This window comes from Mariniflexile gromovii (assembly GCF_017814435.1).
Lineage (GTDB): Bacteria > Bacteroidota > Bacteroidia > Flavobacteriales > Flavobacteriaceae > Mariniflexile > Mariniflexile gromovii.
The window spans coordinates 1-115343 of sequence record NZ_JAGJCB010000003.1; the positions used below are offsets into that span (position 1 = coordinate 1).

A 115343-nucleotide genomic window follows, 5' to 3' on the forward strand; every position below is an offset into this window, starting at 1 on the left:
TTTGAAAAGAGCAAAAATAAATCCCAAATTGTGGATATTTATCCTGGCAAAAACACAAGGCTATCGGATAAACCATATGATAAAAATACACCTATCAAGGTAAGGTTGGTAAGGATCGAGCTGCGCAAAGGACAAGTTGAAATTTTAATGACCTCTTTGCTGGACAGTAAAACGTACCCTAATTCAATCTTTAAAGAGCTCTATGCCAAAAGATGGGGGATCGAAACATATTATGACGAACTAAAAAACAAACTAAAGATTGAACACTTCTCGGGATACTCAAACCAAAGCATACTACAGGATTTTTATGCAGCGCTTTTCATCAGCAATATCCAAACCTTAATTGTAAGCGAGTTGCATGAGGAAATGGAAAAAGAAAGCAAACAGCTCAAATACCAATACAAAGTAAATTCAAACCTCTCTTATGGCTTTTTAAAGAATAGGGTTTTAGAATTGTTCTTCTCAGAAAACGATATGGAAAAAGTTGTTTTTGAACTAAAAAAATTATTTAAAGAAAACAAAATACCCATAAGGCCAAATCGCTCTTTTGAACGAGATTCAGGAAAATACAGAACTAGAATCAAACCTAAAATAACTAAAAACCAAAAAGATAGCATATGACATTCTCTTAACTTAATGACATTGCGCTCGCACTAGCAGGGGCACAGTATTTTTAATATTCTATTTTCAATGTTTTTCCTTCCAAGAACTTTCCTTTTGATTCGGAAATTTTTAGTTTTTGTTCAGCTGAAATTCCAATCGTTTCTCCATCTTTTAACGTGACATTATAAGCTATAACATAATGAGCTAAATTGAACATCATTTCATTCAATTCTTCAATTGAGTTTCCGGATTCAACAATTTCCATTTCCATTTTACCAAAGTCAGCAAGTCCGTATGTGTATACAGATTGTTTTCCGTTTTCTTTTCTTAAACCGAAGTAAATCCAATTGTATAAAGGAAGGTCTTCTTCGCTCATCATTTCCACATTCGCTTGATAGAAGTCCTTTTTTAGAACTAAAATTCTACCTCCAATATAAATTCCAATTGCTTTGCTATTATTCATTACTGCAGAAGCAATTTTACTATATAACAAGTTTTCTTGAACTGGATTTTTTCCAGCATTCATAATTGATAATACAATATGTCCTCTGTGTTTAGATGTTTCTTCAATTCCGTTTTCCCAGAAATAATTGTATTCAGCTGTTCTTTCAACTTCTCCTTCTGGAATTGTAGCAGGTATATTTGCTATAGCAACATTGTATTCTCCAATTACTAATACAGCAGCTTTGTCATCAGCGTCATTGTCATTTACTTTTAGTTTCCATTTCGCTTTTAATTCATTCACAGTCCCTTTTAAGTCGAATGAATTTGGGTCTTCTAAAAGAACCATTCCTAAAATTGCTGAATTTGTGTTTGATTCAGTCTTTTTTTCTTTTTTTAAAAAGCTAAATAATCCCATTGATAGAATTCCGATTAATATTATGGTTAGTGTTTTTTTCATATTGTGCCTAACAATTGGATATAATCAATTAACTATATCCGTTTTATATCTTCACGAATATAATAAATAATCACTTACAAAATCACTGTTTTTTAAAACCAAAAATTACCGTTTGTCGATTTTTTATAAAACTTTTTAAAGGGTTTTGTTCGAGTCTTGTTCGACATTCCTTCGAGGATTCTTCGTAAAAACCCTTATTTTACGAAGGAATCTCGAAGAATCCTCGAAGGAATGTGGGAGAAAGCCACATTTAAGTCCATTTATATCCATACAAATTGACTTAGAGTAAAGTTGATTTTGGGTTATAAGGTTTCGTAGAAAAGAATCTTCAAAAACGCTTTATGCAGCGTTGTTGTAATACCCAGCTCGTGCAAACAATTTATTCACACCTATTAAGTACAAGCGAGACGCACGCAATAGCAACCTTTGTTATTGATAGTAAATTCTTAAGAAATATTTTTTAAAGCATCAATAATTTCATCAGGTTCGGAGCGGGTTCTGTAATCAACATTCACGTAGTTCCATGTAACCACTCCGTTTGTGTTTATTACAAATGTTGCAGGAATAGGTAGTATGTTTGCATTGCCATTATTGATTTTTTCTAAATCAAGACTTCTATCGGTTCGCATATGTTCCATCAAAAATTCTGGCACTTCCCAAGCAACGCCATATTGTGATGCAACTTTGGCATCTTGATCGGACAATACCATAAATTCCATGTCGCTAATTTCATTTTTTGTCAGTGATCCGTCGGGTACTTGAGGGCTGATAGCCACCAATGTTGCGCCTAGTGCATGGATATCGTTTAATTTTGCTTGTAATGCTCTAAGTTGTAAGTTGCAATATGGGCACCAATCGCCCCGATAAAATGTAACAACAACAGGGCCTTGATCCAATAAGGTTTTTAATTGTATAGGTGTTCCTTCAGGGTTAGGGAGCTCAAAATTTGGAGCTTTTTGTCCAATTTTAATGGCATCGCTTCCTTGTTGGAAGGCTTTTGCTTTACTAATTATATCGTCAACGCCTTTCATGAATTCAGGTTTAGCTTGTCTTCCTGCTTCAATTTTAGCATCGGTTTGTTCTTTTAATGTTTTCATTTTTCTTTTTTTGAAAATCCGTAATCAATTAAAATTATAAGACTTTTTATTGCTGATAAAAGAGCAACAAAAAGTCTTAATATTATATTTTGTACAGCGTTGTAACAATGCGCCCTTTATTGTTTTCTAAAACATGCTCATTTAAAAGGGTTGCTTCTTTAATTTTTAAATGAAAAGGAGCTTCCAGCAAATTAACGCCACTGTTTTGTTTCAGTCGGATGCCTTGTCCGGAAATAACATCTTTGTTTGGTGTAAAGTTTCCCAAAGGCACATGCTCGGTGAGAATGATGTATTTATAAGCTTTTAGTTTTTTAACAACTTGCTGTATTTCTGAATTTGAAATGTGCTGTAACACTTGGCGTAATATGGCGCAGTCGGCATCTGGAAGTTCATCTATTGCTATATCCAAACACTGAAATTCTAGGTTGGCTTCCTTAAAAAGTTTTTTGTTTCTGGCAATTAGGCTTTCAACAATATCAACCGCCATATATTTTTTGGTGTATTTGGTAAGGTGTTTTCCAATGTTAAAATCGCCGCATCCTAAATCGCAAACAATTAAAGATTTGTTATGAGCTTCAAAAAAAGCAATTAAAGCATCTATATAGGGTTTGGTTATTTCCAGATCATGAGAGCCGCTTCCCGAATAAAAATCGAAGTCTTTGCCTCCCCAAAGTTTCAGTTCGTAAATCTGATTCATGGCATCTTTAGTAGGCCAAGGTGTTTTAGCTTTTTTAATCACTTTTATTAAAATTTACCAATAAATGTTTCAATTATTAAGTGTTTTCAAAAGTCAATTATGATTTATAGTGTCAGTCTGAGCTTGTCGAAGACTTTTTTTTGATTACTTTTCAACAAGAACAGTGTGACATATTAACTTTAAATTAAAATTTATAAAGAATTGCACGCAACGGGATTTTTAGTAAAAAAAACACCTTTTACTCGTCTTTTGTGTTGTGGGTTTTTAACCATTCTTCCCCGTCTTTATCTACAAAGAAATCCATCCATACATAGTACATTTCATTACCGGCATTTACACTTACCGAATGGCTAGAGCCGCGTGGAATATGTAGTAAGGAATATGGCGGGAAATCAACCTGGGCTTCATCGGCATAAACGATGGTGTTGTTGTTGGTAAGGCCTAAAAACAATTGTTCTAGCATGCCGTGTACATGGGCGCCAACTTTATCTGGGCCAATGGTTTTAACGGTGCCCATAGCAACCCGTGGGATGTATTTGTTGGGCAAAATAGTTCTGCTGGTGGTTTGCGGACTTTTTATAGGCTCGGTGTACGAGGTGCATTCTATAAATTGTTTAAAATAGATATTATCAACATGCTCTTTGGGGAATGTTTTTATGTCTTCAAGATCAAGTTCTGTTTGAAAAACCGATATTTTAAGGTAATGTAGTGTGTCATTTTCAATAGGTTTAAACGCAATGTCGGTTACATTGTTTGGTAGCATGATGGTTTCAGGAACTATCTCATAGGTTTTGCCACCAGATGTTAATTGGCCATACCCTTTAATGAATAAGTAAATGGTTTTGTGGGCTTTATCATTAGCAACCTTTTTGGTAACAGCGCTTGTAAGGGTAATATGTTCTGTAGTTACTCCGGGTATTTCATTGTTTAAAATAGTTTTGTTTTGTTCTTGTTGGTTTGCTTGCAAATCCATTTTAAGAAATTCAATGGGTATTTCTTGTGTGTTTCCCCAATTGAATGAAAACAATATGGCAATAAAAAGCGAAAAAGTTAATTTAAGTCTCATGTGTTTAGAACCGTTTTTAATATTGTAATTTACTGAATAAATCCCAAACCACAACGCCGCAGCTTACCGAAATATTCAACGAATGTTTGGTGCCGTATTGCGGAATTTCAACCACCATATCACTAGCCGAAACAACCTTTTGTGCAACACCTTTTACTTCGTTTCCAAAAACCAGGGCGTAGGTGGTTTGTGTGTTAGGTATAAAATCGTTTAGCATGGTAGCATTTTCAGCTTGCTCAACAGAAACCACTTTTACACCTTCAGCTTTCAACTTTTCAACTAAAGTAAGCGTGTCTTCCACATATTCCCAAGCAACGGTATCGGTACTTCCCAAAGCGGTTTTGTGTATGTCTTTATGTGGTGGTGTTGCTGTGATGCCGCAGAGGTAAATTTTTTCAACTAAAAAAGCATCACTGGTTCTAAAAACCGAACCAATATTATTCAAACTTCTAATATTATCAAGAACGATGATTAAGGGTGTTTTTTTTACCTCTTTAAAGTCTTCAACACTTAAACGATCTAGTTCGCTATTTTTTAGTTTACGCATATTTTTATTGTGTCATGGCGAGGAACGAAGCAATCTCTCTGTTTTTAGTTCAAATTTAAAGATTATTTCAGTTATGCTTCCTTCGTAATGACGATTATAGATTGTGAATAATTATCAATAACTTCTAAAGTAACCACTTCAAAGAAAATGGAAAAATAGTTACATTAGCAAACTTACTAAAAAACAAAATCCTTTGGCAGCTAAAAGTAAAAAAGAAACACCGTTAATGAAGCAGTATAACGCGATTAAAGCAAAATACCCCGATGCTTTGTTGCTGTTTCGTGTGGGCGATTTTTACGAAACCTTTGGTGAAGATGCTGTAAAGGCTGCTGGTATTTTAGGCATTATTTTAACCAAGCGTGGTGCTGGTAGCGAGAGTGAAATTGAGTTGGCAGGGTTTCCGCACCATTCCATAAATACCTATTTGCCCAAGTTGGTTAAAGCGGGAGAGCGCGTTGCTATTTGCGACCAACTGGAAGATCCAAAATTAACGAAGAATATTGTAAAACGTGGTGTTACCGAATTGGTAACGCCCGGGGTTGCGCTTAATGATGAGGTATTGGTATCAAAATCCAATAACTTTTTGTGTTCGGTGTATTTTGATAAAAAATATATTGGTATTTCGTTTTTGGATATTTCTACGGGTGAGTTTTTAACCTCACAAGGAAATGCGGAATACATTGATAAATTACTTCAAAATTTCAATCCGAGTGAGGTGTTGGTTTCTAAACAAAAGCGTACCCTTTTTAATGAAACCTTCGGAAAAGATTTCCATACCTTTTATATGGAAGATTGGGTATATCAAACCGATTATGCCTATGAAACCCTTGTCAAACATTTCAACACCAAAACACTTAAAGGCTTTGGTATTGAAGATTTGTATGAAGGCATTATTGCATCGGGTTCCATTCTTCATTATTTAGGTGAAACGCAGCATAATAAACTGCAACATATCACTTCCATTTCTAGAATTGCTGAAGATGCGTATGTGTGGATGGATAAATTCACCATCCGGAATTTAGAACTTTACAATTCTACCAACAACAATGCGGTAACGCTTTTAAATATTATAGACAGAACCATTTCGCCTATGGGTGGGCGTTTATTAAAACGTTGGTTGGCATTGCCTTTAAAGAACCTTGATAAAATTAAACAACGCCATGAGGTGGTGCATTATTTATCAAATGAAAACGGCACGCTTCAAAAAATACAAAATCACATTAAGCATATTGGCGATTTAGAGCGCTTAATTTCGAAGGTGGCAACGGCAAAGGTGAATCCGCGCGAGGTTATTCAGCTTAAAAATTCATTGGAAGCTATTGTGCCCATAAAAGCATTGGCAACAAATTGTGATAATGAATCGTTGAAAATTATTGGCGATACGCTTCAAGGTTGCGATGTGTTAAGGGCGAAAATAAAAGAAATGCTTTATGAAGATGCGCCCGTTAATGTGTTAAAAGGGCATACCATTGCACCAGGGTTTTCTACTGAATTGGATGAATTGCGAGGTTTGTCTAAATCAGGCAAAGATTACCTCGACAAGATGCTACAACGCGAAACCGAGCGAACGGGCATCACATCCTTAAAAATAGATTCCAATAATGTGTTTGGGTATTATATAGAAGTACGCAACACGCATAAAGATAAAGTGCCAGAAAGCTGGATACGAAAACAAACTTTGGTAAGTGCCGAACGTTACATTACCGAAGAACTTAAAGAATACGAAGCCAAAATTTTAGGTGCTGAAGATAAAATAATGGCCATTGAACAGCAATTGTTTGCAGAGTTGGTAGGTTGGATGAACCAATACATAAAACCTGTACAACAAAACGCCTTTTTAATTGGGCAATTGGATTGTTTGTGTGGGTTTGCGCAGTTGGCAAAAGACAATAACTATATATATCCTGTTATTGATGAATCGCACGATTTAGAAATAAAAGATGGCCGTCACCCCGTTATAGAAAAACAATTGCCTATTGGTGAAGCCTATATAGCCAACGATGTGTTTTTGGATAGAACCAACCAGCAAATCATCATGATTACGGGGCCTAATATGTCTGGTAAGTCGGCTATTTTGCGTCAAACGGCTTTAATTGTGTTGTTGGCCCAAATAGGAAGTTTTGTGCCAGCAAAAGAAGCTAGAATTGGTTTGGTTGATAAGATTTTCACTAGGGTAGGTGCGAGCGATAATATTTCAATGGGCGAATCAACCTTTATGGTAGAAATGAATGAAACCGCTTCTATTTTGAACAATATTTCCGACAGAAGTTTGGTGCTTTTAGATGAAATTGGGCGTGGTACCAGTACCTATGATGGTATTTCGATAGCTTGGGCCATTAGTGAGTATTTGCACGAGCATCCAGCAAAACCAAAAACATTATTTGCGACCCATTACCACGAACTTAATGAAATGACCGAAACTTTTGGACGTATTAAAAACTACAATGTTTCGGTAAAGGAGTTAAAAGACAATGTGCTTTTTATAAGAAAACTGGTTGAAGGAGGTAGTGCGCATAGTTTTGGTATTCATGTGGCGAAAATGGCGGGCATGCCACAACAAGTTTTGCATCGCGCTAACGCTATTTTGAAGAAATTGGAGAAGTCTCATTCCAGTGAAGAACTTACAGATAAGGTGAAAACATTGGCAGACGATATGCAATTAAGTTTTTTTAATTTAGACGACCCACTATTGGAAAACATAAAAGATGAAATATTACATATTGATATTGATACACTTACGCCAGTAGAAGCGCTTATGAAACTGAATGAAATTAAGCGAATGTTGGTAAAGAAAAAGCGTGCGTAAAAATAATTTCATTTATTTTGTAAAAAGGCTTTGCATTTCTTAGAAAAGTTTTAAATTTGCATCCGCAATAGCAATGTTGCACGTTCATTTAAAAACTGCGAAAGTAGCTCAGGGGTAGAGCATCACCTTGCCAAGGTGAGGGTCGCGGGTTCAAATCCCGTCTTTCGCTCTGAAACTTTCTTAAAAATATACCAAGACGCTGAGGTGGTGGAATTGGTAGACACGTTGGACTTAAAATCCAATGGCCATTAGGCTGTACGGGTTCAAGTCCCGTCCTCAGTACTGAAGCCCTTTCATTTATTTGAAAGGGCTTTTTTTGTTTTTTAACAATGCTATTAGCAGTATTATTAATGGGCCTAAAGTATTTTTCTGATATTTATAATCTGCTTATTACTTCTTTATTTATTGAAAATTATTACTGCTAAATCCTCATTAGAAGCCTTTTTCTTCAATTTAAAGATTAAAAGATCTTTGTTTTATTCTAAATAATTCAGAAATATATTTTCAAAATCTGATTGTTACCGTATATAAATATCATATATAAAGTTTGGTTCTTCAAATTTTTAGATTCCTTCTTAATGGAAAATTCAATTTGAGGGTTGGTTTCTATAGTTGCATTTAATGCTTTTTAAAAACAATCATCTATGAATAATCTAAATGTAAATCGACCAAATATTAATTCTTAAGAGCTAAAAAAATATTTTAAAAAAGCTTAATTTTAGGTGTTAAACATCTTATTTAAAAACCTATAAATAAAACTAAATGGCTTATATAGATTATTATAAAATATTAGGTGTTTCAAAAAATGCTTCAGAAGCCGATATAAAAAAAGCATATCGAAAACTGGCACGTAAATACCATCCAGACTTAAATCCGAACGATAAAATTTCAGAAAAAAAATTCAAGGAAATTAATGAGGCGAATGAGGTTTTAAGTAACAAGGAGAACAGAAAAAAATACGACCAATATGGCGAACATTGGCAACATGCCGAAGCCTATGAACAATCGAAGCAGCAAAATCAGCACAAACAAACCTATCAAGATGCTTCTGGTGGGTATTCTGAAGAAGATTTTTCAGATTTTTTCGAAAGCATGTTTGGGGGTAGGGCATCTAGAAGTAGTAGACAAGTAAAATTTAGAGGTCAGGATTATAACGCAGAATTACAACTAGAGCTGAAAGATGTTTATGAAACACACAAACGTACCTTAACCGTTAATAACAAAAATATCAGGATCACCATACCTGCTGGTGTGGAAAATGGGCAAATTATCAAAATAAAAGGGCATGGTGGCCCAGGCGTAAATGGTGGCCCTCGTGGGGATTTATACATTCAGTTTTCAATTTTAAATCACACCCAATTCAAAAGAGATAAGGACAATCTTTACATTACTGTAGATTTAGATCTTTATAAAGCTTTATTAGGAGGCGAGTTGATGGTTGATACGTTTAACGGTAAAGTAAAACTGAATATAAAACCAGAAACACAAAACGGAACGCAAGTAAAACTTAAAGGGAAAGGGTTTCCTAAATACAAAAAAGAAGGCCAATTTGGAGATTTATATATTACCTATCAAATAAAAACACCAACCAACCTATCAGAAAAAGAGAAAGCCTTAATTAAAGAGTTACAAAAACTACGTTAATAATGGAAACACAAAATTTAATATCAGTACAATTAATTTGTAATCAGTACAATGTTCCAATTTCTTTTATAAATACATTGCAAGAATTTCAACTGGTGGAACTTATAGATGAAGACAACAACCTTTATATCCATACAAAACATATGAATAAAGTTGAAAAAATGATACGGTTACACTATGATCTGGATATTAACATAGAAGGAGTTGATGTTATTTATAATCTACTTAAAAAAGTAGAATCGTTGAAGCAAGAAATTAATGTGCTTAATAACAGGTTAAGGCTTTACGAAGATTTGTAAATGAGTAATAATGAAAGCAACTATTCCATAAGCTTTATTTTTTAAATTCATAAACTGATTAATATCATGGTTTTATGTTTGTAAAATAAATATCTTCCTATTTCAAAAGTGCAAAATAGGCAGTTATGCATACAATCCTTTAAAAAAGTTAAGCCATGATAGCAAATTTAAATAAAACAGAATGCTTAAAAATACTAAGTAGAAATTACATTGGGCATTTGGCATACATATACAAAAATTTACCCTTTGTAATTCCAATTACTTATTATTATGATCAAAAAAACGTAACCGTTATTGGGTATTCAGGTGAAGGGCATAAAACCAAAGCCTTACGGCTGAATAATGCTGTAGCACTCGAGGTTTCAGAGATAACAACCATTAACAATTGGCAATCCGTATTAATACATGGAACGTTTGAAGAATTAGATGGCACTAATGCAAAATCTCAATTGCATGAGTTTTCACAGGGTGTAAAAAAACTTGTTTCAGCAAAAGAAAAAAGGGATGTGAATTTTATTAACGAATTTTCAGGTAAGGTTAATTTTGAAGCAGTTCCTATAGTTTACAATATAAAAATTGAAGAAATAACAGGAAAACAAAGAGAGCCCAAATTAAGAATAGAACGCTAAAATTGGTTCGTTTTTTATAGGTGTCACTAGCTGTGAAATGATTTTTAAAAAAAAGACAAATAAAGGCTTAACTTTCTGTTTTTATGATAATTATCATTTTAAAAAAATAAATATTAACCGAATTTTATAACATTAAAAAAAGTGTTATGAAAACAATTATATATGCAACAGACTGCAGCAAAAATGGATCTTCCTTATTGCGCTACGCCTATCGTTTTAGTTCTATAATGAAAGCAGATTTACATATTTTGCACGTGTATGATTTGCCTCCAATAAACCTTTCAACCATCCATTCTAAGGAAATAATAAGAAAACGTATACATGGCGAGCGGATAGATATGGTAACAAAATACTGTAAAATCCACTTGCAACATGAGTTTAGCCAAAAACTCATAACTATTCATGCCGTAGAAAATGATTCCATTAGTAATAGTATTATAAATCTGTCTAAAAAACTTTCGTCTGATTTGGTTATTCTGGGTATGAAAAACCCCAATAGCAAAAGAGGATATTTTTCTGGTAACATTGCTGATGCTTTATTAGGCAGAATTGAAATTCCTATATTAATAGTGCCAAATGATTTGGTTTACAATAATCTTTCAACAGTGGTTTATGCAAGCGATTTTGAATTGGATGACATATTAGCCATAAAAAAACTTGTAGAAATTGCAAAACCATTTTCTGCACTTGTAGAAGTCATCCATGTATTTGAAACGGAAGATGATGCTTTAAATGATAATATGGAAAGGTTTAAAAATCTTTTGTTAAAAGAAGTTACATACCCGGAAATAGCTTTTAGAGCCATTGCTTCTGGTAAAATTAAATCGGGGCTATTAAGTTTTGTAAAAAAGGAAAATGCTAATATGCTAGGGATGTTGGAACGTACTAACAGTAATAGTTTTAACAACCTATTCCACAAAGATTTAGTAAAAGAATTAGAGGCTGTAGTTTCAATTCCTGTACTCGCATTTAATAAGCAGCATAATAAACCTAAAACCTCAAAAGCAACTATAAACAAAAAGGCACTTGTGTAGTGGTTGTATGAAGCTATAATTAATAAATAGAGGTTTACTGAGTTTAAGTTTCATTTTCACTGCAAATAAAAAAAATAGCTTGGAAAATGTCCAAGCTATTTTTTAATAATAAAAACAACACAATTTTTAGTAATGCCACCTCACAAACGCCTCCATGGCTGCATAGTGCGATAGGCCCAATTCGTGATATAGATCGGCGGTTTCCTTGTTCCTGTCTTCGGCACGTTGCCAAAACTCCCTACTGTCGCTACCTTGAAATACCACGCCATCTTTTTGCGATTGGTGCTTGAAGATGCCTTTTCGTTTTTCCAGTACCTGGTCCGGCCCCATGGGAACGGCCATTTCAATTTCATCAATGCCCCATTCCTGCCATGCACCCCTGTACAGCCAAACCCAGCAATCGTTCATGAACTTTTTGGGCTTTAATTGTTTTACGGCCTCGAAAATAGCGTCCAGACATACTTTATGGGTACCATGCGGATCTGCCAAATCGCCAGCCGCATATATTTGGTGCGGTTTGATTTTTTCTATTAGATCCATGGTAATCTGGATATCCTCTTTCCCCAAGGGTTTCTTTTCAATGGTGCCCGTTTCGTAGAATGGCAGTTCCATGAAATGGATCTGGCTATCGGGAAGGCCCACAAAATAGCATGTAGATTGGGCTTCCCCTTTTCTGATAAGCCCTTTGATGTACCTTACCTCGGGAATATCTATTTCGCTCGCTTTTTTGTTCTTAAGAAACGTTTCGGCCTTTTTGTAAATGTTCTCAGCCTCTTTGTTCTCTATTCCAAATTTATCGTTGTAATCGCACACAAAGCTGGCAAAGCGCAGCGCTTCATCATCGGCAACGGCAATGTTTCCAGAGGTTTGGTAACCTACATGTACTTCGTGCCCTTGTTCCTGCAAACGTTTAAAGGTGCCGCCCATGCTTATAATATCATCATCGGGATGCGGACTGAAGATCAGTACACGCTTTTTGGCAGGTTCGGCACGCTCCGGCCTTTTGCTATCATCCGCATTTGGCTTGCCTCCTGGCCACCCGGTAATGGTGTTCTGTAGTTTGTTGAATATTTTTATGTTGATGTCGTAAGCTGGACCTGAATCGGCCAACAAATCGCTCATTCCGTTTTCAATATAATCGGCATCGGTAAGCATCAGAATAGGCTTTTTCAAATTCAGGGCCAATGATAATACCGCTTTTCTTATAAGTTTGTCCGTCCAAACAATTTTCTCTACCAACCATGGCGTGTTGATACGGGTGAGTTTTGAAGCTGCAGCCTGATCCAGTACAAAAGTGGCATTATTGTGCACTTGCAGATAGGATGCAGGTACCAAGTTGGTTACCGTGTCTTCCACCGAAGCTTTTATGATATTCGATTTGCCTTCGCCCCAAGCCATAAGGATGACCCTTTTGGCTTCCATTATTTTCTTGACACCTAGGGTGATAGCCGTTCTGGGGGTGTTGTTCAATCCTGAGAAATCGCCGCTGGCGGCAACCCTTGTAATATGGTCCAGTGCCACCAATCTGGTTTTTGAGTTTTGTAACGACCCCGATTCGTTAAAACCGATATGCCCATTGCCTCCAATACCGAGTATCTGCAAATCGATGCCTCCCAAAGCCTCAATTTTGGCTTCGTACTGGTTACAGTAATCTGAAATTTCCTCTTTGGGTAATTTTCCATCTGGGATATGGTAGTTTTCAGGCAATATATCTACATGGTTGAACAATTGTTCTTTCATAAAACGCACGTAGCTATTGATGGAATCTGGCTCCATAGGGTAGTATTCATCCAAGTTGAACGAAACGACGTTTTTGAAGCTCAGGCCTTCTTCTTTATGCAATCGGACCAATTCGGCATATAGTCCTTTTGGTGTAGACCCTGTGGCCAAACCCAATATGCAAGGTTGTTTTTGGGCCTGTTTAACCCGTATTAAATCGGCAATTTCTTTGGCAACAGCTTTTGAAGCCATAGAGGAATTTTCAAAAACTATGGTTCCTACGTTCTCAAATCTTTTTTCAAAGCCCGTTGCTTTGTCTATAGTGCTCTTTAACATTTTAGTTTTTTTTAATTTTTTATTGTCTTGACCAACTTTTGTATTTATGTCCCCATACGGCAAAAAACAGGATCAATATATAGCAAGGGATCAATATCCAGTAACTGCTTGTTGATGCCGTGGCCAATGCGTCAACTTCGTTGAGTCCATTTGTGATAAGCTCGTGTTTGTTGGCATCTACCATTCTACCGTAAAGTGGAGGTATAATGGCACCACCCGAAATGGCCATAATCAATAGCGCGGAACCCGTTTTTGTGAATTTACCCAAACCTTCTAGAGTCAATGGCCATACGGCAGGCCAAACCAGGGCGTTGGAAATGCCCAATGCCGCTACAAATAAAACAGAGGTAAACCCGGTTGTAACCAGTATGCATATGCTGAAAACAATGCCCAATACCGCACTGATTTTAAGTGCTGTGCCCTGCTTTAAATATTTGGGTATCAAAACAACGCCCAGGGCATAGGTGCATACCATGGCCAATAAGGTCAACGTGGTGAAAAACTTCGCATCGGCAGCAGGGAAGCCCAATGAAATGCCATAGGCAATGATGGTGTCGCCCGCTATAACTTCAGCACCCACATAAACGAATAGAGTAAGTACACCCAACCATAAATGCGGAAATTGAAAAATACTGGTTTTTGCTGTGCTACCTTCTTTAGGTTCATCAGCTTCCGCTGCTTCCACATGTGGTAATGGGGCTTTTCTAATTAATAAACCTAATATAACTAATACAATGGCCATGATTAAATAAGGCATAAAAACGCTATCTGCCATGGTGTCCAACAGAACGCCTTTTTCTTCAACCGAGGCGGTTTCCAGTTGTTCCTTTACCTTGTCGATACCCGAAAGGAGCAGTGCGCCAAAGATCAACGAACCCAGTGCACCGGCCACTTTATTGGCTATACCCATAATGGCAATACGTTTGGCGCCACTTTCTATGGGGCCTAAAATGGTAATGTATGGATTGGCCGCGGTCTGCAACAGGGTCATACCGATACCTTGGATGAAAATACCTGTTAGGAACACCCAATAGGTCCTTGCTTCGGCCGCGGGGATAAAAACCAAGGCGCCTATGGCCATAATGATGAGCCCTAGGGACATGCCTTTTTTGTAGCCTATTTTATTTAAGATATAGGAAGCGGGCAACGCCATGACCACAAATGAAATATACGACGCTGAGGCCACCAAATACGATTGTGCATCGGTAAGCTCATTGATGGTTTTCATAAAGGGGATCAATGCACCGTTTATCCAGGTAACAAAACCGAATATGAAGAATAAACTCGCTATGATGATTATGGGAACTAAATTGTTCTTTGTGGGTGGTGCGGTTTGTGGTGCTGTCATATAGTTTATTTAAAAATGATTTTAGTACAGTATTGTTTTATTAGTAGTCAATTTATGTTTATTAAAATTAATTATTTTTCATATTATATTCTAAACTGTCACACTTACTTCTCATGTTTTGAAGAACCTTTGAGTAATTGGGGTTGCTTTTTAAATTTTCTAATTGATCAGGATCTTTTTGTAAATCGTGTAAATATTCATATGGTGGATTTTGTTCATAATAATTGACATAAACATATCTTTGCTCATGTATTCCAACATATTTAGGGAGTTTGTCATACTCCATCCTATGTTCAATAAGAAAATTGTCTCGCCATGCCTTAATTTTATCATTATTTAAAATGGGTAAAAGACTTTTTCCTTGATATCGTTGAGGTGTTGATATTCCAGCTATGTCAAGAATTGTTGCTGGAATATCAATATTAAGGGCAACTTTATCGGATGTTTTTACTGAATTCTTATTTGGTATTCGCGGGTCATAAATTATTAAAGGAACTCTTAGAGATTCATCATAGTGCGTCCATTTACCAGCAAACCCCCTATTACCCATGTAATAGCCATTATCCGCAGAATAAATGATTACGGTATTTTTATCTAAGCCTTTTTCTTTTAATGTGCTAATTACTCTATTCATTATATTATCGTATCCACTAATCATACGGAAATAAGCCCTCATATTCGTTTGATATTTTTCTTCCGTATCCCATCTCCAGAAATAACGTTCCCTGTTTAGTGAATTCTTTAAAAAATCAGGATGATTATCATATATTTTAGGGTCAGATAATTTAGGTTTAGGCATTTCTATATTTTCATACATTTTAGCAACTGATTCTGGATACGGGTAATGCCCTATACCAGGACTTAAATTTTTATCAACAGCATGTACAGAATTAAAACTTATAGATAGACAAAAGGGTTTTTTGGAAGTTTGATTTTTTATAAATTCTACTGCTTCATCGCCACGAATTTCATCAGAGTGCTTCAAGGTGCCATCTGACATTGTTTCGAAGTAAGCAGCGTTTTTAAGAGAGGGTTTGAAATAATCAAACATTTCCGTAAGCATGCTATCTTGTATTTCAATGTTTACTCCAAATTTTCCAGTAAAACCAGTAACATATCCGGATTTTTTTAATAAGTATGGATATGAATTTGTGATAAATTCTTTTTTTAGAGGTTTTTTTCCAAAAGTATAATTGTGTTTGGACTCATATAATCCTGTAAGAATGGAAGCTCTACTCGCAGCACAAATTGGCGTAGTAACAAATGCATTTGTAAATACAGTTCCGTTTTTAGCAAGTTGATCAATTGTTGGTGTTTTTACTATGGGATGACCTGCAGAAGAAATAACATCATTTCGTTGATCATCAACTAGGATAAATAAAATATTTGGTTTCTCTTCTTTATAAATAGTGCTATTTTTACATCGACAGAATAGCATTATGATTAGTGAACAAATTAGTGTTTTTAATATATTTTTCATTTTTTATTATTTTATGTCTTTACAAAAATCCTCTAATAAATAGGATGTTTTATAAAATGTAATTAGTCTCTAATTTATTGTTACTTATCATATTATTGCTTGTTTCTAACCCCTCTTGCAAAAAAAAAATGAGCAATCTATTTAGTCTTTGTTTATCTAAAATAATTTACAACTTTTTCTAAAATTACCATTTAAAAGGAACAGTTCCTGTTGAATCTACAGCATGCCCCCACTTCTTTATGTATGTTTGTCCTGGTAAGAAATCATCATCAAGACGATTGAGTTCTTCCTTAAGTAATTTTTCTAAGTTTTTAGAAATGGTAATATAAGCGGAATTTCCTATTAGATTATTTAACTGGTAGGGGTCTGCAACATTATCGAAAAGCAACCATTCGCCATTTAAATCTTTAGCATACGTATGTGTCTTTGTAATAAGGCCTCTAAATTCTTTTCCTCCTATTTTTCTTTTCCATTGTCCAAAGGGCTGAACACATGCAACGAGGGAGGCTTTTCTATAGTCTTCTCTTTTTTCAAGAATTACGTCAGTAATATTTTCACCGTCTAAATTGTTTGGTATATTTATACCAGACATTCCCAATAAAGTAGGCAATATATCTAAAGTGTTTAGGAGAAAATCACTCTTCTTCCCTTTTTTTCTTAATAATGCAGGGTATTTAATTATGAAAGGTACTTTAGCAGATTCTTCATAAATTTTTTGTTTTTTTTCTTCGCCATGACTATTAATCATATCTCCATGGTCTGAAGTAAAAACGAAAATGGTATTATCCTCAATATTACTTCGCTTTAAAGCATCCTGTAATTGTTTTATGTAACTATCTAGAGCAGAGCAATGTGCGTAATATCCTTTCAATATGTTTTTTGTTTTTTCAGATAATTCTCTGGGAACATTTGGTCTTAATTGTATATCAGTATTTTTATATAAATCCTGAAATTCTTTAGGTGCGGTTTGATATGGTGCATGAGGTGGTCCCCAAGCTAGCATTAAAGAAAAGGGAGTTTTATTTTTTGCTTGTTCTTCTATAAAAGCAATAGCATCTTTTGTTTGAGCTTCGGCATCGTAACCATCCCATTGTTGTAATTTGTCATCATTTCCCCAATAATTTGAATTGTTATAGCTATGGGAGCAGTTTAATACTTTCCAATAGTCAAATCCTTGTCGCCTTTCTTTTGGTATATATGCAGAACGCTCATTGCCATCAAGATGCCATTTACCAATATAAGCAGTGTTGTATCCTTCTGCTTTGAATAGTTTTGCAAAACTATTGGAGTCTGGGTTAAGCCTAATATCATTCATAAACATGCCGTTTTTTAATGCGTACTGCCCTGTTAATAACATGGCTCTATAGGGAGTGCACACGGGACTAGTGGAAACGGCATTGGTAAAATACACGCCTTCTGATGCAAGTTTATCTAAATTTGGAGTTTTAACATCTGGATTGCCAGTGTATCCCATTGATTCTGCCCGCCATTGATCAGCAAAAACATATACTATGTTAGGTTTCCTTGTGCTATCGTTGGTAGGTTTTTCTTCTCCCTTGTCACTACAAATATTGAATAAAGAGAAGCATAATAAATAAACAATATTTTTCATTTTGTTTAATTTAGTTAGTCACTTAATGTAAGTCGTTTTTAGACTTGTATAGAAATTGTTCGTGTATGGTTAGTTAAACTTTTAACATATGTACAGATTGGCAATTGATTAATGATTTGTTGGGTTGTCATTTGCCATTTTTAATTATTCATCAGGGTATTCAGTTGAATATTATATAAATTTTAACGAACTACTGCTAATTTTAATTTAAAAAGTCACCCAAAATAAGACTTTTAAATCTTTTTTGGGTAACTGAGAAATTAAACTAAATCAAATTAATATTTTAGTGTTAAAAAAACTATTATAAACCATCGTAACCTGGATTTTGTGGTAATAGGTTCGGGTTTAAAGTTAATTCTAATTGAGGTATTGCAAGCAAATAATCTCTCTCAAGGTTAAAAAGATACCCATTCGGTAGTGACTCTTGGTAAGGGTCTAAATAACCATTGGCATCTAATTTTTGACCAGTTGCCCATCCTTTTCCTGTTTCGTAATAAGCCCCTCTAGGTCTATTTTTTTCGACACTAGTATCGGCCGCAAAAAGTTTATGAGCTCTCCAACGCATTAAATCATCTAACCTAAAACCTTCTCCCATTAATTCAACCATGCGCTCTCTTCTTATTTCTTGAAGCAATGGCGTAATGGAGTAGCCGTAATCTGGCCAGTTTGGATCTGTGAAACCAACAGCTAGTGTAAGCGCTGGCATAGCAACGCCTGTTCTAGAACGCAGTTTGTTTATAGAAAGATCTAAATCGGCTTGCGTAATAGTGCCCAATTCTGCTTTGGCTTCGGCATAAATAAGCAATGCTTCGGCATAACGCATCAAAATTTTTGCGGTATCTCTAGTTTGTGAGTTTGATGAAGCCACTATCTGAGGTACTCTATATTTTTGAGATTCATAGCCTCCAACACTTCCTACGTTAGTATTAAGTAAAGGACGTACAAATAGCGTGTTTGTACCGTTAACCGCCGTTGAAACGATATCACCCGGTACCATAACCGTAGCTGCAAGCCTTGGATCGCGGTTAGTTTCAATAGTGTTAAGCGATTGATCTCCTTGGTATAAAGAAGTGCTTACACCAATAGGTTTTCCATCGTTACAAAGATAACTGCGTATTGCAAACCGTGTATAAGAACTCGCATTTGGCCATGATAGCTGTAGCGCATTGCCAAAAGTGCTGCCTAAGCCAAGAAAATCATATTGTCTCCAAAGTATAACTTCAGTATTTGTAGTTAAATTAGTTTGGTTAAATAAATTCCCGTAACTGGAATGAAGTGATCTTGTATTCCCATCAATCAATGCTTTTGAAGCATCGGCAGCCTGCTGTAAGTAAGTAGTGCCTGTGGAGCCTGCTACCCCAAAAACGGTACCATTATGGTATTTTTCCCAAGTACCCTCATAAAGTGCTACGGTGGCTTTAAGTAATTGAGCAGCTTCTTTACTAACACGGGCACCAACCGCAGATTTAGGTTTTAGTACCGCTATAGCCTTATCTAAATCGGCAAGTATAAAATCGGCTACCTTGTTTCTTGGTTCTCTTGCTCTAAACAAAGCTTCTCTATCAGTATTTGTAAAATAAGCATCATAAATTGGTAAAGCACCATAATCTTTCAATAAATCGAAATAGTAGTAGGCTCTAAAAAAATAGCCTTCGCCTATGTATTGGTTAAGATCTATCTCCAAGCCTTCTGCCTTTGCAGCATTGGATACAAAATAATTCGCTTTTCTTACTTTGCTCCAATTCCAAATAGATGTACTAGCATTTGTAGGAACACCTGTTTGTCCATTTAATCTGCTATTAAAGCCCGTAGCCATGGATACATCGGTGCCATTGTCTGGATTTGGCGAATTACCAACGCTTACTCCCTGCCAACCAGGTAAATCTTGATAGAAGGAATTGGAATACAATTCTAAATCACTCACTGTTTTCCAGAATTCGGGTTCAGAAATTTCATCTAGAGGGGTTCTTTCTAGAATATCATCATTACACGAAACAAACAAGTGCATCGAGCATATTACTATTAAATAAATTATTTTTTTCATGATTCTTATTAATTAAATTTAGAATGAAATATTTAGTCCAGTTGAAATAACTTTAGATAGTGGATAGGAATATGCACTACCAAACTCACCTGGTACTGTTTCTGGGTCATAGAACATAAGCTTCGAAATTGTTAAAAGGTTTTCGCCAGTAACAAAGATCCTAATTCTATCTATCTTATATTTTTCGGTTACAACTTTAGGAATTGTAAATCCAATTTGCATAGTTTTTAACCTAGTGTAAGCCCCATTTTGTAAAAAATGATCGGTATTAAAGCGGTAGTTTCTGTTGTTATTACCTGGGTTTTGCGCATAAGGGGTTGGGAAATAAGCATCTAAGTTAGGGCCTAATGGGCTTGTGGTATCTAGTGGTCTAAAATAATCTAAATGTTCTACCAATACATTGGCATGTAATGGGCCTTGTGCAGGGCCTCTAAAACGTTGATGGGTTGAAAGGGAAACATCACGTTTTCCAACACCTTGTATAAACATATTAAAGTCAATACCTTTCCAGCTTGCTCCCAAGGTGATACCATATTGGTACCGTGGGGTGCTATTTCCTATAACTCTAAAATCACCTGTATCGTTTAGCGTACCGTCGCCATTATTAATAAATCCATCGCCATTTAAATCTGCATATTTAGCATCACCCACACCAAATGTACTATTATGAACATACCTCTGGTTAATTACTAAATTTCTTTCAGTAGCTTCTTCGGCGGTTTGAAACCAACCTTCCCACGTTAAACCCCAAATTGCACCAAGATCACCTCCAGCATAAAAATTATTATTGATTCCATTTGTTGGGTTTGGATATTCCAGTACGGTTTGTTTATAATCAGACAATACAGCTCTAATGTTATAATTAAAATCGCCTAACGACTGTTTCCAAGTTAATTCAGCTTCCCAACCTTGAACACGTATGGTGCCAGCATTTACAAGTGGCTGATTTGTTCCTAAAACAGCAGGTAGTGTTTCTCCTTCTGATGCCAAATTATTGGTGTCCGAACGGTACCAATCAAATGTAAAGCCCAATCTATTTTTTAATGCTAAAATATCGATTCCTAAGTCTTTCGTTTTTACGGTTTCCCAAGTTAGGTTTTGACTGGTAAGGTTAGGTGGGTTGGTGAAAAATTGACGAGCACCATTAAATAAAAAAGTACCATTACTAATTGGAAGGGTTGATATATATAAATAATTGCCCACATTTTGGTTTCCAAGAGAACCTTGAGTAGCGCGAAGTTTAAACATACTTATATCTTTGATTGGCCAAAAGTTTTCTTTGGCAATGTTATAACCCAATTCAAATGAAGGTAATCCTGTTAATCGGTTACCTGGTTCAAATCTTGAAGAGCCATCTCTACGATAAGTAACTCTACCTATATATTTTTCTTTATAATTATAACCAAATCTCCCAAAAACACTTTCAGTTGACCAATGTGAAATATTATCAGATGCTGTTATAACACCCACTGCGGAAGATAGAGATTGCACATTGTCTGTTAACAAGTTATAGGCATTTGCATTCATGTTAAAAACATTATATTGCTCATTTTGATACCCTGCTGTGACATCAAAATTATGGCCTTTTACAGATTTTGTATAGGTAGCAAACAAGTTAGGTGATAAATACTCGTTGGTATCTAAACTTGGGCGTACTAGCGTTTGTGAACGTGCAGTAATGTAGCCGAGGGTGCCATCGGGTCGTGTCCATTGTTGTTCGGCACTCGTAAAAACCTGTTTGTTGTTAACTCTTCGATAGTTATACTGTAAGTTAATAAGTAAATCCTTAATAGGCTCAATGGTGATTCTAGGCAAAATGGATATTTGATTATTAACATTACTTTCACGATTGTAATCCCAACTAGGATATGAGGCATTAGCCAACGGTTCTCCGTTATTTGGGTCTACGGTAGGCAAAGTAGGCTTAAGTTTTGATAACACATCAAAAACACGTCCTCTTCCAAATTGCTGATCCCATGGGTAATCCAACTTTGCCAATGTAGCTTTGGTTAAAAGTTCAAAAGACAACCATTTGTTAGGCTTTGATGCAATTTTAGCGTCTAAATTGTGCCTGCTATACGTATCTGTTGTAGTAGCCAACAAACCATCTTCGTTATATGTGCCTGCAGATATGTAATAATTCAACTTTTCGTCGCCCCCTCTAAAGTTTATATCGTGCTTAGACCTAAGTGACCAGCTACTAAATAAAAAATCTTTCCAATTGGTAGATCCCGTTGCTCCAAGTCCAAAATTAGATTGATCCCATGAGTTGCCAGCACTATTAGGTATCAAGGTTGGCGCACTCCCTGGATTTGCCATATTTTGCTGTATCCAACCTAGCTCCTCTTCGGTATAATACGGAGATAAACCTGTGTTTGAAGCGGTATCATTCATAGTATACGCAAAATCAATAGCACTGGCTTGCTCAGGCCATATAGTTGGTTGTGATATTGAGAAGTTGTTAGTGTAAGACACCTTCATACCACCTTTCATGTCTTTACCACTTTTAGTAGTGATAATGATAGCGCCACCTGCTGCACGTGCCCCATAAATAGAAGCCGATGCTGCATCTTTTAGTACGGTAACAGTTTCAATATCTTCTGGGTTAATTTGGCTTATGTCCATTTCGGCACCATCTATAAGTATAAGAGGTGATGAATTGCCAACAGAACCAAGATCCCCAGAACTGGTCACTAAACCACGAATATTAATATTAGGTTGTGCACCAGGTTCGCCACCATTTGCCGTTGTAGTAATTACAAGGTTACCAACAGCACCTTGCAATGCCAAAGTAGCATTGGCAACAGGTCTATTTTCAAAAACCTCCGAGCCTACTTGTGAAACTGCAGATGTTACGGTGGTTCTTTTTCGCGTACCATACCCAACTACTACCACTTCATTAAGTGCCGATACGTCCTCGGTTAATGTAATTGCTATTGAACTTTGGTTATTTACAGTAACTTCTTTGGAAACAAAGCCAATGTAAGAAACTGTTAATGTTGCCTTTTGGCTTGAAACTCTCATGGTGAATTTACCATCAAAATCTGCCTGAACTCCATTAAACGTACCCTTTTCAAGAATATTAGCGCCAGCAAGTGGTTGTCCGTTACTATCGGTAACCATACCTGTTATTTGAAGTTGTTGTGCACTTTTGTCTGTTTTATTTTCAGCTTCAATAGGGTTTGTATTTACAGCAAAAACACTGGCAAAGCACAAAAAAATCAAAGAATTTAAAATGGTTATGAGTAGTTTTTTCTTTAAGCCTGAAAAAGTACTGTTTATTTTTTTTTTCATAAAATGAGAATTAATTGGTTAGTATTAGTAATTAATAAAAACTGTAAACCTTTTTTTAATTTGATTTACGAGTAGTTTATTAGTGTTTAAAAGATTTTTTTTGCCATATATCTTTTTTAAGAATTATTTTACAATTATAAATTTGAATTAAAGTTTATAATAAAAGTTAATTGAATAAGGCAACAAGTTTTTACCATAAATTTGGAATAGATTAATATTTCAATTCTATTTTAACCTCGATTTAACTAAAAATTTAACTTTTATTTTACAGTTTTTAAATAATTAGTTAAACTTAGATATTTTCTCTTCTAAAGAATTAATTATTTCGACGAATAACCTCTGCCCTTCGATAAAAAAATAGAATATAATTGATTTTGAGTTAATTTAAGTCAAATAAAAAAACTTATCTCGTAATACTTTTACATTTTACATTATAAGATTTTATAAAAAAAGGAATCAATACGTAGTAATGTTTTTCATGTAAATAAACTGTACCATAATTAAATTATTATATCGGACAGATTTGTTATCAAATTTATGAATTCCAAAAATATATTTCCTTCACCTATTGTTAGAGGTTATTAGTCGAAATTTTAATTTGTTTTAAAACAATGTATTTATATTGACCTAGAGATTAATTTGTCTTATAAATAACACTAATATGTGACAATCGATTATATATTTTGTTCTATTATTTCGGCTTAATAAAACAATCTCAATATTCTTAATTTTATCAAATGATTAATAAGTGTAAGATTATAAAAAATAGTTTTTCCGCATATTTACTGTGTTTAATGATACTAGTGGTTTCGTGTGTTAAAAGAGATTTCAACACAGGTAAAGGAACTATTATTGCTAAAGGTAACGTGGCTATTATTCCCTTGCCTGTTGAATTGATAAAAGGACAAGGCTATTTTATAATTGACAAACACACGATAGTTTCTGTGGAGAATGATGAACAATTGCATATTGCTACTAATTTTTTTAAAAAGTTTGATAATATATGGAGCCAGATTCCTGAAATAGCTATAGGTAAAACCAATGCAAACATTGTATTTCGTACAGATAGTTTACTAGAAAATGAAGCTTATGAACTTATAGTAGAGGCGGATAATATACTTCTGAAATCGGCTTCTGGAGCTGGTTTTTTTTATGCTATGGAAAGTCTTGGCCAATTAATGTCTGTTTCATTTGATTCAGAAAAAAAACAATCGAACACAAATTGGGCTATTCCTGTAGTTACAATTAAAGATAAACCTACCTTTGGATGGCGTGGATATATGTTAGATGTTTCCCGGCATTTTTTTGACAAAGAAGAAGTGAAGAATGTTATAGATTTTATGGCAGAAGTAAAATTAAATCGTTTTCACTGGCACCTGTCTGATGACAATGGATGGCGAATTGAAATAAAAAAGTACCCAAAACTAACAGATGTTGGTGCATGGCGAGTGAACCAAAATGCGAAAGACGAAAATACATCTAATTGGTGGGGAAGACCCGCCCAAAATGAAGGTGACTTAGCAACCTATGGTGGATTTTACACACAAGAAGATATTAAAGAAATAATAGCTTATGCTAAAGAGCGTTATATAGAAATTATAGCAGAAATAGACATACCAGGTCATTCACTAGCGGCACTGGCGGCATATCCAGAAATATCGTGTGCTAAAGGACCTTTTTATGTAGGTACAGGTGGTGTTAATAAAAACAATACGTATTGTCCAGGTAAAGAAGTAACCTTTGAGTTTGTAGAAGGGGTATTGGGGGAAGTAATGGACTTGTTTCCTTTTGAATATGTACATATTGGAGGTGATGAATGCAATAAAGAGGCATGGAAAGTAGATGAATATTGCCAACAGCGTATGAAGGAAGAGAACCTTGCCGATGAGCATGAACTACAAAGCTATTTTATAAAAAGAGTAGAGAAAATTATAAATGCACATGATAAAAAAATGATTGGTTGGGATGAGATTTTAGAAGGCGGTTTAGCACCAAACGCCACGGTAATGTCCTGGCGTGGGGAAAAAGGAGGTATTGCAGCAGCTAGACAAGGTCATGATGTGATTATGACACCTTCAAAATATTGTTATCTGGATTTAAAACAAGGGGATGATGATATTGAACCAAATTTAGGATATGCTTACACCTTTCTAAAAGACACCTATAATTATAAGATAATATCGGATAGTTTAACAACTGAACAAGGTAAGCACGTGTTGGGTATCCAAGGCAATTTATGGACAGAATCCATAACCAATTGGAATCAATTAACTTATATGACCTTTCCAAGATTGTATGCGGTTGCAGAAAATGGGTGGACAAATCAAAAATTGAAAGATTGGAATAGTTTTACAATGCGATTGCTTAACCAATTTAAACGTTTGGATGCCAAAGGCGAGCGCTATGCCACAAGCGCATATAATGTAAGAATTGATCATAAAGGACAACCAGAAGGTACCATAGAAATATCTCTTAAAACAGAAGTTGATGGCTTAGATATTTATTATACGCTAGATGGCAGTACCCCCAATTTGCAATCCCTAAAATATGAAAAACCATTTAAAATAGATAAAACATTCAACTTAAAAGCTACGTCGTTTCTAAAAGAAGAACAGACAGGAAACGTGTCTGAGAGATATTTTCCAGTGCACAAAGGAGTAGGTGCCCAAGTGGTATATCATGCTCCAAGTTCACAAAAAAACAACAATAACTTGGGATTAATAGATTTAAATTACGGAAAACTTAGTTCCTGGGATAAAAACTGGAATGTATTTGATGGAGACTTAAATGTTGATATAATATTTCCTGAACCTAAAGAAATTGAATCTATAGAAATAACAAGTCTTAGGTTTACAATATCAGGAAATTATGTTCCAGAAAGCTTTGAAATTTATGGTTCTGAAGATGGACAGACTTTTTCTAAATTGGCAGAAGTTCAACTATTGGAAGAAAGTCATACCCAAGGCAGAAATAAAGTAAAATCAACCATACCTTTTAACAAAACTAGTGTTAAGGCTGTAAAAGTAAAAGCAAAAAGTGTTAACCCTATTCCAGTAGATCATCATCAAGCTACAAATGCATCTAAGATTTTGATAGACGAAATTGTGATTTTTTAATTAATAAAACTAAAATATAATGAAACAGCTCTTTTTATTATTAACACTTTATATGGTGTTTAGCTCATGTTCAACTAAATACGCAACCTTTGTTAATTCAAAAAATGACTATCCAATTATTCCAAAACCAATAAGTTTGAAAATTAATAAAGGAAAGTTTTTAATGGATGCCAATACAAAAATTATAGCAAATTCAGAACTGAAAAATGAAGGTGAATACTTATCGGATTTACTAAGTACTATTACTAAAAACAACATGGTTTTTGAAAATGAAGGTTCCGAAAAAGGAAATATTTCATTGCGATTTGATGCCAGTATTTCCAATGACGAAGGGTATAAATTAGTTGTTAATTATGATAGGATAATTATTTCAGGCAGAACAGCCAAAGGAGTCTTTTATGGTATACAAACGTTTAGCCAATTAATCCCCAGAGAGAAAGAATTGACAGAATTAACAATACCTGCAACTGTGATAGAAGATAGTCCCAAATATGTTTATAGAGGTATGCATTTAGATGTGGCACGTCATTTTTTTTCAACCGAATTCGTTAAAAAATATATAGACATATTGGCTATGCACAAAATGAATACATTTCATTGGCATTTAACAGAAGACCAAGGTTGGAGAATTGAAATTAAGAAGTATCCAAAACTTACATCTATTGGGGCTTTTAGAAAAGAAACGATTGTAGGCCACGGCAACACATGGAATAAAAATGAAGCCAAATATGATGGACAACCTTATGGAGGTTTTTATACACAAGAAGAAATTAAAGATGTTGTAGCCTATGCGACAAAAAGACATATTACTATCATCCCAGAAATTGAATTACCAGGGCATTCCTTAGCAGCTATTGCGGCATACCCTGAATTAGGAAATACAGGCGAACAATATGAAGTGGGTACCAGATGGGGGGTTTTTCCAGAAATTTATGCACCTAGCGAAATAACTTTTAAATTCTTGGAAGATGTTTTAACAGAAGTTATATCATTATTTCCCAGTAAATTGATTCATATTGGAGGTGATGAAGCTCCAAAAACACAATGGGAGCATAGCACGTTTGCTCAAGAAGTCATAAAAAGAGAAGGATTGAAAGACGAACATGAATTACAGAGCTATTTTATAAAACGCATTGAAAAATTCTTGAATTCTAAAGGAAGAAATATTATAGGTTGGGATGAAATTTTGGAAGGCGGTTTAGCGCCCAATGCTACTGTTATGTCTTGGCGAGGGGAAAAAGGAGGTATTCAAGCGGCAAAGTTAAAGCACAATGTGGTAATGACACCAACTCAGTTTTGTTATTTTGATTTTTATCAAACTAAAGATAAAGAAAATGAGCCTCTTGCTATTGGAGGAAAAACAACTGTAGAGGATGTTTATAGTTATGATCCTACTCCGGAAGAGTTAACAGAAGAAGAAGGCAAGTACATTTTAGGAGCGCAAGCTAATGTTTGGACCGAATATATAAAAACACCAGAACTTGTAGAATATATGATTCTACCAAGATTAACAGCACTTTCCGAAGTCGTTTGGTCTAAAAAAGAAGATAGAGATTGGAATGACTTTCAAAATCGATTAAAACATATTATAAAAATGTATGATGCTAATAATTTGAATTATGCACAGCACAGTTTAGATTAAAAAAAGAATAAATAAAATTGTTATTTTATAATTATATATGGCTAAAGGGAAGAATTCAATATTTTCTGCTTCACTTCATCAATATAAGATCTTCCAATAACATATCTAAGGCCTTCAATTTCCAAACTGTTTCCTTCAACAGCATCAATCTTGCCTATGGCAATGGTGTATGATCGGTGTATGCGTATAAAATCTCTTGATGGTAATAAATTGGTAAAATCAGATAGGGTGCTATGTATAATGTATTTTCCAGTAGTAGTACTTATTTTTAAATAATCTTTTAGGGATTCAATTGCCAATATTTCGTCTAAAAAGATTTTTTTCATTTTCTTTTTGTCAATTTTAACAAAAAGGTATGGGCGTTCTTTTGTTGTTTCAGAAAGTACTTTATTGTTCTCAAGCCTTCTATTGATTTTGTTCAAGGCTTTCATAAAACGAGGTAACTCAATAGGCTTTACTAAGTAATCAAGTACGTCCAATTCGTAGGTTTCTAAGGCAAAATCTTCGTAAGCGCTTGTAATGATTATTAATGGAGGGTTTTCTAGACTTTTTATAAAATTGATACCATCTAAAACAGGCATATTAATATCTAAAAAAATAACGTCTACGTTATTGGTTTTTAAAAAATTTAAGCTGTCTATGGCATTTGTAAATGTGCTTATTACTTCAAAGTCTTCAATTTGTTCTAAGTAGTTTTTAATAACATTTATAGCCAAAGGTTCGTCATCTACAATCAAACATTTTATTTTCATCACTTTATTTTTTGTTATTTTTTTTCTGCTTAAATGGACTTGTTTTACGCCACCTTTATTTTAAGCTTTACAACAAACATATTGTTGTCGTTTTTAATAATAAGTTTATAGTCACTTTTTTTGTACCCCAATGCGAGTCTTTTTTTTACATTTTCTAAACCTATGCCACTGGAATGGTTAAAACGCTCTTCATGCTCTGTTTTTAAGGGCATTGGATTAGAGATTCTAAAGTAAAGAAAATCTTTTCTAATTATTAAACTTATGTCAATTTTAACTTTTCCAATGTTTTTATGGGCGCCATGTTTAAAGGCATTTTCTATGAACGATAACAGCAATATTGGTGCAATTTCCTTATCTTGAATATCGCCGGAAATAGACATGTTTATTTCAAGTTCATCATTATGCCGAATGCGTTCTAAATCAATATAGTTTTGAATACAAAGTATTTCGTTTTCCAAGGATTGTTTTTTGTTTGCGGTTTCATATAATAGGTAGCGCATCAATTCAGAAAGCATTAAAATAATTTTAGGTGTTTTTTTAGAATTTTCAACCGCTAAAGAATATATGTTGTTTAAGGTGTTAAAAAAGAAGTGGGGAGAAATTTGGGTTTTTAAAAAAAGAAGTTCAGTTTCTAATTGTGCTTTTTCTAAATCGGCCACCCGTCTGTGTTCATTTAAAAAGTCTAATGTTATTTTAATGGCGGTAACAAAGGTTATTACGTAAAGTTCGCCAATCATCATATCTATGGTGTAATTAAGTGTTAACCTGTCGGTAGGGACGGGGCCTTCGGGCCATACGTTATTACTAACTAAATAATAGGTAAGGTTGAATTTCACTATAACCATTAAAAATATGGAGGTGAGAATTAATATAATGTAGGTTATATACCGTTTTTTAAATACAAAATTTGGCATAAGAAAGTATATATTAAAATAACTTAATGCCATATGAATGGGAAATCCGAACAAATTTGTTTTGAACGAGTATAGGTAATCATCAAAGTAACTGCCCCATTTAAAAACATTAAAAAGAAAGTATATAGACCAAAATATGATATGATGGTAAATAGATATCTTATATATGTTGTGTGAATTGAATTTCATTTTAAAGAGAATTGTTTATTTATTGTTTTTTTTGGTGTTTAACTGTGTTCTTATGTCATCCGTCTAAATTACTTTCATTAATAATTAAATTTATGAAATTTTATAAAATCAATATGCTAAATAATCAAATGAAACACGTATCACTACTTTTTTTACTGGTAGTTTTTGCAGTAAGTTGCAACAAAAGTATTAGTAAAAAGGAAACCGAAGTACAATTTTTAACAAAATATGTAAATCCGTTTATAGGTACAGGTGGTCATGGGCACACCTACCCTGGTGCTACAGTGCCTTTTGGTATGCTACAAGTAAGCCCTGTAAATGGCGTAAGTAACTGGGATTGGTGTTCTGGATACCATTACTCCGATTCTGTTGCGATAGGTTTTAGTCATTTAAGTTTAAGTGGTACGGGAATTGGCGATTTAGCCGATATATTATTTATGCCCGTTAACAAGGAGGTAGATTTAACCATCATGCCATCCCATCGAGATTCACTGCCATACAAATCGGCTTACAATCATAAAAACGAGAAGGCTACCCCAGGATATTATCAGGTTTTGCTTGAAGATAATAAGGTGAATGCGGAGTTAACAACATCACTTAGAACAGCATTTCATAAATATACGTTTAACGAATCTGAAAAACAATCTGTTGTCATAGACTTGGGTTTTGCTATCAATTGGGATAAAGCTACCAATACACTTATACAGGTTGAAGATGCTTATACTGTATCGGGTTACCGTTTTAGTACAGGTTGGGCAAAAAACCAAAAAGTATTTTTTGTTGCAAAGTTTTCTAAACCAATAGCAGCATACAGTTTGGTGTCCGACAAACAAAAGGTTGAAAAAATGGATAGCACTACCGTAAAATCTGCAGCACAATTCTTTTTCAATGAAAATGAAGGGAAAGAATTGTTGGTAAAAGTGGCACTTTCATCTGTAAGTATAGATAATGCAAAAGATAATTTAGATGAAGGTTTTGATTTTGAATCGGTAAAAACCCAAGCAGAAAACACATGGAACGAAGCCTTATCTACCATACAGGTTGAATCACCGGTCGATTCCTTAAAAACCATTTTTTACACCGCCATGTACCATGCACAATTGGCGCCCGTTACCTTTAGCGATAAAAATGGACAATTTAGAAAAGAAAATGATAGCATTATAACAGCCAAGAGCTATACAGCATATTCTACATTATCATTGTGGGATACATTTAGAGCAGAACACCCCTTACTTTCATTAATAGCAGCAGATAGAGTGTCCGATATGGTAAACACGATGCTTGAGTATTACAGTACAAAAAGCATCTTACCGGTTTGGACACTTTATGGTAATGAAACAAATACCATGACGGGGTACCATTCCATTCCGGTGATTGTAGAAGCTTATTTAAAAGGTATTAGAGGTTTTGATGCCGAAAAAGCTTATGAAGCCATGAAAACTACCATGATGCAGGATGAGCGTGGTTTGAAGCATTATAAAAAGTATGGTTACATACCTTATAATTTGTTAGACGAATCGGTTACCATTACCCTTGAATATGCTTATAACGATTGGTGCGTTGCTCAAATGGCAAAAGCATTGGGTAAAGAAGCCGATTATAAATTCTTTTTAAACCGATCAAAAGCATATCAATATTTATTTGATGATAAAACTGGATTCATGCGTGGTAAAGCCGAAGATGGCGTTTCATGGCACGAACCTTTTGATGCAAAATATTCAAACCATAGAGAACATACCGATTATACCGAAGGCAATGCTTGGCAACATAGTTGGTTTTTGCCGCATGATGTTGAAGATTTTATAAAGTTACATGGTAGCAACGACCTTTTTACCGACAGATTAGAGCAGCTTTTTACCGAAAGTTCTGAAATTACAGGAAGCAACGTTTCTGCTGATATTTCTGGCTTAATAGGGCAATACGCTCATGGAAACGAACCTAGTCATCATATAGCATATCTATTTAACCGTGCAGGTAAGCCATGGCGCACACAATATTGGGTAAACCATATTTTAAAAACGCAATACAATACCACACCTAACGGATTGAGCGGTAATGAAGATTGCGGACAAATGAGTGCTTGGTATGTATTAAGCTCTATAGGCTTGTATCCCATGAACCCTGCTTCAACCGAATACGAAATAGGAAGTCCTGTTTTCAAAAAATCCACCATAACGCTTCCCAACGGAAAAACCTTTACCATTAAAGCAGAAAATGTTTCTGATAAAAATATTTATATACAGTCGGCAACGCTTAATGGCACTTTATTTAACCAAACCAACATTTCCCATAAAACAATATTAAACGGAGGCACGCTTCACTTTGTTATGGGTAATACTCCAAATAAAAACTGGGGGACCAAAAACCAATAACCAAAAACAAAAAACCAATAATGAATTTAATCGATGTTTCAATAATAGCCCTTTACATAGTCTTAACACTGGGTATCGGTATTTGGGTGTCTAAAAGAGCATCGCAAGGGTTAGATTCATATTTCTTAGGAGGAAAATCAATCAAATGGTATTATTTGGGCTTAAGTAACGGCTCAGGTATGTTCGATGTTTCTGGTACTGCGTGGATGGTTGGTATCCTATTTTTGTATGGTGCTAAAAGTTTTATGTTTATGTGGATGTGGCCTATTTGGAACCAGATTTTCATCATGATTTTTTTAGCGGCATGGATAAGGAAATCAGATATCATGACAGGCTCCGAATGGATTTTAACCCGTTTTGGAGATGATAGGGCAGGTAGGGCATCACATTTAATTGTGGCTATTTTTGCCGTTATAGCATCCATAGGTTTTATAGCCTATTTTTTTGAAGGTGTGGGTAAGTTTTTAACCATTATCCTGCCTTGGGATTTAACATTTGTTTTCAATAACAGTGTTGTTTTTACCTCCGATCAAAGTTATGCGTTGGGCATTATTTTTTTAACAACCATTTACACCATTAAGGGTGGTATGTTTTCGGTAGTTGCTACCGAGGTGTTGCAATATATTATCATGGTTGTAGCAGGCATTTTAATTGCAGTATATGCTTTTGTTACCGTTTCGGATGTTGAGATAAGCAATATCATTTCTGCGGAATGGAAAAATATTTTCTTCGATTCTGAATTAAATGGATCTTGGTCTGCAAAGTATGCGGCTTTTAATAATTTAATTGATGCTCAAGGCTATAAAATGTTTGGGGCATTTATAGGCATGTCGCTTTTTAAAGGTTTTTTTGCAAGTATTGCGGGTCCAACACCTAGTTATGATATGCAACGTATTTTATCAACCAGATCGGTAAAAGAAGCTGCTTACATGAGTGGTTTTACCAATTTAATTCTTTTTATCCCTCGATATTTGCTTATTGGTGGTGTTGTAATTTTGGCATTGGTTTATTTGGCGCCAACCATGGCTACATCAACCGATTTAAGTTTGGCCGATTTAGAAGTTATATTGCCCAAAGTCATCAATAACCATGTGCCAGTGGGTATAAAAGGCTTGTTGTTGGCAGGACTTTTAGCGGCATTTATGTCTACGTTTTCAGCTTTTGTAAACTCAAGTCCCGCATATATTGTAAACGATATTTATAAAAAATACTTTAAACCTTCGGCAACATCTCAACATTATATAAGAGTTAGCCACGTGGCATCTTTTGTGGTCGTTATATTGGGTGTGGTTATGGGCTTTTTTGCAGATTCCATTAATTCCATAACTTTATGGATTACCAGTGCTTTATATGGAGGTTATGTGGCGGCAAACTTTTTAAAATGGATTTGGTGGCGCTTCAATGGTTGGGGGTATTTCTGGGGAATGACCTCTGGGTTAATCATAGCAACCTTACAGTTTTTATTGGATAAAAATAGTGGTAATTTTGAAACAGGTTCTACGTTATATAACATTGCCCAAATTCCAGCTATTTATGTTTTTCCAGTTATATTTATAGTATCGCTTTTAGGCTCTTTTTTAGGTACCTATTTAACACCGGCAACCAATATGGAAACCTTAAAAAGTTTTTATAAAAACGTAAGACCTTGGGGTTTTTGGAAACCCGTTTATAAAGCATTGCACGCTGAAGATAAAGATATTACTAAGAATACAGATTTTAGTATGGATATGCTAAACTGTATCATTGGTATCATTTGGCAATCCAGCATGATTTTATTGCCTATATATTTTATGATACGCGATTATCCTAAAACTTGGGTGGCTTTTGCGGTTTTCATTTTAACTTCAGCTATTTTAAAATTCACCTGGTTGGATAAAGTAAAAAAGTACAAAGATTAAGATTTAAAACGAACGCGATGATCTATCAAGATAAGTTAGAAAGGTTAAGTTTGATGCTAGGTATTTTATGGCAATCGAGTATGTTGATGTTGCCTATATTTTTTGCAACACAAGATTACCCAAAAACATATATAACTTTAGCTGTTTTTATCATAACTTCAGTTATTTTAAAATTTCACTTGGTTAGATAAAGTAAAAAAATACAAAGATTAAGCAAATAGAATATGAGTAATATGCCCTGGCAAGATAAGCCTGAAAATTGTAAAGATGTGATGTGGCGCTATAGTGAAAATCCTATTATCGATAGGTATGCTATACCAACATCAAACAGTGTTTTTAATAGTGCCGTAGTGCCATTTAAAGATGGATTTGCAGGTGTTTTTAGATGTGATAATAAAGCGGTGCAAATGAATATTTTTGCTGGTTTCAGTAAAGATGGCATCCATTGGGATATTGAACACGAACCCATACAAATGAAAGCAGGTAACACCGATATGATTGCATCCGATTATAAATACGACCCCCGAGTTGTTTTTATTGAAGACCGCTATTGGATTACTTGGTGCAATGGGTATCACGGTCCAACTATTGGTATCGGTTATACCTTCGATTTTAAGGAATTTTTTCAGTGTGAAAATGCGTTTTTGCCTTTTAACAGAAATGGCGTATTGTTTCCAAAGAAAATAAATGGAAAATATGCCATGTTAAGCAGGCCAAGTGATAACGGTCACACACCTTTTGGCGATATTTACATAAGTTATAGTCCTGATATGAAATATTGGGGCGAACATCGTTGCGTTATGAAAGCTTCAAATTTTGCAGATAGCGCATGGCAATGTACAAAAATTGGCGCAGGTCCCATTCCTATTTTAACCAATGAAGGTTGGCTTATGATTTATCATGGCGTTATCAATACATGTAACGGGTTTAGGTATGCCATGGGTTCTGCACTTTTAGATGAAAACGAACCAGATAAAGTTAAATACAGAACGCAACCCTATTTGTTGGGGCCTGCCGAGTTGTACGAACAAGTGGGCGATGTGCCTAACGTGGTATTTCCTTGTGCGGCATTGTACAATACCGAAGAGGATAAATTAGCGGTTTATTATGGTGCAGCAGATACCGTAGTGGCTTTGGCTTTCGGAAAACTAAGTGAAGTGGTTGCATTTACAAAAAACAACAGTTTATAAAGCTTAAAATGAATTTAAAACTTAAATTCTTAATAGTGTTATTTGGTGGCATTTCAGCATTGGGTTGTTCGCAATCCCACATGGAAATAACCCCCAAAAGCTATATTGCTTATAAAACAACTGAAAGTATTAACATTGATGGCAAAGATTCCGATAGTTCGTGGCGTAAAACCGAATGGACAAGCGCTTTTATAGATATTGAAGGTGTAAAACAGCCTAAATATAAAACCCAAGTAAAAATGCTTTGGGATGATACTTTTTTCTATATTTTGGCTAACATGGAAGAACCGCATGTTTGGGCGAATTTAACAAAACGCGATACCATTATTTTTTATAATAATGATTTTGAAGTGTTTATAGATCCAGATGGCGATACCCATAACTATTACGAATTGGAATTGAATGCCTTAAATACCGCATGGGATTTGTTTATAAATAAACCATACAGAGCCGACAATGTGGTGTTGAACGATTGGAATATTACAGGTTTAAAATCGGCGGTAAAAGTACATGGCACGCTTAATAATCCTAACGATGTAGATGAAGGATGGACTTTAGAAATGGCCATTCCTTGGGCTGCTTATAAAACGGGGTATTTCCAAAAAAACGTCCCTTCAGATAAGTTCTGGAGAGTCAATTTTTCCCGTGTGAATTGGGATTTTCAAATTACCAAAGGCCAATATGAAAGAAAAAGGGATAGTAAAGGCAAGTTACTGCACGAATACAATTGGGTGTGGTCGCCCATGGGGGTTGTGAACATGCATGAACCCGAAAAATGGGGCTATGTGTATTTTTCATCAAAGCAAGTAGGAGCATCAGATAGTTTCAACATCTCTCAAGATGAAAAAATCAAATGGGCGTTGTACAAACTGTATCGAGCTCAAAATGCTTATTTTAAAAAACAAGGTAGTTATTTAGCTTCAATCGATAGCTTAACAAAAACAAGCATCATTGTTGACGGAAAAACATTAAAACCTAAATTAGAAAACCATAGTACGGGTTTTAATTTATCAATTCAAAGCCCATTTACTAATAAACTATTGACTGTTAAAGAAGATGGTAAATTCATATCAAAATAAAAAACTTATGCAATTATTAAAAATAGCCTTTTTTTCACTGGCGCTCATGTTTGTATCATGCAACACGAACGAAAAATCTAAGGAACAAACTGAAAATGAAAAAACAGCGGTAAAAGAGCCACGTTTTAAATACTGGAATTGGATTACCGTGGGGCATAAAAAATCCGATTCGGCTTATGCAGCGCATTTCAACAAATTAAAAAGTTACGGTATTGATGCGGTTTTGATAAATTCTGGTGCCGACCCTAAGCTATTAAAAAGAGTAGCGCCCATAGCAAAAAAAGCTGGTTTGGAAGTACATGCGTGGATGTTTACCACCAACAGACCTGGAGATTCCATTGCGTTACAACACCCAGAATGGTACATGGTAAGCCGCAGCGGAAAATCTTGTTTTAATAAAGATGAAAGACCCTATGTTGGCTACTACCAATGGTTATCACCAAGTCACTCTGAAGCTCGGAAACATATTTTAAGTCTGGTTGAAGGTTTGGCAGAAGTAGAAGGCGTCACCAGTGTACATTTAGATTATATTCGTTATCCCGATGTGTATTTGCCCATTGGTTTATTGCCGAAATACAATTTAGAACAAGAAGAAGAGTTACCGGATTACGATTTTGATTATTCCGATGCGAGTGTTGAAAAGTTTATGGCACTACATCATAAAGATCCAAGAAAAATGGAAAATCCTGCTATTGATATTGAATGGAAAAATTTTCGTTTAAACGAAATAAAATCATTGGTTGATGAAGCTTACGATATTGTTCATAAACACAACAAAAAATTAAGTGCCGCCGTATTTCCTTATCCGGAAATGGCAGACCACATGGTGCGTCAACGTTGGGATAAATGGAAAATTGATATGGTATTGCCCATGATTTATTATAATTTTTATAATGAAGAATTAGATTGGATAGGGTATGCAACCAAACAAGGCATAGAAGATTTAGAAGGTAGACCAACCGAACTGCATACGGGTTTATATACCCCTAAATTAAGTAATGCCGATTTAAAAGAAGCCATTCAAATGGCAAAAGATAATGGTGCAAAAGGCGTTGCGTTTTTTGACGATTACACACTTTCAGATGAACAATTTGAAATTATAAAAGCTTCAAAAGAATAACAGTTTATGTAAAAGTACTATGTCAGGCAGAAGAAAATTTATAAAAAAGGCGGCATTAGGAACCGTTGGTATAAGTACAGCTTTTAACACCATAACAGCAACCGAAAACCAGAAGGCACTAATTACTGATGCAAAAAAAGTAAAAAAGCCTGTTATAATTTCTACTTGGCGACATGGGTTGGCTGCTAACGAAGAAGCTTGGAAACAATTAAAAAATGGAGCAACTGCTCTTGATGCCATTGTAGCCGGCGTAGGTGTTTCTGAAGGCGATCCAGAAGTAAGAAGTGTAGGTTATGGCGGTTTACCCGACCGAGAAGGAAAAGTAACTCTCGATGCCTGCATTATGGATAAAAACAGCAATTGTGGTGCTGTGTCATTTGTACAAGGTATCAAGCATCCTATTGCTGTGGCCCAAAAAGTTTTAGAAAACACGCCACACGTAATGCTTTCTGGTGAAGGTGCTTTGCAGTTTGCCTTATCGGAAGGTTTTAAAAAAGAAAATTTACTGACTGATAAATCTAAGTTAGCTTGGGAAAAGTGGTTGGAAAGTTCAAAATATAAGCCTGTTATCAATATCGAAAATCACGACACTATTAGTATGTTGGTTTTAGATGAAGATGGTAACTTAGCAGGTGGTTGTACCACAAGCGGTGCCGCTTGGAAAATGCATGGTCGCGTGGGCGATTCGCCCATTATTGGTGCAGGTCTGTTTTTAGATAATGAGGTAGGTGCAGCTGCCGCTACAGGATTAGGTGAAGCAGTTGTTAGAACCGCCGGAAGCGCCATGGTAGTGGAGTTGATGCGCCAAGGGAAATCGCCTTATCAAGCCTGTAAAGAAATTGTAGAACGCATTTACAACAAGCATAAAAACCACAAGGACATGGAATATCTTCAAGTGGGTTTTATAGCAATCAATAAAAAAGGTGAACATGCCGGTTACAGCGTAAGACCTGGTTTTAATTATGCTATTCACGATGAAGAAAAGGGTAATAGAATGGAGCCAGCTGATGCTAAAATGGCTAAAAATTAAGATTAATAATTGAGTTAGACCTCACAGGTTTTCAAAACCTTTGAGGTCTTTAATCAGATAAAAATACATGTATAAAGTAGTTTCTTTTTTAATCATCTTTTTTTGCGGTGTTACCCATGTATCATCACAAGAACCTGTTGAATATGTAAATCCTTTTATTGGCACTTCAAACTTTGGGGCTACCAATCCTGGAGCCATTGCGCCCAGAGGTATGGTAAGCGTGTCACCATTTAACGTAGCCGGGAAACAAAATGTTTTAGAAAAAGACAGTCGCTGGTTGTCAAACCCGTATGTTAATGAAAATACATTCTTAACAGGATTTTCCCATGTGAATTTAAGTGGCGTTGGTTGTCCAGATTTAGGCGTGATTCTATTAATGCCAACCACGGGCGCTATCGAAACAAATCATTTAAAATATGGTAGTGCATATTCAAATGAAAAAGCAAAACCAGGATATTACAGTACATTTTTAACAAAGTATGATGTACAGGTAGAAACCACTGCAACAACCCGAACAGGGGTTTCAAGATATTCATTTCCTAAAGGAGCCTCCAATATATTATTAAATCTTGGTTTAGGGTTGACAAATGAAGCGGGTGCTTCTATAAAAATTGTGTCGCCTACCGAAATTGAAGGTATGCGTACCGTTGGGTCTTTTTGTTATTACAAACCAGAAGAAGCATATCCAGTTTATTTTGTGGCAAAGTTTAGTAAACCTGCAGATGCATACGGCGTATGGAAAAAACCTGCAAAGTATAACGGAGAAGAAGCGCAGTGGATGCCTTATAACGGTAAGGCAAGATTGATGGAAGGCTATCGAAAAGAGGTTATAGGCGATAGTATTGGAAGTTATTTTACTTATAATTTTGATAAACCAACACAAATAGAAGTGAAAGTAGGCGTGTCGTATGTAAGTATTGAAAATGCGCGCGAAAATCTGGAAAAAGAAACCCAAAATGCATCTTTTGATGACATATTCAGTAAAACAGCTTCATCTTGGAACGAAAATTTATCTAAAATAAAGGTTGAAGGAGGTTCAAATGATGATAAAACTATTTTTTACACGGCGTTATATCATACCTTAATTCATCCAAATATACTTAATGATTATAACGGTGAATATCCAAAAATGGCAACGCGCGAAACCCTAAAAACAGCAGGGACACGGTTTACAGTTTTTTCATTTTGGGATACTTACAGAAATTTGCATGCGCTTATGTCGTTAGTATACCCTAAGCAACAATCGGATATGGTAAAAAGCATGTTGGATATTTATGATGAAAGCGGTTGGTTACCAAAATGGGAATTAAACGCTACGGAAACCACTACCATGGTGGGCGATCCAGCAGGTATTATTTTAACCGACACCTATTTAAAAGGGATTCAAGATTTTGATGTTGAAAAGGCATACCAAGCCATGGCAAAAAGCGCCGATGCCCTGGAAAATAACCCGTTAAGACCCGGTATAAAAAACTATATAGAAAAAGGCTATTTAACAACCGAGCAGGAAGGTTCGGTTTCAACCACGCAAGAATACAATGCTACCGATTTTTCAATAGCATTACTTGCCAAAGCATTGAATAAGAAAGAAGATTATAAACGCTTTTCAAAGCGTTCCATATCGTATCGGGCATTATTCGATAAAAATTTAAAACTCTTACGTCCTCGTAATGAAGACGGAACGTTTTACGAACCATTTAATCCGTTGGCGGGTGCAAATTTTGAAAAAAACATTGGTTTTATAGAAGGCAACGCATGGCAATATGCCTTTATGGTGTCGCATGATATTAAAGGTTTAATGAAGTTAATGGGAGGTTCAAAGGCGTTTAGCAATCAATTACAAAAAGTGTTTGATGCCAATCAATTTGATATGGCCAACGAACCCGATATTGCTTACCCATACCTGTTTAATTATGTAAAAGGCGAGGAGTGGCGTACACAAAAATTGGTTGCTGAATTAGTTAAGCAATACTTTCAAAACAAACCAGCAGGACTTCCGGGTAATGACGATACGGGAACTATGTCTGCTTGGTTAATATATAGTATGATGGGTATTTATCCCATATCTCCTGGCGAACCTGTTTACACGATTACAACACCTGTTTTTGATAAGGTAACGATTGCTTTAGATCCTAATTATTATAAAGGAAAAGAACTAATCATAGAAAAAACGGGAGCTAAAGATGGCGTTATTAAAGATGTTTATTTAGGTGATGCGCTTCATAAAAGTTACTTTATTCAGCATTCGGATTTGGTAAAAGGCTCAACATTAAAAATCAATTTAAATTGAAAATGAAAATCAAAATAATCATAGTATTTATAGTTCTATTTTCTAATCAAATATTAATTTCTCAAAATGCTACCGAAAAAATTATTTTCAAAAATCAGATAATCAATTTCGGAAAAGAAGACCCAAATCAAGATACAGATGTTATAAGGCTTCAAGGAGGACGAGTGGTTTTGAAAAAAATAACTGTTCCAAAATTTCCAAAAGGCACTGATGTTTCTATCAAATTATCATTACAATCCAATGGCGATAGATGGGATAAATCGGGTTCCTGTTTTGTGGTTTCAGACCCAGATCAAATTTCAATTATAGATGTATCGAAAGGCGAAAAAGAATTTCCAAAAATGTCCTGTATCAGTGAAAAGCATGGCGGTGTTTTAGCTACTGAAGATTATAAACCTGTTGTAGAATTATTGCGATTTATGACGCCTTTTGGGGTTGGGTTTTACAGTAATGAGGAAGGTAAGCACAGAAAACCCGTATATATACCTAAATGGGAAAATCAAGTTGTTTGGAAAGAAGATGTATCGCATCTTGAAAGTGTTGTTACAGGTACGTTTTATATTGGTGTTTGGATTGATACTTGGGTAAAAGAGGGGTACATTATAGATTTGAGCTTATCGTATTCTAACAGACCAAGAAAATCGACTCAGGTTATTCCATTAATAAACACCATTAGCTATGTAAAAGGACAAGGGTTGCCATATTTTTTTGCTGAAAAGCCTTTAGATTATACATTTGAATTGAAAAAGAACCTTAAAAAAGCAAAATTACATTATATAACGACAGGTCACGGTGGTCATAGTGGAGGTGATGAATTTACTAAAATAAAGAATAGCGTATATGTTAATAACAAATTAGTGTTAGATACTATTCCTTGGCGCGATGATTGTGCGTCATTTAGAAGGTTCAACCCTACCTCGGGGGTTTGGTTAAGAAAAGATTCAACCGCCTACATGGATCGTAATACCAAAACATATCAAGTAAAAGAAATCGAGGAACGTTTAGCGTCTTCTGATTTATCACGATCTAATTGGTGTCCAGGCTCCAAAGTAGAACCATTTGTTGTTGACTTAGGAGATTTAAAACCGGGAAAACAAACATTAAAAATTACTATTCCAGCTACAAAAGCAGAAAAAGACAAATCAAACCATTGGCTGGTTTCTGCTTATATTACTTATGAAGATTGAATGATGAGTTTTCTACCAACACCTTTTTAGATTTGTTATTGGTCGAACTAATTTTAGCCTGTGTTATTTTGTTCTTTACTTTATAACTGTTAGTTTAAAATTGGTTTAGTTTATAGTTTTAAAGGGAGAGGTTTAAATTAATGTCTCCCTTTAATTTAAAAGTTTCACTAAATTTAATGATCTTTTAAACAAATTAAGCTGTTCTTTCTAAAAAGCAATATGGCTAAAAACGACTGTTTAGGTTCTAATGAAGTTTCAAAGGGGTTAGATAGTTTTGAGGAGTGTACATTTTATTTGATGCGTGTACATTTAAAATATAATGACTTAAAAAATGAATAAAACACAATATTTAAATAAAGTTATGGTTAAAAAAAAGTTAATTTCATTGGGTTTTTTAATGATTGTAGTCTTTTTAAATGGCTGTAAAAGTAAAGAGGAAGCAAAAAAATCTAGCAAACCAAACATCGTATTTATCATGACCGATGACCATGCCTTTCAAGCTATAAGCGCTTATGGGCACGGATTGAATAACACCCCAAACATTGATAGAATTGCCCATGAAGGCGCCATTTTCAACAAAGGTTATGTTACCAATTCCATTTGTGCTCCTAGTAGAGCTGTGATGCTTACCGGAAAGCACAGCTTTGTAAATGGAAAGATTGATAACATTAGCGCGTTCAATTGGGATCAGGATAATTTTGCTAAATCACTTCAAAAATCAGGCTATCAAACTGCTTTAGTTGGAAAAATCCATATGGACGGATTGCCTCAAGGGTTCGATTATTCTTGTGTACTTCCTGGTCAAGGCGAGTATTATTCGCCAGATTTTATTGAAAATGGTGAAAAAAAGAACATCCCAGGTTATGTAACCAGTATTACCACCGATATCGCATTAAACTGGCTTAAAAACAAAAGAGAAAAAGATAAACCTTTTTTATTGCTTTATCACCAAAAAGCTCCACACAGAACTTGGATGCCAGAGGAAAAGTATTTTACACTTTTTGAAGATAAAACGTTTGCACCACCAGCAAATTTCTTTGACGATTATGAGGGAAGACCTGCTGCTGCAACACAAGAAATGAGCATTTTTAAGGATATGGATTTGGTATACGATCTTAAAATGCTGGACAAAGAAGGCGATATAAAAACCAAGTATCGCGAGATGTTCCAAAGAAAATACGATAGAATGACCAACGAGCAAAAGGCCGCTTGGGATGCCTATTACGACCCTATTATTGCCGATTTTAAAGCTAAAAATCCACAAGGTAAAGATTTGGCTTTATGGAAATACAATCGGTACATGCACGACTATTTTAGAACCGTACAATCTGTTGATGATGGTGTTGGGCAAGTGTTGGATTATTTAAAGGAAAATGGCTTAGAAGAAAATACCATAGTTGTTTATACTTCCGATCAAGGTTTTTATTTAGGGGAACATGGTTGGTTTGATAAGCGTTTTATGTATGAAGAATCGTTTAGAACCCCTATTTTAGTTAAATATCCTAAAGAAATTAAGCCAAGAACGGTTATTGATGAATTGGTACAAAATTTGGATTTTGCTCCCACGCTTTTAGACTATGCTGGAATAGAAATACCAAAAGATGTTCAAGGGGAATCTTTTAGAAAATTAGTAAACGGTACATCCAGTGAATGGAGAGATGCCATTTACTACACCTTCTATGAGTTTCCGGGAGAGCATAAAGTGAAACGTCACTATGGCGTACGAACAGATCGATATAAATTAATCCATTTTTATTACGATATCGATCAGTGGGAATTATACGACTTAGAAAAAGACCCATCAGAAATGAAAAATGTGTATAACGATCCATCTTATGCCGATGTTAAAACCAACATGCATCAGCAATTGGAAAACATGAGAACCAAATATGGCGATAGTGATGCATTAAACCAAACTCATTTAAGCAGAGTCTTAAAAGGGAAAGCCAATAACCATTAATACCATATATATCAAATTAAATCAAGCAAAATGCAAAGTATATCAAAAGCATTATTACTGTTAATATCAATAACGGCGTTTATAGGTTGTAAAACGAAAGCCCAAGAGGAACCAAAAAAACCTAATATCTTATTTCTTTTTACAGACGATCAACGCGGTGGAACCATAGGCGCCATGGATAAGTATCATGTGCAAACGCCAAACATTGATCAATTAGTTCATGATGGTACATCGTTTACAAACTCATACATTTTAGGAGCAACTACGGCAGCTGTTTGTTCACCTAGTAGAGCCATGTTAATGACCGGGCGACATTATTTTAATATTGAGCCTAATGTTTATGCCCAATTTGCCTACCCTAAAGAAGAACAAGGGAAAAGCGACAAGCTAACATTTCCAGAATATTTTAAATCGCATGGTTATACCACATTTGCAACTGGTAAACAGCATAATGGCGAAATATGGTTAGAACGCGGTTTTAGTGAAATTAAATCGGCCTTTTTAGGTGGTATGACAACACATTTTGGCACCAAAGTGAGTGATTATACGCCAGAATCCGGATGGTCTAAACCATATAAAAACGAAACTAAATTTAGTAGCGAAGTATTTGCTGATGCTGCTGTTGGTTTTCTAAATGATTATAAAGAAGAAAACCCATTTTTAATGTATGTGGCATTTACAGCGCCACACGATCCGCGTACACCTCCTCAGGAATTTGAGGATATGTATCCAACTGAAGCTATAGAATTGCCTAAAAATTTTATGCCGCAGCACCCTTTTGAAATTGCTGATGAAAAAATTAGAGATGAAGTGTTAGTACCATTCCCAAGAACGGAAGCCATCATTCAAAAGGAAATAGCAGATTATTACGCGATGATTACAGCTACCGATGCTCAAATTGGTCGAATTTTAAAAGCCTTAAAAGATTCTGGAAAGGCAGATAATACCATCATTGTTTTTGCTGGGGATAACGGATTGGCACTTGGGCAACATGGCCTTTTAGGGAAACAAAGTGTATATGAACATAGTGTTAGTGTGCCTTTAATTTTTGTGGGTCCTAATATTCCTAAAAACCAAAAGAACGGTGCTTTAGCCTATTTGCATGATGTGTTTCCAACGTTGTGCGGTTTAACGGGGTTAGAAATTCCAAAATCGGTAGAAACTAAAGACTTATCGCCTGTGATTAAAGGCGATGAAAAAGAAGTACGAAGCAGTATGCTATATGCTTATAATTCATGGCCCGGTGAAGCTTTTAATCCAAAGGTAAATAATGGCGGCGGACATCGCGCGGTGCGAAAAGGCGATTTTAAATTAATTGTAAGTTCCAAACATGATGTGTTTACATATCAATTATTCAATGTGAAAAACGACCCTTGGGAACTTAATAATCTAGCAGAAGACAACGCCTATCAAGATACCCGAAACGATTTAATGTTAGAGTTGAAAAAACTAATAACAGATGTTGGAGATCCTGCAGATTTATCTAAAAATGAATTCGGACTTTTCGATCATCCTGAAGATTACAATTTTAAAAACAAAAAATAAAATGACTTTTCTAATTCCATATAAATCAACCAAACTTTTAAAAAAACATCTTTTTGTATATCTGATTTTTACGGGGTTACTTTTTTTGAGTCCTACGTATTATTCGTATGCACAAGAAAAAGATTTATCATGGGAAGAATTAGCAAAAGAATACGAATGTCCCGAATGGTTCAGAGATGCTAAATTTGGTATTTGGTTCCATTGGGGGCCACAAAGTGTACCAGAACAAGGTGGTGGTTGGTACGCGCGCCACATGTACATGCAAGATGTGGGCAAGCAAACCTTTGGGAAAATGGCCTATTTATACCATAATCTTACCTACGGTCACCCTTCAGAATTTGGTTTTAAAGATGTTATAAATTCCTGGAAAGCCGAAAAATTTGATGCCGATGCTCTTATTAAATATTCAAAAGAAAATGGTGCTAAGTACATTGTAGCCTTAGCGAATCATCATGACCATTTTGATTTATTCGATTCTTCGTACCACCCATGGAATTCAGTTAATGTAGGTCCGAAAAAAGATATTATCGGGGAATTTGAAAAAGCAACCCGTAAGGAAGGTTTAAAGTTCGGTGTTACCAGTCACGACGATCGTTTTTTAAACTGGTGGCAACCCGCTTTTGGTTCCGATGAAAGTGGCGAATACAAAGGCGTTCCCTATGATGGACGCTTAACCAAAGCCGATGGAAAAGGCAAATGGTGGGAAGGTTTAGATCCTGCAGATTTATATGGTCCTGCACCAGAAAATCGCACGCCAGAAGTGATTGAAGAAATTAAGGAAAACTGGCAAAAACGCCATATTGAGTTGGTAACCAAATACAAACCTGATTTGTTATATAACGACGGATTTAGTTTTACCTATGGTGAATATGGTAAAGAAGTAGCCCGCACACTTTACAACAATAATTACAACGAAAATGGTTCTGTGCAAGCAGTGATGCTTTTAAAAAGGAATGAGTTAGGTACTGTAAACGAAGTAGAATCTGGTGGAAGTAACGCCCTTCGCGATGAACCTTGGCAATCTGAAATCACCTTTACTGATTGGTTTTATAAAACCGATAGACATTTAACCCACGATACACGTACCATTTTAGAAATGCTGATTGAAGCCGTTAGTAAAAATGGAAACCTGTTGCTTAACATCGAATTAAAACCAGACGGTACCATTCCAGGCGAATTGAAGGTAATAATAGATAATGTGGGCGATTGGTTAAAAATAAATGGTGAAGCTATTTATGGTACCAGACCTTGGAAAGTGTATGGCGACGGTAAAAGTGTTCGAGGTGAAAGTGAGCATGTTGAAGGCGGTGAGATACGAAATGCCGGTGATGATATTGAAGAAAAAACCAAAAAAGGAGAACATTATAACCAAAGAACCACAGCATCACCAGAGTTTGCTTCAGACGAAGTTCGATTCACCACAAAAGGAGACGATTTTTATATTACCGTCATGAACCCTAAAACAGGCGAATTTGTAATTCCTTCCTTCGGAAAAGCAAGTGAAGTGAATCCTGGAAATCTAAAAACATTAACCCAGTTATATGACGGCAGAAGCATCACGTTTAAACAAACCAACAAAGGTTTAAGTATAAACATGCCTGCAATAAATGGTAAAAGCTACCCTGTAGTTTTAAAAGCGAAATTTAAAAAGTAAAAGCATCATGAAGAAGTTTGTTCATACAACTATAATGGCTTTTATAATAACACTGTCATTAAATGCTCAAATTAATGCAAAAGTGCATTACGTAAAGCTTGTTGAAGGTGAGGAAATTGTTTCAAACCCAATAAAAACCCAAGATGTCAAGTCTGAAGGTAAAGGTATTTCCGTTCGGATTTATCCAGATATATCGTTTCAAACCATTACGGGTATAGGTGGAGCCTTTAATGAAATAGGAGGAGAAGCTTTAATGTCGTTAAGCGAAGATCAGCAAAACGATATTATGAAAAATTTGTTCGATAAAAATAGAGCAAATTTCACAGTTTGTAGAACAGCTATTGGTGCAAGCGATTTCGGAATTGATGCCTATAGTTACAGTGAAGTTCCAAACGATTACGAAATGAAAAAGTTTTCTATTGAAAGAGAACGAACAAGCGTTATTCCTTTCATTAAGATGGCTTATAAATACAATCCAAATATGCAGTTGTTCGCATCGCCATGGAGTCCGCCAGGTTGGATGAAAGCATCTGGTTTAATGGATAGAGGTGAGGAATTTCCAGAGAAAAATGTATTAAAAGACGATCCTAAAATTTATAAAGCTTATGCTAAATATTTCTCAAAATATGTAGATGCGTACGCAAAAGAAGGCATTGCGGTTAATAAAATAGTGATTCAAAACGAGCAAGATATTTCTACTAAATATCCTTCGTGTAACATGCCACCGAAACAAATGGGCGAGTTTGTAATTAACTATTTACGTCCGCAGTTCGAGAAAGATAAAACACCAGCCGAAATTTGGGCAGGTTCTTTTAGAACGGCAAAACGATTAGACGGTCTAGAGTTTGTGGCAAATAAAGAATGGCGAAGTGCTGTTGATGGTATTGGGGTGCAGTACATGAATGCCAGACAAGTAGAAAACATGGAAGCTGTTTTTCCTGATATTAAATTTTTACATACCGAAGGCAATTGCCATGGTGGCGAGAATAGTATAAATCAAGCTTTTTCCCGATTTGATGAAGTTGCTGCTTTTATAAATCATGGTGTTCCAAATTTTTGTTATTGGAATATGATTTTAAATGAAGATTCTTCAAGCGGATGGGGATGGAAACAAAACAGCTTAATAAAAATTAATCGTAAAGAAAAAACGGTTACTTACAATCCAGATTATGCAGCAATGGCCCTTTTTGGTCGTTTTATGCGTTCGGGTATGAAAGTTGTAGCATCAGCTTCATGGTATGGCGACACCATAACACTGGCAGATGATACTAATGTATATCTGTTCATAAAAAATGATTCAGATAAAGTAAAAGCCTTCGACATTTGGCTGAAAGATAATCAAGCCCAAGTTGTAGATATTCCAGCAAATACGATTTCGGTAGTAGAATTGAATTATAAAAAATAACCAAGAACATTATAAAAATGAAAATTCAGAAAATCACTGTTTTAGTTCTTTTAGCTTTCGTTTCATTAACAGCTAAGGCACAAGAAAAACTTCCATATTTAGACACATCATTATCCTTTGAACAGCGTGTTAGCGACTTGGTTTCTAGAATGACATTAGAAGAAAAAGTAGGGCAGATGATGAACGATGCTCCAGCTATTCCTCGCTTAAATGTGCCAGCACACGAATATTGGAACGAATGTTTACACGGGGTAGCGCGTGCAGGTAAAGCAACCGTATTTCCACAGGCCATTGGTCTTGCTGCTACCTTCGATACCAATTTAATTTTCGAATCGGCCACCGTAATTTCAGATGAAGCACGTGCAAAACACCACGAAGCTTTAAGAAACAATTCTTTTAAACGCTATGAAGGCTTAACATATTGGACGCCAAACGTAAATATTTTTAGAGACCCACGTTGGGGACGCGGTCAGGAAACTTATGGCGAAGACCCGTATTTAACAGCACAAATGGGTGTTAATTTTATAAAAGGGTTACAAGGAGATGATTCAAAATACTTAAAACTAGTAGCAACGCCAAAGCATTTTGCGGTACATAGTGGTCCGGAACCAGAAAGACATTATTTTGATGCCATTACCAATAAACGCGATTTATACGACACCTATTTACCAGCATTTAAAGCAACAATTATGGAAGGGAAAGCCTATTCCATCATGGGGGCTTATAACAGATATATGGGGAAACCATGTTGTGCCAGTCATGAATTATTAGATGATATTTTAAGAAAAAAATGGGGATTTGAAGGTTTTGTAGTGTCCGATTGTAATGCCATTAGAGACATACACGATTATCATAACTATGTAGATTCTAAAGAAGAAGCTGCAGCTGTTGCTGTGAAAGCGGGTTGCGATTTAAACTGCGGAAACAGATACAGTTATTTAGTATCTGCCGTTCAAAAAGGGGTAATTAAAGAATCAGAAATTGATGTGTCCTTAAAACGCATATTTTTAGCACGATTTAAATTAGGTATGTTCGACCCGGTTGAAATAGTGCCTTATGCAAGTACGCCAATGAGTGTTGTAAGTTCAGAAAAACACCGAGCATTAGCACTTGAAACGGCTGAAAAATCTATTGTTTTATTAAAGAATTCAAATCAAACCTTACCATTAAGCAAGAATTTAAATTCGATAGCGGTTATTGGTCCTAATGCAAACGATTTAGATGTTTTATTAGGAAACTACAACGGTTTTCCAGCTAATTATGTAACGCCGCTCGATGGTATCAAAGCTAAAGTGTCATCAAATACGAAGGTGTATTATGAAACTGGTTGCCAGTTAATCGATACCACCAGTGCCTTGTCATTCATACCAAGTCAGTTTTTAAAAAATGGTAAGGTTGAAGGGTTGCAAGTTGCTTACTATAATAACCAAAATTTTGAAGGGAGTCCGTTACAAATCCGTAATGAAAGGATAATCAATTCTAATTGGAACCTAAATCCTATTGAAGGTTTAAATGAAGCCGCTTTTTCGGTTAAAATTACAGGTGAATTGCAGGTTGATGTTACGGGCGAATATGTTTTTGCTTTAGAAGCCGACTCGAAATACAAGCTTTCAATAGGCGATTTAAAAGTAGAGAATTGGGAAAAACCTATAAGAAGGTTAATTAAAAATAAGGTAACACTTAAAAAAGGTAAAAAATACCCAATCAATATAGAATATGTACATGCAGGTTATCCTGCCAAATTAAAATTATTGTGGAAAGAACCAACAAAATCATCATTTGATAATGCTATAGAAATAGCTAAAAAATCGGATGTTGTTGTTTTTGTAGGAGGTATTTCTCCTAATGTTGAAGGTGAAGAAATGCCAGTGAAATGGGACGGATTTAAAGGCGGTGATAGAACAAATATAGAATTGCCAGAGGTTCAAAAAAACCTTTTAAAAGCATTACACGCCACAGGAAAACCAGTGGTCTTAGTACTGTTAAATGGTAGTGCGTTAGCTGTATTATGGGAAAATGAAAACTTGCCTGCAATTGTTGAAGCTTGGTATCCTGGTGAATTAGGAGGAACAGCTTTGGCGAATGTATTGTTTGGAGATGTGAATCCTTCAGGCCGACTTCCGGTTACGTTTTACAAAACATTTAAAGATTTACCACAGTTTGTAAATTACAGCATGAAAGGAAGAACCTATCGTTATTTTGAAGGTGAAACCTTATATCCTTTTGGTTTTGGATTGAGCTATACGCAATTTGAATACAAAAATGTAGCGCTGTCTAAATCAAAAATTAACAGCAATGAAAATACAACCTTAACAGTCGATTTAAAAAATATAGGAAACTTTAAAGGCGATGAGGTGGTTCAACTTTACGTTAAAGATATTGAAAGTAAAGAAGTTAGACCTTTAAAAAGTTTGCGAGGAATTAAAAGAGTTTCTTTAAACCCACAAGAATCAACGCAAGTTTCTTTTACAATCAAACCAGAAGATTTGTCATTTTATGATTTCGTAAAAGATAAGGAGGTTGTAGAACCTGGAATGTTTGAAATTGGAGTGGGTAAATCCTCTAACGATTTTGTAAAAATTAATTTAGAAGTTATAAAGTAAAGAAATGCATCATACTAGAAAATATTATTTAGTAGTATCAAGCCTAATTGCTCTAATTTTTACGGTGAGTTGTAAAAATAAAATAGAGCAAAAGCTAGAACCCGAGGCACAAAGACCCAATATATTGTTCATTATGGCAGACGACCATACATCCCAAGCCTGGGGTGTATATGGTGGTATATTAAAAGATTATGTGCATACGCCTAACATTACGCGTTTATCAGAAGAAGGGACGCTTTTAGAAAATTGTTTAGTTTCAAATTCTATTTGTACACCAAGTAGAGCTACCATTCTTACAGGGCAATACAGCCATATTAATGGCATAACAACCTTAGGTAATGGCTTGTCTCCCGATTATAACAACATTGCAAAATTAATGCAAAAAGGCGGGTATCAAACCTCGGTTATTGGGAAATGGCATTTAAAGCAAGAACCTGCGGGCTTCGATTATTACTGTGTGTTGCCGGGTCAAGGTGAATACTGGAACCCCATCATGAAAACCAAAGATAATTGGGAAGATTATTACGGTGGCGGAAAACCATACCAAGGTTTTAGCACCGATATTATCACCCAAATGACTACCGATTGGATAGAAAACAGAGATAAAAGCAAGCCATTTATGGCCATGTGTCATTTTAAAGCTACGCACGAACCTTACGATTATCCAGAGCGTTTTAGTCATTTATACAGAGATGTAGATATACCAGTGCCAGCATCATTTTATGATAATGGTGCCGAAACTACAGGAAGGTCGTTTAAAGGGCAATCCATCGATAATTTAAAGCAACGATACTTAGATGCTACGGCAGATCCATCATTGCGAAAAGATTTTATGAATTATCCAGAGTTACCTTTTTCGGTAGATGGTTTAACACATGAAGAAGCGCGCATGAAAACCTATCAAAAGTTTGTGAAAGATTTTCTGCGATGTGGCGCGGCTATTGATGATAATATTGGTAAATTGTTGGATTACCTTGAAAAATCAGGACTTGCAGAAAACACGATAGTTATTTATACTGCAGATCAAGGTTACTTTTTAGGAGAACACGGTTGGTTCGATAAGCGTTTAATTTTTGAAGAATCCATCCACATGCCTTTTGTAATTCGATATCCAAAAGAAGTGAAGGCAGGTGCCAGAAACAAAGATATTATCGAGAATGTAGATTTCTCAGCCTTATTTGCCGATTACGCAGGAATTGAATATCCAAATACCATGCAGGGACATAGCTTCCGCGAAAACTTAAAAGGTAATACACCGAAAAACTGGCGTAAATATGGGTATTACCGTTATTGGGAACATTCAAAAGATAGACCCGGCCATTTCGGAATTCGTGGTGAACGTTACAAATTAGCGTTTTTCTATGGTAACGCACTTAAAGAAAACAACTATTCAGCGAAAGAACAGCCAACTAAATTTTGGGATTTTTACGATTTAAAAGAAGACCCGAATGAATTACGAAATGCTTATAACGATCCGAAATATAAAGAGATTATCAAGCAAATGAAACAGGAAATCCTCAAACAACGAAAAGTTGTAGGCGATTTAGATGCGAATAATCCCGAAATATTGGAAATTATCAAAAAACATTGGAATGATTAGTTACAACAAACCTTTTTTTGGAAGAAGGGTAAATAGGAAGCTTAATAGTTTTTTAGTTGTCCTATGTCTTGTAATTAACATCACAAGTTGTGCTGCTCAAAAACAAGAAAAACCAAACATCATCATCATTATGGCCGATGATTTGGGTTATGGCGATTTATCATGTTATGGCAGCACCTTAATCAACACGCCTCATTTAGACAATATGGCGGCCGAAGGTATTAAGTTTACCGATTTTCATTCTAATGGGTCTGTTTGCAGTCCTACGCGAGCGGCACTTTTAACGGGTAAATATCAACAACGCGTGGGAATTGATGGCGTGGTTACGGCAAAACACGATCGCGATAAAGGTTTAGATACCAACGAAAAAACATTTGCCGAAGCTGTAAAAGAAGCTGGTTATGTTACGGGTATGTTCGGAAAATGGCATGTAGGATACCAAACCGAATTCAACCCCATTAACCAAGGTTTCGATGAATATATTGGTTATGTTTCTGGTAATGTAGATTATCACTCGCATATCGATCAGGAAGGTTATGAAGATTGGTGGTATGGTGATAAAATAAAAAATGAAGAAGGCTATTCAACCGATTTAATTACAAAGCACTCTGTAGATTTTATAAAACGTCATAAAAACGAACCTTTTCTACTTTACATTCCACACGAAGCACCTCATGGACCCTTTCAAGGGCGTAAATCGGCAGCAATACGTTCTTTAAACGACGGGTCTGAAGAAAAGAACAAACTATCAGATGAAGAACTTAACAACATTTACAAAGAAATGGTTGAAGTGATGGATGAAGGTGTTGGAGAAGTGATGAAAACCTTAAAAGAACTTAAAATAGATAAAAATACACTTGTTTTCTTTTGTTCAGATAATGGTGCTTCCCAAAAAGTTGGAAGCAATGGTGGTTTACGAGGCTACAAATCAACCTTATTTGAAGGCGGTCATCGGGTATCTGCCATGGCTTGGTATCCTGGAAAAATTAAGCCCAATCAAATTAATAACGAAACCATTTTAACTATGGATTTATTTCCCACGATTATGGATTTTGTAGGGGGTAAACAACCAGAAAACATAGATGGCATCAGCCTAAAAAATAATTTGATTAAAGGGGAAGCTTTACCACAAAGAGATTTGTTTTGGGGGTATGCCGGAAGAAAAGCCATGCGTCAAGGCGATTGGAAATTGATTTTGAATAATAAAAATTCAGAACCCTTGCTGTTTAATTTAAAAGACGATTTAGGAGAAAATAATAATCTAGCAAAACAATATCCAGATTTGGTGAAAGGCATGTTAGATACATTGGATGCATGGGAAAAAGATGTGAATGCAAGTAATTAAATTGCTTGACAATTAAGCTTTAAAAAAGGTAATTAGATGGAAATAATAAGAAATAAAATGACTAAAAAACTATCCATATTATGGCTTATTTGTACCTGTACTTTGCAAGCCCAAAATGACTTTAAATTATCCTATGATAAACCTGCCATGGTTTGGACAGAAGCTCTGCCTATAGGAAATGGTAGTTTAGGTGCCATGATTTTTGGAGGCGTTGCAGAAGAACGCATTCAATTTAATGAAGAAACTCTTTGGGCTGGTAAACCTCACGATTATTCACATAAAGGTGCTGGTAACTATTTAGCTGAAATACGACAATTACTTTCAGATGGAAAACAAAGAGAGGCTCAAAACTTAGCACAAGAAAAGTTTATGAGCGAACCCTTAAAACAAGTGCCTTATCAACCGTTTGACGATTTGTATTTAGCGTTCAAAGGTCATGAAAATTACACCAATTATAACAGAACATTAGATTTAAATAATGCCATACATAGCGTTTCCTATAAGGTAGGTAAGGTGACTTTTAAGCGCGAAGTATTTTCTAGTTTTCCAGATCAAATTTTAGCGGTAAACTTAACGTCAAGCAAATCGAAAGCTTTGAATTTTGAATTGTGGTTAGATGCCATTCACGAAGATAAATCGATAAAAACTAATGGAAATTCTCAAACTTTAGAAGTAAAAGTGAAGGATGGTGTTTTAAAAGGCATCGCCACCTTGAAGATAACCACCAACGGTAAGTTGAAAGTGCTTGATGGAAAGTTGCAAATCACCAAAGCATCAAACGCAACTATTTATTTATCGGCAGCTACTAATTTCATCAATTTTAAAGACGTATCGGGCAATCCTGAAGACATTACCACTGCTATTTTGGAAAAGGTTTCAAACGAAAAATTCAGTAGCATAAAATATAAACATGTAAATGATTATCAATCCTTATACAATCGCTTCAATTTAAATTTTGGCGATAACGGAAAATCAGCCAATACCACAGAAAAAAGAATTTACGATTTTTGGAAAGACCCCAACGATCCACAATTGGTGGCACTGTATGTGCAATATGCACGCTATTTAACGATTGCGAGTAGTCGCCCAGGTACCAAACCAGCAACACTTCAAGGTATTTGGAACGATAAGTTAAATCCGCCATGGTTCAGTAGTTATACCACCAATATCAATTTGGAAATGAATTATTGGCCTGTTGAAATGTATAATTTGAGCGAATGCCACGAGCCTTTATTCGATTTTATTGAGGACATTGCTCAAACAGGAAAAATAGTCGCAAAAGAACATTACAATGCCGAAGGTTGGATTGTACATCATAACGTGGATATCTGGCGAGGTGCTGCTCCGGTAAACGCTTCGCATCACGGTATTTGGTTAGGTGGAGCCGCTTGGTTGAGTTCGCATATTTGGGAGCATTACTTATTTACGCAGGATACAGAATTTTTAAAGGAAAAATATCCGCTTATGCGCGATGCGGCTCTTTTTTATTCTCAATTTTTATACAAAGATCCCAAAACGGGTTATTTAATAAGTTCACCATCTAATTCTCCAGAAATTGGCGGTTTAGTGGCTGGCCCAACTATGGATCATCAATTAATCAGAGCCTTGTTCAAAACCATTATTGAAGCTTCAGCTATTTTAAATACCGATCAGGATTTTTCAGCAAAATTAAAAACCATGATTCCTCAAATTGCGCCTAACAAAATAGGAAAACATGGGCAGTTACAAGAATGGATGGAAGATGTGGACGACCCCGAAAATCATCACCGTCACGTTTCGCATTTATGGGCGGTACATCCTGGAAAGGACATAAATTATGAAGATACACCCGATTTAATGCAAGCCGCAAAACAATCTTTAGAATATAGAGGTGATGGTGGTACAGGTTGGAGTTTAGCTTGGAAAATCAATTTTTGGTCACGTTTTAGAGATGGCAACAGAGCTTATAAATTATTGCATAATCTATTAAGTCCTGCCGAACATGAAGAACGAAAAGTAGGTGGTGGTTCGTACCCAAATCTTTTCGATGCACATCCACCGTTTCAAATCGATGGTAATTTTGGTGGCGCTTCGGGTATTTTGGAAATGTTATTACAAAGTCAGTTAAACAAAATAGAATTATTGCCGGCACTCCCTGATAATTTATCTGAAGGTGAAGTTTCTGGCATCGTTGCGCGCGGTGGTTTTGAGTTGTCTTTCAAATGGAAACATTCAAAAATTACAGATATTGAAGTAACTTCTAAACAGGGGTTGCCATGTAAATTGGCATACCATGATAAGGTGGTTGAATTTCAAACAGAAAAAGGTAAAACCTACAAATTTGATGGGTTATTGAATAAAAAGCATTAAAAATGAAGCAAATACTAGGTGTCATATTCATTTTATTAAGTTGGAATCTTTCGGTTTTTGGACAAACTAAGGACTCAAAACCGAATGTGATCATCTTTTTTACAGACGATCAAGGCTATCAAGATGTGGGTTGTTTTGGTTCGCCGTTAATCAAAACACCAAACCTTGATAAAATGGCAGAAGATGGTATAAAATTCACCGATTTTTATGCAGCTTCCTCCGTATGTTCGCCGTCAAGAGCTGCGCTTTTAACGGGATGTTATCCACCTCGTGTCGGTGTTCCTAAAGTGTTTTGGCCAAATTTACCTGGGGGTTTATCAAATCAGGAATTAACCATAGCCGATATGCTTAAAACTAAAAACTATGCCGCCGCCTGCATTGGCAAATGGCATTTAGGTGATGAAGCGCAGTATTTACCTACCATGCAGGGTTTCGATACTTATTACGGCATTCCGTTTAGTAATGATATGTCGGTGAATCCAAAATCTAAAGTGTCAAAAAATATTGTTTTTAGAGAAGGCATGACCCTCGATAGTTTACGTGAGAAAAAATGGCGCGGAAGAAAAGTGCCTTTAATGAAACAAGACGAGGTCATCGAATATCCGGTTGACCAATCGACCATAACGCAAAGATATACTTCAGAAGCTGTTGATTTTATTAAGAAAAATAAAGACAATCCGTTCTTTTTGTATGTAGCGCACACCATGCCGCACGTGCCGCTATATGCCTCTGAAAATTTTAAAGGGAAAAGTGCTCGTGGAATGTATGGCGATGCGGTTGAAGAATTAGATTGGAGTATGGGCGAAATTTTGAAAACATTAGAATCACTAGGAATTGATGAAAATACCTTGGTGATTTTTACTTCAGATAATGGTCCTTGGAATTTAGAAAACGAACAAGGCGGTAGCGCTTTACCACTGCGAGGATTCAAAAATGAAACCTTAGAAGGCGGTATGCGAGTTCCCATGATTGCGCAGTGGAAAGGGAAAATAAAACCAGGTAGTATTTCTAATGAAGTAGCATCGACTATTGATTTCTTGCCAACCATTGCCTACCTAACAGACGCACAACTTTCTGAAAAACCGATTGATGGAAAAAATATTTGGCACTTGCTTTCAGGAACCAAAAAAGGGAAATCACCGCATAGAAAAAAAGGATTTTATTATTACAAAGAATCCACGTTAGAAGCGGTGAGACAAGGCGATTGGAAATTACGAATTATTGATGGTGAGGTAGCTTTGTATAATTTAAAAAATGATATATCCGAAAGTAACAATGTAGCAGATGCCAATCCGAAGCTCGTAAAAAAGTTACGTAAAATGATGACAGATTTTGATATGGACTTAAAACAATATATGCATTAAAAATTTAAATAAACAGTTAGAATGTCGCAAATAACATACATAATTCTCTTATCACTATTAACGGTTTTTAATTCATTTGCCCAAGATGGAAAAAAGTCGCAGCCTAATATCATTTACATTTTGGCTGATGATTTAGGGTATGGCGATGTGTCGGTGTATAACGAAAATTCTAAAATACAAACCCCTCATATTGATCAGTTAGCATCAAACGGTGTGATGTTTACCGATGCGCATACCAGTTCAGCTGTTTGTACCCCTACACGTTATGGTATCATTACAGGCCGTTACAATTGGAGAACAACTTTAAAAGAAGGTGTTTTAAGTGGGTATTCTAAATCTTTAATTAAAGAAGAACGTGTAACCGTTGCCGATTTATTAAAAAACCATGGTTACCAAACAGCTTTTATTGGAAAATGGCATATGGGTTGGGATTGGACTATTGAAAATGAAGGCTCCATGGATATTGATAAATTAAATGCACGACCAGAAGTCGATTTTACAAAACCTATTAAAAACGGACCTCAACCTCATGGTTTCGATTATAGTTTCGGATTTTGTGGCTCTTTAGATATGCCTCCTTATGTTTGGGTAGAAAATGGGATGCCAACAAGTGTCCCTACAAAAACAACCAAAGGAAAAACCAAACAAGGCACTTTGCGCGAAGGGTTAACGGCAGACGATTTTGTACATGAAGAAGCGCTGCCGGAAATCACAAAACGCACCGTAAGTTATATTGATAAAAACGCCAATCAAGACAAACCATTTTTTGTATATATGCCACTTCCGGCGCCACATACACCCATTCTTCCTACCGAAGAATTTCAAGGAAAAAGTGGTTTAGATAATCCTTATGCCGATTTTGTAATTATGGTCGATTGGGTAGTTGGTGAAGTCACAAAAGCGCTTGAAGCAAATGGTATTTCAGAAAACACCTTAATTGTTTTTACCAGCGATAACGGTTGTTCTCCAACAGCAAACTTTGAACAATTAAAATCGAAAGGACACAACCCGAGTTATGAATATAGAGGGACTAAGTCAGATATTTATGATGGCGGTCATCGCGTACCTTATATCATGACTTGGAAAGGACATATCCAACCAAATAAAACCAATCAAATGGTTTGTACCACCGATTTTTTTGCCACCGTGGCAGATGTTATTGGAGCGACTTATGCTGATGATGTTGCCGAAGACAGCTACAGCCATCTTGCAGTTACAAACATAAAATCACGTTTACCTTTAAGGAAAAGCATAGTATACCATTCGGTTGATGGCACATTTGCGTATCAAAAAGGCGATTACAAAGTGGTGTTTGGCCCTGGTTCGGGCGGCTGGAGCTATCCTAATAAAAATACGAAGAAAGAAATATATGATGCCTTACCTAAAGTTCAGCTTTATAATGTTAAAGATGATGTCGCTGAAGCGAACAATTTGGAAGCTAAAAATCCTAAATTGATTAAAAAATATCGTAAAGAATTGCTGAAAATTATTAATGAAGGACGTAGCACCAAAGGGAAAAAACTAAGCAATGATAAGGTTGATGCGTGGCCTCAATTAGAAGCATTAAAATAAAACTAAAATCAGGTTAATAAAAAAGAAAATGGGAAGAGTTAATAGCATAAAAAGTGGGTTGATAATAATGTTTTTAGGAGGGATTCTTATGGGGTCATTTGCCTTTTCTATCAAAAAAGATCCGCCTTATAAAAACCCAAAATTACCAGTACAAGAACGTGTTAAAGATTTAATGAGCCGAATGACGCTAGAAGAAAAGTTCTGGCAAATGTTTATGATTCCGGGCGATTTAAGTATCGGAAAAGATAAATTGAAGCATGGTATTTTCGGTTTTCAAATCTCTTCTAAAGGAAAAAATGATAACGCTGCAGAACAAATCATGGACTATGGTTCTACAGGTACTGCAGAGAATATGGCTAAGGAAATTAACGAGCTTCAAAAATTCTTTATAAAAGAAACCCGCTTAGGAATTCCAATCATCCCTTTTAATGAAGCCTTGCATGGTTTGGCGCGCGATGGGGCAACCACCTATCCACAAGCCATTGCTTTGGCCGCCACTTGGGATACGACCTTGGTTGGTAACGTAGCACGTGCTATTACTAAAGAAACCAAAACACGAGGCATTCGTCAAATTTTGTCGCCCGTATTAAATATTGCCCGCGATGTGCGTTGGGGTAGAACCGAAGAAACCTATGGTGAAGATCCATTTTTAACAACTCAAATGGCGGTTTCTTACATCAGTCAGTTTGAAAAAGAGGGCATCATCACATCTCCAAAACATTTCGTTGCCAATGTGGGAGATGGAGGTAGAGATAGTTACCCAATCCATTTTAACGAGCGTTTACTTGAAGAGGTTTATTTCCCTGCATTCAAGGCTGTATTTCAAAAAGCAGGCGCACGATCGGTTATGACCTCCTATAATTCGTTAGACGGCACACCTTGTACATCAAACGAATGGTTACTCACCAAAAAATTAAAAGATGAATGGGGCTTTAAAGGCTTCGTGATTTCAGATGCGGGTGCTGTTGGTGGCGCTAACGTCTTGCACTTTACAGCAGCGAATTATGCCGAAGCTACCGAAGATGCTGTAGAAGCAGGATTGGATGTGTTGTTTCAAACCAATTACAATCACTACCCATTATTTTGGGAAGCCTATGAAAAAGGGATGGTCGATATCAAAGCGATTGATGAGGCGGTAAGACGCATTTTAACCATTAAGTTCGAGTTAGGCTTATTCGAAAATCCTTATGTGGATGCTAAAGAAGCGGCAGTTTGGAACGGACATAAAACGCATCGGGAATTGGCAAGAGTTACAGCAGCTAAATCGATGGTGTTGTTGAAAAACGAAAACAAAGTCCTTCCGTTAAGTAAGTCCGTTAAAAAAATGGCACTTATTGGTTACGATGCTAAAGCTGCCCGTTTGGGTGGTTATAGTGGCCCTGGAAACAATGTGGTTTCTATGTTGGAAGGGGTTTCAAATAAAATAGGAAAAGAAAATATTATCTACGCTCCTGGTGTTGCTTTTAAAGAAGAAAATTATCAGGTAGTGGCGTCGTCATTTTTATCAACTATGGAAGATGGTAAAAAAGTTGAAGGCTTAAGTGGGGCGTATTTTGATAATATTAAGTTAAGCGGACAACCAAAAGTGGAGCGCACAGACAAGAAATTACAGTTTGGATGGACCCTTTTTTCACCTCATGAAAGTTTGCCATACGATTGGTTTTCGGTACGATGGACCGGAAAATTAAAAGCGCCAAAAACAGGTGTTTTCAATATTGGTATAGAAGGAAATGATGGATACCGTATGTATTTAGATGGTAAACTACTTATTGATAATTGGCAAAAACAATCGTATAACACGGTTTTAAAACCCTTTTCATTTGAAGCAGGAAAAGAATACGATATTAAAATTGAGTTTTTCGAATCGGCTGGAAATGCGAAATTCAAATTGGTTTGGGATGCGACACATCAAAACGAATGGGAACAACAAATTGCCGAAGCTGTTGAAGCTGCAAAAAAAAGTGAAGTAGCCGTAGTTGTTGCAGGTATTCACGAAGGTGAGTTTCAAGACCGCGCTTTATTGAGTTTACCTGGGCATCAAGAAGCATTAATTAAAGCGGTAGCCAAAACAGGAAAACCAACCGTAGTAGTATTGGTTGGTGGTAGCGCTATCACAATGGCAAACTGGATAAACGATGTGGATGGTATTATTATGGCGTGGTATTCTGGTGAAAATGGTGGTAACGGTTTTGCTGATGTTCTTTTTGGGGATGAAAACCCTGCAGGTAGATTGCCAGTTACGTTTCCTGTTGATGCGGCGCAATGTCCGTTATATTACAACAATAAGCCTACGGGTAGAGGCGATAATTATCATAACTTAACGGGGCAACCCTTGTTTCCGTTTGGTTACGGATTGAGTTACACGTCTTTTGATTATTCAGATTTGGAATTCAGTAAAAATAACATCAATCCAGATGAAACAATCACCGTTTCATTTACTGTAAAAAACACAGGCTCCGTAGATGGCGATGAAGTGGTTCAGCTCTATATACGAGATGAATTAGCTTCGGTGTCCAGACCAATTAAAGAATTAAAAGGCTTTCAACGTATTAGATTAAAAGCTGGTGAAACTAAAAAACTAAGTTTTCAATTAGGACCAGAGGAATTGTCCATGCTTGATAAAGATTTAAAAAGATTGGTAGAAGCAGGCGATTTCAGAATCATGATAGGAGCTTCATCAAAAGACATTCGTTTAAGAGGAATTTTAACTGTAAAATAATGACAATGAAGATATTAAAATTAACAATATGCGCACTTCTGTTAGTCTTAACAGCAAACGCACAAAAACCAAAAGTAAGTTGGGTTAGTTCAACCAACAACGAAGTTTGGGTTACTAAAAAATACAAACCTTCAAAAAGCAAAAAGGCTTCAGATATTTCTATTGCTATCGATACTAAAAAACGAGAACAAAAAATAGATGGTTTTGGTGGCTGTTTCAATGAGTTGGGATGGGAAGCTTTAGGAATGGTGACTTCAGAAGAAAAACAACAAATTTTAAACGATTTATTCAGTCAGGAAACAGGGTGTAAATTCAATATATGCAGAATGCCCATTGGTGCGAACGATTATGCGGTAGATTGGTACAGCCATAACGAAACGGAAGGTGATTTTGCCATGGAAAATTTCTCCATAGACCGTGATAAAAAACGACTCATTCCCTACATAAAAGAAGCACAAAAGATAAATTCAGACATCCAAATTTGGGCGTCACCTTGGTGTCCGCCATCATGGATGAAACACAGCAAACATTACGCTTGTAAATCCAATCCGGAATTTAATGATTTACCTGAAGAATGGAGTTCTACCGAAGAATTAGTATCACGTTTCATCACAGAACCAAAATATTTTGAAGCTTACGCCTTGTATTTTTCAAAGTTTGTAAAAGCTTATGAAAAAGAAGGCATCGATATTTCAGCGGTTCACGTTCAAAACGAATACAATTCAGCACAAAATTTCCCATCATGTGTGTGGAAGCCGCAAGATTTAGGAATTTTCATTTCAGATTATTTAGGACCTAAATTCAAAGCAGATAATTTAGATGCTGAAATATGGTTGGGTACGGTTGAGCGTCCACAAATAGAGCGAGTTTCAGATGTAATAGAATACAAAAACGCCAAAGATTATATTAAAGGTGTCGGTTTTCAATGGGCAGGAAAAGGCGCAATAGAAGCGGTGCATGCTAAATATCCAGAGGTGCAATTAATGCAAACGGAGACCGAATGTGGCGATGGTTCTAACGATTGGAAAGCAGCCGAATACACCTTCAACTTAATGAAACATTATTTTGAAAATGGCGCCAATTCATACATGTACTGGAATATGGTTTTAGATGAAACCGGGAAAAGTCAATGGGGTTGGAAGCAAAATTCCATGATTTCTATTGATAGCAAAACCAAAGCCATTCGCTACAATCCGGAGTTTTATTTAATGAAGCATTTAAGTGCTTTTGTAGCACCGGGTTCTGTAAAATTAGCTTCATCTGGTGATGACGACCAAGCCATCGTTTTTTATAATGAAGCTAGCAAACAAGTGGTTGTTCTTGCTTATAACAACAGTGAAGAAAACCGCGACATCCAATTAAATATTAATGACAAGCAAATTAAGGTCATGGTTGATCCCAAGTCGTTTAATACCATTTCAGTGAGTTTATAGTTAAAGAAAAAGTAATGAAACGAAGAGAATTTGTAAAATATTTAGGCGCTGGTTCTTTATTTATAGGAGCCACTTCTTGTGGAGCCACACGTATTTTTGGAAGTAGTTATGATGAAGACATTTGTAGAGAAGCATGGAAAAAGTTAGCTAATAAAGGCGAAGCTTTTGATTATGTAAGTCCAGAACCTAAACGCCCAAAGGTATTGCTGTATGGCGATTCTATTTCAATAGGGTATACACCAACGGTTCGAAAGGAATTAGAAGGAAAAGCCAATGTTTACAGAATTTTTAATAATGGCGGATCCAGCGATACGTTTATTCCTAAAATGGAGAAGTTAAAACAAACCATGTTTCAACCGTATTTAAAAGGTGGTTGGGATTTTAAATGGGATGTGATTCATTTTAATGTAGGCCTGCACGATTTAAAATATCTTAAAAATGGAAAACTGGATGCAGTAAACGGCAAACAAGTAAACAGTATTGAAGTATACAAAGAAAATTTAGAGAAGATTTGTCTTTACTTGCAAAAAGAGCATCCTAAAGCGAAGTTAATTTTTGCCACCACCACGGCAGTTCCCGATGAAGGTGCCGATGGACGGATTTCGGGCGATAGCGAAAAATATAACATAGCTGCCAGAGAAGTTTTAGCTAAATTTCCTTCTATTGAAATTAACGATTTGTACAGTTTTACAAAACCAAATGCTGCAGAATGGCATATAAAACCACACGATGTGCATTACAACAATTTAGGTAAAACAGCACAAGGAAAACAAGTAGCAAACCTAATTGCTGAAAAATTATAAACATGAAGAAACTAGTATTTATTATAGTAACTTTTCTTTTAACCATAAGCGGAATTGCTCAGGAAATTAATAACATTTTTATTCCGCAGCCTGAGTCTGTAGTGATGCAACCAGGTGGTTTTAAATTAAGTAATGAAACGCAGGTTTTCATCCCAAAAAGTTATGAAGCCAACCTAAAATCAATAATTTCATCAAAATTTAGAGATGATGTTGGATTGGAACTTGCTATAAAAACGGGTCGTGTAACCACAAGGTCTAATTACATCCTTTTTGAAAAAGTTAGAAATGCAGCGATTAAACCTGAAGGGTATATTTTAGAAATTACTCCATCCAGTATCACCATAAAAGCTACCGATTATGCCGGTATGTTTAATGGTTTTCAAACCTTAAGACAAACCATTCCCGCAGGGAGTAAAGGAACAACCGCTATACCAAGCATGACCATTACCGATAATCCGAGGTTTCAATGGCGAGGTGTTTTAGCCGATGTATCGCGTCATTTTCAAACCAAAGAATTTTTGCTAAAGCAGATTGATGTGTTATCATCTTATAAAATAAATAAATTCCATTTGCATTTAACCGACGACCAAGGGTGGCGCATCGAGATAAAAAAATATCCAAATCTTACTAAAAAAGGCGCTTGGAGAGCCGATAGAACGGGCATTGCATGGTGGGAACGTGAAGCCGCTACTGCCGATGAACCTAAAACCGTTGGTGGTTTCTATACCCAAGAAGAATTGAAGGAAATCATTGCTTATGCTAAAGTTAGAAATGTAGAAATTATACCAGAAATTGATGTGCCTGCGCATAGTAAAGCGTTAATAGCATCGTATCCGCATTTATTTTGTTATGATGAGGTGCCTGAAGGCGTAAATTTTGAAGTGGCCGTGGGCGGTAAAGCACCAGATAACGCCTTGTGTGCTGGCAAAGAAACAACCTATACATTTTTAGAAGATATTATAAAAGAAGTGGCAGCCTTATTTCCATCAAAATATTTACATATTGGTGGCGATGAGTGCAACAAGAGCAACTGGAAAAAATGTCCGCATTGCCAGAAAGTAATGAAGGATAATAATTTGAAAGATGAAGAAGAATTGCAAAGTTATTTCATTCAGCGCATGCATAAAATGGTGACGGCCCAAAAGAAAACCATGATAGGTTGGGACGAAGTTTTAAGCGGTCATGGCGTGAAAGGTGCCACAATTATGGCGTGGCGAAGAGGCATGCATACCCCAGAATTACAGGCGCCAAGAGAAGGTTATCCAACTATTATGACCTCGTATTTGCACTCGTATATCAGTCGGGTGCAAGGGCCAACATTTATGGAACCCGAAGGTCCAAATTCGGTATTGCCATTATCTGTAGTGTATAATCATGAGCCCATTCCATCAGAATTAACCACCGAAGAAGCCAACAGGGTTTTAGGAAATCAAGCCAGTTTATGGGCAGAATTTACGCCTACCGAAGAACACTTTGAATATATGTTGTACCCAAGAACATTGGCAAGTGCCGAGGTATCTTGGAGCAATCCGAAACTTAAAAGTTGGGAGCGTTTTCAAAATGCCTTAGTGTCCGATCATTTTAAAAGACTTGAACAATATGGTGTTAATGTAGCAAAAAGCATGTTTACCGTGTATCCAGCTTTTGCTATCGATCAATTGAATACAGAAGCAATTGTATTTTTAAAGACTGAAACCGTAGGCTATAACATTCATTATACATTAGATGGCAGCGAGCCAACCATCCATTCAACAAAATATGAAGGTGATTTTAAAACAGTTCCTAAAAAACTTTTAAAAGCAGGCTTGTTCAACGATAAAGGTGAATTATTAGGAGCTATAACCGAAATAAGATTAAAATAAGATATGAAATTTTCAAGACTAGTACTCATTTTTTTGTTGATTGCAACTTACGCAACGGCACAGCAAAAACCCAATATTGTTTATATCATTTGTGATGATTTAGGCTATGGCGATGTACAGGTTTTAAACCCTGAAAAAGGAAAAATACCCACGCCAAAAATTGATGCTTTTGCTAAGGAATCCATGACGTTTACCGATGCGCATTCGGCTTCAGCGGTGTGCACGCCATCACGTTATGCTATTTTAACGGGTCGTTATGCTTGGCGTTCCAGATTGCAAGAAGGGGTATTACGAGGAGGAGACGAATTTGAACCACTTATTGATAAGAATCTCGAAACAGTTCCTGCCATGTTAAAAAAAGCAGGTTACAAAACAGCTGCTCTTGGAAAATGGCATTTAGGATTTAATTTTTTAGATGAAAACGGAAAACCATACGATTTATACGAAGGCAAAAAACTGCTAGATGCACCCATTGGCGCTCATGTGCCTAACGGTCCGGTGTCTCGTGGTTTCGATTCGTACATAGGGTTTCACCATTCGGCATCCATGAATACCGTTATAAAAGATGATAAGGTCATAGACCACATGCCGCCCATAAAAATGTTGCAATTTTTAGGCGACCATGCTACGGAATTCATTGCTAAAGAAGCTAAAAAAGACCAGCCATTTTTTATGTATTTAGCTTTGAATTCACCTCATAGTCCCGTTGTGCCTTCTGAAGCTTGGCAAGGTAAAAGCGGTATGGGTGCTTACGCCGACTTTGTGATAGAAACCGATGATGCCGTTGGTCGTGTGCTAAAAGCATTAAAAGATAACGGCATTGCAGAAAACACCTTGGTGTTTTTTACAAGTGATAATGGCTGTTCTGCTCCAGTAGCAAAAGCAGATAAGTTGGAAAAGGAATTTGGTCATTATCCAAGCGCCAATTTCCGGGGATATAAATCTGATATTTGGGAAGGTGGCCACAGAATTCCGTTTATTGTACGTTGGCCAGGTCAAGTTGAAGCAAATTCAAAGAACGATAAATTAATCTGTCAAACCAGTTTAATGGCTACTTGCGCAGAAATTGCAGGTTTTAATATTTCAGAAAATACGGGAGTTGATTCGTATAGCATTTTGCCCATGTTAAAAAATAAAAAGGCAAAAACCAATTACAATTTGGTGGTGCATCATTCGATCAATGGGAAATTTTCAATCAGAAATAAAAAATGGAAATTGGAATTAACACCCGGTTCTGGAGGTTGGACAAATCCAACGGACAAGGTTGCTAGGGAAAAGAATCTCCCAGAAATTCAATTGTATAACATGAAAAAGGATGAGGAGGAAACGACGAATGTTTACAAAAAATATCCAAAAGTAGTCGAGAAATTGACCGCAGAATTAAAACGGATTGTTAAAAACGGAAGAACCACATCAGGAACCGTGCAAAAAAATGATGTGCCTGTAGATATTTATAAAACAGCAAGCACCGAGGAGGCTACTGAACATTAATATAATAAGTAAAATCGTTCTGGTTTGTCATTCCGACAAAGGAGGAATCGCAAAAGAGAATCAAAGTGGTGAATTAGCTTCGTAGAACAAATGTTTATCGTTGCTCAAAATGAGAAAAACAGTATAAAAAGAGTTATATGTTATTTAGAAAAAGAAACATAGTCATTATATTTTGTTTAGCACTAGCAGTTCTAGTCGGGGTTTCTTGTTCTTCTTCAAAAACAACAAACCAAAAAACACCAACAGAAAAGCAGCCGGTAGATTATATAGACCCAATAATTGGCGCCATTACTTATGGAAAAAAATCTAAAGATGCGCATGGTTTTGGTAAAACATTTCCAGGAGCCGCAACGCCTTTTGGTTTGGTGCAATTAAGTCCGGATACTGTTTCCGATGGCGACAATGGTTCAGGATATTCCTTTGAACATGAAACTATGGAAGGGTTTAGTTTTACCCATATGAGTGGCGTGGGCTGGTTCGGAGATTTAGGAAACTTTTTGGTAACACCAACTACAGGGAAGCTACAAACCAATAGAGGCGTTCCTGAAAATCCGGAAGGCGGTTACCGTTCACGATTTTCGCATGATACCGAAGTAACCCAAGCAGGCTATTACGCGGTAACTTTAGAGGATTATAAGGTGAAAGCAGAATTAACGGCGGCACCCAGAGCAGGCATCATCCGGTTTACGTATCCGGAAAATGAAAGTGCCAGAATTCAAATCGATTTAGCGCGTCGCGTTGGTGGTACCTCCACAGAACAATACATAAAAGTAGTTAATGAAAACACCATTGAAGGCTGGATGAAATGTCCGCCCGAAGGTGGTGGCTGGGGTGCTGGTGCGGGTAATGCCGATTATGTAGTGTATTTCTATTGCCAATTTAGCAAGCCATTAAAAGACTACGGAATTTGGAGTGCCGATATACCTGATGTTCCAAGAAAAATGCGCTATATCAGGCAAGACGATTACCAAACAGCCGTAAAAAATGCCGAAATTTTTAAAGGTAAGCAGGAAATGCAAGGTAAGCATTTAGGCTTTTTTACCAATTTCAGTACAAAAGAAGGCGAACAAGTATTGGTGAAAAGTGGTATTTCATTTGTGAGTATCGAAGGTGCTAAGGAAAATCTGGAGCACGATATTAATCATTGGGATTTTGATAAAACAAGAAAAGAAGCGCGCAATCGGTGGAGTGAAGCGATAAAAAGTATTGCGGTAACGGGCGCATCCGATGTAAAGAAAACTATTTTTTACACGGCCATGTATCACACCATGATAGACCCTCGTGCCTTTTCCGATGTGAATGGCAATTATATAGGTGCCGATAAAAAAGTGCATCAAACCAATAGTTTTACTTATCGAACGATTTTTAGTGGTTGGGATGTGTTTCGTTCACAATTTCCGTTACAAACAATTATCAATCCATCTTTGGTAGATGATGAGATTAATTCATTATTACAAATGGCAGAATTGAGCGGTAGGGAGTATTTACCGCGTTGGGAAATGCTAAATTCGTATTCTGGGGTGATGTTGGGTAATCCAGCGGTTTCGGTTATTAATGATGCCTATCAAAAAGGCATTCGCAACTACGATATTGAAAAAGCATTTAAATACTCTAAAAACACGGTAGATAACACAGGAAATGGCGAGTTGGGTTATTTCCACAAACACATTTCAAAAACACTTGAATATGCCTATTCAGATTGGGCATTGGCAACCTTTGCAAAATCTTTAGGTAAAAACGACATTGCAGAAACTTATTTCAAAAAAAGCAAAAATTATAAGAATATTTGGAACGATGAGGTGAATTGGTTTAGGGCTAAAGATAGCACCGGAATTTGGATGGAATGGAAAGGAAAAACCGTGCATGGACAAGGGTGTATTGAGAGCAATCCGTTTCAACAAGGGTGGTTTGTGCCTCACGATATCGAAGGCTTAAAAACCTTGATGGGTGGCGAAGAAGCCTTTAAAAACGAATTGATTACGTTTTTTGAAAACACGCCAGAAGATTTTCTTTGGAACAACTATTACAACCATGCCAACGAACCTGTGCATCATGTGCCGTTCATGTTCAACGAAGCAGGTGTGCCGCACTTAACCCAAAAATATACCCGTAAAATTTGCGATAAGGCTTATGGCACCGATGCTTACGGATTGTGTGGTAATGAAGATGTTGGGCAATTATCGGCGTGGTACGTATTGGCTTCCATAGGGATTCATCCGATTAATCCGGGCGATAATAAATACCAAATTACGAGTCCCGTTTTTAATGAGGTTGAAATTAAATTGGACAACAATTATTATTCAGGAAAAACATTCAAGATTACCGCTCAAAACAATTCCAAAGAAAACATTTATATACAAGCCATTAAGTTGAATGGTAAACCATTAAATCGCTTTTGGATAACGCACGAAGAAATCACCAATGGTGGTATTTTAGAAATGGACATGGGGCCAGAACCCGTTATTAATTAAGAAAAATAAAAAACAAATCAATATGAAGAAGATAGCCATTATTTGCCTTTTAGGTTTACTTACATTTACCAGTAATGCTCAAAAACATTACCAATACCCCATGCCCGAGTACACACCTACGCAAGGGAATTTAGACGCACGTAAAGAGTTTCAAGATATGAAATTTGGTATGTTCATCCACTGGGGTGTTTATAGCATTTTAGCCGATGGGGAATGGGTGATGTTTTTAAAGAAAATTAAAGCAGACAACTACGAACGTTTAGCCGATTTCTTTAATCCACAAGATTTTAATGCGGAAGAGTGGGTGAAAATAGCAAAATCTGCAGGTATGAAATACATCACGATAACCTCGCGTCACCACGACAGTTTCAGTATGTTCGATACCGATGCCAGCGATTTTAATATTGTAGATGCCACACCTTACGGAAAAGACCCATTAAAAGAATTGGCAGAGGCGTGTAAAAAAGAAGGTATTAAATTGAATTTTTACTATTCTTTACTGGATTGGAAACGTGACGATTATAAAGAAGGCAAAAAAGGAGATGCCGAAGCTTGGGACAACTATGTAGACTTTATGAAAGCCCAACTTACAGAATTACTAACCAACTACGGTGAAATAGGCATGATTTGGTTTGATGGTCATTGGGACCAAAAAGAAGCAAACTGGCAATACGACGAGATTTATTCTTTAATTCATAAGTTAAGTCCGAGTACCTTAATAGCTAACAACCACCACATACAACCAATTCCTGGAGATGATATTCAAACATTCGAGCGCGATTTGCCAGGTGAAAATCACGGTGGTTATAGCGATGGCGTTCACGTTAGTCAATTACCTTTGGAGTCTTGCGCTACCATGGCGAGTAAATGGGGGTACAGTATTTACGACGAGAAATTTAAATCAGCAAAACAACTCATTCACTTTTTAGTAAAAGCAGCTGGTAAAAATGGAAATTTATTATTGAACGTAGGCCCGATGCCAAACGGTAAAATTCAACCAGAATTCGTAGACACTTTAAAGGAAATGGGCGAATGGACTTCTAAATATGGCGAAAGTATTTATGGCACAAGAGGCGATGTTATAAAAACCCAAGACTGGGGAACCATTACCAAAAAAGATAAAACGCTTTATGTGCATATATTAAATGGCACATCAGAGCCTTATATTTTTATTCCAGAATTGAAAGAAAAAATAAGTTCAGCAACATCGTTTGATGGCAAAACAAAAATCAAGTTCAAGCAAATGAAAGAAGGCACATTTTTATATGTAGACACTAATTCTATGAACGACATCGATGAAATTGTAAAACTTAACATCAAATAGAAAGTATTTTATTATGACTAATTTTCGTTTAGGATTCCTTTTATTTATTACCTTTTTGGGTGTTTCATTACATGCTCAAGACACCATTCCGTTAAAAAACGGATTGGTAATTGGGGCCACCAACAAAGGCGATAGATCCATCATTTATACCGATCCTGTTTTTCATAATTTCATAACAAAAACCAATTATGAACCTATTGTAAACGATTCTGTTGGCATAGGAAGACAAGATAACGTGGAACGTTGGGAACCCTTAACCACAGACGAAAAAGGCGTTTTTAAAAGTAGAAAACTAAGAGGCGGTTATTTGTATGTTACTTACAATGCGCCTATATCAGAAATTAAAATCCTTGAAATTTCAGGTCATAATGAAGTGTTTGTAAATGGCATTCCTCGTGGAGGTGATGTGTATAACAAGCACCTTACGTTTCATCCCATTGAACTCCTTAAAGGAAAAAATACCTTTTTGGTAAGGGGCGGCCGAGGTGAAGTGTTTATGCAATTACTTTCAGTTGAAAAACCAATTGCTTTGTTGGAACGTGATATGACCAATCCCGATTTTTTAACCACTGAAAGCGATATTAAAATTGGGTCTATCAGAATATTGAATTCCACAGCAAAAACACTCAAAAATCTAAAAATCGTAGCAGAATCTCAAGGTAAAACATTAGAAACTAAGGTGTCTTCGATTGTGCCCTTATCTATGCGAAAAGTACCGTATCAGGTAAAAGATAATTATACTGAAAAAGATACAGTTCGAGTAAAAATACAATTGTATGAAGGTTCTAAACTGATTGATGAAGCATCAGTTTTATATCAAGTTAGAACTCCTGAAGAGCGTTATTCGAGAACATTTATTTCAAACATTGATGGTAGTGTACAATATTTTTCAGTAAAAGAAGGTGATTTAAAAACAGATGAAAAGCCTGCCATGTTTTTATCGGTTCATGGTGCCAATGTGGAAGCGAAAAACCAAGCGGTGCAATATCAAGCCAAAGATTGGGGTCATGTTATAGCCCCAACAAACCGCAGAGATTATGGCTTTAATTGGGAAGATTGGGGCCGATGGGATGCTATGGAAGTTCAAGAGCTTACCGAAAAAATGTATGGTACAGACCCAAAGCGTACCTATCTAACAGGGCATTCTATGGGTGGTCATGGCACATGGCATTTGGGTGCTATATTTCCTAACAAATGGGCAGCTATTGCACCTATTTCTGGTTGGTATTCGTTGTTTTCGTATGCGAATAAAGAAGAGGTTGAAAAGCCAACGCCTTTAGAAAATATGTTTGTGCGTTCCAATCATGCTAGCCATACTTTAGAGTTGTCTAGAAATTATCTACACCATGGGGTGTACATTCAACATGGTGATGCCGATGAGGTGGTTCCTGTAGACCAAGCCCGATTTATGCGAAAACATTTAGCCGAGTTTCATCCAGATTTCGCATATCTGGAGTATGAAGACAAAAAACATTGGTTTGGTATCGATTTTCATACCATATTCGATTATTTTAAATGGCATACCATTCCCGAAAACGGCGATGTAAAAACGTTTGAATTCCGTACTCCAAACCCTGGTGTATCTTCAGAAAGTAGATACGTAACATTATATCAACAAGAAAAATTATTTGAATTTTCTGGAGTTAAAGCCACTCAAAATATTCGTACTGAAAAGCAAATTAAGAATCATGAAGATTTAAAAACACGAACCATTTCTCTTGAAACCGAAAATTTAAAAAAGTTCAAACTCGATTTAAAACATACCATAGCTTCAGATACGGTTCAGGTTAAAATAGACAGTACTTCTTTTGAAAATTTAGTGGCATATAAAGGAAAAGAAGTTTGGTTTGAAAAAGTAAATGGCACATGGTCATTAACTAAAGCGCCAACCAATACCTTCGAGAAAAATCCAAGCAGGTACGGTAATTTTAAGGAAGCCTTTAAAAACAACATGCTGTTTGTATATGGAACAAAAGGTAACGATGCCGAAAATAATTGGGCATTCAACAAAGCCCGTTTTGATGCCGAAACTTTTTATTATCGAGGCAATGGCTCTACAGATATCATTTCTGATAAAGAATTTTCACTTAAAAAATATAAAGACCGATCGGTTATTCTATACGGAAATGCTTCTACAAATTCTGCGTGGAAATTGTTGTTGGCCAAAAGTCCTGTGCAAGTGAAGCGTAACGAAGTTACAGTTGGTAGTAAAATCTTAAAAGGGGATGATTATGGGGTCTATTTAACTTACCCAAGAATAGATAGTAAAACGGCGTCGGTTGCAGCGATTACAGGAACAGGATTGAAAGGATTTGAGGCAACGATACCTAACAAATATTTTGGTTCAGGAACCGATATTCCTGATGTTATGATTTTCACCAATGCCATTTATGCAAATGGTATTGAAAGTGTAAAAGCCGTAGGGTACTTTGGTAATGACTGGAGTTTAGAGCATGGCGAAATCGAGTGGGGAAATTAATTAAGACATCATTGATTATGCGTTGTTTAATAAATGTAAAACGAATTTTGATTTTCATCTTTGTTGCAAGTATGTTTTCGTTTAAAACAACTTCTCAAGTAAAAAATCAACAACCAAACTTTATTTTTATCATGGTTGATGATTTAGGAAAAGAATGGATTTCAAGTTACGGCGCTTCCGAAATTGAAACACCTAACATCGACCAAATAGCAGCAACAGGAATAAAATTTAATAACGCCTATTCAATGCCACAATGTACACCAAGTCGTGTGGCTTTAATTACGGGGCAATACCCATATTCAAACGGTTGGGTGAGTCATTTTGATGTGCCTCGTTGGGGATTGGGAGTTAACTTTGATGCCGATAAAAACCCAAGTTTTGCCAAAGTATTACAACAATCAGGGTATAAAACAGGTATAGCAGGGAAATGGCAAATAAACGATTTTAGGATAGAACCCAAAGCCATGGAAAAAGCTGGGTTTGATGCCTTTTGTATGTGGACAGGGTATGAATCTGGGAATAAGCCTAGTGAAAATCGTTATTGGGATCCATATATTTATACCAAAGAAGGCAGCAAAACTTACAAAGGTCAATTCGGACCCGATATTTTTTCCGATTTCATCATTGATTTTATAAATAATAATAAGGATAATCCTTTTTGTGTCTATTATCCTATGGTGTTAACGCATACACCATTTGTACATACGCCTCATGAACCCCATGTTAAAACCAATTATGAAAAGCATCAGGCCATGGTTCGATATACCGATTTCATTATTGGTAAAATAGTGAAGTCGCTTGAAGATTCTGGATTAATGGATAATACCTACCTAATTTTTACCACAGATAATGGAACAGCGCCCTATATTGTTGGAAAAAGAAATGGTGTTTATATGCGAGGAGGAAAAGCCTTTCTTACTGAAAATGGTATTAATGCACCATTTATAGTATCAACACCCTCTAAAAATCATTTTGAAAGTGATGCTTTAATAGATTTTACAGATGTTTATCCAACATTATTAGAGTTGGCAGGAATAAAAAAAGATTCAAATGTTGCCATTGATGGTCATTCATTTGCCGATGTGTTATCAGGAAAAACTAAAAAAAGCCAGCGAGATTATACGCTATCCATGGGAGGTTTACCGGCAGGAATTGATGAGGAAGGAAGAATGCAGAACGCCTTTGTATTCAGAGATAGAGTGCTTCGAAATGAAAAATTTAAAGTGTATGTAGATAGCCTAAAACAAGTAATTCGTTTGTTTGATATGGAAAAGGATCCTTATGAAACTAAAAATCTTATTGAAAATAAATCGTATCGAAAAGTAGTGAAGCAATTCAATAATTACGTCAATACATTACCTAATGCCGATGCTAATCCTAAATATAACAAAATTGAAGGCTTGCCAAGTGATGAAGATCCGGAAGTTTTAAATAAAGCCGCAAAACGGAGCAAAAATAGAAAAACCAATATGATGCCGTTAGCCACCAAGGAAGAGTTTTTAAAAGTAAGTAGTAAAACAAATTAACATCAAAATAACAAAACCCTAAAGATGAAAAATTATATAGCTTTTTTATTCATAACGTTACTTTTAGCGTCGTGTGCACAAACAAAACCGACTTTCAAAGTAGAAGATATTTCGCTACTGCCAAAACCAACAAGTTTTCAGTTAAAGGAAAGTTCCTTTCAGTTCAAGGCGAATACATCCGTAGTACAACAAGATAAAAGTCAGCAAAAGGCTGTAAATTATCTTCTAGGATTGTTTAAAGCGGCAGCAGAATTCAATTTACAGGTGGTAAATAAAGTATCTGAAAATGCCATTGTTTTTGAAAATGTTGAAGGATTAAAAGATGGTGCATATACTTTAGAGGTGAATCCAACGTCCATTATGGTAAAAGCATCGGAAGAAACTGGGTTTTTTAATGCCGTTCAAACCATTCGCCAGTTATTGCCAGTAGACATTGAAAGTAAAGAAAAAGTGCAAGCAAATTGGTTTGTGCCTTGTGTTGTTATAGAAGATGAACCTCGTTTTGTTTGGCGTGGTATGCATAACGATTTTAGTCGTCATTTTATTGATATTGATGAGGTTAAATCTTTTTTAGATTATATGGCGCTTTATAAATTGAATACCTATCACATGCATTTAACCGATGACCAAGGGTGGCGCATTGAAATAAAAAAATATCCATTATTAACCGAAAAAGGTGCTTGGAGAACGCCAAACAATCAAGATACCATTTGTATGGAAAGAGCTGTGGAAAACAAGCTGTATACCATTGATGAGGCTAAATTTAAAGAGATTGATGGAGAGCGTAAATACGGTGGCTTTTTCACCCAAGAGCAAATTAAGGAAATTGTTGCCTATGCTGATGAACGTTGTATTACCGTAATTCCAGAAATAGATATGCCTGGTCACTTCAAATCGGCCATCGATAATTATCCGTTTTTATCATGTAACGAAGAATCTGGTTGGGATACCGTATTTACCTATCCAACGTGTTTAGGTAAGGAAACAACCTATGAATTCATGAAAAATGTATTAAGTGAAGTGATTCCTTTATTTCCTGCTAGTTATGTTCATATTGGTGGTGATGAAGTGAATATCAAATCATGGGAAAAATGTCCTAACTGTCAAAAAGCCATCAAAGAGCACGGGTTAAAAAACGAACACGAATTACAATCATTCTTCAATAGGGATATCGAGCAATTTTTACAATCCAAAGGAAAACAATTTTTGGGCTGGGATGAAATTGTTGAAGGTGGTTTAACAAAAGAAGCTACCATCATGTGGTGGAGAGGATGGCGACCTGAAGCGCCAAAAAAAGCGGCAGAAAATGGAAACGACGTGATAATAACACCAACCGATGCTTATTATTTCGATTATTTAAATGAAGGAAACACCTTGGAAAAAATATATAATTACGAACCCATTCCAGAACATTTTACAGCAGAAGAGGCTAATCATGTTTTGGGCATTCAAGCCAATTTATGGTCCGAATGGATTCCTAGTTTTAAGCGTTTGCAGTACCAAGCATTCCCCAGAATGTTGGCAGTGGCAGAAAATGCATGGGTAGATCAAGAACGCGATTTTGAAGCGTTTAATAAAAGAGTCGAAAAGCAATACGACCGTTTAGATATGCTGGATGTGTATTATTACATTCCTGCTGTTCAAGGTCTTGAAAAGGATATTGCTTTTGTGGATACTACCGAAGTTACATTAAAATTGGCTTACCCACTTGATGGGGTCGATATTTATTATTCTTTAGATGGCAGTATTCCAACAAAAGAAACCATAAAATATAACGGACCTTTTGTGGTAAACGATACCATTACTATTAAAGCACGTGCTTATCGTGGCGATAAATTCAACGATTTAAAAACGGCAAAAGTTATTCAGAAAGTTTATAAAGGAGCTTCTAGTGAAACCCCAAAGGCATCAGGATTAAAAAGATGGATTACCAGAGGGAGGTTCAAAAAAGTAGAAGAAATCAAAACACCTACTGATACTAATTTCACCAAAGTGGATAGTATTTCTTTAGGAGACTTTAAAAATGAAAAAGACTTTTCTATAAGTTACCAAGGGTATTTTAAAGCGGAAAAAGATGGAATTTATGAATTTGAAACGCGCTCTGATGGTGGTAATTTATTGTTTATCGGAAATGAAGTCGTTGTAGATAATGGCGGTTATCATGGACCAAGAAAACGCCACGGAAAGATAGCCTTAAAAAAAGGATGGCATCCCATAACCATTCACTACAAACCCAGCGAAAACCCGAAAATGATTGATGTGTGGTATGCGTTACAAGGTGAAGAACTAACACCAATAAGCAGTTCTGTTACAGGTTTTTAATCGATAATGAATCTGATAAACATGGGTAAATTAAATTTAAGTAAACATATTATTGTTTCCATATTAGCATTTTTTAGTGTTTTAGGAACAGAAATAGTTGCACAGAAAGCACCTTTAATTTTAGATATGGTACATCACAATCCAGGTGAGACACCATATCAATCTAAATACAATAACCCTGCGGTTGTAAAAGAAATGGGCTATAATGGTAAGGTGTATTTTCTTTTTGAATCGCCAGCGTTGGCCATTAATTGGGAGTCGGTAGATGCCGATATTTTGCCCAAAGGTTCAGAAGATCGTAAATGGGTTGATGAAAAGGCGGCGCAAATAAAGCAAATGCATGCAGCATGTAAAGCAGAAGGTATGGCTATTTACGCCATGTCAGACCTTGTTTTGTTTCCTAAAAGATTGATTGAGAAATTCCAAATAGAAAAAACCTTTGGAGATCCTAACGATGCGTTAACCGAAAAATTGATACGTGCCCAAATAAACGAAATGTTCGATCAATTTTCAGACATGGATGGCTTGGTAGTTCGTATTGGTGAAACTTATCTGCACGATGCACCTTATCATTTAGGAGCTATTGAGGATAAAAAAAGTCCAGAAAAAACAATCATTCCCCTCATCAATATATTGAAAGAAGAAATTTGTGTAAAACGGGATAAGCAACTTATTTTCCGCACTTGGGGAGCCTTTGATGTAAATTTGGAGGCTTACCTAAAAGTTAGTGATGCCGTAGAGCCACATAAAAATTTAATTATTAGTGTTAAGCACTGTGAAGGCGATTTTCATAGAGCAAACGCGTTTAGTAAAGTGATTGGGCAAGGGCGCCATCGTCAAATTATCGAAGTGCAATCGGCTCGCGAGTATGAAGGAAAAGGGGCTTACCCTAACTATATTGCAAACGGCGTTATTGATGGTTTTGAGGAGCATGCTAGTATGCCAGAAGAAGCAATCAACAGTATTCAAGAGTTTGTAGATACCAAAACAGAATTGTATGCAGGTGTTTGGACATGGTCTCGCGGTGGCGGATGGGATGGTCCGTATATTAAAGATGAGTTGTGGTGCGATTTAAATTCTTGGGTAATGGCGCAATGGGGTCAAAACACAGATAAAAGTGAGGCGTTTATTTTTAATAGATATGCCACAGAACGCTTGAATTTAACTGGTGATGATGTTGCTAAATTCAGAAAACTATGTCTGCTTTCTGCGGAAGCCGTAGTAAGAGGCAGAAACACTACATTTAGAGACATGAACCCTTGGTGGACGCGAGATCAAGGTATCGCATGGCCTATGGTAGGTAAGGGTGAATTGGCACATAAAAGAAACTTGGCGCAAAAGGATGAAGCGGTAGCAAAATGGGAAGAAATTGTAAGGTTAGCAAAATCTATACGTTGGCAAAATGAAGAAACTAAAAATCATGCCATCGGTTCTTCGGAATACGGATTAAGACTGTATAAAATATATAGAATTTTGGTATATATGGATGCTGCCGTAATTAAAAAGGATGAAAAAGAGGTTAAAAAGTGGATTAAAGCCTATGATAAGGCTTGGAAAGATTATAATAAATTAGCAGAAGAATACAGTAGCATTGCCACGCTTTACACCCAAGATTATAAAAGACATATTGCAAATAATGCAAATCTTATGGTAAATAAATTGAGAACGAAGTAAATGAAATATTATAGCTATTTAATACTGGTATTAGGTTTAGGAGTTATTTCTTGTAAAGATGGAAATAAACAGAAAGTAAAAGAAGTTTCAATAGAAAAACTTACCAGTTACGTAAACACCTTTACGGGTACCGATGGCCCTGGGAACACCTATCCCGGAGCCGTGGTGCCTTTTGGGATGGTACAGTTAAGTCCAGATAATGGTTTGCCTGGTTGGGATAGAATTGCAGGCTATTTTTACCCAGATTCTACCATTGCAGGTTTTAGCCATACGCACCTTTCTGGTACCGGAGCGGGTGATATGTACGATTTGTTGGTGATGCCCTTAAATAGCAGATTTACTGAAAGTTTAACGCCAGAGGGCGCTTACAGGCCTTATTCTAAATTTTCACACGAAAAAGAAAAAGCGAGTCCGGGGTATTATTCTGTAGATTTATTAAGTTCTGGCATCAAAGCAGAATTAACAACAACAGCACGTGTTGGCTTTCATCAATATACGTTTCCTGCAGATGAAAAAAGCCAAATCATTCTCGATTTGGGCTATAGTTTAAATTGGGATAAACCTATGGAAACTAAAATTACCATAGAGGATACCCGAACCATTTCAGGCTACAGAAAATCGAAAGGGTGGGCAGCGGACCAACGCGTGTATTTTGTTATGAAATTCTCTAAACCATTTGATAACGCTCAGTTATATAAAAATTCTGAAGCAATAAATGAACAAACTGTTGAAGGGCAGTTTACCAAGATAATAGCAGATTATAAAACGTCCGATAATGAAAAAATACTGGTAAAAGTAGCCTTGTCTTCAGCAAGTATTGAGGGCGCTCGTAAAAACTTAGACGCTGAAATACCTCATTGGAACTTCAACCAAACCGTTGAAGAAGCTGATAAAGTTTGGGAACAGTATCTTTCAAAAATAAAAATAGAAGGAACAAAGGAGCAGAAAGAATTGTTTTATACCAATTTGTATCATGTATTTTTAACCCCATCATTACATAGCGATATAGATGGGGCTTACAAGGGTGCCGACGGAAATAACCACATAGCCAAGGGTTATAACAAATACGATACTTTTTCGCTTTGGGATACCTTTAGAGCAACACATCCATTATATACCATGATTGCCCCCAACGAAACGGAGGATATGATTAAATCGTTTCTGTCACATTATGATGAAACAGGTCTGTTGCCCGTTTGGTCGTTAGCAGGCAATGAAACGAATATGATGATTGGTTACCACGCAGTTCCTGTTATTGTAGATGCGTACTTTAAAGGGATTCCTTTAGATGCTAAAAAAGCATTGGAAGCATGTGTAGCATCGGCCACAGAAAAGGGCAGACAAATAGATACCTATATGAAATTAGGATATGTGCCAACAGGTGAAAGTCATGAAAATTGGTCCGTATCCAAAACATTAGAATATGCTTATAACGATTGGTGCATTGCACAATTAGCAAAAGCCTTGGGTGAAAAAGACATTGAGAAAACCTTTGCCAAAAGAGCCACGAATTGGAAAAATTTATACGATTCAAAATCTACTTTTTTCCGTCCAAAAGATGAAAAAGGAAATTTTACAAGTCCGTTTTCGCCCAAAGAATATACCAAAGAGTTTTGCGAAAGTAATGCATGGCAATATTTTTGGTTTGTGCCCCACGATATAGATGGGTTGATAACTGTTTTAGGTAAAGAACGTTTTACACAAAAACTGGATTCCATGTTTACGTATTACCCTGCTAAAGATGATAAGTTACCCATTTTCAGTACAGGCATGATTGGTCAATATGCACATGGAAACGAACCTAGTCATCATGTGGCATATTTGTATAACAACATCCATCAGCCATGGAAAACCCAAGAAATGGTTCGTAAAATCATAAACACCCAATATAGTACCAAGCCTGATGGTTATTGTGGTAATGAAGATTGCGGACAAATGTCGGCGTGGTTAGTCTTTTCTTCCATAGGAATGTATCCTATAAATCCAGCCGATGGTATTTATAGTTTAACATCGCCATATATACAAGAAGCAACAATTCAATTAGAAAATGGAAAGCAATTTAAAATAACTACCGAAAATCAATCGGATGAAAACAAGTACATACAGGCTATGACTTTAAACGGAAAACCCTATAATAAACTTACTTTAACCCATAAGGAAATATTGGAAGGTGGCCAACTTCATTTTGTGTTGGGTAGTAATCCAAATAAAGATTGATAGGTATCTCCTAATTATATAATCTCAAATTAATTTCAAAATATAATTATTTGTAGATTAAAAATAATATTTATATTTGCAAACCAGAACAGAACAGAACGGTTTGATTCATTTTGATATTAATACGAATAGTGAGGTGCCTAGGTATCAACAATTGGTTAATGCAGTTAATGATGCATTGGCTAATAATACCTTGTCTAATGGTGATGCTTTGCCTTCTGTGAATGCTGTTTGTAAAGACTACAATTTGTCTAGAGACACCGTTTTTAAAGCATATTCTATCTTAAAAGAAAACGGGGTGGTTGAATCTGTTCCAAACAAAGGCTATTATGTAGCGAATGATACCCGAAAGGTGCTTCTCGTTTTAGATACCTTTAAAGCTTACAAAGAAGTATTGTACCATGAGTTTGTAAATAATTTGCCTAAAAAAGTGATTGTAGATGTGCAGTTTCATCATTATAACATCAACAATTTCAAAACTATTTTAAATAATAGTAAAGGGAAATATTTTAAATATGTCGTGATGACTTTCGACCATAAAGAAGTATCCGATGTGTTGTTCGATTTTGATAATGATAAATTATTGTTAATCGATTGGAACGTCCATTCAAAAAAATCTAACAATTACGTTTTTCAAGATTTTGGAAATGCCTTCCATGATGCTTTACAGGAAGCTGTTGTTCCTTTTAAAAGGTACAAAAAATTGGTTTTTGTATATCCTACATTTACAAAACACCCAACAGAATCGGTGTCGTTTTTTAAGCAATTCTGCGAAAGTCAAAATTTTAAATATAAAATTGTTACCGATGTGAACGATTTTAAAGTAGTAAAAGGGGAAGCCTATATAAGTGTTAGCGATAGGATTTTAGGAACATTTTTAGAGCAATGCCGTATCGAAGCATTCGAACCGGGTGTCGATGTTGGGTTTCTATCTTATAATGAAACCCCTATGAAAAAATTCATTTACAAAGGGATTTCGGTGGTGTCAACCGATTTTAAAGCCATGGGTGCCAAAGCAGCAGAATTCATCAATCAAGATGCCCCAATACAAACATACATACCAACTAAATTAATATTAAGAGATTCACTATAAAATTATGTACTATTTAGGATTAGACATTGGAAGTTCATCTATAAAAGCAGCTTTGGTTGAAATAGCTTCAGGCAAAAGCTTAGGTGTAGTTCAAGAACCTGAAAAAGAAATGGGCATGTTTGCTCAAAAAAATGGATGGGCAGAACAGAAACCAGACGATTGGTGGCAGCATGTATGCAATGCCATACAGAAGTTGAAAAAGCAGCACAACATATCAAGAACACAAATAAAAGGCATCGGTATTTCGTACCAAATGCACGGTTTGGTGGTTGTGGATAAGGCAGGGAAACCGCTTCGTAAAAGTATCATTTGGTGCGATAGTAGAGCGGTGGAAACCGGACACAAAGCTTTTGAAGAAATAGGCGAAGCAACCTGTGCAGCTCATTTGCTAAATTCACCAGCAAATTTTACAGCCTCCAAATTAAAATGGGTTAAAGATAACGAGCCAGACATTTATAAAAACATTTACAAGTTTATGCTTCCGGGCGATTATGTTGCCTATAAGTTTTCAAACAAAATAAATACCACCATATCAGGCTTGTCTGAAGGCATTTTTTGGGATTTCAAGAAGGATGAGGTAGCCAATTTTCTTTTAGAGCATTATGGCATCGACAAAGCATTAGTACCCGATATTGTCGACACCTTTGGTGAGCAATCTTTAGTGGATGAACAAGGTGAGGCCGAAAGCGGTATCGCAGCAGGAACCCCTATTTATTACCGTGCAGGCGATCAACCCAACAATGCGCTGTCCTTAAACGTGTTCAATCCAGGTGAAGTTGCTGCAACAGGCGGTACTTCGGGTGTGTTTTATGCCGTAACAGAAAGTCTTTCGGGTAAGGAAAGCACGCGGGTTAATAATTTTGCACACGTTAACTATAAGAAATCAATCCCGAGAATAGGTAAGTTGTTAAATATTAACGGTGCCGGAATACAATACCGTTGGTTATTGAATAATTTGGCGGTAAGTAGTTACGAAGAGATGAATAATCTAGCATCCGAAATTCCAGTAGGTTCCGATGGCGTTTGCCTAATTCCATTCGGTAATGGTGCAGAACGTATGCTAAACAATAAAGAAATCGGCACGCGTATTGTCAATCTCAACTTAAACAACCACCACAAGGGGCACATGTGCCGTGCGGCACTTGAAGGTATCGCCTTTTCGTTTGTGTATGGTATGGAAATCTTAAAGTCCGATGGTATCAAACCTACCGTTATTCGCGCTGGAAACGACAACCTGTTCCGGTCAGAAATTTTCGCAAATACGGTGGCGACATTAATCGAGCAAGAAATAGAAATTTACAATACCACGGGCGCCATTGGTGCAGCACGTGCGGCTAATTTACATAAAGGCGATTTTAAAAGTTTTGGAAAAGCCATCATCGACAACGACCATGTTATGACCTTCATGCCTTTTAAAGACAAAACAGCATACCAAGAAGCCTATAACAACTGGAAAACCGAATTAGAAATAGTAATCAATAATAAATAATCAATATAAAATAAGTTTCAGGGCGTTACCACAAGGGTCGGGCTTTTCGCTAAATCTTTTGGTTTTTGTCATTCCTGCGTAGGCAGGAATCCACAATAAAAATAAGGGTTTGTTTTTTAAGGAAGAAACCTAATCAAAACAACCAAAAGGATATCGCTGCACCAATTAAACAAATCCACAAATCAACGAATAAACAAATCAACGAATAAACAAATAAACAAATAAACACATAAAACATGGCATTAATAGGAAACAAAGAATACTACAAAGGTATTGGAGACATCAAATTTGAAGGAAAAGAATCAGACAACCCATTAGCGTTTAAATACTACAACCCAGACCAAGTGGTTGCAGGTAGAACGATGCGCGAGTGGTTTAAATTTTCGGTAGCATACTGGCATACATTCTGTGGACAAGGATCAGATCCATTCGGTCCTGGCACACAAAGTTTCGAGTGGGACAAAGCATCCGATCCCATTCAAGCAGCAAAAGACAAGGCTGATGCCGCTTTTGAATTCATCACTAAAATGGGATTCGGTTACTACTGTTTCCACGATTACGATTTAATCCAAGAAGGATCAACCTTCGCAGAATCTGAAAGCAGATTAGCAACCATCACCGAGTATTTAAAACAAAAACAAGCCGATTCTGGCGTGAAATTACTTTGGGGAACAGCCAACTGTTTTTCAAACCCACGTTACATGAACGGTGCTTCAACAAACCCAGATTTTAATGTAGTAGCACGTGCTGGTGGACAAATAAAACTGGCTTTAGATGCTACAATGGCATTAAACGGAGAAAATTATGTTTTCTGGGGTGGTCGTGAAGGTTACATGACGCTTTTAAACACCGATATGGGACGTGAGTTGGATCACATGGGACAGTTTTTAGCTATGTGTAGAGATTACGCCCGTGCCAATGGCTTTAAAGGTAATTTCTTCATCGAACCAAAACCAATGGAGCCATCTAAACACCAATACGATTTCGATTCGGCTACGGCTATCGGTTTCTTAAAAGAATACGGTTTAGATAAAGATTTCAAAATAAACATTGAAGTAAATCACGCAACCTTGGCACAACACACCTTCCAACACGAAATTGAAGTGGCTGCTAAAGCGGGTATGTTGGGAAGTTTAGATGCTAATCGTGGTGATTACCAAAACGGTTGGGATACAGACCAGTTCCCAAATAACATTCAAGAAACTACCGAAGCCATGTTGGTATTCCTAAAAGCTGGTGGCTTACAAGGTGGCGGTGTTAATTTTGATGCTAAAATCAGAAGAAACTCAACCGATTTAGAAGATGTATTCCATGCACACATTGGTGGCGCCGATACTTTTGCTAGAGCTTTAATTACTGCTGATAAAATCATGACGTCTTCGGCTTACAACAAGCTTAGAACAGAGCGCTATGCATCATTCGATTCTGGTAAAGGAAAGGATTTTGAAAAGGGTAAATTAGGTTTACAGGATTTATACAAAATAGCTCAAGAAAACGGCGAATTGCCACTAACAAGTGGGAAACAAGAGTTGTTTGAAAATATAATTAACCAATATATTTAATATTAATTTTCACCAACTAAACTAAATATTTTATGAAACATCATTTTTTAGTTATGCAATCAGTTTTAGAAAACTTAGATTGGGTAGTATTAGGAATTTACTTCCTTGCGCTTATAGCGGTGGCCGTTTGGGTTGTTCTTCAAAAAAACAAAGACACCGAAGATTACTTTTTGGCAGGTAGAAATGTGGGGTGGTTTGTTATTGGAGCTTCCATTTTTGCGTCCAATATTGGGTCGGAACACGTTGTTGGGCTTGCAGGAACGGGATTTGAATCGGGTACGCCCATGGCGCATTACGAGCTGCATGCGTGGATTGTTTTGCTTTTAGGGTGGTTGTTTTTACCGTTTTATATTCGAAGTGGTGCTTTTACCATGCCAGAGTTCTTGGAAAAACGTTTTGACAGTCGTTCGCGTTGGTTCCTGTCCTTGTTCTCATTGGTCGCTTATGTGCTTACAAAAGTATCTGTAACTATTTATGCCGGTGGTATTGTGGTGTCTGAACTTTTAGGAATTCCGTTTTGGTACGGCGCTATTGGTATTGTAGTTTTTACAGGAATTTATACGGTTGTGGGAGGTATGAAAGCGGTTATTTATACCGAAACCTTGCAAACTGTGATACTAATATTTGGTTCGGTTGTAATAACCTATTTAGGCTTACAAGAAGTAGGTGGTTGGTCGCAATTGAGAGAGACTGTAACGGCGGTAAGTCCGGAGCATTTTAATATGTGGCGTCCTATGAACGATCCGCAATTTCCATGGACAGGTCTGTTAATAGGTGGTACCATCGTTGGTATTTGGTATTGGTGTACGGACCAATATATTGTACAGCGTACATTGGCTGCAAACAATATTAAAATTGGTAGACGTGGTGCTATTTTTGGAGCTTATTTAAAATTGCTTCCTATATTGATTTTCTTGGTTCCTGGTATTATTGCATTCGCATTATCTATCCAAAACCCAGAAGTGTTTTCGGTTGAAAAGGCTGATAGAGCATTCCCTATGTTAGTGAAAACCTTATTGCCGGTTGGTTTAAAAGGATTGGTAGCTGGAGGGTTAATGGCAGCTTTAATGAGTTCATTGGCTTCGGTTTTTAACTCATGCTCAACAATTTTCACCATAGATATTTATAAAAAATTATATCCAGAAAAAACGGAGAAAGTTTTGGTAAATACAGGTAAAATAGCAACCGGATTTATTGTTGTGTTGGGTATTATTTGGATCCCCATTATGGAAAAAATAGGTGGTGGTGTTATGTATCAGTACCTTCAAAATGTACAATCATACATTGCGCCTCCGGTAACAGCTGTGTTTTTATTGGGAATTATATGGAAACGCGTTAATTCCACCGCAGCTATAACCACCTTGTTAACGGGATTGGTGCTGTTGGTTTTAAGGTTAAGTAGTGAAATATATTACCAGCCACAAATACTTGCAGGTGAAACTGTGGAAGGGATAGCCTATGCTTTTGCAACCATAAATTTTGCGCACATGGCAATATTCATGTTTATTTTCTCGGTGTTTATTTGTATTTCTGTGAGTTTGATGACGCAAGCGCCAAATTATGAAACTATAAAAGGATTGGCATTTGGTACCCTTTCTGAAGAACAAAAAGCAGCTAACAAAGGTAGTTACGACACGATTGATGTGGTGCTGTCGGTACTACTTGTTGTTATTGTTATTGGGGTTTTAACCTACTTTACTTAGAGAATTATCAATTTTAAAACTTCATAAAAAAGAGGCTATCTGAAAAGTCCATATATTGTCAAACTGAACTTGTTTCAGTTTCTAATAAATATTGATTGTCAAAGAGTTAAGATTCTGAAATAAATTCAGAATGACACTTGTTGATACTTTTCAGATAGCCTCTTTTTTAATTTATAAATTTAGGTATGCCAATATTTTATTTACGGCACCCTTGTTGTTTTCAATGTATTCCAAATTGTTTTTTCCAGCAAGTAATCGTTTTTCGTTATTTTGAATAAGTTCATTTAAAATACGATTAAACTCTTTTTGGTTTGAAATAGAAAACATACCGCCTCTATCAATCATGTCTTGTGCTTCTAAGAATTTAGAATGGTGGTTTCCAATAATAATCGGTACGCCAAAAACAGCAGGTTCTAAGGTGTTGTGCAGTCCCGTTGTGCCCATGGCGCCACCAACATAAGCGATGTCGGCATAACTGTAAATTTTTGAAAGAATACCAATCGTATCTATGATGAAAACTTGGGTGGTTTCAAGGTTTTTGTTGCTTTTCTCAGAAAACAAAACACTTTCAACCGTCAGTTTTTCTTGAATGTTTTTTATTTGTGAAGGTTTGATGTTATGCGGTGCAATAATAAATTTCACGTCTTTTGAAGCTTCCGAATTAATAAAATTAATAAGCAAACTTTCATCTTCTGGCCAAGAGCTGCCTGCAACAATACAAAGTTTGTCTTGTTTGAAGGTCTCAATAAAATCTAATGTATTATCAATGGTTAACTGACTGGAAACCCGATCAAACCGTGTATCACCCGAAACAGTTACCTTAGTGTAATTTATAGATTTAAGCAGTTTTTTTGAAGTGTCGTTTTGGGTAAAAATATGTTCAAAAGCAAATAAGGCATTCCGTAATTGCTTCCCGTAAAATTTAAAAAAGGATTGGTTTTCCCGAAACGCGGCCGAAATTAAAATAGCTTTTAGGTGTCTTCTTTTTACTTCATTTAAAAAATTAGGCCAAATATCGTATTTAACAAAAACAGTAAGTTGGGGGTTAATCAGGTCTAAAAACTGTTTCGCATTCGCTTTAGTATCTAGAGGAAGATAAACAACAATATCAGCAATAGGTGAGTTTTTCCTAATTTCATAACCCGATGGCGAAAAAAAACTCAGTACAATTTTGTGCGTTTTAAATTGTTCTCTCAATGCTTTAAAAACAGGAAGTCCTTGCTCGTATTCGCCTAAGGATGCGCAATGGAACCAAAGGGTTTTATCCTGATGTTTTAAGTTTTCTTTTAGGGTTTTAAAGGTGTTTTGTCTCCCAAGAACCCCACTTTTAATTTTTTCGTTAAATGCCGATGCACATTTTAAACCAAAATGCGCCAGATGTATACCAATGTTGTAAATAAAACCCAAAACTTAATTGTTTGGCGTAAAAATACATTTCTTTAAAATAATTTCATTGGTTACCGTGTACTAATTTTGTAATTTCGTGACTTATTAAAGTATAGAGCTTTCTATATCTATAATCTTATATTTTCAAATGAAAAAAATTCAAATGGTTGATCTTAAAGGTCAATATGATGGAATTAAAGACCTTGTTAATTCTTCAATCCAAGAAGTTTTAGAAACAACCGCTTATATAAACGGGCCAAAAGTTCACCAATTTCAAAAGAATTTAGAACAATATTTAGGAGTAAAGCACGTCATTCCATGTGCTAATGGTACCGATGCATTGCAAATTGCAATGATGGGCCTAGGTTTGAAACCAGGAGATGAGGTTATTACTGCCGATTTTACATTTGCCGCCACTGTTGAGGTGATAGCACTTTTACAGTTAACGCCTGTTTTGGTTGACGTGAATGAAGATGACTTTAATATTAATATTGAAGCGATAAAAGAAGCCATTACGCCAAAAACCAAGGCCATTGTACCTGTGCATTTATTTGGACAATGTGCAAACATGGAAGCTATTATGGAATTGGCCAAAGCGCATAATTTATTTGTAATTGAAGATAATGCCCAAGCTATTGGTGCCAATTACACCTTTAAAAATGGAAAAAAGGCACAGGCAGGAACGATAGGTCATGTGGCATCAACATCATTTTTCCCATCTAAAAACTTAGGATGTTATGGCGATGGCGGAGCGATTTTTACAAATGATGATGCGTTAGCACATACCATTCGAGGGATTGTAAACCATGGTATGTACGAACGATACCACCACGATGTAGTGGGGGTGAATTCTCGTTTAGATAGTGTTCAAGCGGCTGTTTTAGATGCTAAACTACCTCATTTAAACACATACAATAAGAAAAGACGTGAGGCAGCTGATAAGTATGATGCTGCTTTTAAAAATATTTCAAATATTGTAACGCCTTATAGAAATGGGAGTGAAGATTCGCATGTTTTTCATCAGTACACGTTAAGAATATTGGGTTCTGATAGGGATGCATTAGTTAAACATTTGAATGAAAATGGAATTCCTTGTGGCGTGTACTACCCCATACCACTTCATAAGCAAAAAGCGTATGAAGACTCAAGATATAATGAAGCCGATTTTCCTGTAACCAATCAATTGGTAAAGGATGTTATTTCATTACCAATGCACACAGAATTAGATGATGAACAAATTGAATTCATCACATCAACAATCATAAAATTTATAAATGGATAAAATATTAGTTACCGGAGGTTTAGGTTTTATAGGCTCGCACACTGTAGTTGAATTGCAAAACGAAGGCTATGAAGTAGTTATTATTGACGATTTATCAAATTCGTCAATTACAGTTTTAGACGGTATAACTGCTATAACAGGTAAAAAACCACTTTTCGAAAAGCTCGATTTAAAAGAAAAATCGGGTGTTGAAGCATTTTTCGCAAAACACCATGATATAAAAGGGGTTATTCATTTTGCGGCAAGTAAAGCGGTCGGCGAAAGCGTTCAAGAACCTTTATTATATTACGAAAACAACATAAGCACTCTGGTTTATATCCTGAAAGAATTAAAGAAATTACCGGAAGCAAGTTTTATATTCAGCTCTTCGTGTACGGTTTATGGGCAAGCAGACGAATTGCCAATTACCGAAAATGCACCGGTAAAACAAGCGGAATCTCCATATGGTAACACCAAACAAATAGGTGAAGAAATTATAAGCGATACGTGTAAAGTAGCTCCTAATATGAAAGCAATTGCTTTGCGTTATTTTAATCCAGTTGGAGCGCACGAGACTGTTAATATTGGAGAATTACCAATAGGTGTACCACAAAATTTGGTGCCTTTCATTACGCAAACTGCTATTGGATTAAGAGAGCAACTATCTGTTTTTGGTGATGATTATCCTACGCCAGATGGAACCTGTATTCGCGATTATATTCATGTGGTCGATTTAGCTAAAGCACACGTTATTGCACTAAAACGTCTTTTGGAAAATAAAAATAAAGCCAATTACGAAACCTTTAACTTGGGTACAGGAACAGGAAGTTCTGTATTGGAAGTAGTGAAATCTTTCGAGAAAGTTTCAGGTAAAAAACTGAATTATAAAATTGTTGGCAGAAGAGAAGGTGATGTTATTTCAGCTTATGCCGATACAACTAAAGCAAATGATGAATTGGGTTGGAAAACAAAATTATCATTAGATGATGCGATGCGTTCCGCTTGGAAATGGGAACAAAAAGTAAGAGGGAATAATTAATTATTTCTGAAGGATGGACATATAAAAAGGGCTATCTGAAAAGTGTGGTTCTATGTCATATTGAGCTTGTCGAAATATTTCAATTTACTGATAATCAATATCGGTTTCGATAAGCTCAATCTGACAAATAAAACTTAATACACTTTTCAGATAGCTTTTTTATTTTTTATGAAATGAAGTTTAAAATGAAATTTTTAAACAGCCTTTTCTATATTGTCACTGTCTTTTTTCTTTCCAAAATTAACAAACAATAAGATGAACATACCTGTAGTTACCGAAAGGTCTGCCATATTAAAAATACCTGTTCTGAATACCCCACCTAAATCGATAAAGAAAAAATCGGTTACCGATCCATAAACAATACGGTCATAAACATTTGCAATACCACCACCAATGATGCTGGCAAAAGCAAACAACGACCATTTGTCAATGGTCTTGTCTTTTAAAATATGGCGAAGCACAAAGCCTAAAACTAATATTGGTAAAATAAGTAATAAAATGATTCTAAGTGTTGGATTTAAATCGCTACCCATACCTAAAAAGGCACCTGAGTTTTCAACATTCATCATTATAAATGTGTCCCCAATTAAGGAAATACGTTCGCCAAGTTGAAAATCGGTTCGTGGTTGAATGTTCGCTCTAACCAGTATTTTTGAGATTTGGTCAATAGCAATTGTAACCACAATTACTAATATAATATATGCACTACGTTTTGTTACCTTCATTATAAACTTGCAGAAGCCGTTTGAGACTCTCTATTTATTTTCTTTACTAAACCTTGTAACACATTTCCAGGACCTACTTCGGTAAACAAGGTGGCACCATCAGCAATCATTTGTTGTACAGATTGCGTCCAACGTACAGGCGCGGTTAATTGTGAAATTAAATTGGCTTTTATGGCTGCTTCATCAATAACGGCATTGGCAGTTACGTTTTGGTAAATAGGACAATTTGGTTTACTAAAAGTGGTGTTTTCAATAGCTGCCGCCAATTCTTCACGGGCAGGTTCCATTAAAGGTGAGTGGAATGCACCACCAACCGGTAATACCAAAGCACGTTTAGCACCTGCTTCTTTCATAGCTTCGCAAGCTCTATTAATAGCGTCAACTTCACCTGAAATTACTAATTGGCCTGGGCAGTTATAATTTGCAGCTACTACAACACCTTCGGTAGCAGCACATACTTTTTCTACAATAGCATCATCTAAACCTAAAACGGCAGCCATGGTACTTGGTTGTAATTCGCAAGCTTTTTGCATAGCCAAAGCACGTTGCGACACCAATTTTAAACCATCTTCAAAATTTAAAGCGCCATTGGTAACTAATGCTGAAAATTCTCCAAGTGAATGTCCTGCAACCATATCTGGTTTAAAGCTTTCGCCTAATGTTTTTGCTAAAATTACGGAGTGTAGAAATATAGCAGGTTGCGTTACTTTCGTTTCCTTTAAGGCTTCAGGAGTTCCTTCAAACATGATGTCTGTGATGTTGAAACCAAGAATTTTGTTTGCTTGTTCAAATAATTCTTGAGCTAAAGGCGAGTTTTCATATAGGTCTAAGCCCATTCCTGTAAATTGTGCTCCTTGTCCAGGGAAAATATATGCGTTCATATTTGTTAGTTTAATAAAGTGCTGCAAAAATAGGAATAATATTAATATTTATAAGCCTTTTATGGCTGCTTCGGCACAGCGTTCGCCATCCATAGCAGCCGACACGATGCCACCTGCATAACCACCGCCTTCTCCACAAGGAAACAAACCTTCAATTTGTGGATGCTCCAAATGTTCATTTCTAGGAATGGAAACTGGCGAAGAGGTTCTAGATTCTACACCCACAATATTAGCTTCGGAAGTATAATAACCACGCATTTTTTGTCCGAATGTTTCAAAGCCTTTTCGCAATCTGCTACCTATTAATTTAGGTAAAAGCGAATGTAAAGGTGCCGAATTTAATCCAGGTTGGTAGGAGGTAGGGTTTAAATCTGCCGATAAGCGTCCTTCTACAAAATCGGTTAAGCGTTGTGCGGGTGCTACTTGACTGCGTCCTCCTGCTGTAAACGCCATACGCTCTAGGTTTTTTTGGTATTCCAAGCCTTTTAATGCGCCAAATTGCTCGTATTTTGGTAAATCTCTGTGCATATCAATTTCAACCACAATACCTGAGTTGGCAAATAAGTTGTTGCGTTTTGAAGGCGACATACCGTTTACCACCACTTCGCCATTGGCAGTGGCGGCAGGTACAATAAATCCACCTGGACACATGCAAAATGAATACACGCCACGTTCATTTACTTGTTGTACCAAACTGTATGAAGCGGCAGGTAGTAATTCATGACGCTCTCCACTGCAATGGTATTGGATAGCATCTATAATATGTTGCGGATGCTCCACACGAACGCCCATAGCAAACGATTTGGCTTCTAAAGCAATTTCTTTGTTATGGAGTAAATAGAAAATATCTCTAGCCGAATGTCCCGTTGCTAAAATAACACGGGTGGCAGGCATCTCGTCGCTATTATTTAGTTGAATAGCCTGTATTTTGTTGTTTTTTATAATGAAATCGGTAACTCGGGTTTCAAAATGAATTTCGCCACCATATTTTAAAATCGTTTCCCGAATGTTCTGCACCACTTTAGGGAGTTTGTTGGTGCCTATATGTGGATGTGCATCTACCAAAATTTTGTCGGTGGCACCATGAAATACGAGGTTTTCAAAAATACGGCGCACATCGCCACGTTTTAAACTTCGTGTGTATAGTTTTCCGTCAGAATACGTTCCAGCACCACCCTCACCAAAGCAATAATTGGAATCTTCATTCACAAAATGGTCTTGGTTGATGGCTCTTAAATCACGACGGCGGTCTTTTACATTTTTACCGCGTTCTAAAACAATGGGTTTAAAACCCAATTCAATACAACGCAATGCGGCGTACATACCTGCAGGACCAAAACCAATAATATGAATGGGTTTTGCTTTTGAAACATCTTTATAATCAAATTGATATTCGGATGTTTTAGGTAATACTTCCCGAATGTAAACAGCTACTTTATAGTTGAAAATAATTTTAGGCTTTCGGGCATCAATAGATTTTCGAAGGACTTTTATTCCTGTAATGTCTTCCTTATCAATATCAAGGATATGCGACGCTTTTTGCACCAAAATATCGTTGCGCTCTTCTTCTTTAAGTGAAATACGAAGCTGAAGTTCTTTTACCATGGGGCAAAATTAGGGAAATTTGAAATAGTAGCTAAAAGGAATTATTTTCTTTCATAGGTTAAAAACGTAAAGTCGAATTCATTTTTATCATCTTTTTTATGGAAAACTGAATTTGTTTCTTTCCAAATGGAGGTATCTACTTTTGGAAAAAAGGTGTCCGCAGGAAACGATGCGTGCACCCTAGTTAATTCTATTTTATCAGCAACTAAAATGGCTTGTTTGTAAATTTCACCACCACCAATTACAAAAGGTTGTGGGTCGCTGGCACTGGCTTTAATGGCGTCTTCTAAGGTATGAACCAAAATAACGCCTTCTGGAACCTGGTAGTTTGTATTTCTAGTAATAACTACGTGTGTTCTGTTTGGTAATGGTTTTGGAAAACTTTCAAAAGTTTTACGTCCCATAATAATATGGTGCCCGCTTGTAAGTGCTTTAAATCGTTTTAAGTCGTCACTTATGTGCCAAATCAATTTGTTGTGTTTGCCAATAGCATCGTTTTCGGCAGCAGCAACAATAATAGTAAGATTGGTAGCAGGGTTAATCGCTTTTTTTTTTAGTAAGGAAGCATCTTCTGGTAATTCTTGTTTAAGTTTTTCAATGCGTGCCTGTTGTTTGGCGACCAACTTGTTCAGTTGTTGTTGTTCCCAATCTTTACCCATAAATTTATGGGTGATAAAGACATTAAAAGCATGGTATAAAAATAAAAACAACCAAAATAGAATTGCAAACACAAACCAATTGGTGTCTAATGGTGTAAAGTTTTCACCAAAACCTAGACCTAAATTAAACAAGATTAAAAAAACAGAGCCTATAAGGAAAACTACAAAATGAATGTATAAACGCTTTTTTTGTTTGATGCGCTTTTGTGCATTTTGAATAAGTTCTAATTGGTCTTTGTCTATTTGTGGGATGTCTTTCTTTTTACCGAACATAATACTTGAAAATAATTTGTAAAGTTAATGCTTTTTGTCAATTCATAAATATTAATTAGAATCTTAATTGGGTTGGATTCTAGAAAAGCGTTTTTGGATAAAAGTGACTGATAATCAAACAAAAAGAATGATTTCTTATTGACGATTATATAATTAATATGCTGAAATAATTAACAACTTTAAATTTTTGTGAATTGATATTACTAAATTGATAATTCTTTGTTGTTTAATGTATTAAATACTTACGTCTGAGAAATAGTTTTATAAATTTGTAGCATAAAACAACACAAAAAATTAAATTATGGCTATTACGAAACAATATTTAAAAAGCAAACCAGTATGCAAAGTAACTTTTTCTATACTAGCAGAGGATGCTAAAAAAGTATCTGTTGTGGGAACTTTTAATGATTGGAATGCGAAAGCGGCACCACTTAAAAAATTGAAGAATGGTACTTTTAAAGGTACTGTAGACTTAGATCAAGATAAATCATATGAGTTTAAATACTTAGTAGATGGTGCATTTGTAAACGATGACGCTGCAGATGCTTATGTATGGAATGATTTTGCTTCAGCTGATAACAGCGTAGTAAATGTTTAGTTAAATCCTTAAATTAAACAAAAAGCGCTTTCATTTTTTTGAAAGCGCTTTTTTTATATAGCTACAACACCTTTAATATGTGGGTGTGGATTATAGTCTACCAAGGTGAAATCTTCAAAAGTAAAGTTAAAAATATCTTTTACTTCAGGGTTTAGTATCATTTTTGGTAGTGGTCTAATATCTCTGGAAAGTTGTAATTCCAATTGCTCATAATGATTGCTGTAAATATGGGCATCACCAAAAGTGTGGATGAATTCTCCAGCTTCATACCCACAAACTTGTGCCACCATCATAGTGAATAAAGCATAAGATGCAATGTTAAATGGTACACCCAAAAAGATATCGGCACTACGTTGATACAGTTGGCAGGATAGTTTTCCTTCGGCAACATAAAATTGAAAAAACGCATGGCAAGGCGGTAATGCAGCTTTACCATTGGCAACGTTTTCGCTAAAGCTTTTTGAGGTATCGGGCAATACTGAAGGATTCCAAGCAGAAACCAACATGCGTCTGCTATTTGGGTTGTTTTTTAAGGTGTCAATAACTTCTTTAATTTGGTCAATCTCATCGCTGTTCCAATTGCGCCATTGGTGTCCGTACACGGGACCTAAATCACCATTTTCATCAGCCCATTCATTCCAAATACGCACGCCATTTTCGGTAAGATATTTAATATTGGTATCGCCTTTTAGAAACCAAAGCAGTTCGTAAACAATCGATTTTAGATGTAGTTTTTTTGTGGTTACCATAGGAAAGCCTTCGCTTAAATCAAATCGCATTTGATAACCAAAAACACTTTTTGTACCAGTACCAGTGCGGTCTCCTTTTTCATTTCCGTTGTCTAAAACGTGTTTTACTAAGTCGTGATATTGCTTCATTTATTAATCTTTTCTTCGGAAATAAAAATATAAAAAGCATCAAAACTTAACGCTTCAAAGCCCAATATATTATTATAAAGTTATTAACTAAAATTGAAAGATTCCTGCTTCCTCAGGAATGTATTATCCAATAATCATGCCTGCAATTGTAGCAGAAACTAGTGAAGCAATACTACCACCTATAAGTGCCTTAATGCCAAATTGCGACAATGTTTTACGTTGCCCTGGTGCCAAGGAGCCAATGCCACCTATTTGAATGCCTATAGATGCAAAATTTGCAAAACCACACAACATATAAGTAGCCATAATAATTGATTTTTCGTAGTTTAAATGGGTTGCATTTGCAATGTCTTTTAAGTCCCTAAGTTGTATATAGCCTATAAATTCACTCGCGGCTATTTTAATGCCAAGTAGTTGGCCCATCATCATCATATCTTCTTTAGCAACACCAATTAACCACATTAATGGCGCAAAAACATAGCCTAAAACAAGTTCAATTGATAAATTTTGGTAACCTGTATTGTTAGCTATCCAGTTGTTTACAGATGAAATATCTCCCATCCAACCTAAAATACCATTAAACATGGCAATAAACGCCACAAAAACCAATAACATAGCGCCAACGTTTACGGCTAGTTTTAAACCTTCGGTAGTTCCATTTGCAATAGCATCTAGAAAGTTTGAGCCAATTTTTTCTTGTGAAACGGTAACATCGGTATTTATGTCTTCAGTTTGCGGGTATAGTATTTTTGAAATAACAATGGCGCCTGGAGCTGCCATAACGGAAGCTGCCAATAAATGTTTTGCGTAAAAGAGTCTTAATATAGGATCGTCACCACCTAAAAAGCCAATATAGGCAGCTAGTACAGCACCGGCAACGGTTGCCATACCGCCAATCATAACCAAAAGCATTTCAGATTTGTTCATTTTTTCTAAATACGCTTTAATTAAAAGAGGTGCTTCGGTTTGACCTAAAAAGATATTTCCCGCTACACTTAAACTTTCAGCTCCAGAAATTTTTAATGTTTTTGAAAGCAACCAAGCCATGGCTTTTACTACTTTTTGAATAATGCCTAGATAGAATAAAACAGAGGTTAATGCTGAGAAAAATATTATGGTTGGTAATACTTGAAAGGCGAAAATAAAACCAAAAGTGTCCATATCAACCACCAAACCTTCAAACAGGAATTTGCTGCCGGCTCTGGTGAAATCTAAAACGTTTACAAATAGACTGCCAACAAATTCGAAAATTGCTTTAATGAATTCAACCTTTAAAACGCCAATGGCTATCAAAAGTTGAAACGCTAAACCAATACCAACAATTTTCCAATCAATGGCTTTTCGGTTACTACTGAATAAAAAAGCTATAAAAATTAAAGAAACCATTCCTAAAGCACCGCGCCAAAGGCTGTTTATTGAAAAACCTTGACTGGGAATAATGGGTTTAGACTCTAAAGTAGTTGTTTCTTCTTGCTGTTCAGATATGGTAATATCAGAAGACTCTTTAATATTGTTTTTTAAAGAAGATTCGTTTGCAACTTCATTTAAAACAGTGTCTTGAACTGTTATTTTATCTTTGTCTTGTGCTGTTATTGGTGTAGTAAATACGAATAAGATGATGGCAATGGACAAAAATATTTTTTTCATAGGAAAGCGAAGTAAATAGATGCGTTATTCTCTTTTTGAAATTTCGTCGCGAATATGTGCTGCTTTTTCATAATCTTCATTAGCAACGGCTTCGTCTAGTAATGCGTGTAATTCCTGTAGTGTTTTTCCTTTAAAGCTTTCGCGTGGTGCATTTGGTTCCAGTTCATTGGCAATTAACTCGTCCATTAAAACACTGTCCTGAGCATCGTCTTCTTCCTCTTCTTTTTTAGGATTCACCTTTAAATAAATACCTGCTTTATCCAGAATGTTTTTATAAGTAAAAATAGGCGCATCAAAGCGCAGTGCCAAAGCAATAGCATCACTGGTTCTGGCATCTATGATTTCTTCAATTTTATCGCGTTCGCAAATTAAGCTAGAATAAAAAACGCCGTCTACCAATTTATGGATGATAACTTGTTTAACAACAATATCAAAACGGTCGGCAAAATTTTTAAATAAATCGTGTGTTAAAGGTCTTGGAGGTCGAATTTCTTTTTCTAAAGCAATAGCAATGGATTGAGCTTCAAAAGCACCAATAACTATAGGTAATTTTCGGTCGCCATCTACTTCGTTTAAAATCAATGCGTAAGCGCCGTTTTGGGTTTGGCTATAGGATATTCCTTTTATATTTAATCTAACTAAACTCATAAATTTATAAAAACGCAAAGAACTGTTTAAATTAGGACTTTACCAACTGCAAAGGCAGATTTAAAAATATAATGCTAATTTAAGCAGTTCTTTAAACAATACAAGTTATAAAAAAATAATTTATTGCTGCGCTTTAAAGGCTTTTAATTTTTCAATAAGTTCTGGTACTACCGTAAAAGCATCACCTACAACGCCGTAATCGGCAGCTTTAAAGAAAGGTGCTTCTGGGTCAGAGTTTATTACAACTTTTACTTTGGATGCATTAATACCAGCTAAGTGTTGGATAGCGCCCGAAATGCCTATGGCAATATATAAATTGGCAGCAACGGGTTTTCCTGTTTGCCCCACGTGTTCACCGTGAGGTCTCCAACCTAAATCTGAAACTGGTTTGGAACATGCGGTTGCAGCGCCTAGTACAGAGGCTAATTCTTCAATCATACCCCAGTTTTCTGGACCTTTTAATCCGCGACCTCCAGATACTACTATTTCTGCATCAGCAATACTTACTTTGTTGGATGCTTTATCAACCGATTCTACTTTTACACCTAAATCTGAAATTGTAGGCGAAAAATCTTCCGCGGAAGCGCTACCACTTTTTTCAACCAATCCAAACGAGTTATTTGAAACGCCCACAATTTTAACATCTGTGTTTATGGTTAATGTTTCAAAAGCTTTATTAGTGAAAGCAGGACGTTTTACGGTAAAAGGTGATGTGCTTGAAGGTGCTTCAATAACGTTTGAAGCGTAACCAGCATTTAAACCTACCGCTAAAAGTGGTGCTACATATTTACTGTTAGCGCTAGAACTTAAAACGACTACTTTTGTGCCTTCTTTTTCTGCGGCTTGTTGAATGGCTTCGGTATAACCTTTAGCATTAAAAGCGTCTAATTGTGGGTTTGAAACTTTTAAAACTTTATCAACGCCGTAGTTGCCTAGTTCTGAAACATCGTTAGCGTTTATTGTAATGGCTGTAACTGTAGTGCCCAATTGGTCGGCAACAGCTTTGGCATATGAAGCCACTTCAAAAGCTATTTTTTTAAATTTTCCTTGTTCTGATTCTGTATATACTAAAACTGACATAATTTTTTCTTTTGTCATCCTGAACTTGTTTCAGGATCTTATTATTACTTTCTTATTCAACGCGGATTCCAGCTTTCGCAGGAATGACAAATTAAATAACCTTTGCTTCGTTATGAAGTAGGCTAACCAACTCATCTAAATTATCGGGTGATACTAATTTTACAGCGCCTTTTGGAGCTGGTTTTTCAAACTTAACAGAAGATGTTTCGTTATTTGCGTCAACAGGATCTAAAACGGTTAAAGGTTTTTGGCGCGCCATCATGATCCCACGCATGTTTGGAATGCGTAAATCGCTTTCTTCTACCAAACCTTTTTGTCCGCCAATTACCAAAGGCAAAGAGGTAGATACTGTTTCTTTTCCGCCGTCAATTTCTCTAATTGCCGTTGCTTTGTTTCCGTCAACTTCCAAATTAATGCAGTTGTTTACAAAGTTTGCGTTTATTAATCCTGCAATCATACCAGGTACCATACCGCCGTTATAATCGATGGATTCACGACCTGCAATTACCAAATCGTAACCGCCATCTTTAGCAACATGCGCTAATTGTTTAGCCACTGAAAAACCATCGGTAGCTGCTGTGTTTACACGTATGGCAGCATCAGCGCCTATAGCCAAAGCTTTGCGTAAAGTAGGTTCGGTTTCTGCACCGCCAACATTAATTACAGTAACGTTAGCGCCTTGTTTTTCCTTAAACCACATGGCTCGGGTTAAACCAAATTCATCGTTTGGGTTAATTACAAATTGTACCCCTGTGGTGTCAAATTTCGTATCACCTTCAGTAAAATTAATTTTAGATGTGGTGTCTGGAACATGACTTATACATACTAATATCTTCATTTTTTTTATTTTTATTTTATTATTTTGAATATTATTAAAATTTGGGAAGAAAGTCGATATTTTAAAAAATAATACTGCTTACTACCACTGAAAACTGTTTACTTTTTTAACAGGTTACGAAGTTAATTATTTTATTCTGAATATTTACTATGCACGCATAATAAATTTTAAATAAATCTTTTAAAAAGGTAAGTCTTTTATTGTTATTTTTGCAACTCGTGTTAAAATATATTAAATGAAGACAATTCAATTTAGAGAGGCTATTTGCGAAGCAATGAGCGAAGAAATGCGCAGAGATGAAAGCGTTTACTTAATGGGTGAAGAAGTAGCAGAGTATAATGGTGCTTACAAAGCATCAAAAGGAATGTTAGATGAATTTGGACCAAAACGTGTTATCGACACGCCAATCGCAGAGCTTGGTTTTGCGGGTATAGCCGTAGGGTCTACTATGACGGGAAACAGACCTATTGTAGAGTACATGACTTTCAACTTTTCTCTAGTTGGTATTGACCAAATTATAAATAATGCTGCAAAAATCAGACAAATGTCTGGTGGGCAGTTTAAATGTCCTATTGTTTTTCGTGGGCCAACAGCCTCTGCAGGACAATTAGGTGCAACACACTCACAAGCTTTTGAAAGTTGGTTTGCCAACACGCCAGGTTTAAAAGTTATTGTGCCATCCAATCCATACGATGCAAAAGGATTGTTAAAAGCTGCAATTCGTGATGATGACCCAGTTATTTTTATGGAAAGTGAGCAAATGTATGGGGATAAAGGCGAAGTGCCAGAAGGAGAGTATATTATTCCAATAGGGGTGGCTGATGTTAAAAGAGAAGGAACAGATGTTACCATTGTATCTTTTGGGAAAATTATTAAAGAGGCTTACAAAGCAGCAGAAGAGCTTGAAAAAGAAGGCATTTCATGTGAAATTATAGATTTACGTACCGTGCGTCCTCTAGATAAAGAAGCTATTTTAAAGTCGGTTAAGAAGACCAACCGATTGGTAATTTTGGAAGAAGCATGGCCTTTTGGAAACGTTTCAACAGAAATAACATATATCGTACAAGCTGAAGCATTCGATTATTTGGATGCTCCTATAGTAAGAATAAATACCGGGGATACACCAGCAGCATATTCGCCAGTTTTACTTGAAGAATGGTTGCCAAACAGCGATGAGGTTGTTAAAGCCGTGAAAAAAGTATTATACAAATAAATTAACAATTTTTACGTTATATAAACTTCATTAACACCCCTGTTAATGAAGTTTTTTTATATTATGAACATAAAACTACTACTCGCTTTATTCTTCTTCGGAATTATTTCCACATTCGCTCAAACCAAAGTTAGTGGTTATGTGTTTGATGAAAATAATCAACCCATTTCATTTGCCAATGTTTTATTCAAAGGTTCCACACAAGGCACCATTACTGATGAAAACGGGAAATTTTATCTAGAATCTTCTACTACTTGGAACGATTTAATAATTTCTTTTTTAGGGTACGAAACCTTAAATGTTTCTTTAACAAAAAAAGTAAATTACGATTTAAAATTTGTTCTAAAGGAAGAAGCGGCGCAGTTAAGTCAGGTGTTCATTGTGGCAGGGAAACAATCTAAAAAGAATAATCCTGCCATTGATTTGCTTCGTAAAATATGGGAGCATAAACGAAAAAATGGCTTAAAACATTTTAAGCAGTTCGAATACAATAAATACGAAAAGGTAGAATTTGACATCAATACCATCGATAGTGCGCTTATAAAAAGCAAATTGTTTAGAGGTATGGAATTTGTTTTTAATGAAGTTGATACCTCAAAAGTTACCGGAAAAACCTACTTGCCTATATTTATTAATGAAGCCGTTTCAACAGTATATGGCGATAATGTTATTAATAAAGAAAAGGAAGTTTTAAAAGGTAATAAAAATTCCGGATTTAGTGATAATCAAATCATTATAGATTTTGTTGGCGATTTATACTCCGATTATGATATTTACGATAATTACCTAAAGTTTTTTGATAAAAGTTTTGTGAGCCCGCTGTCAAGAACGGGAATAAACACTTATAATTATGTTTTAAAAGACAGTGCATATATAGATAATAAATGGTGCTACAATATTATATATTACCCAAGGCGTAAAAACGAGCTGACTTTTAAAGGTGATTTTTGGGTAGCCGATACCACTTATGCCATAAAAGAAATTAATCTTCAGGCATCTAAAAGTGCCAATATCAACTGGGTAAAAGAAATTTACATTGAGCAGGAATTTGAAGTTTTAAATGATTCTATTTTTCTTGTGAAACGCGATTATATGATGAGTGATTTTGCCTTTAACAAAAAGGAGAAGTCTAGAGGTATTTATGGTAAACGAACCACTTTATATGATAATTATAAATTCGATATTGAAAAAGACAAGAAGTTCTATGACACTGAAGTTTATAATTACGACAAAGATGTGTACGATCGAGACGATAATTTTTGGGCTGAAAACCGCTTAGAAGCTTTAAATAAAGATGAAAAAGGGGTTTATAAAATGTTGGACACCTTAAAAACCGTAAAAAAATTTAAAAGACTTTATAACTTAGGAAGCATTTTAGCATCAGGATACATTGAGTTTAATGAATTGCCATTAGATTACGGTCCTATTTTTTCAACCTTTGGTTTTAATGAAGTAGAGGGTTTACGATTACGAGCCGGTGGGCGCACTTACTTTGGTAAAAACGACCTGTGGCGTTTGGAGGGTTTTTTAGCTTATGGTTTTAATGACGATAAATTTAAATATGGCATTTCAGGAAAATGGTTAATTGATAAAAAGAACCGATTTATTATTTCTGGAGGAAACAGGCGCGATGTTGAACAAACCGGTGCAAGCTTAACCACCAGTACCGATGTTTTAGGCAGAAGTTTAGCATCATCTTCAGTGGTTGGAACGGGAGTAAACGATAAATTAACCTCCATAAACTTAACCAGTTTAGCTATTGAAATGGAGCCTTGGAGAAATCTTATTTTTAGAATGGGCGCCAATTATAGAACGCTATCATCGGCTTCACCAACTTTCAGTTTAGATTATAACACGCCAACAGGGGTGGAATCTGAAATTAAGCAATACGAATCTACTTTTTCGGTGTCGTATTTTCCAAAGCGAAAAATGACGGGTTTTGGTGTAGAACGTTTGAATGCGAATGATGATTATGCGAGTATTTTTGCTCAAGTAAGTCGTGGCGATAAAAGTTTGTTTAATAGCGATTTTGATTATACCAAGGTTCAGTTTTCATACATTCAGCCATGGTTAGTGGGTGGTTTTGGTCGGTTAACAACTACTGTTGAAGCAGGCAAAACTTTTGGAGAAGTCCCATTAGGTTTATTAAGTCCCATTCCAGGGAATCAATCGTATTTCTCAATTTACAACACATTTTCCCAGTTAGATTTTTACGAGTTTGTGTCAGATACCTATACGTCATTACAATTAGAGCATAATTTCAATGGGCGCTTTTTCTCTAGAATTCCATTCTTAAGAAAATTGAACCTTCGTGAAATTGTAGGTATACGTGGTGTTTGGGGCGATGTGTCGCAAGAAAATAAAGATTTAAATGCTTCCGGATTAATTTATCAATCTCCAAACGAAAAAATGTATTACGAATATAGTTTTGGTGTTGGTAATATTTTTAAAGTATTTAGAATAGACTTCAATTTTAGAGGTAATTATTTAGATGAAGTTCAAAACCCTAATGCACGTAAGTTTGGTGTCACAGGGTCCTTTGGGTTTCATTTTTAATTAAATAAAAGAAGTTAGATTGCTTAAATTGATTTTTTCAACTGTAAAAAATGAATTAACAACAAAAAGTAACTGTTTAACAAATTTTTATGACGAATTGGTTTGTTGAAATAGTCAAGTAATATAATTTTACCGCCTTTATGAAGAAGGTATTATCTAAACATTTTCTTTTTTTAGTATTCCTATGCTTTAGTGGGCTAGTTTCTGCGCGCACTATTTCCATAAGTAATGTTTCACAATTTTCTTATCTAAAAAAATATGTACAGGTATTAGAAAGTAATGCCGATACAGTTAAGCAAGATTTAGAAATTGCTACAACTTCAATTGAACGTCTATTAGAAATCAAAATTACCGAAGTTGAAATTGAAGAAAGCTTAAATTTTCATTCTAAAAAAACGGCGCCAAATACAGCTGTAATTCCCTTTTCAATTGCTTTACAGCAGCCATTTCATATTTATAAAAAAGACAAGTCGAATACCGAGTCTTTTAATTTTTACATTCCCAACAAGCGGTATATTACATACCAAGTATTCCGAATTTAGAATTTTATTTGTGTAGTCCTTAAACTACTCGTGTTACATGCCATCCTTTTAGCCAAAAAGGGATGCTTAACCTGTTTCTTTACCTAAAAACAAATAAAATTTTATCATTATCATGAAAAGTAAAATGCTTTTAATAACGGGGCTTTGTGCCTTGTTTATATATACAAGTTGTGAATCAAAAAAAGAAAAGAAAGAAAAAGACGTTGCGTTTTTAATAACCAATCCTATAAAACTTGACACCACCATTACAAAAGATTATGTATGCCAAATACATGCTGTTAGGCATATAGAAGTTAGAGCTTTAGAAAAAGGCTACCTAAAAGAAATTTTTGTTGATGAAGGACAGTTTGTAAAAAAAGGCCAAAAAATGTTCAACATTATGCCTAATATTTATCAAGCCGAATTACAAAAATCCAAAGCAGAAGAACAAGCTGCAAACATAGAATACCAAAACACAAAACTATTATCCGATAGTAATGTGGTTTCCAAAAACGAATTAAGTATGGCACAAGCCAACTTAGAAAAAGCCAGGGCAGAAGTAGCTCTAGCACAAACTCACTTAGGGTTTACTGATATTAGAGCACCTTTTGATGGGATTATGGACCATTTGGAAGCGCGCGAAGGCAGCTTGCTTGATGAGGGCGAACTGCTTACCACATTGTCTGATAACAGTAAAATGTGGGTGTATTTTAACGTACCCGAATCGGAATATTTAGATTATATCATCAGTAAAAATAAAGAGGATTCCAAAAATGTGAGTCTGTTAATGGCAAATAACAAACCATTTCTTCATGATGGTATTGTAGAAACCATTGAAGGTGAATTTAATAATGAAACCGGAAATATTGCTTTTAGAGCTACCTTCCCAAATCCAGAAGGTATTTTAAGACATGGTGAAACAGGAAGCATTCTTATGAAGGTGCCTTATAAAGATGCTATCATCATTCCTCAAAAAGCCACTTTCGAAATTTTAGATAAAAAATACGTTTTTGTAATAGGTAATGATAACGTTGTTAAACAACGCGAAATTACCATTAAAGGCGAACTGCCTAATTTATTCATTATAGAAAAAGGGTTGTCTGTAACCGATAAAGTGTTATTGGAAGGTATCCGAATGGTTAAAAACGGAGAAAAAATCCAAACCAAGTTTGAAAAACCAGAATCGGTATTGCAACATTTAGATATGTACGCAGAGTAATCAAAAACCCTTAATCTTAAAAAAATGTTTAGTAAATTTATACATAGACCGGTATTGGCTATCGTCGTATCGGTAATCATTGTTTTTACGGGTTTGCTGGCCTTGAAGCAATTGCCCATTTCTCAATTTCCCGAAATATCACCAACCACGGTAAATATATTTATAGCCTACCCGGGCGCAAGTGCCGATGTGTTGGTGAAATCAACGCTTATTCCTTTGGAAACCGCCATTAATGGTGTGGAAGGCATGCGTTACATCGCTTCCGATGCTACCAGTGCGGGTGAAGGAACCTTACGTATTATTTTTGAACCTGGTACAGACCCCAACCAAGCGGTGGTTAGGGTGAAAACGCGTGTAGACCAAGTAATGCCAAACCTTCCAGAATTAGTGCAGCGTGAAGGTGTTGTAATTACACCCGTGCAACCAAGTATGCTTATGTATGTGAACTTGTATAGCAAGGCGAAAAATGACGACGAAAAATTCTTGTACAACTACGCATATACCAAAATAGTACCCGAAATACAGCGTATTAAAGGTATTGCCAGTGCACAAATTTTAGGAAGCCGTAAGTACGCCATGCGTGTTTGGTTAAAGCCAGATAGAATGCGTGCTTATAATGTGTCGGCTGAAGAAGTCCTAAAAGCGATGGACGAACAAAGCGTTATTGCTCGACCTGGTAGATTGGGGCAGAGTTCTGGTAAAAAATCACAATCGCTGGAGTATGTTTTGGTTTATAAAGGCCGATATAATGAACCAGATGAATACAAAGAAATCATTATTAGAGCCAATGAAGAAGGAGAAATTTTAAGGCTGAAAGATCTAGCCGATGTAGAATTAGGAAGCGAATTCTTCGATATTTATTCCAATTTAGATGGGCATCCTTCTGCATCCATCGTTTTAAAACAAACCTTTGGTAGTAATGGTAGTGATGTTATCAATGAAGTAAAGGCGAAATTGGAAGAATTAAAAACCGAATTACCGCCAAATGTGGACTATAAAATTGGGTACGACGTATCAAACTTTTTAAATGCGTCCATCGAGCAGGTGCTTCATACGTTAAGAGACGCTTTTATACTTGTTGCCATTGTGGTATTTATATTTTTGGGCGATTGGCGTTCTACGCTTATCCCAATTATTGCGGTGCCTGTATCGTTAATTGGGTCGTTCTTCATTATGCAAATGTTCGGGCTTTCGGTAAACTTAATCACTTTATTTGCATTGGTATTGGCTATTGGTATTGTGGTTGATAATGCCATTGTAATTGTAGAAGGGGTTCACGTAAAAATGTCCGAAGAAAACCTGTCTCCTTATAAAGCATCACAAGCAGTTTTAACCGAAATGGGTGGCGCTATTGTTGCCATTACTTTGGTTATGGTATCGGTGTTTATACCAATTTCGTTCATGACTGGGCCTGTGGGTGTTTTTTACAGACAGTTTTCAATCACCATGGCTGGGTCTATTATAATTTCAGCAGTTGTAGCGCTTACGTTAACTCCGGTTTTATGTGCTATTCTGCTTAAAAATAATCATGGGCAACCCAAAAAGAAAACACCCATTGATAAGTTTATAGATTGGTTTAATCGCAAGTTTGATAAACTTACAGGGCGTTATGTTGACTTTTTAAAATTGATTGTAAACCGAAGAGTCATCACTTTCGGAATATTAATAGCGTTCTGTATTGGTATATTCTTTTCAAACCAAGTGTTACCGGCAGGTTTTATTCCGGGAGAAGATCAAGGGATGATTTACGCCATCATTCAAACACCTCCAGGTTCTACTTTAGAACGTACCAACGATGTGGCACGCAAACTTCAAAAGCTATGTGAAGAAATTGAAGGTGTAGAGTCTGTGTCCTCATTAGCGGGTTATGAAATTATGACCGAAGGTCGCGGTTCCAATGCAGGTACTTGTCTTATCAACCTAAAACCATGGTCCGAACGTAAACATTCTGTGCATGAAATCATGGAAGAATTGGAAGAAGAAAGTAAAAACTTGGGCGCTGTTATAGAGTATTTCGAGCCGCCAGCGGTTCCCGGTTTTGGATCTTCGGGTGGATTCTCCATGCGTTTGTTAGATAAAACCAATTCAACCGATTATCATGAGTTTGAGAAAATAAACAACCATTTCTTGGATGCATTAAAAAAGCGTAAAGAACTAACAGGTGTGTTTACGTTTTATGCTGCAAACTATCCACAATATGAGTTGATTATAAATAATAAAGCGGCAATGCAAAAGGGTGTTTCTATTGGAAATGCTATGGAAAACTTAAACATTCTTATTGGTAGTACCTATGAACAGGGGTTTATTAAGTTCGACAGGTTCTTTAAAGTATATACCCAAGCAGCACCGGAATATCGAAGACTTCCATCGGATTTAGAAAAACTTTTTGTTAAAAATGAAGCGGGTGACATGGTGCCTTATTCCGCATTTATGAAAGTTGAAAAAAGATTGGGGCCTAACGAAATTACACGTTACAATTTATATAATTCCGCTGCTATTTGTGGGTTGCCAGCTTCAGGTTATACCAGTGGCGATGCTATTAATGCGATAAAAGAAGTAGCTAAAGAAAATTTACCCTTAGGTTATGATATCGCTTGGGAAGGCTTGTCCTATGATGAAGCCTCCAGAGGTAATGAATCCTTATACATTTTTATTGTGGTATTAATTTTTGTGTACTTGGTACTTGCGGCACAATACGAAAGTTTCATGCTGCCATTAGCGGTTATATTATCGTTGCCCGTGGGTATTTTCGGGTCGTTTATATTGCTACAGTTTATGGGGCTTGCAAACGATGTGTATGCCCAAATTGGTATGATTATGTTGGTGGGGCTTTTAGGTAAAAATGCGGTGTTAATTGTAGAATTTGCAGTCCAGAAACACCGTGCAGGGGCAACAATATTGGAAGCATCCATTGAAGGTGCTAAAATGCGATTCCGCCCCATTTTAATGACGTCCTTTGCTTTTATTACAGGTTTAATTCCGTTGGTGGTGGCAACGGGTGCTGGTGCCATTGGTAACAGAACTATTGGAGGTTCAGCACTAGGGGGAATGCTTATTGGTACGCTTGCAGGTGTCATTATCATCCCTGGTTTATATTACTTTTTTGCAACTATTTCCGATGGACGCGATTTAATTAAAAATGAACATCACGAACCAATGTCAGAAGAATTGATGCGTATGAGCGAAAGTGAAAGTAAATTGAAGAAAATTAATAAGCTTCTTAAAAAACTATTAAAAAGAACTGAAAATGAATAATATAAAAAACCAGGTGCTTCCCAACAAAAAATTATGGTTGGTTGGTGTCATTATCATAGCCATATTTTATTCTTGTGTGCCAGCTATTCAGGTGGTTCAAGAAAATAAGGAAGTTCCCAATCAATTTGATACGCAGTCTATAGATACTACAAATACAGCATCCGTAAAATGGAAAGATTATTTTACCGATCCGTATTTAAATGAATTGATAGAAACGGCTTTAAAAAATAATCAAGAATTGAAAATTACGCTTCAGGAAGTGGAAATTGCCAGAAACGAAGTAAAAGCCAAAAAGGGGGAATATTTGCCTTTTGTAGATTTTCAAGCGGGTGCTGAAACCGAAAAAGTTGGTAGATTTACCAGTCAAGGAGCCAATGATGCCAATACCGAAATTGAACCAGGAAGAGAATTTCCAGAGCCTTTGCCTAGCTACAATTTAGGACTACAAGCAAGATGGGAATTGGATGTTTGGAAAAAACTTCGAAATGCTAAAAAAGCAACGTATCAGCGTTACATCGCTTCTGTTGAAGGCCAAAATTTTTTGGTTACCAACTTAATTGCTGAAATAGCAAATTCATATTATGAGTTGCTAACTATTGATAATCAGCTATCTATTGTAGAAGAAAATATAGATATTCAAAGTAATGCTTTAAAAATAGTGAATCTTCAAAAGCAAGCAGCACGTGTTACCGAGTTGGCTGTACAACGTTTTGAAGCTGAGGTGTTACATACACAAAGTCTTCAATACGATATTAAACAGCAAATTACGGAGACCGAAAATAAAATTAATTTTTTAGTAGGAAGATTTCCGCAGCCCATTTTAAGAAGCTCAGCGTCTTTTTACAATTTAGTTCCAGAAAGTTTATCGGTAGGTGTTCCGTCGCAATTATTGGAAAACCGACCCGATGTTAGGCAGGCGGAAATGGAATTGGAAGCTTCCAAGTTGGACGTAAAAGTTGCAAAAGCTAGGTTTTTTCCATCTTTAGGCATTTCGGCAGGAATTGGTTTAGAGGCATTTAATTTGTCGTATATAACAAAAACACCTGAATCTTTATTTTACTCGGTTGTAGGTGATATTGCAGGACCATTGATCAATAGAAATGAAATAAAAGCATTGTATTTTAATGCGAATGCAAAACAATTACAAGCAGTTTATAATTATGAACGTACCGTGTTGAACGCTTATCTTGAGGTTGCTAATCAACTCTCAAACATTAGCAATCTTGAGAAAAGCTATCATTTGAAATCGCTTAAGGTTGATGCACTTACACGTTCTATTGATATTTCTAACACGCTTTTTAAATCGGCAAGAGCAGATTATATGGAAGTATTGCTAACACAACGCGATGCTTTAGAATCTAAATTTGAACTTGTTGAAACCAAAAAAGCACAAATGAATGCCGTGGTTAATATGTACCGCGCTTTAGGTGGTGGTTGGAATTAAAAGTATCTTACTATAATAGTAATAAAATTAATCCTCACAAGTAATCGATCTTGTGAGGATTACTAATTTGAATACATGGGTTTACATTCATATATTATGCTGAAAAAAATATTTGTTTTATCTAAAGAATTAATAACATAAAAACAACATTGTTTTTTGTTGCTTAACGCATAGGTGTTCAGTATCTTTGTGCGTATAATAAGAAATAAAAATATGAGTGAAAATACCCCATTAACTTTTGATGTATTGATAGAAATACCTAAAGGCAGTAGAAATAAATACGAATATGATTTCGCATTACATAAAATCCGTTTTGACAGAACTTTATTTTCATCTATGATGTATCCAGGCGACTATGGTTTTATTCCTGAAACTTTAGCCCTAGATAAAGATCCATTAGATGTACTTGTTTTAGGTATTGAACCAACTTTCCCCATGGTTGTAATGGAAGTAAAGCCAATTGGCGTTTTTTATATGACTGATGAAAAAGGTCCAGATGAAAAAATTATCTGTGTACCCGTTTCAGATCCAGTATGGAGTAACAGAGAGGATATTTCAGAGTTAAACCCGCACCGTCTTAAAGAAATTGAACACTTTTTCCAAGTTTATAAAGATTTAGAAGAAAAGAAAGTTGATGTTGGTGGTTGGGGAGATGCTAAAGAAGCTGTTAGAATTTACCACGAATGTGTGAAGCGCTATGATGAAAGTGATCACAAGAAAAAAAGAACATTTACCATCTAAATTATTAGATTGTCAATAAATCGAATAAAAAATGAACCATCTTTAATTTAAGGTGGTTTTTTTTATCACTTATATTTTCCTATTTTTAGCTCCATTAAAAAATATTTAATCAATAACTAACTAAATTTATATGGAATTAATAGTGAAATTTTTACCGCTTTTTGGGGTTTTGGCATTAGCATTTGTGTTTATAAAAAGTGCTTGGGTAACTAAGCAAGACCAAGGGAATGAGCGCATGATAAAAATTGCAAAAAACATTGCCGATGGCGCCATGTCTTTTTTAAAAGCAGAATATAAAATTTTATCAGTTTTCGTAATAGCCGTAGCAGTTTTATTGTTTTTTAAAGGAACAAATGAAGCAGGTTCTAACGGTATGGTTGCTGTCTCTTTCATAGTTGGTGCTATTTGTTCGGCATTAGCTGGTTTTATAGGGATGAAAGTGGCCACCAAAGCTAACGTAAGAACCACAAGTGCAGCAAGAACGTCCTTAGGAAAAGCCTTAGAAGTGGCATTTGCAGGAGGAGCCGTAATGGGGTTGGGCGTTGTTGGTTTAGGTGTTTTAGGTTTGAGTGGGTTGTTTATGATTTATAGCGGTCAAGGTTGGGATATTAATGAAGTGCTTAATGTGCTTTCAGGATTTTCACTTGGTGCATCTTCCATAGCATTATTTGCCCGTGTTGGTGGCGGTATTTACACCAAAGCTGCCGATGTAGGTGCCGATTTAGTAGGAAAAGTAGAGGCAGGAATTCCGGAAGACCACCCGTTAAACCCTGCAACCATTGCAGATAACGTAGGAGATAACGTAGGTGATGTTGCTGGTATGGGAGCCGATTTATTTGAGTCGTATGTAGGTTCCATTATTGGTACCATGGTTTTAGGAGCCATTTTTACGGCTTTACCTGAGTTTCAGGCTTCTTTTGATGGATTAGGTGCCGTGTATTTACCGTTGGTATTGGCTGCTGTTGGAATTATCATGTCTATCATCGGAACATTTTTTGTAAAAGTAAAAGATGGAGGGAACCCACAAACAGCCTTAAATATTGGTGAATTCGGTTCGGCAGGTTTAATGGTGGTTGCATCTTATTTCATTATAAACCAAATGCTTCCAGCTTCATGGAATTTTGAGGGTATTGAATATTCTTCTATGGGCGTATTTTGGGCAACTATAGCTGGTTTAGTAGCTGGTTTAGCTGTGGGTAAAGTAACTGAATATTATACAGGTACAGGGAAAGGTCCTGTAAATTCCATTGTAAAACAATCTGAAACAGGCGCAGCAACAAATATTATTGCTGGTTTAGGTATTGGTATGATGTCTACTATGGTTCCTATTTTATTAATTGCTGCCGCTATATTGGTATCCCATCATTTTGCTGGTTTATATGGTATAGCAATTGCTGCGGTAGGTATGTTGGCAAATACGGGCATACAATTAGCAGTTGATGCTTACGGACCAATTTCTGATAACGCAGGTGGTATTGCTGAAATGGCTGAGCTACCTAAAGAAGTTAGAGAACGTACCGATAAATTGGATGCTGTTGGAAATACTACGGCCGCTATTGGTAAAGGTTTTGCTATCGCATCAGCAGCATTGACAGCATTGGCATTATTTGCCGCATTTATGCATACAGCAAATGTAAAAGCTATTGACGTGTCTAAACCAGATATTATGGCTGGTTTATTAATAGGTGGCATGTTGCCATTCGTATTCTCAGCCTTGTCTATGAATGCGGTTGGGCGTGCTGCTATGGCAATGATTGAAGAAGTGCGTCGTCAATTTAGAGATATACCACAGTTAAAAGCAGCATTAGAAGTCATGCGTAAGTATGATTCTGATATGAGTAAGGCTTCAAAAGAAGATAGAGCCATTTTTGATGCTGCCGATGGATATGCTGAATATGATAAATGTGTTGCTATTTCAACAAAAGCATCTATTAAGGAAATGGTATTACCCGGATTGTTAGCTATTGCAGTACCTGTTGCCGTAGGGTTTATAGGAGGTGCTGAAATGTTAGGTGGTTTACTTGCAGGTGTTACCACCTGTGGGGTACTTATGGCAATCTTCCAATCGAATGCTGGTGGTGCTTGGGACAATGCTAAAAAAACGATTGAGGAACAAGGAAAAAAAGGAACCGATGCCCATAAAGCAGCGGTTGTAGGAGATACGGTAGGAGATCCTTTTAAAGATACATCAGGGCCTTCATTAAATATCTTATTGAAATTAATGTCTGTTGTGGCACTGGTTATTGCTCCAAGTATAGCTTTGAGTTCCGAGGTTGTTACAGCTTATGTGTCAGATAACACTCCAGAAATTGTTGAAATTACCAAAGAAGTGAAAGTTGATATGTACAACAACGAAGATGGTACTGTAAAAGCTATTGTTACTACTGTTATTACAAATAATGGAGAAAAGATAACAAGTTATGAGACTTTCAAGGGTGAAGAAGCTGAAGTAAAAGCAAGTATTGAGGCTTTTAAAGAAAACCAAAGCGAGGACACTATTGTAAATTAGCTTACTGCTTTTAATTGAAATAAAAGAAGCCACGCCAAAAGCGTGGTTTCTTTTTTACATAAATTTCTTTTTTTTCGTTTTAATTAATAAAACTTCTTATCTTTGAACTGGTTAACCAATTTGGTTATCCAATTAAGCTTAAAGACATATGAATAATCGAATTTTAATTTTATTGCTTTTGTTAGTTTGTAATGTTCATGCACAATATGTTACAACAAATTCTGAACTTACTAGCGCCATAAGTGCTGCTACTGCAGGTACCACAATTACGCTAAAGAATCAAACTTGGACTAATGTTCAAATAAGTATAAACAAAAATGGAAATTCGGCTAACCCCATTACCATTAAAGCAGAAACCCCTGGAAGTGTATTTTTTGAAGGTGCAACCAACGTGAAATTAGGAGGGAGCTATATTTATTTTGAAGGTGTTGTGTTTCAAAATCCACCAGCTTCGGTAAGTACAGGTACTCCGATAATGGATTTTAGAGCATCGAGTACAGATTGTAATAATTGCAAAGTTACCAATATCAAAATAGACGCTTTCAACCAAGGTGCCTCCCAGCAAACGAGTGTATTTAAATGGATATTATTGCGGGGTTCAAATAATGAAGTAAGTTACTCTTCATTTCTTGGAAAACACGGTGTGGGCAGTATCATTAATGATAATAGAGACTCTTCTAACCCTAATTATCATAAAATACACCACAATTATTTTGCGAATAGAACACCTCAAGGTACTTCTGCCGTTAATGATAATAATGATCAAGACGCTATAAGAATTGGTAACAGTTCAACATCATTATCAAATTCTTTTACGGAAGTTTATGACAATTATTTTTACAATTTTGTTGGTGAAATTGAAGTAAT

The 115343-nt window shown here is 36.0% G+C and carries 77 protein-coding genes and 2 tRNA genes (1 of these 79 running past the window's edge); 56 read left to right on the plus strand and 23 right to left on the minus strand.

Annotated elements, in window-relative coordinates; genetic code table 11:
• Positions 1–621 (plus strand): transposase (locus J8H85_RS03775; RefSeq protein WP_209652834.1); only part of this gene is annotated, 621 nt, incomplete at its 5' end.
• A gap of 52 nt (positions 622–673) precedes the next feature.
• Here J8H85_RS03775 and J8H85_RS03780 read toward each other — a convergent pair.
• The 5 genes from J8H85_RS03780 to J8H85_RS03800 all read right to left on the minus strand — a co-directional run bounded on the left by J8H85_RS03780 (position 674) and on the right by J8H85_RS03800 (position 4911).
• Positions 674–1504 (minus strand): DUF4261 domain-containing protein, encoded by an 831-nt coding sequence (locus tag J8H85_RS03780; RefSeq protein ID WP_245243725.1) that lies wholly within the window; start codon positions 1502–1504, stop codon positions 674–676.
• A gap of 446 nt (positions 1505–1950) precedes the next feature.
• Positions 1951–2601: a peroxiredoxin-like family protein gene (locus J8H85_RS03785; protein ID WP_209652836.1), complete on the minus strand. Its 651-nt coding sequence runs from the start codon at positions 2599–2601 to the stop codon at positions 1951–1953.
• Positions 2602–2683: 82 nt separating this feature from the next.
• Positions 2684–3340 (minus strand): class I SAM-dependent methyltransferase, encoded by a 657-nt coding sequence (locus J8H85_RS03790; RefSeq protein WP_317194979.1) that lies wholly within the window; start codon positions 3338–3340, stop codon positions 2684–2686.
• 196 nt (positions 3341–3536) lie between these two features.
• Positions 3537–4364 (minus strand): cupin domain-containing protein, encoded by an 828-nt coding sequence (locus tag J8H85_RS03795; protein ID WP_209652838.1) that lies wholly within the window; start codon positions 4362–4364, stop codon positions 3537–3539.
• A 16-nt stretch (positions 4365–4380) separates the two neighbouring features.
• Complete coding sequence (locus J8H85_RS03800) at positions 4381–4911, minus strand: RNA methyltransferase (protein WP_209652840.1); 531 nt, start codon at positions 4909–4911, stop codon at positions 4381–4383.
• Between the two features lie 193 nt (positions 4912–5104).
• Here J8H85_RS03800 and mutS point away from each other — a divergent pair, with 193 nt between their 5' ends.
• From mutS to J8H85_RS03835, 7 genes are all read left to right on the plus strand, one after another.
• Positions 5105–7717 carry a DNA mismatch repair protein MutS gene (mutS, locus tag J8H85_RS03805; RefSeq protein WP_209652842.1) on the plus strand — a complete coding sequence of 871 codons (2613 nt, stop codon included), beginning with the start codon at positions 5105–5107 and terminating at the stop codon, positions 7715–7717.
• A 97-nt stretch (positions 7718–7814) separates the two neighbouring features.
• Positions 7815–7886, plus strand: a tRNA-Gly gene (locus tag J8H85_RS03810).
• A gap of 29 nt (positions 7887–7915) precedes the next feature.
• Positions 7916–7999: transfer RNA gene (locus J8H85_RS03815), tRNA-Leu, on the plus strand.
• Between the two features lie 480 nt (positions 8000–8479).
• Positions 8480–9361 carry a DnaJ C-terminal domain-containing protein gene (locus tag J8H85_RS03820; RefSeq protein ID WP_209652844.1) on the plus strand — a complete coding sequence of 294 codons (882 nt, stop codon included), beginning with the start codon at positions 8480–8482 and terminating at the stop codon, positions 9359–9361.
• Positions 9362–9363: 2 nt separating this feature from the next.
• Positions 9364–9660, plus strand: coding sequence for a chaperone modulator CbpM (locus J8H85_RS03825; protein WP_209652846.1), 297 nt, complete (start codon positions 9364–9366; stop codon positions 9658–9660).
• Positions 9661–9815: 155 nt separating this feature from the next.
• Positions 9816–10289 (plus strand): pyridoxamine 5'-phosphate oxidase family protein, encoded by a 474-nt coding sequence (locus J8H85_RS03830; protein ID WP_209652847.1) that lies wholly within the window; start codon positions 9816–9818, stop codon positions 10287–10289.
• Between the two features lie 146 nt (positions 10290–10435).
• Entirely contained in the window at positions 10436–11323 is an 888-nt protein-coding gene (locus J8H85_RS03835) for a universal stress protein (RefSeq protein WP_209652849.1), read from the plus strand.
• Positions 11324–11449: 126 nt separating this feature from the next.
• On the opposite strand, the gene nagB is transcribed toward J8H85_RS03835, so the two are convergent.
• The 6 genes from nagB to J8H85_RS03865 form a co-directional block, all read right to left on the minus strand.
• Positions 11450–13426 carry a glucosamine-6-phosphate deaminase gene (gene nagB, locus J8H85_RS03840; protein WP_317194983.1) on the minus strand — a complete coding sequence of 659 codons (1977 nt, stop codon included), beginning with the start codon at positions 13424–13426 and terminating at the stop codon, positions 11450–11452.
• On the minus strand, positions 13398–14726 hold the full coding sequence (locus tag J8H85_RS03845; protein ID WP_209652853.1) for a sugar MFS transporter: 1329 nt from the start codon (positions 14724–14726) through the stop codon (positions 13398–13400). The genes nagB and J8H85_RS03845 overlap by 29 nt, the downstream gene beginning before the upstream one ends.
• Positions 14727–14793: 67 nt before the next feature.
• Positions 14794–16206, minus strand: coding sequence for a sulfatase family protein (locus tag J8H85_RS03850; protein ID WP_209652854.1), 1413 nt, complete (start codon positions 16204–16206; stop codon positions 14794–14796).
• A gap of 184 nt (positions 16207–16390) precedes the next feature.
• The gene (locus J8H85_RS03855) at positions 16391–17818 is read right to left on the minus strand and encodes a sulfatase family protein (protein WP_209652856.1); all 1428 of its coding nucleotides are present in this window, start codon (positions 17816–17818) and stop codon (positions 16391–16393) included.
• 301 nt (positions 17819–18119) lie between these two features.
• Positions 18120–19862, minus strand: coding sequence for a RagB/SusD family nutrient uptake outer membrane protein (locus tag J8H85_RS03860; protein ID WP_209652858.1), 1743 nt, complete (start codon positions 19860–19862; stop codon positions 18120–18122).
• Positions 19863–19880: 18 nt separating this feature from the next.
• A complete protein-coding gene (locus tag J8H85_RS03865) occupies positions 19881–23156 on the minus strand; it encodes a SusC/RagA family TonB-linked outer membrane protein (RefSeq protein ID WP_209652860.1) in 3276 nt (1091 codons plus the stop codon).
• A 794-nt stretch (positions 23157–23950) separates the two neighbouring features.
• Between J8H85_RS03865 and J8H85_RS03870 the strand changes: the two genes are divergently transcribed.
• Both J8H85_RS03870 and J8H85_RS03875 read left to right on the plus strand, forming a co-directional pair.
• Positions 23951–26272: a beta-N-acetylhexosaminidase gene (locus tag J8H85_RS03870; RefSeq protein ID WP_209652862.1), complete on the plus strand. Its 2322-nt coding sequence runs from the start codon at positions 23951–23953 to the stop codon at positions 26270–26272.
• 19 nt (positions 26273–26291) lie between these two features.
• Positions 26292–27914 (plus strand): beta-N-acetylhexosaminidase, encoded by a 1623-nt coding sequence (locus tag J8H85_RS03875; RefSeq protein ID WP_245243726.1) that lies wholly within the window; start codon positions 26292–26294, stop codon positions 27912–27914.
• Positions 27915–27955: 41 nt separating this feature from the next.
• On the opposite strand, the gene J8H85_RS03880 is transcribed toward J8H85_RS03875, so the two are convergent.
• Positions 27956–28666, minus strand: coding sequence for a LytR/AlgR family response regulator transcription factor (locus J8H85_RS03880; protein ID WP_209652863.1), 711 nt, complete (start codon positions 28664–28666; stop codon positions 27956–27958).
• Positions 28667–28710: 44 nt separating this feature from the next.
• Positions 28711–29511, minus strand: coding sequence for a sensor histidine kinase (locus J8H85_RS03885; protein ID WP_317194984.1), 801 nt, complete (start codon positions 29509–29511; stop codon positions 28711–28713).
• 350 nt (positions 29512–29861) lie between these two features.
• Between J8H85_RS03885 and J8H85_RS03890 the strand changes: the two genes are divergently transcribed.
• From J8H85_RS03890 to J8H85_RS04055, 34 genes are all read left to right on the plus strand, one after another.
• Positions 29862–32141: a GH92 family glycosyl hydrolase gene (locus J8H85_RS03890; protein WP_379937351.1), complete on the plus strand. Its 2280-nt coding sequence runs from the start codon at positions 29862–29864 to the stop codon at positions 32139–32141.
• A gap of 20 nt (positions 32142–32161) precedes the next feature.
• Positions 32162–34039, plus strand: coding sequence for a sodium:solute symporter family protein (locus J8H85_RS03895; RefSeq protein ID WP_209652867.1), 1878 nt, complete (start codon positions 32162–32164; stop codon positions 34037–34039).
• 224 nt (positions 34040–34263) lie between these two features.
• On the plus strand, positions 34264–35229 hold the full coding sequence (locus tag J8H85_RS03900; RefSeq protein ID WP_209652869.1) for a glycoside hydrolase family 130 protein: 966 nt from the start codon (positions 34264–34266) through the stop codon (positions 35227–35229).
• 8 nt (positions 35230–35237) lie between these two features.
• Entirely contained in the window at positions 35238–36308 is a 1071-nt protein-coding gene (locus tag J8H85_RS03905; protein WP_209652871.1) for a carbohydrate-binding family 9-like protein, read from the plus strand.
• Positions 36309–36315: 7 nt separating this feature from the next.
• Complete coding sequence (locus J8H85_RS03910; protein ID WP_209652873.1) at positions 36316–37428, plus strand: family 10 glycosylhydrolase; 1113 nt, start codon at positions 36316–36318, stop codon at positions 37426–37428.
• Positions 37429–37447: 19 nt separating this feature from the next.
• The gene (locus J8H85_RS03915; RefSeq protein ID WP_209652875.1) at positions 37448–38458 is read left to right on the plus strand and encodes an isoaspartyl peptidase/L-asparaginase family protein; all 1011 of its coding nucleotides are present in this window, start codon (positions 37448–37450) and stop codon (positions 38456–38458) included.
• A gap of 67 nt (positions 38459–38525) precedes the next feature.
• Complete coding sequence (locus J8H85_RS03920; protein ID WP_209652877.1) at positions 38526–40748, plus strand: GH92 family glycosyl hydrolase; 2223 nt, start codon at positions 38526–38528, stop codon at positions 40746–40748.
• Positions 40749–40750: 2 nt separating this feature from the next.
• A complete protein-coding gene (locus J8H85_RS03925; RefSeq protein WP_209652879.1) occupies positions 40751–41935 on the plus strand; it encodes a PNGase F N-terminal domain-containing protein in 1185 nt (394 codons plus the stop codon).
• A 331-nt stretch (positions 41936–42266) separates the two neighbouring features.
• On the plus strand, positions 42267–43895 hold the full coding sequence (locus tag J8H85_RS03930) for a sulfatase family protein (protein ID WP_245243727.1): 1629 nt from the start codon (positions 42267–42269) through the stop codon (positions 43893–43895).
• A gap of 30 nt (positions 43896–43925) precedes the next feature.
• Positions 43926–45440 (plus strand): sulfatase-like hydrolase/transferase, encoded by a 1515-nt coding sequence (locus J8H85_RS03935; RefSeq protein WP_209652880.1) that lies wholly within the window; start codon positions 43926–43928, stop codon positions 45438–45440.
• 1 nt (position 45441) lies between these two features.
• A complete protein-coding gene (locus tag J8H85_RS03940) occupies positions 45442–47094 on the plus strand; it encodes an alpha-L-fucosidase (protein WP_209652882.1) in 1653 nt (550 codons plus the stop codon).
• Between the two features lie 7 nt (positions 47095–47101).
• Entirely contained in the window at positions 47102–48499 is a 1398-nt protein-coding gene (locus tag J8H85_RS03945; RefSeq protein WP_209652884.1) for a glycoside hydrolase family 30 protein, read from the plus strand.
• 17 nt (positions 48500–48516) lie between these two features.
• Entirely contained in the window at positions 48517–51102 is a 2586-nt protein-coding gene (locus J8H85_RS03950) for a glycoside hydrolase family 3 C-terminal domain-containing protein (RefSeq protein ID WP_209652886.1), read from the plus strand.
• A gap of 4 nt (positions 51103–51106) precedes the next feature.
• Positions 51107–52702, plus strand: coding sequence for a sulfatase family protein (locus J8H85_RS03955; RefSeq protein WP_209652887.1), 1596 nt, complete (start codon positions 51107–51109; stop codon positions 52700–52702).
• Positions 52695–54047 carry a sulfatase gene (locus J8H85_RS03960; RefSeq protein WP_209652889.1) on the plus strand — a complete coding sequence of 451 codons (1353 nt, stop codon included), beginning with the start codon at positions 52695–52697 and terminating at the stop codon, positions 54045–54047. Before J8H85_RS03955 ends, J8H85_RS03960 begins: the two co-directional genes overlap by 8 nt.
• 36 nt (positions 54048–54083) lie before the next feature.
• Positions 54084–56396, plus strand: coding sequence for a glycoside hydrolase family 95 protein (locus J8H85_RS03965; protein WP_209652891.1), 2313 nt, complete (start codon positions 54084–54086; stop codon positions 56394–56396).
• A gap of 2 nt (positions 56397–56398) precedes the next feature.
• On the plus strand, positions 56399–57760 hold the full coding sequence (locus tag J8H85_RS03970; protein WP_209652893.1) for a sulfatase family protein: 1362 nt from the start codon (positions 56399–56401) through the stop codon (positions 57758–57760).
• Between the two features lie 21 nt (positions 57761–57781).
• Positions 57782–59332, plus strand: coding sequence for a sulfatase family protein (locus J8H85_RS03975; protein ID WP_209652895.1), 1551 nt, complete (start codon positions 57782–57784; stop codon positions 59330–59332).
• A gap of 28 nt (positions 59333–59360) precedes the next feature.
• On the plus strand, positions 59361–62051 hold the full coding sequence (locus J8H85_RS03980; protein ID WP_209652896.1) for a glycoside hydrolase family 3 C-terminal domain-containing protein: 2691 nt from the start codon (positions 59361–59363) through the stop codon (positions 62049–62051).
• Positions 62052–62056: 5 nt separating this feature from the next.
• Complete coding sequence (locus J8H85_RS03985; RefSeq protein WP_209652898.1) at positions 62057–63484, plus strand: glycoside hydrolase family 30 protein; 1428 nt, start codon at positions 62057–62059, stop codon at positions 63482–63484.
• Positions 63485–63498: 14 nt separating this feature from the next.
• Positions 63499–64287 (plus strand): SGNH/GDSL hydrolase family protein, encoded by a 789-nt coding sequence (locus J8H85_RS03990; RefSeq protein ID WP_209652900.1) that lies wholly within the window; start codon positions 63499–63501, stop codon positions 64285–64287.
• A 2-nt stretch (positions 64288–64289) separates the two neighbouring features.
• Positions 64290–66149, plus strand: a complete 1860-nt coding sequence (locus tag J8H85_RS03995; protein ID WP_209652901.1) for a beta-N-acetylhexosaminidase — start codon at positions 64290–64292, stop codon at positions 66147–66149.
• 3 nt (positions 66150–66152) lie between these two features.
• Positions 66153–67640 (plus strand): sulfatase family protein, encoded by a 1488-nt coding sequence (locus tag J8H85_RS04000; protein WP_209652903.1) that lies wholly within the window; start codon positions 66153–66155, stop codon positions 67638–67640.
• A 137-nt stretch (positions 67641–67777) separates the two neighbouring features.
• Positions 67778–70111 carry a GH92 family glycosyl hydrolase gene (locus tag J8H85_RS04005; protein WP_209652905.1) on the plus strand — a complete coding sequence of 778 codons (2334 nt, stop codon included), beginning with the start codon at positions 67778–67780 and terminating at the stop codon, positions 70109–70111.
• A 22-nt stretch (positions 70112–70133) separates the two neighbouring features.
• A complete protein-coding gene (locus tag J8H85_RS04010) occupies positions 70134–71435 on the plus strand; it encodes an alpha-L-fucosidase (protein WP_209652907.1) in 1302 nt (433 codons plus the stop codon).
• A 13-nt stretch (positions 71436–71448) separates the two neighbouring features.
• Entirely contained in the window at positions 71449–73914 is a 2466-nt protein-coding gene (locus tag J8H85_RS04015) for a prolyl oligopeptidase family serine peptidase (RefSeq protein WP_209652909.1), read from the plus strand.
• A gap of 47 nt (positions 73915–73961) precedes the next feature.
• Positions 73962–75440 (plus strand): sulfatase-like hydrolase/transferase, encoded by a 1479-nt coding sequence (locus J8H85_RS04020; RefSeq protein WP_209652911.1) that lies wholly within the window; start codon positions 73962–73964, stop codon positions 75438–75440.
• Positions 75441–75464: 24 nt separating this feature from the next.
• Entirely contained in the window at positions 75465–77762 is a 2298-nt protein-coding gene (locus tag J8H85_RS04025) for a family 20 glycosylhydrolase (protein ID WP_209652913.1), read from the plus strand.
• 21 nt (positions 77763–77783) lie between these two features.
• Positions 77784–79436: a hypothetical protein gene (locus tag J8H85_RS04030; RefSeq protein ID WP_209652915.1), complete on the plus strand. Its 1653-nt coding sequence runs from the start codon at positions 77784–77786 to the stop codon at positions 79434–79436.
• Positions 79437–81653 carry a GH92 family glycosyl hydrolase gene (locus J8H85_RS04035; protein WP_209652917.1) on the plus strand — a complete coding sequence of 739 codons (2217 nt, stop codon included), beginning with the start codon at positions 79437–79439 and terminating at the stop codon, positions 81651–81653.
• Positions 81654–81729: 76 nt separating this feature from the next.
• Entirely contained in the window at positions 81730–82746 is a 1017-nt protein-coding gene (locus tag J8H85_RS04040; protein WP_245243728.1) for a GntR family transcriptional regulator, read from the plus strand.
• Between the two features lie 4 nt (positions 82747–82750).
• Positions 82751–84235, plus strand: a complete 1485-nt coding sequence (locus J8H85_RS04045) for a xylulokinase (RefSeq protein ID WP_209652919.1) — start codon at positions 82751–82753, stop codon at positions 84233–84235.
• Between the two features lie 236 nt (positions 84236–84471).
• Positions 84472–85797 carry a xylose isomerase gene (xylA, locus tag J8H85_RS04050; RefSeq protein ID WP_209652920.1) on the plus strand — a complete coding sequence of 442 codons (1326 nt, stop codon included), beginning with the start codon at positions 84472–84474 and terminating at the stop codon, positions 85795–85797.
• 32 nt (positions 85798–85829) lie between these two features.
• Positions 85830–87500, plus strand: a complete 1671-nt coding sequence (locus J8H85_RS04055) for a sodium:solute symporter (RefSeq protein ID WP_245243729.1) — start codon at positions 85830–85832, stop codon at positions 87498–87500.
• Between the two features lie 171 nt (positions 87501–87671).
• Here the strand turns inward: J8H85_RS04055 and J8H85_RS04060 are convergent, their stop codons facing one another.
• Positions 87672–88907 carry a 3-deoxy-D-manno-octulosonic acid transferase gene (locus J8H85_RS04060; RefSeq protein ID WP_209652922.1) on the minus strand — a complete coding sequence of 412 codons (1236 nt, stop codon included), beginning with the start codon at positions 88905–88907 and terminating at the stop codon, positions 87672–87674.
• A gap of 127 nt (positions 88908–89034) precedes the next feature.
• Here J8H85_RS04060 and J8H85_RS04065 point away from each other — a divergent pair, with 127 nt between their 5' ends.
• Positions 89035–90168, plus strand: coding sequence for a DegT/DnrJ/EryC1/StrS family aminotransferase (locus tag J8H85_RS04065; protein WP_209652924.1), 1134 nt, complete (start codon positions 89035–89037; stop codon positions 90166–90168).
• Positions 90161–91186: a UDP-glucose 4-epimerase GalE gene (gene galE, locus J8H85_RS04070; protein WP_209652926.1), complete on the plus strand. Its 1026-nt coding sequence runs from the start codon at positions 90161–90163 to the stop codon at positions 91184–91186. Before J8H85_RS04065 ends, galE begins: the two co-directional genes overlap by 8 nt.
• Positions 91187–91380: 194 nt before the next feature.
• Here galE and lspA read toward each other — a convergent pair whose 3' ends face one another.
• From lspA to J8H85_RS04090, 4 genes are read right to left on the minus strand one after another with little or no spacing between them, the layout of a single operon-like run.
• Complete coding sequence (gene lspA / locus J8H85_RS04075; protein ID WP_209652928.1) at positions 91381–91911, minus strand: signal peptidase II; 531 nt, start codon at positions 91909–91911, stop codon at positions 91381–91383.
• Positions 91911–92792: an ACP S-malonyltransferase gene (gene fabD / locus J8H85_RS04080; protein ID WP_209652930.1), complete on the minus strand. Its 882-nt coding sequence runs from the start codon at positions 92790–92792 to the stop codon at positions 91911–91913. Before fabD ends, lspA begins: the two co-directional genes overlap by 1 nt.
• A gap of 48 nt (positions 92793–92840) precedes the next feature.
• Positions 92841–94397, minus strand: a complete 1557-nt coding sequence (locus J8H85_RS04085) for an NAD(P)/FAD-dependent oxidoreductase (RefSeq protein WP_209652932.1) — start codon at positions 94395–94397, stop codon at positions 92841–92843.
• A 41-nt stretch (positions 94398–94438) separates the two neighbouring features.
• Positions 94439–95329, minus strand: a complete 891-nt coding sequence (locus J8H85_RS04090; RefSeq protein WP_209652934.1) for a dihydrofolate reductase — start codon at positions 95327–95329, stop codon at positions 94439–94441.
• 301 nt (positions 95330–95630) lie between these two features.
• On the opposite strand from J8H85_RS04090, the gene J8H85_RS04095 reads away from it, so the two are divergent.
• The gene (locus tag J8H85_RS04095; protein WP_209652936.1) at positions 95631–95927 is read left to right on the plus strand and encodes an isoamylase early set domain-containing protein; all 297 of its coding nucleotides are present in this window, start codon (positions 95631–95633) and stop codon (positions 95925–95927) included.
• 53 nt (positions 95928–95980) lie between these two features.
• Here J8H85_RS04095 and J8H85_RS04100 read toward each other — a convergent pair whose 3' ends face one another.
• From J8H85_RS04100 to J8H85_RS04120, 5 genes are all read right to left on the minus strand, one after another.
• Positions 95981–96805 carry a thymidylate synthase gene (locus J8H85_RS04100; RefSeq protein WP_209652938.1) on the minus strand — a complete coding sequence of 275 codons (825 nt, stop codon included), beginning with the start codon at positions 96803–96805 and terminating at the stop codon, positions 95981–95983.
• Between the two features lie 123 nt (positions 96806–96928).
• Entirely contained in the window at positions 96929–98452 is a 1524-nt protein-coding gene (locus J8H85_RS04105; RefSeq protein WP_245243730.1) for a NupC/NupG family nucleoside CNT transporter, read from the minus strand.
• Between the two features lie 24 nt (positions 98453–98476).
• A complete protein-coding gene (locus tag J8H85_RS04110) occupies positions 98477–99100 on the minus strand; it encodes a bifunctional nuclease family protein (protein WP_209652940.1) in 624 nt (207 codons plus the stop codon).
• A gap of 120 nt (positions 99101–99220) precedes the next feature.
• Positions 99221–100180, minus strand: a complete 960-nt coding sequence (locus J8H85_RS04115) for an electron transfer flavoprotein subunit alpha/FixB family protein (protein WP_209652942.1) — start codon at positions 100178–100180, stop codon at positions 99221–99223.
• A gap of 91 nt (positions 100181–100271) precedes the next feature.
• On the minus strand, positions 100272–101018 hold the full coding sequence (locus J8H85_RS04120) for an electron transfer flavoprotein subunit beta/FixA family protein (protein ID WP_209652943.1): 747 nt from the start codon (positions 101016–101018) through the stop codon (positions 100272–100274).
• A 235-nt stretch (positions 101019–101253) separates the two neighbouring features.
• Between J8H85_RS04120 and J8H85_RS04125 the strand changes: the two genes are divergently transcribed.
• The 9 genes from J8H85_RS04125 to J8H85_RS04165 all read left to right on the plus strand — a co-directional run.
• Complete coding sequence (locus J8H85_RS04125; protein ID WP_209652945.1) at positions 101254–102231, plus strand: pyruvate dehydrogenase complex E1 component subunit beta; 978 nt, start codon at positions 101254–101256, stop codon at positions 102229–102231.
• Positions 102232–102276: 45 nt separating this feature from the next.
• Positions 102277–104787 (plus strand): DUF5686 and carboxypeptidase-like regulatory domain-containing protein, encoded by a 2511-nt coding sequence (locus J8H85_RS04130; protein WP_379937357.1) that lies wholly within the window; start codon positions 102277–102279, stop codon positions 104785–104787.
• Between the two features lie 140 nt (positions 104788–104927).
• The gene (locus tag J8H85_RS04135; protein WP_209652947.1) at positions 104928–105329 is read left to right on the plus strand and encodes a hypothetical protein; all 402 of its coding nucleotides are present in this window, start codon (positions 104928–104930) and stop codon (positions 105327–105329) included.
• Between the two features lie 112 nt (positions 105330–105441).
• Positions 105442–106527, plus strand: coding sequence for an efflux RND transporter periplasmic adaptor subunit (locus J8H85_RS04140; RefSeq protein ID WP_209652948.1), 1086 nt, complete (start codon positions 105442–105444; stop codon positions 106525–106527).
• Positions 106528–106551: 24 nt separating this feature from the next.
• On the plus strand, positions 106552–109782 hold the full coding sequence (locus J8H85_RS04145) for an efflux RND transporter permease subunit (protein ID WP_209652950.1): 3231 nt from the start codon (positions 106552–106554) through the stop codon (positions 109780–109782).
• Positions 109775–111226, plus strand: coding sequence for a TolC family protein (locus J8H85_RS04150; RefSeq protein WP_209652952.1), 1452 nt, complete (start codon positions 109775–109777; stop codon positions 111224–111226). Before J8H85_RS04145 ends, J8H85_RS04150 begins: the two co-directional genes overlap by 8 nt.
• Before the next feature lie 213 nt (positions 111227–111439).
• Positions 111440–111967, plus strand: a complete 528-nt coding sequence (locus tag J8H85_RS04155) for an inorganic diphosphatase (RefSeq protein ID WP_209652954.1) — start codon at positions 111440–111442, stop codon at positions 111965–111967.
• A gap of 130 nt (positions 111968–112097) precedes the next feature.
• Complete coding sequence (locus tag J8H85_RS04160) at positions 112098–114476, plus strand: sodium-translocating pyrophosphatase (RefSeq protein ID WP_209652956.1); 2379 nt, start codon at positions 112098–112100, stop codon at positions 114474–114476.
• Between the two features lie 148 nt (positions 114477–114624).
• A protein-coding gene (locus tag J8H85_RS04165) for a chondroitinase-B domain-containing protein (RefSeq protein WP_209652957.1) crosses the window boundary here: on the plus strand, positions 114625–115343 show its start. It continues 1027 nt past the right edge of the window; only the first 719 of its 1746 coding nucleotides appear in the window; it begins with the start codon at positions 114625–114627; the stop codon falls past the right edge of the window.

Bases quoted from the DNA above. Each gene is read 5' to 3' on its own strand.
- J8H85_RS04100 (WP_209652938.1), bottom strand. From the start codon at position 96,805: ATGAAGCAATATCACGACTTAGTAAAACACGTTTTAGACAACGGAAAT.
- J8H85_RS03860 (WP_209652858.1), bottom strand. From the start codon at position 19,862: ATGAAAAAAATAATTTATTTAATAGTAATATGCTCGATGCACTTGTTT.
- J8H85_RS03915 (WP_209652875.1), top strand. From the start codon at position 37,448: ATGTCAGGCAGAAGAAAATTTATAAAAAAGGCGGCATTAGGAACCGTT.
- J8H85_RS04110 (WP_209652940.1), bottom strand. From the start codon at position 99,100: ATGAGTTTAGTTAGATTAAATATAAAAGGAATATCCTATAGCCAAACC.
- J8H85_RS03895 (WP_209652867.1), top strand. From the start codon at position 32,162: ATGAATTTAATCGATGTTTCAATAATAGCCCTTTACATAGTCTTAACA.
- J8H85_RS03910 (WP_209652873.1), top strand. From the start codon at position 36,316: ATGCAATTATTAAAAATAGCCTTTTTTTCACTGGCGCTCATGTTTGTA.
- J8H85_RS03880 (WP_209652863.1), bottom strand. From the start codon at position 28,666: ATGAAAATAAAATGTTTGATTGTAGATGACGAACCTTTGGCTATAAAT.
- J8H85_RS03900 (WP_209652869.1), top strand. From the start codon at position 34,264: ATGAGTAATATGCCCTGGCAAGATAAGCCTGAAAATTGTAAAGATGTG.
- J8H85_RS03845 (WP_209652853.1), bottom strand. From the start codon at position 14,726: ATGACAGCACCACAAACCGCACCACCCACAAAGAACAATTTAGTTCCC.
- J8H85_RS03875 (WP_245243726.1), top strand. From the start codon at position 26,292: ATGAAACAGCTCTTTTTATTATTAACACTTTATATGGTGTTTAGCTCA.
- J8H85_RS03955 (WP_209652887.1), top strand. From the start codon at position 51,107: ATGCATCATACTAGAAAATATTATTTAGTAGTATCAAGCCTAATTGCT.
- J8H85_RS04090 (WP_209652934.1), bottom strand. From the start codon at position 95,329: ATGTTCGGTAAAAAGAAAGACATCCCACAAATAGACAAAGACCAATTA.
- J8H85_RS04120 (WP_209652943.1), bottom strand. From the start codon at position 101,018: ATGAAGATATTAGTATGTATAAGTCATGTTCCAGACACCACATCTAAA.
- J8H85_RS03975 (WP_209652895.1), top strand. From the start codon at position 57,782: ATGTCGCAAATAACATACATAATTCTCTTATCACTATTAACGGTTTTT.
- J8H85_RS03960 (WP_209652889.1), top strand. From the start codon at position 52,695: ATGATTAGTTACAACAAACCTTTTTTTGGAAGAAGGGTAAATAGGAAG.
- J8H85_RS03800 (WP_209652840.1), bottom strand. From the start codon at position 4,911: ATGCGTAAACTAAAAAATAGCGAACTAGATCGTTTAAGTGTTGAAGAC.
- J8H85_RS04055 (WP_245243729.1), top strand. From the start codon at position 85,830: ATGAAACATCATTTTTTAGTTATGCAATCAGTTTTAGAAAACTTAGAT.
- J8H85_RS04125 (WP_209652945.1), top strand. From the start codon at position 101,254: ATGAAGACAATTCAATTTAGAGAGGCTATTTGCGAAGCAATGAGCGAA.
- J8H85_RS04085 (WP_209652932.1), bottom strand. From the start codon at position 94,397: ATGGTAAAAGAACTTCAGCTTCGTATTTCACTTAAAGAAGAAGAGCGC.
- J8H85_RS03890 (WP_379937351.1), top strand. From the start codon at position 29,862: ATGAAATTTTATAAAATCAATATGCTAAATAATCAAATGAAACACGTA.
- J8H85_RS03855 (WP_209652856.1), bottom strand. From the start codon at position 17,818: ATGAAAAATATTGTTTATTTATTATGCTTCTCTTTATTCAATATTTGT.
- J8H85_RS04095 (WP_209652936.1), top strand. From the start codon at position 95,631: ATGGCTATTACGAAACAATATTTAAAAAGCAAACCAGTATGCAAAGTA.
- J8H85_RS04135 (WP_209652947.1), top strand. From the start codon at position 104,928: ATGAAGAAGGTATTATCTAAACATTTTCTTTTTTTAGTATTCCTATGC.
- J8H85_RS04155 (WP_209652954.1), top strand. From the start codon at position 111,440: ATGAGTGAAAATACCCCATTAACTTTTGATGTATTGATAGAAATACCT.
- J8H85_RS03870 (WP_209652862.1), top strand. From the start codon at position 23,951: ATGATACTAGTGGTTTCGTGTGTTAAAAGAGATTTCAACACAGGTAAA.
- J8H85_RS03830 (WP_209652847.1), top strand. From the start codon at position 9,816: ATGATAGCAAATTTAAATAAAACAGAATGCTTAAAAATACTAAGTAGA.
- J8H85_RS03990 (WP_209652900.1), top strand. From the start codon at position 63,499: ATGAAACGAAGAGAATTTGTAAAATATTTAGGCGCTGGTTCTTTATTT.
- J8H85_RS04035 (WP_209652917.1), top strand. From the start codon at position 79,437: ATGAAATATTATAGCTATTTAATACTGGTATTAGGTTTAGGAGTTATT.
- J8H85_RS03935 (WP_209652880.1), top strand. From the start codon at position 43,926: ATGCAAAGTATATCAAAAGCATTATTACTGTTAATATCAATAACGGCG.
- J8H85_RS03995 (WP_209652901.1), top strand. From the start codon at position 64,290: ATGAAGAAACTAGTATTTATTATAGTAACTTTTCTTTTAACCATAAGC.
- J8H85_RS03985 (WP_209652898.1), top strand. From the start codon at position 62,057: ATGAAGATATTAAAATTAACAATATGCGCACTTCTGTTAGTCTTAACA.
- J8H85_RS04005 (WP_209652905.1), top strand. From the start codon at position 67,778: ATGTTATTTAGAAAAAGAAACATAGTCATTATATTTTGTTTAGCACTA.
- J8H85_RS04150 (WP_209652952.1), top strand. From the start codon at position 109,775: ATGAATAATATAAAAAACCAGGTGCTTCCCAACAAAAAATTATGGTTG.
- J8H85_RS03930 (WP_245243727.1), top strand. From the start codon at position 42,267: ATGAATAAAACACAATATTTAAATAAAGTTATGGTTAAAAAAAAGTTA.
- J8H85_RS04065 (WP_209652924.1), top strand. From the start codon at position 89,035: ATGAAAAAAATTCAAATGGTTGATCTTAAAGGTCAATATGATGGAATT.
- J8H85_RS03925 (WP_209652879.1), top strand. From the start codon at position 40,751: ATGAAAATCAAAATAATCATAGTATTTATAGTTCTATTTTCTAATCAA.
- J8H85_RS03850 (WP_209652854.1), bottom strand. From the start codon at position 16,206: ATGAAAAATATATTAAAAACACTAATTTGTTCACTAATCATAATGCTA.
- J8H85_RS03865 (WP_209652860.1), bottom strand. From the start codon at position 23,156: ATGAAAAAAAAAATAAACAGTACTTTTTCAGGCTTAAAGAAAAAACTA.
- J8H85_RS04010 (WP_209652907.1), top strand. From the start codon at position 70,134: ATGAAGAAGATAGCCATTATTTGCCTTTTAGGTTTACTTACATTTACC.
- J8H85_RS04030 (WP_209652915.1), top strand. From the start codon at position 77,784: ATGGGTAAATTAAATTTAAGTAAACATATTATTGTTTCCATATTAGCA.
- galE (WP_209652926.1), top strand. From the start codon at position 90,161: ATGGATAAAATATTAGTTACCGGAGGTTTAGGTTTTATAGGCTCGCAC.
- J8H85_RS03780 (WP_245243725.1), bottom strand. From the start codon at position 1,504: ATGAAAAAAACACTAACCATAATATTAATCGGAATTCTATCAATGGGA.
- J8H85_RS03965 (WP_209652891.1), top strand. From the start codon at position 54,084: ATGGAAATAATAAGAAATAAAATGACTAAAAAACTATCCATATTATGG.
- J8H85_RS04025 (WP_209652913.1), top strand. From the start codon at position 75,465: ATGAAAAATTATATAGCTTTTTTATTCATAACGTTACTTTTAGCGTCG.
- J8H85_RS04000 (WP_209652903.1), top strand. From the start codon at position 66,153: ATGAAATTTTCAAGACTAGTACTCATTTTTTTGTTGATTGCAACTTAC.
- J8H85_RS03950 (WP_209652886.1), top strand. From the start codon at position 48,517: ATGAAAATTCAGAAAATCACTGTTTTAGTTCTTTTAGCTTTCGTTTCA.
- J8H85_RS04045 (WP_209652919.1), top strand. From the start codon at position 82,751: ATGTACTATTTAGGATTAGACATTGGAAGTTCATCTATAAAAGCAGCT.
- J8H85_RS03835 (WP_209652849.1), top strand. From the start codon at position 10,436: ATGAAAACAATTATATATGCAACAGACTGCAGCAAAAATGGATCTTCC.
- fabD (WP_209652930.1), bottom strand. From the start codon at position 92,792: ATGAACGCATATATTTTCCCTGGACAAGGAGCACAATTTACAGGAATG.
- J8H85_RS03940 (WP_209652882.1), top strand. From the start codon at position 45,442: ATGACTTTTCTAATTCCATATAAATCAACCAAACTTTTAAAAAAACAT.
- J8H85_RS04160 (WP_209652956.1), top strand. From the start codon at position 112,098: ATGGAATTAATAGTGAAATTTTTACCGCTTTTTGGGGTTTTGGCATTA.
- J8H85_RS03885 (WP_317194984.1), bottom strand. From the start codon at position 29,511: ATGGTTATAGTGAAATTCAACCTTACCTATTATTTAGTTAGTAATAAC.
- J8H85_RS03820 (WP_209652844.1), top strand. From the start codon at position 8,480: ATGGCTTATATAGATTATTATAAAATATTAGGTGTTTCAAAAAATGCT.
- J8H85_RS03980 (WP_209652896.1), top strand. From the start codon at position 59,361: ATGGGAAGAGTTAATAGCATAAAAAGTGGGTTGATAATAATGTTTTTA.
- J8H85_RS03970 (WP_209652893.1), top strand. From the start codon at position 56,399: ATGAAGCAAATACTAGGTGTCATATTCATTTTATTAAGTTGGAATCTT.
- J8H85_RS03785 (WP_209652836.1), bottom strand. From the start codon at position 2,601: ATGAAAACATTAAAAGAACAAACCGATGCTAAAATTGAAGCAGGAAGA.
- lspA (WP_209652928.1), bottom strand. From the start codon at position 91,911: ATGAAGGTAACAAAACGTAGTGCATATATTATATTAGTAATTGTGGTT.
- J8H85_RS04130 (WP_379937357.1), top strand. From the start codon at position 102,277: ATGAAGTTTTTTTATATTATGAACATAAAACTACTACTCGCTTTATTC.
- J8H85_RS04105 (WP_245243730.1), bottom strand. From the start codon at position 98,452: ATGAAAAAAATATTTTTGTCCATTGCCATCATCTTATTCGTATTTACT.
- J8H85_RS03825 (WP_209652846.1), top strand. From the start codon at position 9,364: ATGGAAACACAAAATTTAATATCAGTACAATTAATTTGTAATCAGTAC.
- J8H85_RS03795 (WP_209652838.1), bottom strand. From the start codon at position 4,364: ATGAGACTTAAATTAACTTTTTCGCTTTTTATTGCCATATTGTTTTCA.
- J8H85_RS03905 (WP_209652871.1), top strand. From the start codon at position 35,238: ATGAATTTAAAACTTAAATTCTTAATAGTGTTATTTGGTGGCATTTCA.
- J8H85_RS04015 (WP_209652909.1), top strand. From the start codon at position 71,449: ATGACTAATTTTCGTTTAGGATTCCTTTTATTTATTACCTTTTTGGGT.
- J8H85_RS04115 (WP_209652942.1), bottom strand. From the start codon at position 100,180: ATGTCAGTTTTAGTATATACAGAATCAGAACAAGGAAAATTTAAAAAA.
- J8H85_RS03920 (WP_209652877.1), top strand. From the start codon at position 38,526: ATGTATAAAGTAGTTTCTTTTTTAATCATCTTTTTTTGCGGTGTTACC.
- J8H85_RS03945 (WP_209652884.1), top strand. From the start codon at position 47,102: ATGAAGAAGTTTGTTCATACAACTATAATGGCTTTTATAATAACACTG.
- J8H85_RS04140 (WP_209652948.1), top strand. From the start codon at position 105,442: ATGAAAAGTAAAATGCTTTTAATAACGGGGCTTTGTGCCTTGTTTATA.
- xylA (WP_209652920.1), top strand. From the start codon at position 84,472: ATGGCATTAATAGGAAACAAAGAATACTACAAAGGTATTGGAGACATC.
- J8H85_RS04145 (WP_209652950.1), top strand. From the start codon at position 106,552: ATGTTTAGTAAATTTATACATAGACCGGTATTGGCTATCGTCGTATCG.